A 112,597-nucleotide genomic window follows, 5' to 3' on the forward strand; every position below is an offset into this window, starting at 1 on the left:
GCGGCGGGCAGTGTCTGCGGCAGCAGGGTGGACTGCGCGGTGTCGTAGCCGTAGCCCTCCAGCGGGGCGGGCGGCTCCTCGGCGGCCAGCACGCCGAGCAGGGCGGCGGCGAGGGTGGCGGCGATGAGGAGGTACGGGTTGGCGCTCGCGTCGCCCAGGCGCAGTTCGATGCGGGAGCCGCTGCCGCGCTCCGGCGGGATGCGGACCATGGCGCTGCGGTTGTCCAGGCCCCAGTCGATCAGCCACGGTGCGAGGGTGTCGGGGCCGAACCGTTTGTAGGAGTTGACCGTCGGGTTCGCGAGGGCGGCGAGCGCCGGGGCGTGGGCGAGGACGCCGGCGATCGCGTGCCGTGCGGTGGCGGACAGGCCGTGCGCGCCGGCGGGGTCGTCGAAGGCGTTGCCGCCGTCGGGGTCGGTGCAGGACAGGTGCAGATGGAAGCCCGAGCCGCCGACGCCGTTGAACGGCTTGGCCATGAAAGTGGCCAACCGGCCTTCCTTGCGGGCCAGTTCCTTGATCGCCGACTTGAAGCGGAAGGAGCGGTCCGCGGCGTCCATGGCCTCGGAGTGGGTCAGGTTGATCTCGAACTGCCCGCCGTCGAACTCGTGGTTGCCGTTGCTGACACCGATGTCGAGGTCGCGCAGCAGCCGCAGGGTGCGCAGCAGGTGGTTGTCGCCGTCCGCGCGCAGGCCGGCCGTGTAGACGACACCCGCGGCATCGCTGTAGCGGCGCCAGCCCTGCGGCGATTCGGGGCTCGGCTCGCACAGGAAGTACTCGAGCTCGGGGCCGACCACTGGGTGCAGGCCGTGCTCCGCGCACCGGTTCACGACCGCGCGCAGCAGGTCGCGCGGTGACTCGGGCGCGGGCGCTCCGGTGGCCGGGTCGGTGACGTCGCCGAGGCAGGTGGCGACGCCGGGCTCCCACGGCAGGGCGGCCAGGGTGTCGAGGTCGGGCCGTACGCAGATGTCGGGAAGGCCGGCGTCCAGGCCGCCGGACACATCGACGACGTCGCCCTGCGGGCTGGTGTGGTAGACGGCGCGACAGAAGGCGAGGCCGTGGTCGCAGACCGCGGGCAGATGGTCGAGCAGGACCTCCCGGCCCCGGTCGGTGCCGATCAGGTCGGGATAGGTCACCCGGACCACGTCGATGCCCTCGGCGGCGAGCCGGGCCATGTGGTCGCGGACGGGAGGGGTGTCGGTTGAGCTCACCGTGGTCTCCTCTGCGGGAGTGGAGGGGGAGGGGCGGCCTCGAACTGCGCTGCTGTGGCGGGCCGTTCGCTCGTTTGGCTGCAAACGGTATGGAGGCCCGGTGGTTCCCCGCAAGGGTTCCGTCGCAGAAATTTATCCAGGCGGATAGGTATTGACCAGGGGGTGCTCACTTCCTATGTTGTTTGAAGTCAAACGAGCCAGGGGCGATGCAGGCGCCAGTCGTGGAGCGCGACGTCCCGCTCGGTATCAGACGCTCCCTCGGCATCAGGAGGCCCCGCCATGAAGGTCGTCGTCGACATGAACAAATGCCAGGACCACGGCCAGTGCGTATTCGCCGCACCGGACGTCTTCAGCTTCGATGACGCCGGACGTCTCGCCTACGTCCCTGACCCCGACGATGCTCTCCTCGACGAGGTCGAGGAAGCGGCCGATGTGTGCCCGCTCCAGGCCATCCGGATCGAGGCCTGAGCCGGTGACCGCCCCGATCGTTGTCGCAGGCGCCTCGATGGCCGGCCTGCGCGCCGCCGAACAGCTCCGCGCCGCGGGGTGGCAGGGCCCCGTCACCCTCGTCGGGGACGAGCCCCACATGCCGTACAACCGGCCGCCCCTGTCGAAGGAAGTCCTCGCGGGCAAGGCCCCGTTCGCATCGCTCGCCTTCAGGCCCAGGCCGGCGGTCGCCGACGTGGAATGGCGCCTCGGCGTCAAGGTTCTCCGCGCCGACCTCGACGGCCGTACGGTCGCTCTCGACAGCGGAGACACCCTCGCCTACAGCGGCCTCGTCGTCGCCACCGGCATGCGCCCGCGCCGCCTGCGCTGCCCGGGGCCGACGGCGGGACGGCACACCGTGCGCACCCTCGACGACGCCCGGGCGCTGCGCGGCGACCTGACCAGGCCGGGAGCGCGCGTGGTCGTCGTGGGGGCCGGATTCATCGGCTGCGAGGTCGCCGCCACCGCCGTGGCGCTCGGGGCCGCCGAGGTCACCGTCGTCGACCCGATGCCGCTGCCCATGGTCGGCCCCCTCGGCGAACTGCTCGCCCGGTCCCTGCTGCGACGCCATGAGGAGCGCGGGGTCCGCTTCGCGCTCGGCACCGGTGTCACCGGCTTCGAGGGCGACGAGCGGGTGTCCGGTGTGACCCTCTCCGACGGCACCGTGCTCCCTGCCGACGTCGTGGTGGAGTCGGTCGGCTCCGTCGCCAACACCGAGTGGCTCGAAGGCAACGGCCTCGACCTGACCGACGGCGTCCGCACCGACGCACACCTGCGCGCCGGTGGCCGCCCCGACGTCATCGCGGTCGGCGACGTCGCCCGCTTCCCCAACGCCCGCTACGACGGCGTCCCCCGCCGCGTCGAGCACTGGTCCATCCCCACGGACACCGCCAAGCACGCCGCCAAGGTGCTCGCCGCCCACCTCGCAGGCGCCGAGGCTCCCGCCGAACCGTTCGCGCCGCTTCCCACGTTCTGGAGCGACCAGCACGACTTCCGGCTCCAGTCCTTCGGTGCCCCGGCCCTCGGCAAGGACGACGTGCGCGTCCTGGACGGCGACCCCGACGGCGACGTGCTCGCCGGATACCACCAGGGCGGACGCCTCGTCGGCGTCGTCGCGCTCGGCGGGAGGGCGGCGGCCGCCGCTGCCGCCCGCTGTCGCGCCGAACTCATGAAGCAGCCCGTACTCACCGCCTAAGAAACACCGAGAGCTTCCTAAGGACCCCAAGTGACCAGTGTCCGTGGATACTTCCACCCCAAGACGGCGACCGGCGCGTCCTCGCTGATCCCCTCACCGCCGTGGCGCTACTCCGGCGACCTGCTCACCGTCGAGTACCGCACCGACCCGGCCCGCGTCCGCGAACTGCTTCCGGAACCCCTGGAGTTGGCCGACGAGGACCCCGGCGCCGTCGCCCTCATCTGGGCCGACTGGCAGTCCTGCTCCGCCGAAGGCAACGAGCTGCTCGACCCGGTGCTCGCCCAGTACAAGGAGGCCTTCGCTGTCGTCCGCTGCCAGTACAAGGGGCAGACCTACACCCGCTGCGTGTACATCTGGGTCGACAAGGACTTCGCCGTCGCCCGCGGCCTGCACCAGGGCTACCCGAAGAAGCTCGGCTCCATCCACCAGACCCGCCCGCACCCCTACGGGCCCGCGCCGCGCATCGAGGCCGGTGCCCGCTTCGGCGCCACCATCGCCGCCGCCGACCGGCGTCTGGCCCAGGCCGTCGTCACGCTGCGCGAGCCGTCCGAGACCAACGGGTTCGTCAACGCCCACCCCATGGCACACCACCGCTGGCTGCCCTCCATCGAGAAGGGCAAGGGACTCGCCCTCGACGAGCTGATCGAGTCCGGCGCCGCGTCCTTCGAGGGCGGCCAGGCCTGGACCGGCGACGCCGACCTCGAGCTCTTCGAGGCCCCGACGGAGGAGCTGGCCCGCCTGGAGATCCGCGAGCCCATCGCCGCGTACTACCGGCAGGTCGGCGTCGTGTGGGACGGCGGTCGGCTCCTGGAGTCCGGCACCTCGGGCGCCGAGTAGAGCCCTCCGGCGCAACCACCGCATCCGTCCTCGTCAGGAGCCCCCGCACATGACTGAGCAACACACCGTCACGGTCGCCGGCGTCCCGGTCGACACCCGCCACTACATCGGAGGCGCGCGCGTCGCGTCCGCCTCCGGAGACACCTTCACCGACGTCTCACCCATCGACGGCGCCGTACTCGGCGAGATCGCCCGCGGCGCCAAGGCCGAGGCGGACGCCGCGATCGCCGCCGCGAAGGCCGCCTTCCCCGCCTGGGCCGCCACCCCGCCGGCCGAGCGCGCCCGACTGCTGCACGCCCTCGCCGACGGCGTCGACAAGCGCATCGAAGAGCTTGCTCTCGTCGAGACCTGCGACAACGGCGCCCTCCTTCGCTCCCACCGTCGCGGCGTGATGCCCCGCGTCGCGCACAACTTCCGCTTCTTCGCCGACTGGCTGACCGAGCGTCTCGGCCACGAGGACTTCGACACACGGGGACACACCAACCACGTGTCCTGGGACCCGGCGGGCCCCTGCGTGCTCATCACGCCGTGGAACGCGCCGCTGATGCTGTCCAGCTGGAAGCTCGCCCCCGCCCTCGCCGCGGGCAACACGGTCGTCCTCAAGCCCGCCGAGTGGACCCCGCTCACCGCGTCGCTCTTCGCCGACATCGCCGAAGAGGCCGGCCTGCCGCCCGGCGTCCTCAACATCGTCCAGGGCTACGGGTCCGAGATCGGCGGCGCGCTCACCTCCCACCCCGACGTGCGCCGCGTCAGCTTCACCGGCTCCGTGCCCACCGCCCGGCACATCGCCGGGCAGGCCGCCCCGAACCTCACCCCGCTCAGCCTCGAACTCGGCGGCAAGTCACCCCTGTTGGTGTTCGCCGACAGCGACCTCGACCTGGCCGTGGACCTCGCCGTCGAGCAGTACGACAACGCGGGCCAGGTGTGCCTCGCCGCCACCCGTCTCCTCGTGGAGGACTCCGTCGCCGACGAGTTCACCCGCCGGTTCGTCGCCAAGGCGTCCACGCTGAAGCAGGGCGACCCGCGCGAGGAGGCCACCGACATCGGCCCCAACATCCACCCCCGCCAGCTCGACAAGATCGACGGATTCGTGCAGCGCGCGCTCGCCTCCGGCGCCCGCGCCGTCCTCGGCGGCACCCGCGGCGAGGGCAACTACTACGCCCCGACCCTCCTCACCGGCGTCGCCCAGGAATCCGAGATCGTCCAGGAAGAGGTCTTCGGCCCGGTCCTGACCCTGCAGACCTTCGCCGACGAGGACGAGGCCGTCCGCCTCGCCAACGACACCCGCTTCGGCCTGGCCGCGACCCTCGCCACCGGCGACCGGCAGCGCGCCGACCGTGTCACGGCCCGGCTCGTCGCGGGCACGGTCTGGGTCAACTGCTTCTTCGTACGCGACCTCCAGGCTCCCTTCGGCGGCTCCCGTCAGTCGGGCGTCGGCCGCGAGGGCGGCACCTGGAGCTTCGACTTCTACTGCGACCTCAAGAACACCGTCACCGCGCCGAAGGGCTGGAGCGCCCATGGGTGACATCGTCGGCGCGGGCCTCCTCGCCCACGTACCCACCATCGTGCTCCCGGAGGCCGACCGCCTGGAGCTGAACGAGGGCAAGGAGATCACCCTCGTCACCGGCCTCCAGCAGCTGCGCGCGGACGTCTTCGACCGCGACGACTACGACACCGTGGTCGTCCTCGACTCCCACTGGGCCACCACGGTCGAGTTCGTCGTCACCGCGCAGGACCGGCGCGCGGGCCTGTTCACCTCCGAGGAGCTGCCGCGCGGCATGTGCCGCATGCCGTACGACTTCCCCGGCGATCCCGAACTCGCAGCGAACATCGCCCGGTTCGCCGACAAGCACGGCACCTGGATCACCCCGATCGCCGACCCGTACCTGCCGATCTACTACGCCACCATCAACCTCTGGAAGTTCCTCGGCGAGGGCCTTCCCGACAAGAAGTGGGTCACCATCGGCGTCTGCCAGACCGGTGACATGGAGGACCATCTGCGGCTCGGCCGCGCCCTGGCCGACGGCATCGCCGCCACGCCGGGCCGCCGCGTCCTGCTCATCGCCTCGGGCGCCCTGTCGCACACCTTCTGGCCGCTGCGGGAACTGCGCGACCACGAGTCCAGCGACCCCGCGCACATCTTCACCCCCGAGGCCCGCGCCGCCGACGAGGAGCGCATCGCCTGGTTCAAGGAGGGCCGCCACGACAAGGTCCTCGACACCATGGACGAGTTCGCCAGGTACAGGCCGGAGGCGAAGTTCTTCCACTACCTGATGATGGCCGGCGCCCTCGGTGAGCGGGCCTGCACCGCCAAGGGCCGTCAGTACGGCGCGTACGAGAACTCCATCGGCACCGGCCAGGTCCACCTCTGGTTCGACCGCCCGGCCGACGGCTGGACGTCCACGGCCCCCACCCCCGCTCGCGTACAGGAGACCGCACATGGCTGAGATTTCTGAGTACCGCCGCATCCTCCTCGACGGCGCCGCCGTCCAGGTCACCGTCGACGGCGACGAACTGGTCGCGGGCGACGGCCGCCGCGTCAAGACCGACGAGGCCCGGCACCTGCCGCCCGTCGTCCCCTCCAAGGTGATCGCGGTGCACCTCAACCACCGCAGCCGCGTCGACGAGTTCCGGATCGGCCTGCCCGACACCCCCACGTACTTCCACAAGCCGACCTCCGCGCTCAACAGCCACAAGGGCGCCGTCGTCCGCCCCGACGGCTGCAAGTGGCTCAACTACGAGGGCGAGGTCGCCATCGTCATCGGGAAGACCGCCCGCAACATCGCCCCGGCCGACGCGGGCGAGTACATCGCCGGCTACACCGTCGCCAACGACTACGGCCTGCACGACTTCCGCGACACCGACGCCGGCTCGATGCTCCGGGTGAAGGGCTCCGACACCCTGTGCCCGCTCGGTCCGGGCCTGGTCACCGACTGGGACTTCCGCGGCAAGCGGCTGCGCACGTACGTCAACGGCGAGGTCGTCCAGGACGGTTCCACGGACGAGATGAAGTGGGACATGCACTACCTCGTCGCCGACATCGCCCGCACCATCACCCTGTACCCCGGCGACGTCCTGCTGTCCGGCACACCGGCCAACTCCCGCCCGGTCGCGCCCGGTGACGTCGTCGAGGTGGAGGTCGAGGGGCTCGGCCGGCTCACCAACCACATCGTGACCGGACCCACCGCCGTCCGTGCCGACGTCGGCGCCCAGCCCACCGAGTCCGAGGAGGTGCTGTCCACGGCGCTCGGCGGCGACTGGGAGTTCCGCGGCATCAGGCCGCCGAAGCGGTGACGCCCGCGGACGGGCCCTGCACGCCACGGGTGTGCCGGTAGGGTCGCCGACATGAGCGATTCCTCCGACAAGCCCGCCGCCAAAACCCGCAAGCGGGTGGACTACGGGACCGGCCGGGAGGCGCTGCTCGGCGCCGCCGTCCGCGTGGTGGCGCGGGGCGGGCTGCGCAAGCTCACCTACCGCGCGGTCGCCGAGGAAGCCGGAGTCACCCACGGGCTCGTCGTGCACCACTTCGGCTCGCGTGACGCGCTGATCGCGGCGGCGCTGGAGCACACCGTGCGCTCCAGCGCCAGCACCAGCGCGCTGGAGCCGGGCACCGGGAAGGTCTCGGACTTCGTGACCGGGCTCTCGGACATGGTGACCGCTGATCCCGGCATGCAGATCTTCCAGTACGAGCTGATGCTGGAGGCGAAGCGCAGGCCCGAACTGCTGCCGCAGATCCGTGAGTTGTACGGCGAGTACTTCGCGGCGACGGAACGGGAGCTGGCCCGCATCCTCCCGGAGGGCGCGTCACCCGCTCTGACACGACTGGTGTTCGCGGCGTTCGAGGGTCTGGTGCTGCACCAGCTCGTGCTGGACGAGCCGGAGGTCACCGAGGCCGCCCTCGAGGAGTTGCGTGCGCTGCTGAGCATGCGCGCGGAAGAGGAGTAAGCGCCCGCGGCGGCCCCCGGCCCCGCCGAGTCGTCACGTCAGCCCAGGTCCCCGCCGCTCACAGGCGGGGGCCTGGGTTGTTTCCCCGTGCCTGGGCCGGGAGTTCGCGAGCGAAAGCCGTCCCAACCCCTTGTCAATCGGATAGTTCCGGTCGACGATGAGGCATCTCGTTTGAGTCGAAACAAAATTCCTCCCCCTCTTTCCTCCCCTCTCCCTCCTCGTCCCGGCAGGTGATCCGAGTGGAAGCGCAGACGGCGGTCGTCACGCCGACTTCTCCTGAGACTCCCAGCGCAGGCAAGCTCAAGCCCAACTCCCTCGGGGTGCTGGGCATCCTCTTCTTCGTACTCTCCGCCCAGGCCCCGCTGACCGGCATCGCCGGAGCCGCACCCATCGCCGTCGGCATCGGCAACGGTGCGGGCGCGCCCGCCGCCTACGTCGCCGCCGGTGTCGTCATCCTGTTGTTCTCGGTCGGCTTCGTCGCCATGGGCCGCCACGTCGTCGACTCCGGCGCCTTCTACACGTACATAGGCAAGGGCCTCGGCCGCGCGGCCGGTTCCGGCAGCGCCGCCGTCGCCCTCTTCGCCTACTGCACCATCCAGGCCGCCATGTACGGCCTGTACGGCGCGACGCTCAGCGGCCTGGTCGAGCACTACGCCGGTCTCCATGTGCCGTGGTGGCTCCTGGTGCTTGTCACCATGGCGGTGGTCCAGGTGCTCGGCGCCGCGGGCATCGACATGGGCGCCAAGATCCTCGCCGTGTTCGTGCTGGCCGAGTTCAGCATTCTGATCGTGTTCGCCCTCGTCACCCTCTTCAAGGGGGGCGGTCCCGAGGGCCTCGGATTCGCCGACAGCTTCTCCCCGTCCGCCGCTCTGCAGGGGGCTCCGGGGGTGGCGTTGATGTTCGCGGTGGCGTCGATGTTCGGTTTCGAGGCCACCGCCATCTACGGGGAGGAGGCCCGCGAACCGCGCAGGACGGTGCCCCGGGCGACCTATCTCTCCGTCGCGGTGATCACAGGGTTCTTCGCGTTCACCACGTGGATGCTGGTGTCCGCGCACGGGGCGTCCGGGGTCACGGGCGACGCGGGCAAGGCGCTGGCGAGTGGGGACTCGTCCGGGTTCGTCTTCGCGCCGATCGCCGCACAGTTCGGCGGCTGGATCAACGACGTGCTCCCGATCCTGCTGGCCACCTCGCTGTTCGCCGGCATCCTCGCCTTCCACAACTCCGCCAACCGCTACCTGTTCTCGCTCGGCCGCGACGGGCTGTTGCCGCACGCGCTGACCGCGGTCAACCGCCGTCACTCACCCTGGGCGGCGGGCGTCGCGCAGACAGGGATCGCGCTCGTGCTGGTGCTGCCCTTCGCGGTCCTCGGCAAGGATCCCGTCCTGACGCTGTTCTCCTGGTTCAGCGGCGTCGCGGTCCTCGGGATGATGCTGCTGTACTTCCTCACCTCGGTGTCCGTCGTCGTGTTCTTCCGCAGGACCCGGGCCGACGCCCGGGTGTGGAACACACTCGTCGCGCCCGCGCTGGGAGCGCTCGGCATCCTCGGCGCCATCTGGCTCATCATCGAGAACTTCACCACGCTCATCGGCGGCAGCCGCAGCACCGCGCTGTGGCTCCAGGCCACGGTGCCGGCCGTGCTGCTCCTCGGTGTGGCGGTCGCCCTGCTGACGCGGTCCAGGACGCGCAGGGCGGAGCCGAGCACATGAGCCGAACCGACGGACACACCATGACGTCATCGACAGCACCCGGCCCTGCCCCCGCCCCGCCCGTGGAGCGCGTCGCCTACCTCAACGGCCGCATCTGGACCGGGGAGTCCGAACGCCCTTGGGCGCAGGCGCTGTTGACCCACGGCGCCGAACTCGCGACGGTCGGCACCGACGAGGAGGTGCGCTCGGTCGCCGGGCCGGACGCGCACGTGGTCGACCTGGGCGGCCGGATGGTCATGCCCGGCATCCACGACGCCCACATCCATCTGCTGCTCAGCGGGCTCAAGTTCCGCTACGAGTGCCGTCTGCGGCCCGACGCGGAGGAACGTGACATCCTCGCCGGCCTCGCCGACTGCGGCTGCGGCGGACACCAACTGCCCGGCCGCGAGGGATGGATCGTCGGCGGAGAGATCAATCCGAACGCCTTCCCCGAGGCCGCCCCCGACCGCGCCTTCCTCGACAACGCCTATGGCGATCGGCCCATCTACCTGCACGACTACACCGCCCATCACGGCTTCGCCAACGCCAGGGCCCTCGAACTGGCGGGCATCGACGCCGACACCCCCGACCCGGAGGGCGGCCGGATCCTGCGTCGGCCGGACACCGGAGTACCCACCGGCGAACTGGTCGAACGGGCCACTTGGGCCGTCCAACGCGCCGTCCCCGAACACGAACCCGCCGTCTACCGGGAGGCGGTCCGCTGGGCCGTCTCCGTCGCCAACCGGTACGGCATCACCTCCGTCCAGGAGGCCTCCGCCTCCGGTCAGGAGCTGCGTGCGCTCGGCGAACTGGACGCGGCAGGCGACCTCACCGCCCATGTCGCCGCGCACCTCGTCTGGCGCGAGGAGGGGTTCGGAATGGCGAGCGCCGAGGTACTGGAGCGCCGCATCGCCGATCGTGACTCCTACGCCACCGCCCATGTGCGCACCGGCTTCGTCAAGCTGTGGCTCGACGGCGCCCCGCTGCCGCCGCATCACACGCACGCCGGGCTGCGCCCCGACGGCAGCGTGGACGACACCTGGCTGGTGATCCCCGCGGACGAACTGGTCGAGGCGCTCACCCGCTTCGACGGTGACGGCCTCACCGTCAAGATCCACTGCGCGGCCGAGGGGGCCGTCCGCGTGGCCCTGGACGCCGTCGAGGCCGCCCGCAAGGCCAATGGGCCCGACGGGCCGGTCCACGAGATAGCCCACTGCGGCTTCGTCGACCCCGCCGACCTGCCCCGCTTCGCCACACTCAAGGCGGTCGCGGAGATGTCCCCGGCGCTCTGGCACCGGCCGGAACCCGAATTCGCAGGCCTGAAAGAGGGGTTCAAGTTCGCCACCCTCCAGCGCGCGGGCGCCCGGGTCACCGTCGGCTCCGACTGGATCCTCACCCAGGACCCGAACCTGTTCCCGGCCCTGCAGGGCATCCTCCAGCACGGCCAGGAGGCGGTGGATCTGCCCACCGCCCTGCACTTCATGACCCTCGCCGGCGCCGAGGCCTGCGGCCTGGCCGACCGCGTCGGCACGCTGCGCCCCGGCAAGTCCGCCGACTTCATCGTCCTCGACCGCGACCTCTTCGAGGTTCCGACCGGCGAGGTGGGCGCCACCGAGGTCCTCCTCACGGTCTTCGAAGGCCGCCCCGTCCACGGCACCCCCGCATCTCTGTGACGCAGAAGGGACCTCATCCCGCATGACGAACACCACCCCCGCTCTGCCGTGCTGTGCCGCCGATGCCGACCGTGAGCGGTCAGTGCCGCGGCGTGGCCTGTTGGGCGGAGCCGCCGCCGCGGCGGCCGGCCTCGCCCTGCCGGCACTCGCCGCGGGGCGAGCGGCGGCCGCACCCGCCCACCCCCGGAAGGGAACTCGGCTCGTTCTCCTCGGCACCGCGGGCGGCCCGCCGCCCGAGCCCGGCCGGATGGGCATCGCCTCGGCCCTGGTCGTCGACGGCCGCGTCCACCTGATCGACGCCGGTCGCGGCGCCGTCTCCCAGTACCTGGCGGCCGGGTTGCGCTATCAGGACCTGACGTCGGCCTTCATCACCCACCTGCACGCCGACCACATCAGCGACCTGTACAACTTCTTCCTCCTCCCCGGCTTCGGCGGCAACGACGAGAACGACGGCGTCACCGGCCCCGTCCCTCTCTACGGTCCGGGCCCCGCCGGCGCGCTGCCCCCGAAGTTCGGCGGCGGCCATGTCGCGACCGTCGCCCCGAAGGACCCGACGCCCGGACTCGCCACGCTGATGACGAAGCAGATCGAGGCCTTCGCCTACAGCACCAACGTCTTCATGCGCGACTCGGGCATCCCCGACGTCCGCGACCTGATGCGGGTCCACGAGATCGAGCCGCCCGCCGTCGGGGCCGACCCGCTCGGCCCCACCGCACCCGACATGGACCCGTTCCTCGTCATGGACGACGGCACCGTCAAGGTGACGGCCGTGCTGGTGCCGCACGGCCCCGTCTTCCCCTCCTACGCCTACCGTTTCGACACCCCCGACGGGTCCGTCGTCTTCTCCGGCGACACCTCCGCCACGCAGAACATCGTGCGCCTGGCCCGCGGCGCCGACGTCCTCGTCCACGAGGTCATCGACATCGACTTCTACAAGAGCGCCGACCTGAGCGATGCGCTCCTGGACCACCTGCGTGTCTCGCACACCGACGTCACCGAGATCGGCCCCCTCGCGGAACAGGCGGGGGTCGACACGCTCGTCCTCACCCACCTCGTCCCGGCCAACCCCGCCCTGGTGAGCAAGGGGTCGTGGCAGCGCCGGGCAGGCAAGGGCTTCAGCGGCCACGTCGTGGTGGGGGAGGACCTGCAGTCCCTTCCGCTGCGGCGCTCGCGGTGACCCTTCGACGCCTTTGCGGGCACCACGCCACAGCACACGAGCCCAACCGAACGGAGAGGGTGCATGTTCGACGTCACCCATGAGGAACTGGTGCGCAGGGCCAAGGATCTCGCCCTGCCCCAGCAGCACCACATCGACGGCAAGGACGAGGCCGGTGGCGGCCGTGCGTTCGCCGCCGTTTCTCCCCGCGACGGCCAGATCCTCACCCAGGTCGCCGACGCGGGCGAGGCAGAGGTGGACGCGGCCGTCACCGCCGCCCGCCGCGCCTTCGACACCGGCCCCTGGCCACGCATGGCCCCCGCGGAGCGCGGCAGGACGCTGCTGCGCATCGCCGACCTCCTCGAAGAGGAACGGGAGAGGCTCGCCCTGACCGTCAGCCTGGAGATGGGCAAGACGATCACCGACGCGTACGACATCGAACTCCGAGCCGTCATCGGCACGTTCCGGTGGTACGGGCAACTGGCCGACAAGCTCACCGACGAGTCCCCGCACACTCCGGCGGACGCCCTCGCCCTGGTCACCCGCGAACCCGCGGGCGTGGTCGGTGCGGTGGTGCCCTGGAACTTCCCCCTCACGCTCGCCGGCTGGAAGGTGGCTCCGGCCCTCGCCGCGGGCTGCACCGTCGTGCTGAAGCCGTCGGAGTGCTCACCCGTGTCCGCGCTGCTGCTCGGCACCATCGGCACGCGCGCGGGCCTGCCGCCGGGCGTGCTCAACGTGGTCACGGGAGACGGTCCGGCCGCGGGCCGAGCGCTCGGTCTGCATCCCGATGTCGACGTGCTCGCCTTCACCGGCTCCACCGCTGTGGGCCGCCATTTCCTGCACTACGCCGCCGACTCCAACCTCAAGCGTGTCTGGCTCGAACTGGGCGGCAAGTCGCCGAACATCGTCCTGCCCGACGCCCCCGACCTGGAGAAGGCCGCCGCCACAGCCGCCTGGGGCATCTTCTTCAACCAGGGCGAGATGTGCACCGCGCCGTCCCGACTCCTCGTGCACTCCTCCATCGCGGAACAGGTCACCGAGGCGGTCGTGCGACGGGCCCGCGAACTGCGGGTCGGTGACCCCCTCGACCCCGCCACCGAGATGGGCGCCCTGGTCGGCGAGGCCCACCTCGGCCGCGTCCTCGAACACATCGGCCACGGCCTGGAGGAGGGCGCGCGGCTGCGCGCCGGAGGCGGCCGGGCGCCCGCCGGGCCGGGTGGCAGCTACCTGCGGCCCACCGTCCTCGACCGCGTGACCCCCGACATGCGTCTGGCGCGCGAGGAGATCTTCGGACCTGTCCTGTCGGTCCTCACCTTCGACGACCTCGACGAAGCTGTCCGGCTGGCCAATGCCACCGACTACGGCCTCGCCGCCGGACTGTGGACTGCCGACCTGACCACCGCCCACCGGGTCTCCCGCGCGCTGAAGGCTGGCACGGTCTGGGTCAACTGCTACGAGGAAGGGGACCTGACCGTGCCCTTCGGCGGCATGAAGCAGTCGGGCAACGGCCGCGACAAGTCGGTCCACGCCCTGGAGAAGTACACCGAACTCAAGACGACCTGGATCCAGCTGTGACCCCACCCTCCTCAACCGCCCCCGCCCGTCCGCTGATCGCGATCCCGGCCCGTTTCAGTGCCACCACCTCGGCCCTGCGCTACGCCGCCGAGGTCACCGCGCGCGCCCTGACCGAGGCCGTGTGGCGGGCCGGCGGTGAACCCGTGACCATCCACCCCGCCGCGACGGACACCGCCGCACGGCTCGCCCGCTTCGACGGCGTGCTGCTCCCCGGCGGCGGCGACCTCGCCCCGCACCGCTACGGTGCCGCCGACACCCACGAGGCCGTCTACGACGTCGACGACCTCCAGGACACCTTCGACCTGGAGGCCGCTCGCGCCACCCTCGACGCGGGACTGCCGCTGCTGGCGATCTGCCGCGGGCTCCAGGTCGTCAACGTGGCGCTCGGCGGTTCCCTGGAACAGGACATGGGCGGCCCCGACCTCGAGCACCGGCACATCGTGCACCCGGTGGCGATCCGGCGCGGCACCCTGCTGGAGCAGGCCACCGGCGCGGAGAAGACCGAGGCGTCCTGCTACCACCACCAGCGCGTGGCCCGCCTCGGCGATGGCCTCGAACCCTCCGCACACGCGGCCGACGGCACCGTGGAGGGCCTCGAACTGCCTTCCCACGACGGCTGGTTCACGGCAGTGCAGTGGCACCCGGAGGACACGGCACACCAGGACCCCGCCCAGCAGGGGCTCTTCGACGCGCTCGTGCGGGCCGCGGGAAGCCCGCACTGATAGCCGCAGCACGTGGCGGAGGGGCTACGCCTTCGGTCGGCGGCCGCTGCGTCGCGGGGCGGGCCGGGCGCCGTCCAGCAAGGACAGGCGGCGCTCCTCGCCGTGCTTCTCGACCTGGAGGACGACTTGGCGCAGCCCGTCGGCGAGGTTCCGGCAGGCATCGTCGTCGAGCCTGTCGGAGACGAACGCCTCCTCTTCATTGAACTCCGGAAACACCTGGCGCATGAGTGCGTCTCCCTCGGGAGTCAGGCGCAGCAGCACGAGCCTGCCGTCCGTCGGGTGGGCGGAGCGCGCCACGAGGCCGCGGGCCTCGAGAGTGCGGGCCACCCCCGTCAGCGTGCCCTTGGAGATCCCGGCTTCTTCTGCCACGTGGCGGGTCTCCGACTCGCCCCAGACCCAGATCACCCACAGCACGACGAACGCGGTCCATGTCAGATCGACCTTGCGCAGCACGCTGTTCTCCAGGTGCTGGCGCACGGCGGAGGCGGCCCGGTAGATGTTGGCCACGACCGCCATGCGTTCGTGGCGGATGGCCGCGCCGCCGAGCTTGGCTTCTGCCAGCTTCTCCGCCTCGGTGATGGACCTGTGGCCGGGCACGGGCGCTCCCCTCGTCAATGAGTCGTTCGGGATCAAAGTGTACGAGTGTCCCGGTGGCCGGAGGCCCGCATGGTTCCGTACATGGGGAGCGTCGATGACGGGCGTTCGAGGCATTGACGAAACTGTCCGCATGGACAATTCTCCGGAGGTGGGTGCGCGCCTCTCCCCGCCTGCGAGGGGAGCGGCCCGTCTACCGGCACCCGGCCGGCCTGTATGTCGTCTCTCGGTACGAGGACGTCGCCCGGCTGATCCGCAATCCCACGCTGAGCGTGCAGCAGCTCGACTTCGGGCCGGCAGCGCCGATTCACCACACGGTGCTGGGCACGGACGCACCGGATCACACACGGCTGCGGCGTATCACCAACCAGTGGTTCACGCCCAAGGCGGTCGAGCAGTGGTCCCAGGTGACACGGGTGTGCGTGGAGTCGGTGCTCGACGGGGTGGAGGCGGGAGACGGCGTACTCGACGTTGCCGACGGCCTGGCCCTGAAGTCCACCTTCAACAGCATCTGTCACGTCCTCGGGATCGAGCCGGCCGGCATGCTCGAAATCCAGCGCAAGACCTACGAGATCGGACTCAGTCTCGGCCCCGGCGGCAATGAGGAGGAGGGCCGGTTCGCCTCGGATGCCCTCGCCTGGTTCGCCGAGCTCATCCGGTGCCTCGTGGCCGACAAGAGGGCCCACCCGGGCGGCGGCATGATCGACGCCTTCATCGCCGCGCAGGACGAGGGAAGGATGAGCGAGGAGGAGGTCGTCTACTCGACCTTCCTCTTCTTCGCCGTCGGGCACCTCGACGTCAAGCACTTGATCAACCACGGTATTTGGCTGATGACGCAGAAGCCCGACCTGTTCGCGGCCTACCGGGACGAGCCGGAGGCCCGACCGGGCATCATCAACGAGATCCTGCGCATCGACCCACCCGAGTCGATGGTCGTCCGTCTGGCCACGCAGGACACCGTCATCGGCGACACCACGGTGCCTGCGGGCGCGACGCTGGCCCTCCTCATCGCCTCGGCGACCACACACGGCCGGTCGCCGCCAGTCGGCACCTCGCCTTCGGTTCCGGCATGCACGGCTGTGCAGGACAGGTCCTGGCCCGGGCGGAGGCAGACGTGGTCTTCAGCTCGATCGTCAACCGCTTCCGAGGCATCGAGCCGGCAGGCGAACCGGCCTACGCGCACACCGAGTTCCTGCGCACCGTCACTCACCTCCCCGTCCGATTCGTCTGACCCTGAGAGCCATGGCCCCGCCCCGGCATCAAGGAGTTCTCGTGCAGGTAGAAGTCGATCTCAACAAGTGTCAGGACCACGGCCAGTGCGTCCATGCCGCCCCCGATCTGTTCGCCCTGGACGAGCGCGTGAATCGCTCTTGGAAGAGCAGGTTTCGATGCGATGCGCGTCAGAACCTGCGGCGTGTGCGTACTGAGTAGCGTGCACACATGCACTTCGAGTGGGGCTGGATCGAGCCCGCGATGCCCTGGTCCGAGACCAAGGCCGAGCGTCTCCTGGTCGAGCACATTGAGCACGACGCGCACCACACGCTCATGCCCACTCTCCTGGAGCGCGGCACCGGCATCGTCAAGGTCCACGTCTACGGGACCGATCCCGGCAGCCTCTCCGCCGGCGCCGACCTTGCTTGCCGGCTCGCCCCGGCGTATGGGGCGGCCAAGGCCCGCGTGGTCTGGTTTCGCAGCCCCGGCGAGCCCGGGGGCTGCGACCAGGGAGTCGGCACTCGGGTCCAGCTCAAGGACTTCACCAGAGGGCCGGGCGAGGAGCCCCAGGTACGCGTGCAGGACTCCAAGGAGCTGTCCGACGAGGCCGAGTTCGACGCGTTCGCGCAGGAGATGGCGGCGTACGGATTCGTCTTCCTCCACCAGCGGATGATGGCTGGCGCTGTCGGCCCGGTCCTCGCTGTGCTGCATGACGGCCGAGAGGCCGGCGCCATCGGGCCGATGGAGACCATGACGGACGCGACGGGCGCGCTGCGCCTGCTGCCGCAGTACTTCGGCGTGCTGCCGCGGCACCGCGGTCACGGCTACGGCCGGTCTCTGTGGCGGGCCGCAATGCACTGGGGGCACCAGCAGGGCGCCGAATACCAGTTGCTGCAGACCGAGTTGGGTGGCGCTTCGGACCGGCTTTGCATCACGGAGGGCCTGCGGTCGCTCGGCTCCGTCCATCACCTTTCCGTCTGACAGGTGTCCGTGTGGGCCGCCCTGGCCCGACCACGGAAAGAGGCCTCCCCGGAACACACCGGGGAGGCCTCATTTCTGCGGGAGTTCGTGCCAGGCGGGATTGGGCCGACCACCCGTCAAGTCAGCACCCGTGCCCGGTTCTTGCGAGCCCGGTGGATCCCCAGCCCGATGAAACCGACCCAGACCAGAGTGATCAGACCGACGAGGGCGTCCGCACCCCACCCGTTGATGGCGTAGAAGTGGGTGGCGTCCATGCCGAAGTAGAGGGACGGGACGGCCAGCAGGTTGATGGTTCCGACGACGATGGCGCCGCGCAGAGTCCACCGGGGCGCGATCGGTGACGCGGCTGTCGTGAACTGCTGCGCGGCACGGGCGAATCCGAGCAGGAACATCGCGATCCACAGGTGGGCGATCGGGCCGTGGGCCAGTGCCATGGCGGCCGCCAAAGGGCCGTCCGTGGTCGGGTCCATGTCCCGGCCCGGGAAGGCCAGGGGAGTGCCGGCCTCGAGCGAGGTGGCGAAGAGGATCACCGCGACGTAGGTGAGCAGCGACACGAAGGTGAGCTGGCCGGCGATGGTGCGCCGGCCCGTGTCGTCCCTGGGGAGCAGGCGTGCCAGAGCGACGCCGAACGCCGTCAGCACCGCCATGATCACCAGCGTCAGCAGGCTGCGTGTCAGGACGTTCCACTCCGGGGGCGGTCCCGAGTAGACGAAGTACAGAGCCACCAACGGTACGGAGAGGGCACCCGCTGCCATCCCCGTCCGGCCGGCGAACGCGGCGGTGGTCAGGTCCGATGCGTCGGCTGTGTGACGAGACGAGGCAGAGAGGTTCGGGGTGGTCGATGGCGTGGTCACAGTGACTCCCGGGTGATGTCGTCTGCACGGAGGTTTCCGGTCTGGAGGCTGTGCGAGGCTCCGGTGCGTGGCCACTGGTGGCGGACGTGTTCCATGGACAGCAGGGCGGCGTTGACGATGAGGGCGCTGCCGGGCGTCCACAGCCACCACGGGCCGTCGAGACGCGTGCGGATGATGCCCATCAGCAACCAGACGATGATCTGTACGGCGGTCGCGAAGGCGGCCACCGTGGTGACGGCGAAACGGATCCGGGTCGTCGAGCGCTGACCGGTTGGGTCCAGCCCGAGCAGCGTCATCAGGTATCGGCGAGGACGTGTGGTGTTCATGTCCTCAACGATGTCGGCCGGCCGTGCGCCGGACGTCTGCCGATCGGGACCGGTCGCGTCCACCAACGGCCAATGGCTTCTACGACTTTCGTTGACTGTGCCGCCGGGACCGGCCGTCTAGGGTGGTCCGGTGCCGTCTCCTCCTCTCGCCGTCGTCGGCGGTCGCAACGACGAGGCCCCGGTGCGTCGAGGGCCGTGGATCGAGCGCGGCCGGTCGGCGTTGCTTGTTCTGGCCTCGTTCGCCGGTGGACTCGCCATGCTGTTCCTGGTCCTCGAGCAACGCCCGGGCGGCGGGTGGCGCGTCCTCGACATCGCCGTGGGCGCCGTGGCGAGTCTCGTGCTGCTGGTCCGTTACCGTGCTCCGGTCGTGGTCGGTCTGGTGCTGGCGGTCGCTGGGGCGTTCTGCGCCACCGCCGGTGTGGCCAACTACGTGGCCCTGTTCGCCGTGGCACGCAGTCGGCGCATTGAACAGGCGTTTGTCGTGGCGCTGGCCGACATCGCCGGCGGCGTGGTCTTCTGGCTGCTGTATCCGGCCAACTCGGTGCTGAGCCTCACCGTGGTGGTCAACACCGCGATGGCACTGGCCGTGGTCGCCTGGGGCGCGCTGCAGCAGAAGCAGCAGGACCTGGTCGCGGTCTACCGGGACAGAGCGGCCCGTATCGAGCGCGAACGAGAGCAGCGCGCGGAACAGATCCAGATGGCCGAACGCGCCAGAATCGCCCGGGACATGCACGACTCGGTCGCGCACTACATCTCGCTGATCGCGCTCTACGCCGGCGGGCTCGCGGTCGCCGGGGACAACGCCAAGAATGTCGGCACCACGGCCGCGACGATCCGAACGACCGCGATCAGCGCACTCGACGAGCTGCGCACGGTGATCGGCATGCTGCGCGACGGCACCGTCGTGACACCGCAAAGCTCCGAACACGAGCACACTGTCGCCGGGTTGATCGACGAAGCCAGACAGGCAGGCCAGATGATCGTCGCGCGCCTCGATCTCGCCGACAGCGGCACCGACACTGGCAGCACAGCCGTGCTTCAGGAGTCCCCGAACGCCGAGCACGTCTACCGCGTCGTACAAGAGGGGCTGACCAACGCACGTAAGCACGCCCCTGGTGCACTGGTCACGGTCAATGTTCACCGCCAGGGCAGTGACGCCCTCATCATGATCACCAACCCGATCGACGAAGCCGAGCCGGCGTTGCCCGGAAGCGGCGCCGGGCTGAGCGGCCTCGTCGAACGGATCGCCACCGTGGGAGGCGTCGCCGAGTACGAGGCCGTCGACCGCGGTGAGAACACCCACGAGTTCCGGCTGTCTGCGCGAGTGCCTCTGTGATGACCAACTCCCCACCTTCCAGCAGCACTCCCGGCACGCCCACGTCGGTGCTCATCGTCGACGACGACGCCATGGTCCGCACCGGTCTGTCGATGGTCCTGTCGGTGGACCCCACGATCACCATCGTCGCCGAGGCGTCAGGCGGGGCCGAGGCCGTCAGCGCGGCAACGCGGCACCGTCCCGATGTCGTCCTGATGGACCTGCAGATGCCGGAGATGAACGGCGTCGAGGCCACCCGCCGTGTCCGTGCGGCGCTACCGTCGGTCGCGGTGTTGATGCTGACCACCTTCCACCTGGACACACACGTCCTCGACGCACTGCAGGCCGGCGCGAGTGGATATCTGCTCAAGGATGTCGCGCCGCAAGAGCTGTGCCACGCGATTCACCTTGCCGCCTCGGGGGAGTCCGCGTTCTCGGCAACGATCACCCGCCAACTGGTGGCACGCCACACTCGCACGGCCAGTGACTCCGCCGGCGCCAAAGCTCAGCAGACATTGGAGACGCTCACCGATCGAGAACGCGCCGTCGCCGAGGCTGTCGCCGAAGGCGCTTCCAACGCGACCATCGCGAAGGCCCTCTTCATGAGCGAAGGCACGGTCAAGACACACATCTCCCGCGCACTCACCAAGACCGGCTTGGACAACCGGGTCCAGCTGGCCCTCATGGTCTTCCAGGCGCAGCGGAACTCCTAGGCCCCTCGCTCCGACGGCGTCAACGGGTCCTCGGGGCGCGCGCCAGGGGTGGGGGAGCCTGGTGGGAGCGGCGAGCACGGCGCCGGAGACCAGGCCGGTACTCCCAGCCTGCGCTGATCTCAAGAACCGCTTCTACGAACGTGTTTGGAGCGAAAGGCGCCGGCGGTCGTCACGGGAGGATTGGCTGTTGCCGCGACCGGGAAGGCGACCTTCGCCTGCCAAGCTGCCTGGCAGCAGACTCATGGTCAACACTCGTCCGGTAGCAGGAATGCGTGGCGCTCCTCGGTACTGAGCGAGCGGAAGGCTCTTTTGCGGGCGCGACGGAGCAGGCCGTCGAGGTCGTGCTCTGCCAGTGTCCAGATGCGTACCGTTCGGTCACGGGAGGCGGTCGCGAGGCGTGTGCCGTCAGGGTGCCAGGTGAGGCCGTTGACCCAGTCGGCGTGGATGCCGACCACGGCGGTCTGTGTGGCGCTGTCCGGGTCCCAGAGCCGGATTGTGCGGTCCCGGGACACGGACGCGATCGAGGTGCCGTCGGGGGACCAGGCCAGGTCCTGGACCGGGCCCTCGTGGCCGGTCAGGACGGCGAGTTCGGTGCCTTGGAAGGGGTTCCACAGGCGGATTGTGCGGTCGCGCGAACCGGTGGCCAGGCGGCGGCCGTCCGGAGACCAGTGGATCTTCCAGGCGTAGTCCAGGTGACCTGACAGGGTGGTGACGGCGTTGCCGTCGGTGGTGTCCCAGACGATGGCGGTGCGGTCCGTGCTGGACGTGGCGAGGTAGCGGCTGTCCGGTGACCAGGCCGTTCCGCCGATCCAGTCCTGGTGGCCGCGCAGGATGTGCACGGTCGCTCCGGTGGCGGCGTCCCAGATGCGGGCCGTGCCGTCGCGGCCGGCGGTGGCTATGCGCGTGCCGTCGGGTGACCAGGTGACGTTGGACAGTTCCTCGGTGTGCCCGTTCAGGATGATGCCGTCGTCGCGGGCGTCGGCCCTTCGCACAGCGGCGGCACCGTCGCGCAGGGCGGCGACCAGACGGGTGCTGTCGGGGGACCAGGCAATGTCGGACACCTCACCGATGTGCCGGTCGCGGATCTCTCGGCCGGTGACGAGGTCGTGAAGGGTCAGAGAGCCGTCCTGGCAGGCAGAGGCGATGCGCGTTCCATCGGGCGACCAGGCGGCGTGCAGGACTCCATCGGCATGGCCGCCGAGAATGGTGGTGGATCCGGTGACGTCCCAAACAGCCGCGGTCCGATCGCGGGACGCGGTAGCCAACCGCCTTCCGTCGGGGGACCAGGAGATGCCGTAGATGGTGTCGACGTGGTCGGTGAACCGGACCTCGCCGTCGGTACCGTCGAGGTTCCATGCATAGGCCGTATGGTTCGCGTCACCACCGGCGAGGCGGGCGCTGTCCGGGGACCAGGCAAGGGAGTTGATGACCTCCGGGCTCTCCAGCGTTCGCAGCGTCTCCCAGGTGTTGGTGTCCCATATCCGTACGGTCCGGTCGCCCGAGGCCGAAGCGAGCTTCCGCCCGTCCGGAGACCACCGGACCGACTCGATGTTGTTCTGGTGGTCGGTGAGCACGGTGACGACGCTGGACGTGGTCGCGTCCCAGATCCGTACCGTGCTGTCTTCTCCGCCGCTGGCCACGTGTCTCCCGTCGGGCGACCAGGTCACGCTCCAGATCATGTGCTGGTGGCCGCGCAGCGCCGCGGACACGCTGTACGTGTCGGTGTCCCAGATGCGCACGGCGCAGTCGCTGCCGACCGACGCGAGGCGGCTTCCGTCGGGCGACCAGGAGACGCCGCCGACCCCCTCTTCCCGCTCGCCGACGGCCTCCGTGTGGCGGAGGACGGCCTGCTCGGTCCACGTGCTTGTGGACCAGATGCGGACGGTGGAGTCCCTGCAGCCGACGGCGAGCCTGAGTCCGTCGGGGGACCAGGCCACCGCTTGCATCCAGGCGCCGTTGCCCTCAAGCACTACTGGTTGGTCGTCACTCTCCGGACGCCACACCCGGACGGTGCCGTCGTCGCTCGACACGGCCAGCCGTTGGGCGTCCGGTGACCAGGCCACTCCGGATGCGCCGCGTTCGAAGCCGCGCAGCACCGCGAGCAGCCGTGATGCGCTCAGCGCCGTATGCAGTGCCTGGACGGCGGCCGGGGTGGCCGCGCATTCCTCCACTGCCGCAAGCGCGGCGAGCACGGCGGGCTCCGGCTCGGTGTCGACGCGTTCGAGCACTCGGGCGGCTACCCGCTCCGCCGTGCGTTCCATTGCCTCTCGGTGAGCTCGCAGCGACTGGTCCACGAGTTCCTCGACCAGTGGCGTGGTGCCGAGTGCCCGTGCGGAGTCGGCCACCCAGCGCTGGGCGGCAGACAGCCGCTCCCCGGTGAGGAGATAGGCGTCCTGACGCTGGGTTCGGTCCCAATCCTGTGCCCAGCGCTCCAACTCCGTACGGTGGCGCAGATCCTCAGCGCGGGCACGGACCGCCTGGCGCAGCGGCGCCCACTGGCGGAACAACGCCTCGTGGGCCACGTCCAGGACGCCGCCGTCGCTGGTGAGCAGGCGCCCTGCGACGAAGGCGTCGGCGACTTCCTGCTCTTGAGGGGTGAGGTCGTCGCGGCGGGTCCGCCGGCGGGTGGGATCGTTGCCGTCGACGGTGACGAACTGCAGCAGGGTGGGGATCACGGGTGCGTCCGTGAGCTCGGCGGCGATCTCGTCGGCCTTCTCCGACAGGGCTCCGGCGACACCGCCGAGAGCTCGGTAGGTCTCTTCGGTCACCGTCCCACCGGACCCCCCGGCGCGCAGGTACAGCTCCTGGAGGGTGTAGGCCAGCAGCGGCAGAGCGTCGCCGCCCCCGCAGTCGTCGACCATGCGCGCGACGACGCCCGGAGCGAAGGTCAGGCCGGCCTGCTCGGCAGGCTTCTCGATGACCTCGTGCAGCGCCTCCCGGGCGAGCGTGCCGACGATCATCGACTCGCGTACCAGCTCGGCGAAGCCCGCCTCAAGGAACCCGGTGAGGAAGTCCGATCGCAAGGTGGCCACCACCCACAACCGCGGGTCGCGGCGCAGCGCGTCTCGCACGGCGTTCAGGAACGCGGCACGCTCCTCGGGTCCGGACAGGGTGAGCAACTCCTCCAGTTGGTCGATCACGATCAACGCAGGTCGCTCATTGGGTAGTTGAGTCAACCGCTGTCGCAAGGTGTCGACCGGGTCCGCCCCTGGCGAGAACGGTGCTGCGACTGACCAGCGTCCTCGCCGCCGGGCCAGCGCCGGCAGCAGCCCGGCCCGCACCAGGGAAGACTTGCCACTGCCGGAGGGCCCGACCACGGCCACGAATCGCTGTGCCCGACTCGGCGTTACTGGGTGCAGGCGCCCGACCAGACCGGTGATCTCCCGGTCCCGTCCGAAGAAGACCGCCGCGTCATCCTCGGTGAAGGCCTCAAGCCCCGGGTACGGCAGCTGATCCCTGGCCCAGATCCGGCGCACCGGCGACGGCCGATCGAGGAAGTGCAGCGTGACCTGTCCCCCGATGAGCACCGCCAACGCAACACCGATCAGTGGCACCGACCAATCCCGCAACAGCCTCAAAACCAGGGGCACATGACCCGTCTCGCCGGTCGCATAGTTCGTGGCCATTCCCAACAAAGCCCCGACCAGCATGAGCAGGACATCGAGCATGAGCTTGATGGGACGTCGATCCATGGAGCGACAAACTATCCTGCGGAGAAGGCCAGATGGCTACGTCCCGCCTCATGGTGAGGAACACCCGTCACCGCTTTGGACGCTGGACCTGCTCCCTTGGGTTGCTCAGGTCTCGAACTCGCCTGCCGGCCGCTACCGCGCCTGAACGGAGGCGGCAACGATCCTCGTCCGTCGACCAGTATTCCCGGTGCCACTGGACGGCCTGAGCAAGTGTGCTGCTGAATCGCACGTGGTCCTGGCGGAGGAGTTGATGCAGCAGCTCCATCGGGGGCCACGCAATCTTCGACAACAGTTCGGAGGGGGCGATGCGTGCCTGGACCAACGAGAGGCATGTCAGCTCCTTCCACTTCCTGGTCTGTCTGTCAGTGGAACCAGTTCATCAAGCAAGTGCCCAGACCATTCTCGTCCGCCCCGCCAGCCGCCGCGGAATCAGCCGTCGTAGGGGTTGCCGCCGAGCCAGGTGGTGCCGTCGGTCAGTTCGCGTACCGCGTCCAAGTGTCCGCTGTGGCACGCGACTTCGGTGAGGACATGGATCAGGATGTGCCGCACGTCAGGCAGCCGCCAGGTCGGCCAGAGCTCCACGGGCCAGGCGGCGGGTTCCTGTTCGGGCGTGGTGGCGGCGAGCACGGCGTCCGCCCGCGCGATGGCGGCCCGGTAGTCGGCGAAGACCTCCTCGGTGCTCATCCCTTCGGGCACGTACCAGTGCGCCTCCGCGCCAGCCGTGAGCTGTCCGGCCACATCCGGCTCGCCCGCAATCACTCCGGGGAACCAGAAGCGTTCGACATCCAAGGTGAGGTGTCGCAGCAGAGCCAGGCAGTTCCAGCCGCTGGGCAGCACCGGCCGCCGCAACTCCTCCTCCGAGAGCCCTTCGAGGATTCCGAGGACGTGCGCGCGCTGGCCGTTCAGGGCGCCCCTGAGAGCGTCGAGTTCGGCGTTCACCGCCGGAGATTTGATGCGCCGGGACACCGCCATCGCGGCCTCGCCTGTTGTACTCGTCATCCGCGCGCCTCCGTCAACCGCAGAGCATGAATTGACTTCCGGCCCGGACGCTACACCGGGGGTATGACAACGCCTGGTCGAGTTCGCATGAGCCCGGCCTTGCACGCACTTCCGTCGAGCCGGTTCTCCCGCCGTCAGCGCATGTCCCCAGGGGTGCAGCGAGCTCTTGCGGGCAGTCCTCACGCCGGCGTGCAGCCCGCAAGGCCGTCGGCCGCCGCCCCGCTGATCAACGTGCCCCGCGCTGTCGCTCCCCGGCCCTCTGGCCCCCACCGACCGGCCAACCAACGCGGTCACAGCACTAGCCAACCCCCACCCCAGTCTGTACTGGTCAGCCGGTATTGCGTCCGCCGCTCAGGTCGAGGTGCTGGCCGGTCATGTAGGTGGCTTCGGGGGAGAGGAGCCAGGTGGCGAGTGCGGCGAATTCGGAGGGTTCTCCGATGCGGCCGATGGGGACGCGGGCGAGGAGTTGGGCGTTGCGTTCCGGGCTGAGGGCGTTGATGAGGGGGGTGCGCATCATGGAGGGTGCGATGCAGTTGATGGTGACTCCGTCGGGGGCGACTTCCTTGCCCGCGGTCTTGACGAGGGCGACGAGGGCGGCCTTGGAGGCCGAGTAGGCGGCCTGGTGGGGGTTGCCCTCGCGGGCGGATATGGAGGAGAGGACGGCGACGCGTCCGTAGCCCTGTGCCTGGAGCGTGGGCAGCAGGGCCGCCAGTCCGTGGAAACAGCCGTCGAGGTTGACGGTCATGGTGGCGGCCCACTTGTCGTAGGGCATGGCGGGGACGGAGGTTTCGGGGCCCTGGATGCCGTGGGAGAAGAGGGCGCCGTCGATGCGGCCGTGGGTGGTGATGGTGTGGGCGATGGCCCGGTCCCAGTGCTCGCGGTCGGTGACGTCGAGGGCGAGGCAGTCGTCGGGGCTGGAGCCGTCCGCGGTGCCGCCGGCGCGAATGTCGGTGCACATCACCTGCGCACCTTCTCGGGCGAGGCGCCGTGCGGTGGCGGAGCCGAGGCCTCCGGCGGCTCCGGTCACCAGGAACACCTGTCCGGCGAAGCGGTTCGGCCAGAACGCTTCGGTGGGCAGCACGGGGTGTGTGCCGAGGGTGTCGGGCGTGATGGTCTGGTCGGGCATGGCGCAGGTACTCACTTTCGCTGCAGGGCGTGGCTGACGAACGAACTCGACCGCTGGCGGCTGGTGTCAGGTCACCGTGCGAGGCCGCCGATCGCCTCCTCCTCCGGATCGGTGACGTCAGCGAGGTGTTCGCCGGCGATCCATCCGAAGGTCATGGCCGGCCCCAGGTTGATGCCGCCGGCGGGGTAGTGGCCGGCCATCACGCTTGCCTGGTCGTTGCCGACGGCGTAGAGACCACGGATCGGCTCGTTCTCGTCACTCAGGACTCGGGCGTGTGCGTCGGTGGCCAGCCCGGCGAAGGTTCCGAAGCTGCCGGGCACGATGCGTACGGCGTAGAACGGGCCCTTCTCCAGGGGCGCGAGTGACGGGTTCGGCGTCACGGTGGCGTCGCCTCCGTAGCGGTTGAAGGGTGTTGATCCGCGATGGAAGGCGGGGTCCTCGCCGCGGCGCGCCGAAGCATTGAACTCCCGGACGGTCGCGGCCAGTTGGGTCGGGTCGATGCCGCAGGCGCGGGCGAGTTCCTCGATGGTGCGGCCGCGGCGCAGGTAGCCGCTGCGGAGGTAGGGGAGCAGGGGGACGGGGCGGGGCTTGGCCATCCCGAGCGGGTAGCGGCGCACGAAGCGGGCGTCGGCGATCTGCCAGGCCTCGACCGGCTCGCCGTCCGGGGTTGCCGCGATCATCGCCGCGACGTAGTCGTAGTAGCCGTTGGCCTCGTTGACGAACCGCCGTCCGTCGCGCAGCACGCCGATGCTTCCCGGCTTGGCGCGGTCCATGATGTGCGGGAACACGCCGGTGCGGCCGTTGCGATAGGGCACCAGGGAGACCGGGCACCAGGCGGCGGGGGACGGCGTTCCACGACGCCTACCCGGGCGGCGGGGCCACGCTCGGATCGGCGATCACCCGCGGCTTCGCGGTGGGCGAGCACGTGGCGCTGAGTGCCACTGGGTGACACCTTGGAGGGCCGGGTTCATTCCGTGTGTCAGACCTTGCAGAACCCGAGGCCCTTGAGCGCCTCGTTGATCTGCTTGCCCTGGGCCTCGGTGGTCGTGACGTCCTTGTACGTGAAGCGCTGGGAGGCCAGCCGGTCCGGCTTCTGCACGCCCTCGCCGAAGGCGCCGCACTGGTTGCGTGCGGCGTCGATCGCCTTGTCCTCGTACGTCACGATCGCCGGATTGGCGGCCGCGAGCGCACGAAGCAGCGCGGCGCGCTTGGCGCCGGTCGGCTCCGGCGGGATGACGAGCGGGGTTCCGCCGGGCTTGGCCTCTTCCATCTCGGCGAAGCTCGGCTGCGGGCTGAGTGGTGTGGCGCTCGGCTTCGGCTTGGCTTCGTTGGTGTTGTCGGCGGTACAGCCGGTGAGCGCGAGTGCCGCGGCGGCGAGGATGCCGGCGGCGGTGGTGTAGCGGCGGTTCATGGTTCCCCCCATGAGGATGTGCTGACGGGACATCATCACTCATGCGTGAGGAAAGCGTGCTCCTCTATGGCTGATTTGTGATGGCGGTCGGTGAGGTGATCCAGAAGGGTCTCCCCAGTCGCTCCGACCGCTCACGCCGACGGGTCCTTCCGCTCGGCGACAGCAACCTCGACCTCACGTATCACCCTGTGGTCGAGGGTCCGGTCAAGGCGGACGTGCTCGACTCCGGGCGCGAGCAGGCCACAGGTTCCTCCGCACCCGGGCGCTCAGCCCCCTTCCGCCTCGAACATCCGCAGCAGATCCGCCGCCACGCTCACCGCGATCGTGGCCGGCGCCTTGCCGCCGATCTCGGGCAGCCCGATCGGGGTCTTGATGCGGTCGATGGTGGCCGCGTCATGGCCGCCCTCGGTGGCGAGGCGCCCCCGGAAACGGGACCACTTGGCCGCGGAGCCGATCAGCCCGATGGAGCCGAGGTGGTCGGTGCGCAGCGCCGCGTCGCACAGGGCGGCGTCCTCGGCGTGGTCATGGGTCATGATCAGGACGTGGGTGCCGTGCGGCAGTTGTTCCAGGGCTTCTTCGGGGAGCAGCGGTGTGTTGTGGACGTGCACCCCGGCCACCGCGTCCGCGAGCACGCCGAGGCGCTGCTCGGTGAGCATCTCGGCGCGGCTGTCGACGAGGTGGAGTTCGAGGTCCTGCCGCGCCAGGATGCGGGCCAGTTCGAGCCCGACGTGACCGGCGCCGAAGATCGCCACCGCCCCGACCACGGGCAGCGGTTCGAGCAGCACCGTGACGGCGCCGCCGCAGCACTGCACCCCGTGCCGGTTGGTGACCTTGTCGTTGAGGGCGAAGTCGAGGAGCTCCGGTTCCGTCTTGTGCGCCTCGATCAGCTCGCGGGCCCGGTCGATGGCGACGGCCTCCACGTTGCCGCCGCCGATCGAGCCCCAGGTCTCGCCCCGTGCCACGACGAGTTTCGCGCCGGCCTCGCGCGGTGCGTGGCCGCGCACGGTCGCCACGGTCACGAGCACGCCGGGTTCCCTGCGTGCGCGCAGCCGGGCGACCGCGCCGACCCATGTCAAGTCAGGCACTGCGCAGGGCCCGTACGTCGGCGGGGACCGGTGGTGACGCCGTGTCGGAGGCGTCGTCGGCCTGGCGTGTCCGCTGGATCGCCCAGAACACGGCCTCCGGGGTCGCGGGCGAGGCCAGTTCGACGTCGGCTCTCTCGGGCCCGAACGCGGCGGCGGCCTGCCGCAGCGCCTCCCGTACGCAGAAGGCGAGCATCAGCGGCGGCTCGCCGACCGCCTTGGACCCGTAGACCGCGCCCTCCTCGGGGACGTTCCGCAGCAGCTCGACGTGGAACTCCTCGGGCATCTCCGAGAAGCTCGGCAGCTTGTACGTGCTCGCCGCCTGGGTCAGCAGTCGGCCGCGGTGCGGCCCGTCGCCGGCCTCCCAGCGCAGGTCCTCCAGGGTCAGCCAGCCCGCTCCCTGGACGAAGCCGCCCTCGATCTGGCCGATGTCGATCATCGGGGAGAGGCTGTCGCCGACGTCGTGCACGATGTCGACGCGGCGGATGCGGTAGGCGCCGGTGAACCCGTCGACCTCCACCTCGGCCGCGGCGGCGCCGTGGGCGAAGTACTTGAACGGCGAACCCTGGAAGGTCTGTGCGTCCCAGTGCAGGCCCTCGGTGCGGTAGAAGCCGGTCGCCGAGAGCTGCACCCGCTGGAAGTACGCGGTGCGCACCAGGTCGTCCCAGGCCAGTTCCGCGTCGCTGCCGAGGGAGCGGGCGACGCCCTCCACGATGCGTACGTCCGAGGCGTTCGAGCCGAGCCGTGTGGCGGCCACTTGCAGCAGCCGATCACGCAGTTGCTCGCAGGCGTTCTTGATGGCCGCGCCGTTGAGGTCCGCTCCCGAACTCGCCGCGGTGGCCGAGGTGTTGGGCACCTTGTCGGTCCGGGTCGGGGCGAGCCGGACCTTGTGCAGGGGGATGCCGAGCGTGGTCGCGGCCACCTGCAGCATCTTGGTGTGCAGCCCCTGGCCCATCTCGGTGCCGCCGTGGTTGATCAGGACGGAGCCGTCCTTGTAGATCAGGACCAGCGCGCCGCCCTGGTTGAAGGCGGTGAGGTTGAAGGAGATGCCGAACTTGACGCCGGTGATCGCCAGCGCCCGCTTGGTGTGCGGGTGCGCGGCGTTGAACGCGGCGATCTCGCGGCGCCGGTCGGCGAGCGAGGCGTTCTCCTTGACCTGCTGCCAGACGGCGGAGATCCGCTGGGGGGCGACGACCGGCTGCCCGTACGGAGTCGTCTGCCCAGGACCGTAGAAATTGCGCTCGCGCAGCTCGACGGGGTCCAGGCCGAGCAGCGGCGCGCACCGGCCCATGATGTCCTCGATCACGAGCATGCCCTGGGGGCCGCCGAAGCCGCGGAAGGCGGTGTTGGAGACCTTGTTGGTCTTGGCGATGCGGCCCGTGACGCGGGCGTTGGGGATCCAGTACGTGTTGTCGATGTGGCACAGCGCGCGGGCCACGACCGGCTCGGAGAGGTCCAGGCTCCAGCCGCCGTCCGCGGTCAGGGTGGCGTCGAGGGCCTGGATGCGGCCTTCGGCGTCGAAGCCGATCTTCCAGTCGGCGTGGAAGCCGTGCCGCTTGCCGGACATGGTCAGGTCCTGCGTGCGGTTCAGGCGCAGCCGGACCGGGCGGCCTGTGAGCTTGGCGCCGAGTGCGGCGACGGCCGCGAAGCCGTGCGGCTGCATCTCCTTGCCGCCGAAGGCGCCTCCCATGCGCAGGCACTGCACGGTCACCTCGTGGCTGTGCAGGCCGAGGACGTGGGCGACGATCTCCTGGGTCTCCGAGGGGTGTTGGGTGCTGCTCTGCACGAACAGCTGCCCGGCTTCGTCGACCTGGGCGAGTGCCGCGTGCGTCTCCAGGTAGAAGTGCTCCTGGTCGGAGAAGTGCAGCTCGCCGGTGAACACGTGCGCGGAGTCGGCGAATCCGGTGTCGACGTCGCCGATGCGCATCACGGGGCGGGCGCCGTGGAAGCTCTCGGCCGCGATCGCCTCCCGCAGCGTGATCACGGAGGGCAGTTCCTCGACGTCCACCTCGACGGCCGCCGCGCCGAGCCGGGCCGCCTCCAGACTCTCGCCGAGCACCCAGGCGACGGCGTGTCCGTGGAACATGACCTCGTCGGGAAAGAGTGGCTCGTCGTGCTTCATCCCGGCGTCGTTGACCCCGGGTACGTCGGCGCCGGTCAGGACGCGGACCACACCGGGTACGGCGAGGGCCGCCTCGGTGCGCAGCGCGGTGACGCGGCCGCAGGCCTTCATGACCTGGACCGGGTGGGCGTGCAGCACGTCCTTGGTGCGGTGGATCAGGTCGTCGGTGTACAGCGCGGCGCCGGTGACGTGCAGGGACGCGCTCTCGTGCGGCATCGGGACGCCGACGACGGAGTTCTCGGGTCGCTCGGACAACTGGCTCATGCCGACACCGCCTCGGTGGTCTGCGTGTACAGCTTCAACAGGCTCTGGCCGAGCATCGCCGAGCGGTACGCGGCGCTGGCGCGGTGGTCGTTCATCGGGGTGCCCTGGGCGCGCAGCACCTCGGTGGCCTCGTCGACGGTCTCCCGCGACCACGGCCTGCCCTCGAGTGCCGCCTCGGCCGCGAGGGCGCGGATCGGAGTGGCGGCCACGCCGCCGAGGCCGATGCGGGCCTTGCGGATGGTGCCGTCCACGACGTCCAGGGCGTAGGCGACGGCGACGCTGGAGATGTCGTCGAAGCGCCGCTTGGCGATCTTGTGGAAGGAGACGGTCGGCGACAGCGGCAGCGGCACGCGGACCGCGCGGATCAGTTCGCCGGGGCGGCGCACGCTCTGCCGGTAGCCGGTGAAGTAGTCGGCGAGCGGGACCTCGCGCTCGCCGTCCGCGTCCGCGAGGACCACCGACGCCTCCAGCGCGAGCAGCACCGGCGGGCTGTCACCGATCGGGGAACCGGTGCCCAGGTTCCCGCCGAGGGTCGCGCTGTTGCGGATGAGGCGGGACGCGAACTGCGGGAAGAGTTCGGCGAGGAGGGGTACGTCGCCGTCGAGGCGGCGTTCGATCTCGGTGAGCGTCAGCGCCGCCCCGACCTCGACGTGGTCGGGCGTGACGCGCAGCTCCCGCAGCTCCGGGAGCCGGTCGACGGCGACCACGCAATCCGCCCTGCGGGAGCGGATGTTGACCTCCACGCCCCAGTCGGTGGAGCCGGCGACGACCACGGCGTCGGGCCGTTCGCGCAGCAGTCGCAGCGTGTCGGCGAGGGAGCTCGGGCGCCGGAACTCCCGCTCACCGTCGGTGTATTGAGTGACGACGGGAGCGGGCGGGGCCTGCTCGCGGCGCCGTGCCAGCGGGTCCTCGCCGGTGGGTGCGCCGACGGCGTACGCGGCGTCGCGGATCGGGCGGTAGCCGGTGCAGCGGCACAGGTTCCCGCTCAACGCGTGCAGGTCGAAGCCGTTCGGCCCGTGCTCGGCGTCGGGGCCCGTGCCACCGGCCGGGTCGTTGCCGTCGACCGGAGGGGTGTGCGCGCAGCGGTCCGGTCGGTAGTACTCGGCGGCCATGCTGCACACGAACCCCGGTGTGCAGTAGCCGCATTGGGACCCGCCACGGACCGCCATCTCCTCCTGCACCGGGTGCAGGGCGGCCGGCGTGCCGGGCTCGCCGGCGGTGGCGAGCCCCTCGGACGTGACGATCTCCTGACCGTCGAGCGCCGCGGCCGGCACCAGGCAGGCGTTGACCGCCACCCAGTCGGTGGGCTTGTGCACGCCGGGACGGGCAACCAGGACGGAGCAGGCGCCGCATTCGCCTTCGGCGCAGCCCTCCTTGGTGCCGGTGAGCCCACGCTCACGTAGAAAACCCAGCACTGTGGTGTGGGGAGCGGACGGCGCGATCGGCTCGTCCTCCCCATTGACCGTGATGTACGCCAAGGTCGGGCAGCTTTCTGTGATCAGAGCTCAGTGGCGCCTCATGGGACACACGGGCGCAGCACGGCATGCGGCACGCGACAGCGAAGGTGACAGCAGCCGTGGCATGCCGGAAGGCGATGAAAGGACGTGAAGGCGGAAGGGGAGGGCGGCTCAGCAGCCGTGCGCGATCCGTCCCGGGGCCCAGGCCGTGCGCTGAGCGTGGCGGGCGAGGTCGGAGTAGTGATGCATCCGGGGTCGCCTCCTCCGCGCGGTCGTCATGGATCAGATCAGCAGTCACCGTAAGCTAGTTGCTGACGAAGCGGAGATCAAGAGGTGGGCTCGGTGCACTGCGGGGCTCGGAAAGCCGGGGCTGCAGGTCAGGCTGCGTATCGGTACTCATTGATGACATTGCCGAGGATGCGGGTGCGTAGGAGACGTCACCCAGGGACTTGATGACGGCCTCCTCGCCGGCGACCACTGCGCGGAACCAGAACCGCTCGACGTCGAAGGCGTGATGCTGGACGAGTCCGAGGCAGTTCCATGCTGAGGGCAGAACGGGTTCGCCCAGGGTTTCCGTCAGATGTGACCGCCGGGATCGCGGAAGCTGGCGGTCCGTACACCCCAGGGCCGGTCCATGGGACCGTCGAGCAAGGTGACGCCCCGGGCAGCCAGTTTCTCGCACATCGCGCCCACATCATCCACGGGCAGAGTGAGTTGGAGGCGGGAGCCGGCGCCAGCCCTACTACCGCTGGCTGTGGGGACTGGTAGGGCCCTTCGCGGCGTACGGTGCATCTGATGCGTGCCCCGGATCCCGGGGCCTCGGGCGGCGGTGGCGCACGCCTTCCCGCGTCGTCCGTCCGGTACTAGCGTCGACTCCGCACAGGCAGCCCACCATCCCGACCGACTTGGGGACACCATGCTCCAGACCCGGGAACTCTTCGCCAGCGTCAGCACCGCAAGCCCTCTCAGCAGCGAGGTGCTGGCCGAGGCCGTCGACGTGCTCGCCCAGTGCGAGCAGGCGGCCGCCGCCTGCGCGGCGGGCATGCTCACCGAGAAGGACGCCGACGAACTGCGGCCCGCCATCAGCCAGGACCTGGACTGCGCCGACGTCGCGGCGGCGACCCGCCGCATCCTGACCCGCGGCAGCAGCCACGACCCGGAACTGCTCACCGCGCAGGTCGAGGCGTGCCGCGTCGCCTGCGAGCGCAGTCGCGATCTGTGCGGCCGGCACGCCGAGCACCATGAGCACTGCCGGATCTGCGCACGGACGGCCGGTCGCGCCGCCGAGGTCTGCCAGGACGTGCTGCGCGCAGTCCGGACCCGCGGCTGAAACCCGGGTCCGCATCTGGGTGGTGCTCCCCGTGCTGGGACGCGGGCAGCGGTTCTACCTGGGCCGGCCGCCGCGGGAGCGCGTGCGTACGGGTAAGACCCGCGGTCGCCCGCCCCGGCACGCCTGCCCCGAGGCCCGCGACGCCAGGCCTGGTCCCGTCGCGTTGCTGCTCGCCGCGGTCGGGCCGCCGGCCGTGTTCGCGACCTTCGCGGAGCTTGCTTCACCGGCCGTGGTCGGCAGGGTGAAGCCGAGGGGCGGTGCCGGGTTTCCGTTCCGACGTCACAGGAGAAGGACGAACATCACCGCCATCCCCACGGCCATGGCCCCGTGGCAGGCGGGTTCGTACGCCGCACTCGGTGCGGGCGCGGAGGCGATCCGGGCCTGGTCGACAGCCTGGGCCAGCCAGCGCAGTCCGAGGGTGATGAGAGCGACGGCCAGAAGACCGGCCGTCCACTGATCGACTGCGCGGGAGAGGGTCATGGTGCTGGTGGCGCCGGTGCCGGACATGTCCATTCCGGGCATGTCGTGGCCTGCGCCTCCCGAACCGGCCGCCATCACGGGACCGTCCATCACAGCCGCCATCCAGGCCATGGCCGCCATCATCACGACGTGCGGCAACGCCGCAAGCAGCGCGCCGGTGCGGGAACCCGTGAATGAAGAGGGGGACAGCGTCGCCCCGGCGAACGCGAACCACAGCGCGGCGGCCGAGAAGACGACGACCTGGGGGCCGGCCGGGAGTTCCATCCCCCAGGGCCAGGCCATCGCGACCATGGCGATCCCCATCACGGCGTGCAGGGCGTGTCCCACCCGGATGGTCACTGTGCGGCCCGGCGTTGCCGTCAGCCACAGGGCGTACAGGGCGGGAAGAGCGAAGAGTGCGGTGAGGACCCACCTCAGACCGGGCGCGTTGATCACGCGGTCACCTCCGTACGCGCAGGGCGCCGCCGGCGCCGCGCACCGAGCATCACATCGATGACGAGGAACGCCAGCAGGGGCAGGCCGAACAGCGGTAGGTAGTAGCCGATGACGGCCGTGAGCAGCATGGCGGGGGCGAGGAACCAGCCCGGCAGCCGCCGCCAGGCCCCTCGCGCCGGCGCCCGGCCCAGCGCGAAACCTTCGGCGCGGGTGGGCCTGCGCAGCCACCACATGCGGTAGCTCCAGAGGACCATGCCGATGAGGGCGATGGCGAGCAGGGCGAGGACGATCTGGTTGGCGAGCCCGAACAGGAGACCCATGTGGGCGTCGATGCCCCAGTTGGTCAGCTTGGCGAGCAAGGGGTAGTCGGACCAGTTCGCACGGTCGGTGATCTTGCCGGTGGCAGGGGTGACGGCCACGCTGTCGTGGCGTTCGGGCCAGCTGCGGGTGTTCTCCGCCACCACGTAGGTGGCCTGGTCCTTCGTCGGCGGCGTCACGTTGAGCACTCCGCGCAGCCCGGCCGCGTGCGCGGAGGCCACGACCGCGTCGATCCCGACGTCCTTCGCGCGCGCCGTGCCGGCGTCGGGCCGCTTCTCGTCGCTGTGGCCGGGCAGCGTCGTGGACACCGCAGGCGTCGGTCCCGCCAGCGCGGATTGGATCTTGCCGATGCTTGCTCCGGCGTGCACGGACCAGGTCATGCCGGTCGCCGACAGGCCCAGGAGGCCGACGGAGGCCCACACACCGGCCGTGGCGTGCCAGGACAAGGTGCGGCGACGCCCCCTGGGGCCGCCCCGGGGGACGAACACGCGGCGCATCCGCTGCCGTGAGCGCGGGGCCGTCAGCCAAAGCGCGAGCCCGCCGAGGACCTCCACCCACAGCCAACTGGCCGCGATCTCGCTGTAGTTGCGGCCGAACTCGCCGAGGTTCAGATGGCGGTGCAGCCCATCCACCCAGGCGCGGACCGGCAGCCACCAGCCGGCGAACGTCCTCTCCTGGCCGAGGACTTCACTGGTGTAGGGGTTCACGAATGCGGTCTGCGTGTAATTGTCGGGCAGCCCGGGCCTGTCGAAGACGACGCGGGTGCTGTCCGTGCGGCCGGGGGCGGGCGTCACGGAGGACACGGTGCCCTCGGGGACCGCCGTGCGGGCGGCCGCCACCTGGGCGGACAGCGGTTCGGTCGCGCCGTGCGGGGTGACGGTGAGCTCGTGACGGTAGACGACGGCCTCGATCTGCGGCGTCGCGGTGTACAGGAGCCCTGTCACCGCGGCGACGAGCAGAAACGGGCCGACCACGATGCCCGCGTAGAAGTGCAGCCTGAGCAGCAACGGTCGTAGGCCGCTCCAGGAGACGGGGGGTGTGCCGCCTCCGGAAGGTGTGCCGGGCCCGGTGGCTCGTTCGTCATCGGCGTGCGCTTCGCCGGTCTCCGGATCGTTCAGGTCGGAGGTCGCTGTGGATATGTCTGCCGCAGCGTGCGCTGTGTGGCTCTCGGCCATAACGGGCCTTTCTGGTACGGGGAACGTCGCCCACCGCTGTCGGCGGTCCGCAGGATTGGTCGGTCGCGGAGGCGGACGAGTTCCCACCGGCTTCGTGACGGGTCGTCACGAAGCCGGAGCAGGCGTCAGGGGGGAGGTTCAGGCCGCGACGAGCGCGGACGCGTCGTCCGGTACCGCCGCGGCGTCGCTCAGGCACTGGGCGAGGGATGCGCGGGCCCGGGACACGCGCGAGCGCACCGTGCCGACGGGGCAGCCGGTCAGGACCGCCACCTCCGCGTAGGTCAGCCCGAGCAGCTGGGTGAGCACGAACGCCTCGCGGCGGTCCGGCGGCAGTGCCTCGATCAGCTCCTTCACGGCGAGGCCCTCGTCGAAGCCGGGCAGTCCCTTTGGCTGGCTGCGCTCGGCGGCGCCCTGCCAGTCGTCGGTGTCGGCGAGGCGCGGCCGCACCGCGGCGCGGCGCAGGCTGTCGGCCACAACGCGTCGCGCGATGCTCAGCAGCCAGGTGCGCGCCGAGGAGCGGCCCTCGAACCGGTGCAGGCTCGACAGGGCGCGCAGGAAGGTGTCCTGCGTGAGGTCGTCGGCCGCTTGCGCGTCCTGGGCCAGGTAGGTCACGAACCGGCGTACGTCGAGCTGAAGGGCGCGTACGAAGCGTTCAGTTGCGGCACGGTCGCCGCGTGCCGCGGCGAGCGCCATGGTGGTGACCGTCTCGTCGGTCACCACGGGCAGGGCGGAAGTCATCGCCCGAGGTCCTTTCTCGGATCCCGAACAGCGCACACATGCGATGCCGGCGGCGGACAGGGCCGCGCGGCTCACGGGCGCGTACGGGAAAGCGGGAAGTGGCCGTGCCGCGGATGCGCGGACACGGGGGTGCGCCCGGACGGCCGTCGGCCGCAGGGCGTGTGGCACCGGCTGTCATGCGACAGCGGGCGCCCCCGGAGGGCCTCGGGTGGCGAGGGCGTGGACGAGCAGCCGGGACCGCAGGCGCGGCACGGCGGCGATGGTGCGCCGGATCGGTGAGGGGACGTCGCCGACCGGACAGAGCGTCAGGATCAGGTGCAGTGGCACGAAGGCCCGGTCGGCCACCGCCCGCACCACGCGGAACGCGGCGCGTTCACCCTGGGCCAGCCATGCGCCGCACAGCAGAGCGGCCAGCACGTGCGCGGCCAGCATCCCCCACGAGGTCGTGCCCGACATGCCCGCCATGTGGTGCATCCCGGGCATGTCGTGGGACATCGTGCCGCCGCCGTGGGACGCCGGTGCCTGCATGCGGTGGACGAGACCGGTGCGCACCGCCAAGTCGTAGGCGTGCGCGGCCTCCTGGGGGGACGGATTCCCGCACAGCAGCAGGCGGGCCCACTGCTGCGGGGCGGCCGCGGCGGCGCCGGGCGCCGGGGACGGCGCGGTGAGCGACTGGGTGAGCGTGAAGGCCACGTGCAGGCAGGCCTGCACGGCCAGCGTCAGCGCGATCACCGTTCGCCGGCGGCGCTCGCCGGCCGCGAAGAGCCAGCCGGTCAGCCCTGTCCCGGCAGCGGCCAGGGCAAGCACCGGCCACGGAAGCGGCTTACCCGACATCAGCACGTGGCCCACGGCCGCGAGCACGACGCACACGGCCGCGAACATCGCGGCGCGCAAAGCGCGAGACACCCGGCTGACTGGCACGGGCACATCTTGGCACCGCCCGCACGCACCACGGAGGGGCGGGGTCGTCTCCGCTGAACATCGCGGCAGCTGCGTCACCCGTCCGTGTGACGCCTGGCACACAGAGGAACTCTCCCGCGCCCGCGACCGACTCCTGGAGAACACGGGCCCGGCTGAACGACGGGCTCGTTTCGCACGTATCCCAAGACGCACGCACGTCGTCCTACCCCCAGGAGCAGCGCCATGGACCGAATCGACTACCGCGTCACCGGCATGAGCTGCGGCCACTGCGCGAGCGTCATCACGCAAGAGGTGTCCGCCGTCCCCGGTGTCGGCGCCGTGGATGTGGCTCTGGAGAGCCACACGGTCCGAGTCGGGGGAGCCGGCCTGGACGACGCCGTGCTGCGGGCCGCGATCGAGGAGGCCGGCTACCAGGTTGCCGAGACCGCCGACGCCTGAGCGTCCGGCCGCGCGCCGGATCCATTCAACGGCGTGCGTGCCACGGGCCCGGCGCAGGCTCGCGTCGGCCGGTGGAAGTGGCGCGGCGGACGCAGAAGTGCAGCAGCAGGCTGGTGGTCGCCCCGGCGGCGGCGCCGGCCCATGCTCCGGGCGCGGCATGAATGGAGAATCCCAGCCAGCCGTACGCCCCTATGAGCATGGCCGCGGTGAGGGCGGGCAGCGACCACGTGTGCACGCTGTCCCGCACCCGTTGCCGGCGAGCGGGCGCACCGCTCGCCGGGTCCTCCCAGGGCCACATCTCGGAAGGCGTACGAGCATGCGTCCGCATGGCCTGCTCCTCGCTCATGAACCGGAGGGTCGGCATCAACCGGCCCGCGGATGCCGGGGCTTGACCCGGCGCCGAAGCCGTCAGTGGCTGGTCTTCCCGTACGCGGAGGAAGCCATGCGGGGCGCGGGCTCGTGCCGCGGCGGGGGAGTGGTCTGTGCCCCGGTGTCCTGATCATCGACTCCCGGGGGAACCGGCCGGCCGGTTCCCCCGGGCTATCTGTCACTCCGGCTCGGATTCGTGCGGGGCCGGACGACCTCCGCACGCACCCGCACGGTGCCGCTGTGTGCGAAGCGCAGGTCGAACGGGATCCGGTCGCCCGACCGCCACCCCTGGCCGGCTAGCACGGTCACGTCGCTCGACATCGGCGTCATGTCCAGGGTGCCGCGGGCTGGTATGCGCAGCCGGGCGGCGACGTCGCGGTAGGCCGCGCCGTCCTCTGTCATCCGGTGGCGGCTCAGCGCGATCCCGCCCGGCACGGCGGGTGAGGTGACCCCGGTCAACTCGTCGGCCGCGCCGCCCTTGTTGGTGATCCGGAAGAACGCCGCCGTTGCCGGGGTGTCTCCCGGCGGCTGGAAGACGCGGGCCCCGGTGACCGAGAGGTCGGGAGGTGTACCGGCCCGGCCGAAGGACGTCCAGGCGGTCAGCCCGCCCAGGGCCGGCACGCACGCGACGACTGGCGCGGCAGCGGCGAGCACTGTCTGCTTCAGCCGCTGCCCGCGGCCGGTGACGATGGGCGGCGCGGTGTCGGGGGGAGAGGTCGTCACCAGTTGCTCCTCGCCCGTTGCCGGGAATCGCGCGGACGGGCCGGGGCCGGTGCGGGCTGCCAGGTCCGCAGGCGCAGGCTGTTGAGGACCACGAGGACCGAGCTGACCGACATGGCCGCGGCGGCCAGCATCGGATTGAGCAGGCCGACCATGGCCAGCGGCACGGTCACGACGTTGTAGCCGAACGCCCACACCAGGTTGGCTCGGATGGTGGCGAGCGTCGTACGGGACAGGCGTACCGCGTCGGCCAGCGCCTCGATCTCACCGCGCACCAGCGTCACGTCGGCGGCACCGATCGCCACGTCCGTACCCGCCCCCATGGCGATCCCCAGATCGGCGGAGGCCAGGGCCGCCGCGTCGTTCACGCCGTCACCGACGACCGCCACCCGGTGCCCCTCCGCGCGCAGTGCCGCCACCAGCGCGGCCTTGTCCTCGGGAGAACAGGCGGCGTGCACGGTGTCGATGCCCAGTTGGGCGGCGACCGCCCGCGCGGGCGCCTCCCGGTCGCCGGTGGCGAGGACCGGGTGTACGCCCAGGCGCCGCAGCCGGTCCACGGCACGGTAGCTGCCGGACCGCACCACGTCTCCGACGGCGATCAGCGCCACCACCTGCCCGTCGACCCGTACGTGCACGGCGGTGTGCGCGGCGTCCTCGGCAGCACGCAGCGCACCCTCCAGCGATGCCGGCAGGTCCTGGTCGACGGCGCTCACCTCGACGAACCGGCCCTCCACCCGGCCCCGGACACCGATCCCCGGCACCGCGGTGAAGTCCTCGACGGGAGGCAGGACCTCGTCCCCGAGCGCGCGAACGGCATGCACGGTGATCGCACGGCCCAGCGGATGCTCGGACGCGTCCTCGACCGCCGCGGCAAGACGCAGCACCTCGCCTTCCGTCATCCTGCCCGCGGCCACGGAGACGGCGCCGACGCTCATGTGCCCGGACGTCAGCGTGCCGGTCTTGTCCAGCACGACGGTGTCGATGTGGTGCAGCCCTTCCAGCGCCTGTGGCCCGGTCACGAGCACCCCGAGCTGGGCGCCCCTGCCGGTCGCGGCCATCAGCGCCGTCGGCGTGGCGAGTCCCAGCGCGCACGGGCACGCCACCACGAGCACCGCCACACACGCGGTGACGGCCGCCTGTGCCTCGGCCCCCGCGCCCAGCCAGAAGCCCAGCGTGGTCGCGGCAAGCGCCAGGATCACCGGCACGAACGCCCCGGCCACCGAATCCGCGAGCCGCTGCGCGCGTGCCTTTCCGGCCTGCGCCTCGGTCACCATGCGTGTGATGCGCGCCAGTTGGGTGTCCGCGCCGACCGAGGTGGCCCGCACGACGAGCAACCCACCCGCGTTGACGGCGCCGCCGACGACCGCGTCTCCGGGCCCCGCCTCCACCGGTTTGCTCTCGCCCGTCACGAGGGCCTGGTCAAGAGCGGAATTCCCCTCCACTACCAGGCCGTCCGTGGCGACGCGCTCGCCCGGACGTACCAGGAAGGCGTCCCCGACGGCGAGTTGCTCGACGGGCACCAGACGCTCGCTGCGGCCTGCTCGCACCGCGACGTCCTTGACGCCGAGGCGGGCAAGGGAGCGCAGCGCGGCCCCCGTACCGCGCCGCGCCTGCGCCTCGAGGAACCGCCCCGTCAGCACGAACAGCGGCACACCCACCGCCGCCTCCAGGTACAGATGCGCGATCCCGTCCGCGGCGGAGGGCACCAGCGTGAACGGCATGCGCATCCCCGCCCGCCCCGCCCCGCCGAAGAACAGTGCGTACACGGACCAGGAGAAGGATGCCACCACCCCGAGCGAGACCAGGGAGTCCATCGTCGCCGCGCCGTGCCGTGCACCGCGCACGGCACGCGCATGGAATGGCCAGGCACCCCACAGTGCGACCGGTGCGGCCAGCAAGAAACACAGCCACTGCCAGTTACGGAACTGCAGGGCCGGCACCATCGACCACACGATCACCGGGAGCGACAACAGCGCCACGATGACCAGCCGTTGTCGCTCGGCACGATCAGGGGCCGACTCCTCATCCCGCGCGATCGCCTGCCGCTCTGGCGTGGGCAACCGGGCTGAGTATCCCGCCTGCTCCACGGCGCCGACCAATTCCTGCGGACTGATGCCGGAGGGATGGCTGACCCGTGCGATGCCCGTCGCGAGGTTCACGTTCGCCGCGACGCCGGCCAGCTTCGCGAGTTTCTTCTCCACCCGCCGCACGCATGCGGCGCACGTCATTCCGCCGACCGCGATGTCGGTCACCGTCAGGGACGGCGCAGATCCGGTCCCCATCAGTTGCCGCTCCCGTGCCCCATGTCCATCTCGTCCGTGTCGCCGGTGTGGGAGCCACCGCCGGCGCCGTGACCGGAGTCCGTCCCGTGCATGCCCGGGGCCACGGGGCCCGCCGCGTGTCCGACCGCGTACGACAGGCCGAACAACACCGCGAGCAGCAGAACGAAACCGAACAGGGCGGGCGGCGGGCGCCACCGGGGCGCCCGGCGATCAGAGGGCGATACGAGGGCGGGTCCGCCGCCGGAGGCTTCACTCACTGCTTCTCCTGGTAGTGCCGCCACCGTTCCCCCGCGTCGGGACAGGTCCTGGGACGCACGGTGTCTGCCACTAGTCGGATACGGATCCCGTGGCGTTCCCGGCTCAAAGTGTGGTGCGCGTCACGCAGTGCGCCGTTCGGGCACGGCTGCGGAACGGCGAAGGGCTCCTGCGGACGCGCGGTCCGCAGGAGCCCTTGTCGTGCCTGCCGGTGAAGGGTGAGAAGACGATCACGAGCAGGACATCGCGGTCCCCCGACGGGTCAGGGGGTGAGGAGCAGGCTGTTCGTGCGCTCCTTGGCGGCGGCGTAACGCTTGGCCACGTCCTGCCAGTTGACGACGGCCCACATGGCCTCGATGAAGTCGACCTTCTGGTTCTTGTACTGCAGGTAGAACGCGTGCTCCCAGGCGTCGAAGACGAGGATCGGGGTCGAGCCCTGACCGACGTTGCCCTGGTGGTCGTAGACCTGCTCGACGATGAGGCGGCCGCTGAGCGGCTCGTAGGCGAGGACGCCCCAGCCCGAACCCTGTGTGGTGGCGGCGGCCTTGGTGAGCTGGGCCTTGAAGCCGGCGAAGGAACCGAAGTATTCGGTGATCGCGTCGGCGAGCTCACCCACGCCGTCGGCGGCGGTCGGCTCGCCACCCCCACCGTCCTTGGGGCTGTTCATGTTGTGCCAGTAGATGCTGTGCAGGATGTGGCCGGAGAGGTGGAAGGCCAGGTTCTTCTCCAGGCCGTTGATGGAGCCCCACGACTCCTTGTCGCGCGCCTCGGCGAGCTGCTCCAGGGTGTCGTTCGCACCCTTCACGTACGCCGCATGGTGCTTGTCGTGGTGCAGCTCGATGATCTGCGGGTTGATCACCGGCTCGAGCGCCGCGTAGTCGTACGGAAGCTCCGGCAGCGTGTAGATCGCCAATTCCAACACCCTCTGACGTATTGCTTATTGCGATTGATGTGCAGCTGCACGCTAACAGCAAGAAAGATACGGTGCGATCGGGCGCTGGACCTAGGTCCGGCGATGTGCGCCCGGACGGAGCGGGCGCGGCGCCTGAAGTCGGTCGCAGGTATGGGGGTGCGTGATCAGCTGTTCGCCGGATGACGCGGGAGGTGGGGCGGGAGCGGTGTCCTCGGCGCTGCTGCGCGGCCGTGGCCTGCGCGCCACCTCGAACCGGCGTTGGATCCTGCGCCTGCTGGCGGAGACGGAGCGTCATCTGTCCGCGGTGGAGGTCTACGAAGCGCTCTGCCGCGCGGGGGAGCGGGTCGACCAGGCGACCGTCTACCGGACGCTGGAGGTACTGGTCGGGGTCGGTCTGGCGCACGAGGTCGACGGTCCCGGTCCCAAGCGCTACGGAGCGGGGGCCGATGCCCATCATCACGCGGTCTGTCGGCGGTGCGGGGCGGTGAAGGACGTGCCCCTTGGCGGGCTGGTCGAGGCGGCCCGTCATATCGAGGAACTGACCGGGCTGCGCCCGGACGCCGATGGGGCGCTGCTCGTCCACGGCCTGTGCGCGACCTGCGCGGACTGAGACCCGAGGTGGGGCCCGCCGGTGGGACGCCGTCCCTGCTGCGGGCAGGCAGGGGCGATCTGCCCCCACGGCCTTATTGCACATATATTGCAAGTACTGAACGTGTGCAGAAGGAGGCCGTGGTGAGCGGACCGGTGGTGCTGGGGATCGAGTCGTCGTGCGACGAGACCGGTGCGGGCATCGTGCAGGACGGAAAACTGCTGGCCCACGTGGTGGCGTCGAGCATGGACGAGCACGCGCGCTACGGCGGCGTGGTGCCCGAGATCGCTTCTCGGGCCCACCTCCAGGCATTTACGCCGGTCGTGCGAGAGGCCCTGACCCAGGCCGGGCTCACGCTCGGCCAACTCGACGCGGTGGCCGTCACCACCGGTCCGGGCCTCTCGGGCGCGCTGCAGGTCGGCCTGGCCGGAGCGAAGAGCCTCGCCTACGCGGCAGGAGTTCCGCTGTACGGGGTGCATCACCTGGCCGGGCATGTCGCTGCCGACACCCTGGAGCACGGGCCACTGCCCGAGCCGTGCGTGATCCTGATCGTCTCCGGCGGCCACACCTCCCTGCTCCTGGTCCGCGACCTGGTGCGCGAGCCGATCCTGCACCTGGGCGACACCCTCGACGACGCGGCCGGCGAGTGCTTCGACAAGGTCGCCCGCATCCTCGGCCTGCCCTACCCGGGCGGCCCCGCCATCGACCGTGCGGCCACGACGGGGGACTCAGGAGCCGTCGCGTTCCCCCGCCCGCTGACCAAGGCGGGTGACGACCCGTACGCGTTCTCCTTCTCCGGCCTGAAGACGGCGGCTGCCCGGTGGGTGGAGCAGCACCGGCTGCGTGGCGCGGAGCCGTCGGTCGCCGACGGCGCGGCCGCGCTCCAGGAGGCCGTCGCCGACGTCCTCACGCGCAAGGCACTGCGGGCCTGCCGCGATCACGACGTGCGGACACTCGTCGTGGTCGGGGGAGTGGCGGCGAACTCCCGTGTGCGGGCGCTCGCCGAGGAGCGCTGCCGGGCCGCGGGCATCGAGCTGCGGGTGCCGCCGATGACGCTGTGCACCGACAACGGCGCGATGATTGCCGCGGTCGGCGACCTCCTGGTCCGCTCCGGCGCCGAACCCGCTCCATTGAACGTCTCGATCGACCCGTCGGCACCCCTGGAGTTTGCGTCCCTGACACCGCTGCCGACGACGATCAGTACACAGGCCGCGTGATGTCGGCCCGGGTGCAACTCGTCGGCGGGGAGGAGTTGTTGACGTACGGCGTCGGTGTACGGGCGGTGTACGCCGACGCCTTCGGTGCGCCGCCCTGGACGGAGGGACCCGAGCAGGCCGACGCCTATGTGCACCGGCTGGCGCGCGACGTGGCCCGGCCGGGATTCGTCGCGGCGCTCGCGCTTGCGGGCCGGTCGGTGCTCGGCTGGGCGACGGCCTGGACCACGCCCAGTCCCTTCCCCGCCGAGCGCTGCTATCCGCAGATAGCGGCCGCGCTGGGCGAGCGGCACACCCGGGAGTGGCTGTGCGGCGCCCGGGAGGTCGACGAACTGGCCGTCGTCACCCGCGCCCGCGGCGACGGCCTGGGCGAACGGCTGCTGCTCGCGGTGACGGAGGACCGCGCGGACGGCCGGTGCTGGCTGCTCACCTCGGCCCGCGCCACCGGCACCCTCCGCTTCTACAAACGGGCCGGCTGGGTCGCGGCCACCCACCCCGCTCCCTCGGGGGCGAGCCACGCGGCACTCCTCGGGCCAAAACACCCCTCCCGCACCCTTGTCTCGCGGCCTCTTTGAACCGCCCGTCCCTGATCAGCGCAGCGCGGCCACCAGCGCGTCGCTGGCCGAGCACCACACCTGGCGCGCCTCGCCGAAGCCCTCGCCGCGCAGCGTGTCGAGATGCCAGCGCGTTGTGGTCGGCCGGTCGCTCGGCGGGCCGTCGGTGCGCGGCCGGCGGGGGTCACCGAGCCGGGCGAAGCGCTCCGTCGCCGGGTCGGCGAGGTGCGGATCGTCGGCCACCTCGCGCCACCATGCGGCCCAGTCCTGCGCGCCGTCCTGGAGCCGCTCGGCCTGCCGCTGGGTGTGCAGGGTGTGCAGGGCCGCGTTGAGGCGGGGCGCGGACTCGTCGCGCATGTGGTCGGCGTTGAGGAAGACGCCGCCCTCCCGCAGGACGCGTGCCAGCGTGCCGTACAGCCGCCGCAGCGGTTCGGTGTCGAGCCAGTGCAGCGCGGTGGCCGTGACCACGGCGTCGTACGAGGTGTGGGGCAGGCGCTCGGTCCAGTCGGGGTCGGTGAGGTCGGCCTCGACGAAGGTGACGCGTGCGTCCCCGGCGAAGTGGCCGCGGGCGATGGTCAGCAGGACCGGGTCGATGTCGAGGCAGGTGCTCTCGGCGTCGGGCAGGCGCCGCAGCAGCCGGTCGGTGATGCTGCCGGTGCCGCAGGCCAGGTCGAGGACGCGCGGGGCACGGCCCGCGACCGCCTCGACGGTGTCGAGCATGACACGGAAGCGCTCCTCGCGGTCGGGCATGTACCACTCTTGCTGGCGGTCCCAACTGGTCTGCCAGTGCTGCCAGGTGGCGTCGGTCGTTGCAGTCATCGTGTCTCCTTCATGGATACCCTGGCCTTCAGGCCGGGGAGGAAATGAAGCTCCCGCGTAGCGGGCAGCGAGTGGAGTTTCGCCGCCAAGGCGAAAGGCGGGGCTCTAGGCTGCACATGTGGCCCTTCGCGGAAACGGTGGCTAGTTCGTGAAACATGGTTGAGGACCCGTGAAGCGGGCGTTCAAGTACCGCTTCTATCCGACAGATGCGCAGGCAGCCGAGCTGTCGCGCACCTTCGGATGCGTGCGGAAGGTCTACAACCTGGCGCTCGCTGCCCGCACCGAAGCGTGGACGCGACAGGAGCGGGTCAACTACAACCAGACGTCGGCGATGCTGACTGGCTGGAAGAGGACCGAAGAACTCGCCTACCTGAACGACGTGTCGTCGGTACCGCTCCAGCAGACGCTCAGGCACCTGCAGACCGCGTTCGGTAACTTTTTCACCAAGCGGGCGAAGTACCCGCGCTTCAAGTCCCGGAAGAAGTCCCGGAAGTCCGCCGAATACACGACCAGCGGCTTCCGCTTCCGTGCCGGGAGGCTGACTCTCGCGAAGATGCGTGCCCCCCTCGACATCGTGTGGTCGCGCCCCCTGCCTGTGGGTGCGGAACCGTCCACGGTGACCGTGTCGCAGGACGCGGCGGGCCGCTGGTTCGTGTCGATGCTCGTCGAGGACTTGTCCGTGAAGCCGCTTCCCGCCGTGGATACGGCAGTCGGTATCGATGCCGGGCTGACCCACCTGCTCACCCTGTCCACCGGGGAGAAGGTGGCGAACCCCCGACATGAGCACAAGGACCGGACCCGTCTGGCGAAGGCGCAGCGCAACCTCGCAAAGAAGGCCAAGGGCAACGGAGCGAACCGGGCCAAGGCCCGCCGCAAGGTCGCCAAGGTGTACGCCCGGATCTCCGATCGCAGGCGCGACAGTCTGCACAAGCTGACGACTCGTCTCGTGCGCGAAAACCAAACGCTCGTTGTCGAGGATCTGACCGTGCGCACCATGGTCAAGAACCACTCCCTCGCCCGCGCCATCTCCGATGCGAGCTGGCGCGAGTTCCGGGGCCTGCTGGAGGACAAGGCCTCCTGGTACGGACGGGAAGTCGTGGTCGTGGACCGCTTCTTCCCCTCGTCCAAGCTGTGCTCCGCCTGCGGCACCCTCCAGGGGAAGATGCCGCTGAGCGTCCGCGAGTGGACGTGTGACTGCGGCACGACCCATGACCGGGACGTGAACGCAGCGAAGAACCTTCTGGCCGCCGGGCTGGCGGTGTCTGTCTGTGGAGCTGGTGTAAGACCTCAACGGAGAACTCCGGGCGGGCGGGCGGCAATGAAGCAGAAAAGCCTGTAGCGCGAGCTATGGAAATCCCCTCCCTTCAGGGAGGGGAGGAAGTCAAGGGTGTGCTTGTTCCTTTCGGTGGACGTCCGGCGGCGGGCCGGTGGGCCGGCCCAGGTGCTGTGAGCGCAGCAGGAGCCGCGTCGTCTCGGACTGCGGGTCGGCGAGCACGGTGGGCAGATCTCCGCTCTCCACCACGGCGCCCGCGTCCAGGACCACCACGTCGTCGGCCACCTCCTCGACGAGCCGCAGGTCGTGGCTGATCCACAGCACCGCCGTACGGCTCTCGCGGCGCAGCCGTGCGATCTCCGCCGTCACCAGCGCGGTGCTGACGGAGTCCAGGGCCGTGGTGATCTCGTCGCAGATCAGCACGTCGGGCTCGGCGAGCAACGCCCGGGACAGGGCGGCTCGTTGCAGCTCGCCGCCCGACAGCGCAGCGGCGTGCCGGGTGGCGTGTTCGGACGTCAGCCCGAGCCGCTCCCAGATCTGCCGTGCGCGGTCGGTTGCTTCGCGGCGGGTGACACCGTGCAGGCGTTCGGCGGTGCGGGCCACCTGGTCGAGGACGGAGCGGCGCTCGTCGAAGGAGTCGCGCACCTCCTGCCAGACGTACTGCACGGCGCGCACCTGGGGCGGTGTGCGATGCCGCAGCACGGGCAGCGGCCGACCGTGCAGGGAGAGTTCACCGGCGTACCGTTCGTGCAGACCGGCGAGGCAGCGCGCCAGCACGGTCTTTCCGCTGCCCGACGGGCCGACGACCGCGGTGCAGCCGCCCTCCGGGACGCCGACCGACACGTTGTGGAGTACGTCCCCGCGCCGGCCGGCGCGCAGCCAGGCGGTCAGCCCGCCCGCGTGCAGGGCTGTCGGCTCGCCGGCGCCGGAGGCGGACCGCTGCACGGGCACGGCGGGCTCCGGCGCGGCGGCGGCGGGCGGCGTCGGCAGGACCTCGGCGGTCGGGCCGGCCGACGACACCCGGCCCTGGTCGAGGACGACGGTCCGTGCGGCCACCGCGCGGACGAGCGCGTGGTCGTGGCTGAGCAGCAGGACCGCGAACCCGTCGGAGGCGAGCCGGCCCAACTCCTGGGCGAGCCGCAGCCGTGCCACCGTGTCCAGGCCGGTGCTCGGTTCGTCGAGCACCAGGGCGCGCGGGCCGCAGGCGAGTACCTGGGCCAGGGCCACCCGTTGGCGCTGTCCGCCGGAGAACTGGTGCGGGAAGCGGCGCAGGGTCGCGCGCTCGTCGGGCAGGCCGGCGAGACGCAGTGCGTCGGCCGCATGGGCGGCCGCGACGGATCTGTCGCCGTGTTCGCTGCGGTGGAGCCGGGCCAGCTCGGTCAGGACGGAGCCGATCCGGCGTGCCGGGTTGAGGGCGTTCGCCGGATGCTGCGGCATGTAGGCGATCAGCCGGCCGCGGGCGGCGGAGGCGAGGCGGGTGGGGCCTCCCTCGGCGACCATGGGCGTGCCCGCGACGTCCACGGAGCCTGACAGTCGCACGCCGTCGGCCGCTTCACCGAGCAGGGCCAGTGCGGCCGTGGTCTTGCCGCTGCCCGAGGGGCCGACCAGCGCGGTCACCTCACCGGGAGCGACGGTCAGGTCCACGTCGTCGAGGAGGACAGCTGTCCCGGCGTGCGCGCTGAGCCCGTGCACCTGGATCACCGGTTCCATGCGAGCACCTTCCGGACGGCCGGGGCGTGGCGCCGCTCGCTGTGCGGCAGCAGTCCGTCGGCCATCAGATTCGCGCCGACGGTGAACATGACGAGCAGCAGGGCGGGCGCGCAGACCGCCCAGGGCTGCACGAACAGCGCCTCCCGGCTCGCGGCGATCACCACGCCCCAGTCCGGCGAGGTCGGATCGAGGCCCAGGCCGAGGAAGTTGGCCGCGGCCACGGTGAACACCGCGGTCCCGACCCGGGTGCCGGCGTCCGCCGCGGCCACGGGAAGCACGGCGCGCCCGACATGCCCGAACAGGATCCGGGCCGCCGACTCGCCCTGCAGGCGCATCGCCTCCGCGACGGGGCTGCTCGCGGCGTCCAGCGCGGACGCCCGCAACAGCCGCGCCACGGCCGGGACGTTGAGCACCGCGACCGCCAGCGCGACCGCGACGGGCTGACCGCGCCAGCCGACCCCGACGACGCTGATGACCAGCAGCGAGGGCAGCGGCAGCAACAGCTCCACGGGACGCATCAGCAGATCGTCGAGCCACCGGCTGCGGGCGGACGCGGCCGCGAGGCCGAGCAGCCCACCGAGGACGACGGCCAGCGCCACCGCCGCGCACGCCACGCCGAGCGCACTCGCGCCACCGCGCAGGACCAGCGTCAGGACGTCGCGGCCCAGTTGGTCCGTGCCGAGCGGGTGGCCGTCGCCGGTGCTGTAGGGCGCACCGTCGGCCGGAATGTCGGCGCTGGTGACCAAGGGCCCGATCAGGGCGGCGGCGCACGGCGGAAGCAGCAGCAGGCCGCCGCCGGCCGCGCGTGCGTACCGCCTGGTCCACGGCTTGTTCATCGCAGCACCTCCGCACGCGGAGCCAGCCGCTGACCGACCAGGTCGGCCCCGAGATTGAGGAGACACGCCACCGCCGCCAGGGCCAGGGTGAGCCCCTGGACGGTGGGCACGTCACGGTTTTGCACGGCCTCGATCAGAGCCGTGGCGGTGCCGGGGATGGCGAAGACGGCCTCCACGATCAGGACGCCGCCCAGCAACTGGTCCCCGGTGCGGGCCAGTTCCTGCACGCCGGGCACGGCCGCGTTCGGCAGGATGTGCCGCCAGACCAGCCGCACGGGCGGCACACCGAGACGGCGGGCCTGCACCGTGTACCCGGCCTGCACCGCGGTGAGCGTGCCGGCGCGCACCTGCCGGGACAGGGAACACACCGTACGAGCCAGTAGCACTGCCACCGGGAGCACGAACAGCTCCGGACGCTGCCACCATCCGTCGTCGGCGCCCACCCAGGTGGAGGGGAACCAGCCGAGGCGCAGCGAGAAGAACGCCACCAGGAGCAGCGCGAGCACGAAGTCCGGTATGGACGTCAGTGTCAGCGTCACTGCCGAGACCACCCGGTCGGTGCGGCTGTGCGCCCGCAGCCCGGTCAGCAGGCCGATGGCCACGGCCAGCGGGACCAGGATCACGAGCGTGACGGCCGCGAGGGCCATCGTCGCCTGGAGTGAGGGGACCAGTACGTCGCGCACGGCTTGGCCCCCGACAAGGGAGGTCCCGAGGTCGCCGGTCAGCAGTCCGTGGGCCCAGTCGGCGAAGCGCTCGGCGATCGGCCTGTCAAGACCCATCTGCCGGCGCAGGTCGGCGACCTGGCCCAGGCTCGTCTGCTCGTTGAACTCGGCGGTCGCCGCGTCCCCCGGCAGCAGGTTGGTGAGCAGGAAGACGATCACGCTGAGCGCGGCCAGTTGGACGACGGTCCACGCGCCGCGGCGCACGGCGTAGCGCAGCACGTCAGTCCAGCCACACGTTGTCGAAGCGGGCCCAGTCCGTGGTGTTCGGCGCCGCCTCCTTCACGCCGTGCAGCGTGCTGGAGACGACGTTCAGCCACTCCATGTGCCCCCACAGAACGAGGCCCCCGCGGTCTCGCAGCGTGGTCTGCAACGACCGGTAGTCCCGCGTGCGGCGCTCGGTGTCCGCGACCGCCCGCGCCGCGACGAAGTCCTGGTCGAAGTCCCGGTGCTCCCAGGCCGAGATGTTCTGCGGCGAGCCGGTCAGGAGCCGTTCGCTGATGTAGGTGGGGATGGGCATGGCACCGCAACGGTGGTTCACCACCGTCCCGGTCGACAGCGCATCGGTGAAGTACGTCTCCGGCGGCCCGTTGACGATCTTCACCTTCAGGCCCGCGTCACCCGCCTGCTCACGGAAGAGATGGGCCGCCTGCGCGAACCCGTCCGCCGCCGTCGACGTGTAGAAGGTGACGGTCTTGTTGAACAACCCGGTGCGGCGCAACAGCTTCCGGGCCTCGGCCACATCCTGTTCCCGCTGCTCCAGACCCTTCGGGTAGTACGTGTACCCCTTGCCGTACAGGTCGTTGCCGATCTCGGCGCGGCCCGCGCCGACCACGTCCACGAACCGCTTGCGGTCGATGAGCAGCTTCACCGCCATCGCCGCGTCCGGGTCGTCGAAGGGCGCGCGGTCCGTCTTGAGCGCAAACCCCTGCACCCCGCTGTGCGGTGTCGCCACGATCCGGACCCGGCTGTCGTGCTCGACGGTCCGGGCGAAGGTGGGCGACATCTCGTGCGCATAGTGCACCTCGCCGCTGCGCACGGCCGCGGAGCGGGCTTCCGTGTCGGCGGAGAGGATGCGTACCTCGTCGATGTGCGGGGCGCCGTTCCAGTGCTCGTCGAAACGCCGTCCCACGAAGGAGCGGCCCGCGTGGAACGAGACGAAGGTGAACGGCCCTGTTCCGACCGGGTGCTTGGGGTCGTTCCAGCCGTCGCGGACGATGCTGGTGCCGGTCATGGCCAGCAGCGACGGGAGCTCGGCGTTGGGCTGCTCGAGCCGGATCTCCACCGTGCGCTTGCCCACCGCCCGGCTGTTGGCGAGGTCCACGTGGGACAGGGAGTTCTTCGCCAGGTGGTCGGCGGCCTTGGGGTCGAGGATCCGCTTCAGGCTGTACAGCACGTCGTCGGCGGTCAGGACGTGCCCGTCGTGGAAGCGCGCCTCGCGCAGCTCGAACCGCCAGATCTGGGCGGACTTGTCACTGGACCACTTCCGGGCCAGTCTCGGCACGGGCCGCAGGGCCGAGTCCAGGTCGACGAGCTTGTCGAAGACGGCCTTGTGGCGGGCGATGTCGACGAACTGCCGCTGCGCGTGCGGATCCATCGTCTCCTTGACCCCCGCGCCCGGGAACGCCGCGCTCACCGTCCCGCCCCGTTTCGGCGACGAGGTGCCGGAACTGCCGGTCGAGCAACCGGTCAGCAGACCGGCGCCGACGACTGCTGCCGCGGTGAGCACGCTCCGGCGGGCGGGTATGACCGGCATCGAGGACAACCTTCCTGATCAGTAGGTACGACAACTGACTCTAATTGGTTGTTGCGCATGCTGTGCAATAGCCCTGGCTGTCACGTCCGCCGGAGCGCGTCCGGCACGCGTTCGGCGGCCAGTACGGCGCTCGGCGTGTGGGGCCGCTCCTGGTCCCTCGCCTTCTTTGGCGGGGATGGTCACGTCGATCGGGGGCATTGCAGGCCTGGTCTTGGCCATGGACGCGTCACGCGGTACCTTCACTGGGTATCGACGACAGCACGACGGAAGCCGGTGTGAATCCGGCACGGTCGCGCCACTGTGTGCGGGCGGTCGAGTGGACCGCGCGTGAGTCAGACCCGTGGCTGTCGTCCTGTGCACCACCGAGACGGGACGCGAACTCCCGAAGGAGGCCCTGCCATGGCGCAGCATGTCGCCCAGCCGACCCCCAACACCCCTGTGGTCCCGGCCAAGTTGCCGCTGAAGGACATCGCCCCCTGGGCCGCGTTCGTCGGCATCCTGATGCTGGTTCTTCTCTACTTCGTCGGCGCCGAACAGGGCGCCACCTCCGTGTTCAGCGGAGCGGACGTGCACGAATGGGTGCACGACGCCCGCCACCTGCTCGGCTTCCCCTGCCACTGACCCGAGGGAACCCGACGCACCCATGAACTCAACAACCGTACGCAACCTGCTCGTTCGCGGCATGCTCGCCGGCCTCGCGGCCGGCGTGCTCGCCCTGGTCATCTCCTACTGGCTCGGCGAACCGATGGTCGACAAGGCGATCGGCTTCGAAGAGGCCCATGCCGGCCACTCGCACGGTGACGAGGTCGAACTCGTCTCGCGCAGCCTCCAGTCCACGGCCGGCCTCGCCACCGGCGTCCTCATCTACGGGGTCGCGTTCGGTGGCATCGCGGCGCTGGCCTACTGCTTCGCGCTCGGCCGCGTCGGCCGCTTCGGTCCGCGCGCGACCGCGCTGCTGCTGTCGAGCTGCGCACTGATCGCCGTCTACGTCGTACCGTTCCTGAAGTACCCGGCCAACCCGCCCGCCGTCGGCAACCCCGACACCATCGGCAAGCGGACCACCCTGTACTTCCTGATGATGGTGCTCAGCATCCTCCTCGCGGTCGCGGCCACCATCCTCGGCAAGCGACTCGCGCCCCGCATCGGCAACTGGTGGGCCGCCGTGGTCGCCGTCCTCGGCTTCGCCGTGGTCGTCGGCCTGGCCTTCCAGTTCCTGCCCGTGATCAACGAGGTGCCCGAGCACTTCCCGGCGGCCGTCCTGTGGCGCTTCCGGCTCTCCGCCCTCGCCATCCAGGTCACGCTGTGGACCGGATTCGGCCTGCTCTTCGGCGAGTTGGCCGAGCGCCTGCTCCATCCCAAGCCCGTCGCGGCAGGTGAGGCGGTATCGGCAGGGAGCTGATCCGTTCACTCGATCACGCAGGTCGAGCGAGAAACGAGGGCCCGCGGAACCATCCGAGGGCCCTCACTCGTTTACACCGGAACCACTGGTCCGGCGACGAAGCGAGGAGCCGCGTGGGCAGACAGATGCAGCCCCGACACATCGTCCTCGGCGGCCGCGAGGCCGTCGCACTCACGGTGGAGGAGTACGAGCAACTCGTCGCGAGCCGACGCCAGATCGGCGGTCAGAGCGCCAGGGTGCGAGCCCTTGCCCAGCAGGCGAAGCGGACACAGCGCCTCCTTGAGGAGCTGGAGGAACTGGTGGGGGACTGCACCGAGGGCTCCTGTGCCGTGTCACCACCAGGAGCGCGGAGCGGCATCGCGGCCGACTGCCCGCGCTGCGCCCTCGCGGCGCTGCTGAGCCGCTTCCGCGACGGCACCTACTGAGGAAGCGGGCCGACGGAGGCTCCGGGCGGGGCGAGGGGCCGACCGCAGCGCACGTTCCAGCGTCCGTCGCGCCCGCTCAGTTCGGTGACCGTCAGCGGTGCCACGTCGCAGCGCCAGAACGCCGACAGCGGCGAGCCCAGGGCGTGCACCAGGGCGGCGCGCGTCAACTCCGGTTCCACGACGGCGATCACGAGACCGCTGTCAGTGGCCATGGCGTCGAGCCAGCGCGACACCCGCGCGCACACGTCGGCCACGCTTTCCCCGCCTCCGGCGGCGAAGGCGGGGTTCCCGAGCCACTGGGCGACATCCTGCGGTGACGTCTCGCTCACCTCGGTCAAGGTCCGGCCGCGCCAGTTGCCCGTGTCCGGTGCGGCCAACTCGTCCGGTGCGACGGACGAGTCGAGCCCCAGCAGCTCGGCGGTCTCGCGGCAGCGCCGGCTCCCGGACACAACGGCGAGGGCAGGCGTCGGCAGCACTCCGGCCGCGGCACTGGCGTGCTCGCGGCCCGCGGCGTCCAGTGGGGCCCCGTCGTCGAACCGGGCCTGCCGCAGCGAGGCGTTCATGGCGGGCGAGACGAACCAGACGCGTCGGGTCACGGTGGGGTCCTTCCGGAATTCGGGAGGTGCGAAGGGGGATTGGTGGCTCGGCGTTACCGATCCAGTGAGGCCACTGGACATGGGGCTGCCGATCGGGCGGGCCTCCGGACAGGAGACCGGTCTGGAAATCAGAAGCCCTGCCCCTCGACCGGATACGGCACGTGCGTGCGCCGGTCCGCGTCGATCGACAGGCGTCCGCCGGCCGGCGGACGCGCCCGCTGGGCACAGTCACGCCGTTCACAGATGCGGCAGCCGAGCCCGATCGGAGTGGTGGCGCGCGGGTCGTCGAGCGCGACGCCCGCCGCGTAGATCAGCCGGTCGGCGTGGCGCAGCTCGCAGCCGAGCGCGACGGCGAACTCCGCACGCGGCGCGTGATGGCCGTGGCCGCCGCGCGTGATGGTGCGGGCGATCCAGAAGTGCCGTTTCCCGTCCGGCATCTCGGCGACCTGGGTGAGCACGCGGCCTGGTGCGGAGAACGCGTCGTACACCGTCCACAGCGGGCACGTGCCGCCGAGGCGCGAGAAGTGGAAGTCGGTCGCCGACTGCCGTTTGGAGATGTTCCCGGCCCGGTCGACCCGCAGGAAGGAGAACGGGACTCCGCGTTGCCCGGACCGTTGCAGCGTGCTCAGCCGGTGGCAGGCCGTCTCGAAACCGACCCCGAAGCGCGCCGAGAGCAGTTCGATGTCGTAGCCGCTGTCCTCCGCTGCCCGGTGGAACGCCGTGTACGGCATCAGCAGCGCGCCCGCGAAGTAGTTCGCGAGGCCGATGCGGGCCAGTGCCGACGCCTCCGGCGAGGCCAACTCGGCGGCCCCGTCGATCAGATGGTCGAGGAGTGGCGCATGCTCGAGGAACGCGAGCTGAGTGGCGAGCTGGAAGGCGCGCTGTCCGTCGCTCAGCCACGGTGACAGGAGCAGCAGTCCTGATTCCCGGTCCAGGCGGCGCGCGTCGGCGGCGCGGCCCGGCGGTGCCTGCACCACCTTCAGCCCGTGCCGCATCGAAAGGCGTACGGCCAGCGGCCCCGTGATCTGCCCCGGCCGCAACTCCATCTCATCGGCCAGCTGTTCGGCGGCCGTGTCCAGTGCAGCGAAGTGGTTGTGGTGCGCGTAGAAGAAGTCCCGTACGTCGTCGTGCGGTTCGGCAGCAGGAAGGGGCGCGGCCAGGTCCGCAGTGCCCCGGTCCTTGGTGCCGAGTGCCGCTGCCTGCGCGGCGGCGTCCCGGTAGCGGCGGTGCAGGGTGACCAGGGCGCGTGCCACCTCCGGGTGGTCGCGGACCGCGTCGGCGATCTCCTCGACGGGCGGCGGGGTGCCGCATGCCTCGTCTGCCAGCGCCGTGCGCAGATCGGTGGCGAGGCGGTCCTCCTCGGCGCCGGAGAAGTACTCCGGGGCGACGCCGAAGACCTCCGCGACCCGCAGCAGGACGGAGGCCGTGAGCGGGCGCTGACTCTGTTCGATCTGGTTCGCGTAGCTGGTCGAGATGCCGAGCGCGCGGGCCATGTCCACCTGGTTCATGCCCGCCTCGCGGCGCAGTCGGCGCAGCTTCGCATGGGCGTAGATCTTGTGCTCGGCGGGGCGTCGGGGCACGGCGGCGCCTCCTGCTCGTCGGGGGTCGTTCTTGCGAATCTAGCATCCGCTTCTTTCGCAGAATTCGCAGATGCGGCGTCGTGACCTGTACGGATTCCACAGCTTCGGCCTGTGGTCTCCGCAATCCGCGGCGGGCAGGATCAGCACATCGGGCGGGGCGCGAAGCGTTTCCGCCGTGTCGCATCCGGGCCCGCCGCCGCTCGCGGAGGGCCCTGCCGTACCAGGGCGCACGCCGCCCCCGCCGTGAGGAGTCACGTGATCGAGCACCGAATCCGCGTCCATCCCAGCTCCGACCGTCTGCCCCGCGAGGACCAGCTGGCCTGGAAGCTGGCCGCCGTCGCCACCGCCACCGACGACCTCGACGCGAGCAGTGTCGCCATGGCCGTCAACCGCGTGATCGACAACGCCTCGGTCGCCGTCGCCTCCCTGACCCGGCGCCCGGTCGCGGTCGCCCGCGCCCAGGCGAGCGCCCACCGAGCCACTGCGCCGGGAGCGTCCGTGTTCGGCAGCCGCGCCCGCGTCTCACCCGAGTGGGCAGCCTGGGCGAACGGCACCGCGGTGCGTGAACTCGACTTCCACGACACGTACTTGGCCGCCGACTACTCCCACCCGGGCGACAACATTCCGCCGCTTCTGGCGGTCGCCCAGCACACCGGGCGCACCGGTGCCGACCTGTTGCGCGGCATCGTCGCCGCGTACGAGATCCACGTGGCCCTTGTGAAGGGCATCTGCCTGCACGCCCACCGCATCGACCACGTCGCCCACCTCAGCGCCGCCACCGCGGCCGGGCTCGGCGCGATGCTGCGACTGCCGACCGAGACGGTTCACCAGGGCATCCAGCAGGCCGTGCATACGACGACCGCCACCCGCCAGTCCCGCAAGGGCGAGATCAGCAGCTGGAAGGCGTTCGCCCCGGCCTTCGCCGGCAAGGCGGCGATCGAGGCCGTCGACCGGGCGATGCGCGGCGAGTCCGCCCCGTCACCGGTCTACGAGGGTGAGGACGGCTTCCTCGCCTGGATGCTGGACGGGCCGGGCTCGGACTACACGGTGCTGCTCCCGGAGCGGGGCGAACCCCGCCGCGCGATCCTGGACACGTACACCAAGGAGCACTCGGCCGAGTACCAGGCACAAGCGATCATCGACCTGGCCCGGCGCCTGCGCGACAAGGCCGGCCCGCTCGACCAGGTGCGCTCGATCGTGTTGCACACCAGCCACCACACCCACAACGTGATCGGCTCCGGCGCGAACGACCCGCAGAAGTACGATCCGAACGCCAGCCGCGAGACCCTCGACCACTCCGTGCCGTACATCTTCGCCGTCGCCCTGGAGGACGGCACGTGGCACCACGAGCGTTCCTACGCACCTGAGCGTGCCCGGCGTCGCGAGACGGTCGCACTGTGGCAGAAGATCACCACGGTCGAGGATCCGGAGTGGACCCGCCGCTACCACGACCCCGACCCGCAGCGCCGGGCCTTCGGTGGCCGCGCGGTCATCACCCTCGACGACGGCACAGTGATCGAGGACGAGCTCGGTGTCGCCGACGCGCACCCGGCCGGTGCCCGCCCCTTCGACCGCCCCGCCTACCAGGGAAAGTTCCGCACCCTGGCCGAGGGCGTCGTCACCGCCGCCGACCAGGACCGTTTCCTGTCCGCCGCCGAACACCTTGCCGACCTCGGAGCGGTGGACCTCGACGGGCTCTTCCCGCCCGTGGATCTGGAAGCCGTCGCCGCGTACGACGCGAAGCTCCCGAAGGGCCTGTTCTGATGCTGCTCCACACGCGTACGACACCGCAGGAGCGCCGCCGCGCCCTGCGTGAACAGCTCGCCTCCGGGCGGCTGTTGCGCATGCCCGGCGCCATCAACCCGCTCTCCGCCCGCCTCATCCAGGACACCGGCTTCGACGCGGTCTACCTGTCCGGCGCGGTGATGGCAGCCGACCTCGGTCTGCCCGACATCGGCCTGACCACCAACGTGGAGATCGCCGCACGCGCGGTGCAGACCACGCGCGTCACCGATCTGCCGGTCCTCATCGACGCCGACACCGGATTCGGCGAACCCATGAACGCCGCCCGAACGGTGCAGCTCCTGGAGGACGCGGGCCTCGCGGGCCTGCACCTGGAGGACCAGGTCAACCCCAAGCGCTGCGGCCACCTCGACGGCAAGACGATCGCCCCGCGCGAGGAGATGGTCAAGCGGCTGCGCGCCGCCGTCGACGCCCGCCGCGACCCCGACTTCCTGCTCATGGCCCGCACCGACGCCCGTGCGGTCGAGGGACTGGACGCGGCGATCGACCGGGCGAAGGCATACGTGGACGCCGGAGCCGACGCGATCTTCCCCGAGGCCCTCGCCGACCGCTCCGAATACGAGGCGTTCCGCGAGGCCGTGGACGTACCGCTGCTCGCGAACCTCACCGAGTTCGGCAAGACGCCCCTGCTGGACATCACGACCCTCGAATCGCTCGGCTACAACATCGCCCTGTACCCGGTGACACTGCTGCGCACCGCGATGGGCGCCGTCGAGGACGGCCTGCGCACGATCGCCGCGGAGGGCACGCAGGAGTCCCTGCTGCCCCGCATGATGACCCGCTCACGCCTGTACGAGCTTCTCGGCTACGACGAGTACGCGGCGTTCGACGCCTCCGTCTTCGACTTCCGGCTGCCGCCCGGCGCCTGACCGGCGCCACCGCAGACCCTGCCGGCACCCCCGCGTCCTGGCCGACCGCGGCCGCGGCGCCCCGGATCACCTTCCCCGCCCACTCCTGACGCCCGCACCTTCCGGAGGACCGCCATGACCATCACCCCGGAGATCCACCGCGGTCTCGCCGGTGTCGTCGTCGACACCACCGAGATCTCCACCGTCATCCAGGACACCAACTCCCTCACCTACCGCGGCTACCCGGTCCAGGACCTGGCAGCCCGCTGCTCCTTCGAGGAAGTCGCGTACCTCCTGTGGCACGGCGAGTTGCCCGACCCCGGCCAGCTGCGCGAGTTCCAGGCCCGCGAGCGCGCCCTGCGCCCGCTCGACCGCACCACGGCCGAACTCCTGGCACGGCTGCCGGAGACCTGCCACCCCATGGACGTGCTGCGCACCGCCGTGAGCTTCTTCGGCGCCGAGGACCCCTCGGAAGCGGACGACAGCCTCGCCGTCAACCGTGCCAAGTCCCTGGCGCTACTGGCCAAACTGCCCACCGTGGTCGCCGCCGACCAGCGCCGGCGCAGGGGACTCGCACCCCTCGCGCCCGACCCGGAGCTCGGCTACGCGGAGAACTTCTTCCACATGTGCTTCGGATCCGTCCCGGACCCGTCCGTGGTCCGCTGCTTCGAGATCTCCCTCGTCCTGTACGCAGAGCACAGCTTCAATGCCTCGACCTTCACCGCTCGCGTGGTCACCTCGACCCTCTCCGACCTGTACAGCGCGGTCACGGCGGCCATCGGCGCACTGAAGGGCCCGCTGCACGGCGGCGCCAACGAGGCCGTGATGCACATGCTGAACGAGATCGAGGACCCGCAGAAGGCCGAGGCGTGGCTCGCCGACGCCTTCGCCTCCAAGCGCAAGATCATGGGTTTCGGGCACCGTGTCTATAAGCACGGCGACTCCCGCGTGCCGATCATGCAGGAGGCCCTCGACCGGCTCGTCGCCCGCGCCGCCGACCCGGAGACGACGCGTCTGGCCACCCTGCACGCGGCCCTGCGCCACGCGATGGTCTCGGCCAAGGGCATCCACCCGAACCTGGACTACCCGGCCGGTCTCGCCTACCACTTGATGGGCTTCGACATCCCCGTCTTCACCCCGATCTTCGTGATGAGCCGGATCACCGGCTGGACCGCACACATCACCGAGCAGCTTGAACACAACGCTCTCATCCGCCCGTTGGCCTCGTACGACGGCCCGGTGCAGCGGCCGGTTCCGGGCGGTCGGTGAGGCTGGAGGGCCCGGGGTGGGTGGCAGAGGGGGACTGCGAGACTGTTCGTCATGGGCACGCAGAACATGGACAGCACGGTCGACTCCGAGAGCACACGGCGGCGCACGATCCTCGTGATCGGCATCGGTGCGGGCGACCCCGACCACCTCACCCTCCAGGCTGTGAAGGCCATCCAGCGCGCCGACGTCTTCTTCGTCGTGGGCAAGGGTGCCGACAAGTCCGCTCTCACGGATCTGCGCCACCAGATGGTGGAGGAGCATGCCGAGGAGCCGTACCGGGTGGTGGAGGTCGAGGACCCGAGCCGGAACCGCCGTCCCATGGACCGCTCCGCCTACACGTCCACCATTGAGGACTGGCGGGCCCGGCGGGGAGATCTCTTCGAGCGGTTGATGCTCGAGGAGCTGGCGCCGGGCGAGACCGGAGCCTTCCTGGTGTGGGGCGACCCGTCCCTCTACGACAGCACACTCGGGATCCTCTCCGACATCGAGGAGCGTGGGCGGGTCTCCGCGACGGTCGAGGTCGTACCCGGCATCACCAGTGTCTCCACGCTCGCCGCGCGGCACCGCATCTCGCTGAACCAGGTGGGCCGCCCCGTGCACATCACGCCGGCCCGGCGCCTGCCCGAGGTGGGGCAGAACGACGACGGGGACATCGTCGTCATGCTCGACGGGGGCGAGTCGTTCACCCAGGTCGAGGGCGAGGACGTCTGGATCTACTGGGGCGCCTACCTGGGAACCCCGGACGAGCTGCTGATCGCCGGGCCCCTGGACGAGGTGCGTGACCGCATCAGGCAGGTCCGCACCGAAGCACGGGCCCGGCACGGCTGGATCATGGACACCTACCTGCTTCGGATGGTGGGCGAGCAGCCCCCGAGAAATCTGGGCTGAGCCGATGGCGGACGCCCGTCCCCGGTGCGCGAGTTCTACGAAAGGACCGCCCTGACGGTGAAGCCTGAGGTCGTCAAAGTCGCCCGCATCACCCACCGAGGTTGGGGAGTTGAAGCTCCCATCGGCGGCCTGGCCGCTGTCTTCGCAGCCCACGCGTGGAGCGGCGAACCTGGGAACCGCGAGCCACGCAAGCATGCCCAGGTCTGTTGGGCCGACGCCGACGCCATCCCGAGGAGTTCGTGGACACCACTGCGAGTGCTCTCCAGCGCTACCTCGGGGGCCCGGAGGTTTCGTGACACTTCTTTGACCAACTGGTTCTCGCCTACCAAAGCCAGACCAGTGGTGATCACGACGAAACGTGCCCGAAAGGCCGCATCGTGGACGCGGTCGCGGCTGAGCGCACCGCGCTGGTCCCGCGTCGTCCCCGCTGGCGAACTACGGGCCGGGGCTCTGAAGGTCGCCGAGGCGATCGCGGAGATGTCCCAGCCGACCGCGATGGCGGCCAAGGAGACGGTCTCCTTGGTCTTTGAGGCGACGCTCGTAGAAGGTGTGCGTTTCGAACGGAGTTTTTCCATGCCGTTCGCCGCCGAGAGGCAGAGGATGGGTGCTTTCGTGAAGTAACGCGTACCGGTATTTCGCCACAGGGGATGTGTGACCGGCTGGCTCGAGGCGTCACCTGCGTCAGCTTGTGTGGTTCAGCTCACCGACTGGTGGCACTTGGCGCGCAGTTCGGCGATGGCGGTCTCGAAGTCTGTGAGCGACTCGAAGGCGCGATACACAGAGGCGAAGCGCATGTAGGCCACCGGATCGAGCTCGCTGAGTGGTTCGAGCACCGCCAACCCCACTTCATGTGTGCTCAGTTGGGCACTTCCGGCGGCCCGCAGGTTCTCCTCCACCTGCTGGCCGAGGCGATCGAGCATGTCCTCAGTGATGGGGCGGCCCTGGCATGCCTTGCGGACACTGCTGACGATCTTGGTGCGACTGAATGGCTCAGTGACTCCGCTGCGCTTGACCACGAGGAGGGAGTACGTCTCCACGGTGGTGAACCGCCGCTGGCAGTGAGGGCACTGGCGCCTTCGGCGGATCGAGGTGCCGTCGTCGGTGGACCGACTGTCGACGACGCGGCTGTCAGAGAGTCTGCAAAAGGGGCAGTACACCGTTCATGTCCTTTCGGATTACCTTGGGCTGATGGGTGCTGTTCCGCTTTCGGCTGACTGTGGTGCCGACCCATCATGCCCCAAGTGGCCTGCGGGTTACCTGACTCCGACGCCTGCTGCCTTGTTGGCGAAGGTGGTGGGGCGGGCCTGGCCATCTAGTGGCGAGAAATATTCCCACCGCCTCCCTCGGAATCAAGACGCGAGCCCCAGGTTCTGGTAGATCTCCGTCGTCACGGTCGAGAAGTTCATGGTCATAAAATGCAGTCCTGGCGCATCCTCCGCGATGAGGCGGCGGCACATTTCCGTGGCGTGCTCGATTCCGAGCGCGCGTACGACGGCCGGGTTGCCCTCCGCGGCGATCATGCGGTCGGCGAGCCCGCTCGGAAACGTGGCCGTGGAAAGGTCGGGGATTCTCCGCAGGGATCGCAGTGTCGTGACGGGCATGATCTCGGGAATGATGGGTGTCTCGCACCCCGCGGCAGCCACGAGGTCACGGAAACGGAGATACGTGTCCACGTCGAAGAACATCTGCGTGATGGCGTAATCCGCCCCTGCCCGGCACTTGTCGACGAAGTGCTGTATGTCGCTGGCAAGGTCGCGTGAACGTGGATGCATTTCGGGAAAAGCGGCGACCCCGACACAGAAGTTCCCCGATTCCTTGATCAGGCTGACGAGCTCGGCCGCGTGGCCGACGCCCTCGGGGTGCCGGTTCCAGGTGCCGAGCGGATTGCCCGGAGGGTCCCCCCGAAGAGCCAAGATGTTGCGAACTCCCTGGTCGGCGTAGTGGCCGAGGATGTTCCGCAGTTCGGCGACTCTGTGGTCGACAGCGGTCAGGTGGGCGACGGGTGTGAGTGTCGTCTCCTGGGCGATACGCCCCGTGACATTGATGGTGGGGCCCCGTGTGGAACCCCCGGCGCCATACGTCACGGAAACGAAGGTGGGCGAGAGTGCCTCCAGCTTACGGATGGCTTTCCATAGTCCGGCCTCGGCCGCCGGGCTGCGCGGGGGCATGAACTCGAACGAGTAGGAGCGGTCGCCCTGAGAGAGGAGGTCTCGAATGGACTGCGCGCTGTCCGACCGGGTGCTTGAGGTGCCGATAACCATGGAGGCAACCTATCCAGTTGACGAACTCCACATCAGGGAAGTCCACTTGTTGATATGAGTGAAGGCGGTTCGGGCATGATTTCCCTGGCCCCGCTGTACACAGTGAATGCGGATCAGCCATTATTTCCTCATGAGTGCGTCCACCAACCCTTCTTCCGTGGCACTGTCCTGGGACCGCTGCGGTGTCATGGGAATTCTCAATGTGACACCGGACTCGTTCTCCGACGGCGGTCTGTGGCTCGATCCGGGGCGCGCCATCGCGCACGGTCTGGAACTCGTCACCCAGGGCGCGGATTTGATCGATGTCGGCGGGGAGTCGACGCGCCCCGGCGCCTCGCGGATCAGTTGCGAGGAGGAGCTGCGGCGCGTGCTGCCCGTGGTCCGCGGGCTGGTGGCCGGCGGAGCGCCGGTGAGCGTCGACACCATGCGGGCCTCGGTGGCGTCGGCGGCGGTGGAGGCCGGAGCCTGTCTGATCAATGATGTGAGTGGTGGCCTCGCGGATCCCGGCATGGCCGAGGTCGCCGCGCGCAGTGGCGTTCCGTTCGTGGTGATGCACTGGCGCGGGCATGCGGATGTCATGGAGGGCCTGGCAGAGTACGCGGACGTACGCGCGGATGTCGTCCGCGAGGTGGAGCGTCGGATCGACACGATGGTGTCGGCCGGCGTCGACCCCGGGCAGCTCATCGTCGACCCGGGCCTCGGGTTCGCCAAGGACCGCGACGACGACTGGGAGTTGCTCGCCGGTATCGACGAACTGGCCCGCCTGGGCTGCCCCGTTCTGGTGGGCGCCTCCCGCAAGCGGTTCCTCGGCACGCTGCTCGCCGACCCCGGGACCGGCGCGCCCCGCCCCGCTCGCGCCCGTGACGCCGCCACCGCCGCGGTGTCCGCGCTGGCGGCGGCCCGAGGGGCCTGGGCCGTGCGTGTGCACGACGTAGCCGCATCGGCGGACGCCGTGCGGGTCGGCTCGGCCCTGCGCCAGGTCGAGACGCGGGGGCACCGGCAACCGCGTACGGCGGCGTTGGCGAACCACTGAGACGCGCGCGGCACGGGCCCGGCGGAGGATTCTCATGCCGATGCCGGGGTTGTGCAGCGAGCCCGCTCCGGCTCCGGGTCGGCTCCGGGTTCCATCACCTGGACGTGTGCGAGGAGCGCCTCCACCACCTCGTCGAGGTCGATGCGCTTTTCCACGGCCATCAGCTGCGGCAGCCCGGCCCGCGTGCTGACGCGCGGGGGTGCGAGCAGTTGGCAGCAGTCCTCGTCGGGAAGGACGGAGATGGTCGCCGTGCCCATCGCGCGGGCCTCGTCGATGATCTCCTGCTTGTCCCAGCCGATCAGCGGGCGCAGCACCGGCAGGGACGCCGCCTCGTCCACGGCCGCCATGTTCGCCAGGGTCTGGCTGGCGACCTGGCCGAGGCTGTCGCCGGTGACCAGCGCCTCGGCGCCCAGCCGTGCGGCGAGCGCGGACGCGGCCCGCACCATCAAGCGGCGCTGTGCCACCACTTGCAGCCGGCCGGCCCCGGCGACGGCGAGTTGTTTCTGGGCCTTGCCGAGCGCGATCACGTGCAGCTTGCCCGGCGGCTGGTACCGGTTGAGCTCACGGGCCAGGGCGTACGCCTTGTAGACGGAAGAGGGGTTCGTGTACGGGGCCCCGTTGAAGTGCACGAAGTCGACCGCGAGCCCTCGGCGCAGGGCCCGGTGGGCGGCGACGGGGGAGTCGTAGCCACCGGAGAGCAGTGCCAGGGCGCGCCCGCTGGAGCCGACCGGCAGACCGGTCAGGCCCGCGAGGCGCGTCCAGGTCAGGTAGGTCTCCTTGCGGTCGATCTCGATGTTCAGCAGGACCTCGGGGTGCTTGAGGTTCACCGGGAGGTCCGGCAGCGTCTCCTTGATCCGTGCCCCCACGTGCGCCGCCACCTGCGACGAGGTCAGCGGGAACGACTTGTCCCGCCTGCGGGCCCGGACCGCGAAGTCACGGACGCCCCTGGTGGCCGCCAGTTCCGTCAGCGCCTCGACACCGGCCCGCGTCACCGCGTCCAGAATGCTGGGGACGCGCACCCCGGGCTCGATGACGTTGAACCCGACGACCCGCCGGGCACGCTCCACGAGTGCGTCGATGGGCACCCGGCCGTCGCTGCCCAGAACCGTGACGTTCTGGGCGGGCTTGATCCAGGTGGACCCGCCGACGTCGCGCAGCGCGACCCGCAGGTTGTCGTGCAGCCGCTCCACGAAGCGGTCGCGGTTGCGCCCCTTGAGGAAGACCTCGCCGTGCTTGAGCAGCACGCACGGGCCGAAGGGCGCGGTGGCCCGCTGGGCGGGCACGTGGGGAGTCGTGGACATGAGTCTCAGAAGTCCCAGTCGTCGTCGTCCGTGTCCTCGGCCTTGCCCATGACGTACGACGAACCGGACCCGGAGAAGAAGTCGTGGTTCTCGTCCGCGGCGGGGGACAGGGCGGCGAGGATCTCGGGGTTGACCTCGGTCTCGTCCGCGCCGAAGCGCGCCGGGTAACCGAGGTTCATCAGCGCCTTGTTGGCGTTGTAGCGCACGAACACCGCGACGTCGTCCATGAGGCCGAGCGGCTCGTACAGCTCGCCCGAGTAGCGCAGCTCCAATTCGTAGAGTTCGTCGAGGAGTTCGAGCGTGAAGACGCGCATGGCCTCCTGCTCCGCAGGGGTCCGCTTCTCCAGGCCGCGCTGGTACTTGTAGCCCGAGTAGTAGCCGTGCACCGCCTTGTCGCGCAGGATCAGGCGGATCATGTCGGCGGTATTGGTCAGCAGCGCGTGCGTGGAGAAGTGCAGCGGCAGGTAGAAACCCGCGTACAGCAGAAGTGACGACAGCAGGGTCGAGGCGACCTTCCGCTTGAGGGGGTCGTCGCCGTAGTAGTGCTGCAGGACGGCCTTGCAGCGCTGCTGGAGGATGTCGTTGCCGACCGCCCATTCGTAGGCGTCGTCGATCTCCGGGGTGGTGGAGAGCGTGGAGAACACCGACGAGTAGCTGCGGGCGTGCACCGCCTGCATGAAGGCGATGTTGGTGTACACCGCCTCCTCGTGCTCGGTCCGCGCGTCCTGGATCTGTACGATCTCGCCGACCGTGGCCTGCACGGTGTCCAGCATGGTCAGACCGGTGAACACCCGCATGGTGAGGGTGCGTTCCTCGGCGCTGAGCCGCTGCTGCCAGGCGGTGATGTCGTTGGACAGCGGCACCTTCTCGGGGAGCCAGAAGTTCGAGGTCAGCCGGTTCCACACCTCCAGGTCCTTCTCGTCGGTGACCCGGTTCCAGTTGACGGGGCGCAGCCGGGCGGCCGGGTCGTGACGGTAGGAGGGAGGCGTGACCGACAGCTCGGTCAGGGAGGGGAGGGTGGTCATGATCGTGCCTTCGCAGCGTCGTTCTGAGGGCGGGCAGGGGCGGGGCGGGCGGTCGTCACAGCGTGCAGGCCAGGCAGTTCTCGATCTCGGTGCCTTCCAGCGCCTCCTGCCGCAGCCGGATGTAGTAGAGCGTCTTGATGCCCTTGCGCCAGGCCTGGATCTGGGCCTTGTTCAGGTCGCGGGTGGTGGCCGTGTCCCGGAAGAAGAGGGTGCAGCTCAAGCCCTGGTCGACGTGCTGAGTGGCGGCCGCGTACGTGTCGATGATCTTCTCGTAGCCGATCTCGTACGCGTCCTCGAAGTACTCCAGGTTGTCGTTGTCCATGCCGGGCGCCGGATAGTAGACGCGGCCGAGCTTGCCCTCCTTGCGGATCTCCACCTTGGAGGCGATCGGGTGGATGGACGCCGTGGAGTCGTTGATGTAACTGATCGAACCGGTCGGCGGCACCGCCTGGAGGTACTGGTTGTAGATGCCGTGCTCCTGGACCGAACGCTTCAGCTCACGCCAGTCGTCCTGCGTGGGCAGGGTGATGCCCGAGTCGGCGAACAGGGCGCGCACTCGATCGGCGGCCGGCTCCCATACCCGGTCGGTGTACGTGTCGAAGTAGGAGCCGTCCGCGTACCGCGTGGTCTCGAACCCGTCGAAGGCCGTGCCGCGCTCGGCGGCGAGCTGGTTGGAGGCGCGCAGGGCGTGGAAGGCGACGGCGTAGAAGTACATGTTCGTGAAGTCGACGCCCTCCTCACTGCCGTAGTGGATGCGCTGCGCGGCGAGGTAGCCGTGCAGGTTCATCTGGCCGAGGCCGATGGCGTGCGAGCGGTCGTTGCCGTGCGCCACCGACGGCACCGCGTCGATGTTCGACTGGTCGGAGACCGACGTCAGACCGCGCACGGCCGCTTCGACGGTCGCTCCGAAGTCCGGTGAGGCCATCGCGGTGGCGATGTTCATCGAGCCCAGGTTGCAGGAGATGTCCTTGCCGACGGTCTCGTAGCCGAGCGACGTGTCGTATGTGCTGGGCGTGTTGACCTGGAGGATCTCCGAGCACAGGTTGGACATGTTGATCCAGCCGGGGATCGGGTTGGACCGGTTCACCGTGTCCTCGAACAGCAGGTACGGGTAGCCGGACTCGAACTGCAGCTCTGCGATGGTCTTGAAGAACTCGCGGGCGCTCAGCGTCGTCCTGCGGATGTTCGGGTTGGCGACGAGGTCGTCGTAGTGCTCGCTGACCGACAGGTCCGACAGCGGCTTGCCGTACTCGCGCTCCACGTCGTACGGCGAGAACAGGTGCATGTCCTCGTTGCGCTTGGCGAGTTCGAAGGTGATGTCCGGGACGACGACGCCGAGCGAGAGCGTCTTGATGCGGATCTTCTCGTCCGCGTTCTCCCGCTTGGTGTCCAGGAACCGCATGATGTCCGGGTGGTGCGCGTGCAGATACACCGCGCCCGCGCCCTGTCGCGCGCCGAGCTGGTTGGCATAACTGAACGAGTCCTCAAGGAGCTTCATCACGGGGACGACACCGGACGACTGGTTCTCGATCTTCTTGATCGGGGCGCCCTGCTCGCGCAGGTTCGTCAGGAGAAGGGCAACTCCACCGCCGCGCTTGGACAGTTGGAGCGCGGAGTTGATACCGTGGCCGATCGACTCCAGGTTGTCCTCGACGCGCAGCAGGAAGCAGGAGACCAGCTCGCCGCGCTGGGCCTTCCCGGCGTTGAGGAAGGTGGGCGTGGCCGGCTGGAAGCGGCCCGTCATCATCTCGTCGACGAGCCGGGAGGCCAACTCGCCGTCGCCCGCGCCCAGATACAGGGCGGTCGCGACGACACGGTCCTCGTACCGCTCCAGATAGCGGGTGCCGTCGAAGGTCTTCAGCGTGTACGACGTGTAGTACTTGAAGGCGCCGAGGAACGTGCGGAAGCGGTGTTCGTGCGCGTACGCCTGCCGGTACAGGTCCTCGACGACGTCCCAGTCGTAACGCCGGATCGGTTCCGCCTCGTAGTAGTCGTTCTCGACGAGGTAGTCGATCTTCTCCTTCAGGCTCGGGAACGTGAGCGTGTTCGGGTTGACGTGCTGGAGGAAGTACTGGCGGACGGCCTCGCGGTCCTTGTCGAACTGGATACGTCCGTCGCAGTCGTACATGTTCAGCATCGCGTTGAGCGTGTGGTAGTCCTTGCGCGTGCCGACCGACTCGCGCTGGGACGCGGCGGGGACCGGCACGGTCGTGGTGGAAGTGCTCACGCCGTCTGCCCCACCAGCTCCGGTCGCCTCGTTGACGACAGTCGTGTCCAAAACTTCTCCAGCCCCTCTCGTACGGCACGGACGTCGCGCTCCGTGCCCAGCAGTTCGAATCGGTACAGCTCGGGGACCTTGCACTTCGCCGAGATGACGCGCCCGGCGAGGCAGTAGTCGGCACCGAAGTTGGTGTTGCCCGAGGCGATCACGCCGCGCAGCAGGGCGCGGTTGGCCTCGATGTTCAGGAAGCGGATCACCTGTTTGGGCACCGCGCCCGCGCGCTCGCCGCCGCCGTAGGTCGGCACGATCAGCACGTACGGCTCGGTGACGGTCGGCATGCCCTCGCGATGGGGGCGCAGGGGGATCCGCGTCGCGGGCAGGTCAAGACGCTCCACGAAGCGCTTGGTGTTCTCCGAGACGCTGGAGAAATACACGAGACCACTCACGGTCTCTCGCCTCCCTCTCCTCGTTCCCGTGTCGTTCTCGATCGAGGACGGGAAGGAAGGCGGGCGGGTGCGGCGGAAAGGGGGACACGCGGGTACGAAGTACCTCTGCCCCGGTCCGAGCCACAGCCACGCGGCCCTCCCTCGGGGCCTCGAAGCGCGCGCACCACGGTCCGGTGCGCGCGCCGGTGGCAGGTCTTCGGACTTGCGGGCACATCCTCCGGACGACGGAGGACACCTACTGGCCGTCGCTTCCCGGGCCCGGATTCACCCGGCCCAGTGCGTATGACGGCGGTCGTTCCCGCTCACCGCTGCGGGGCAGTCCCGGTCTTTCACCGGGTTCCCTCTTGCCTCACCAGACCGTCAAGCCCGGTGAACCACCAGCGAGAGCAACACTACATCTAGGTTTCCTGGATTTCAGTTAGGCCAGATGTTGTGTCGCACACAAAAGTTAGGTGAACCTAACTTCAAGGGGTGTGTGGGCGGGGCCGACCGCCCCGTGCCCCCTTGGCTTCGGTGAGTGCGCGTGCGTGCCGGATGTGGTTCTGGAGCTCCGCGGTGAAGGCGCCGGTATCGGGTATTGCCCGGTCGGTGCCGGGCGATGTCTCTTCCTGTGCCGCATCGAGCCGTTCCAGAAAGTCGGCCACATCGCTGAGTGCTCTCCGCAGTGACTGCATACGCGCTCCCTGGGCCCCCAGCTGCCTGCGCAGGGCGAGGAGGGACTCGTACTGCTTGACCGGTACGGCGATCATGGGTTTTCCGTTGACGACTACGGTCGTCGGCTCTTGCTTCACGACTGTCCCCCTGCTTCGTGAAAAAGCGCTCGGGTGCAGCGGTGGGGGCGCCGGCGCTCCGCGCGGCCGGCACCCCCACCGCGATGCGTCAGGCCGGGTCGAGGTCCGCTCGCACGGTGCGTGCGGCGGACACCAGGTTTTCCAGGGAGGCGCGGGTCTCGGGCCAGCCGCGGGTCTTCAGGCCGCAGTCCGGGTTGACCCACAGCCGCTCGGCGGGAATGGCCTCAAGTCCCGTACGCAGCAGGATGGATACCTCCTCGGCATTCGGGATGCGGGGGGAGTGGATGTCGTAGACGCCGGGACCCGCCTCGCGCGGGTAGCCGTGCTCGGCCAGTTCGCGGGCGACCTGCATGTGCGAGCGGGCGGCCTCCAGGCTGATGACATCGGCGTCGAGATCGTCGATGGCCTGGACGATGTCGCCGAACTCGGCGTAGCACATGTGCGTGTGGATCTGCGTCTCCGGCCGCACCCCCGCCGTCGACAGCCGGAACGCCTCGGTCGCCCACTCCAGGTACGCGGCGTGGTCGGCGGCGCGCAGCGGCAGGGTCTCGCGCAGGGCCGGCTCGTCGACCTGGACGATCGAAGTGCCGTTCGCCTCAAGGTCGCCCACCTCGTCGCGCAGGGCGAGGGCGACCTGGCGTGCCGTGTCGCCGAGCGGCTGGTCGTCGCGGACGAAGGACCACGCGAGCATGGTGACCGGGCCGGTGAGCATGCCCTTGACGGGCCGGTCCGACAGCGACTGCGCGTACGAGGTCCAGCGCACCGTCATCGGTGCGGGGCGGGAGATGTCGCCGGCGAGGACCGGCGGGCGGACGTAGCGGGTGCCGTAGGACTGCACCCATCCGTGCTGCGTGGCCAGGTAGCCGGTCAGCTGTTCGGCGAAGTACTGCACCATGTCGTTGCGCTCGGGCTCGCCGTGCACGAGGACGTCGATCCCGGTCTTCTCCTGGAAGGAGATGACGTCGCGGATCTCGTTCTTGATGCGCTCCTCGTAGCCGGCCGTGTCGATGTGGCCGGTGCGCAGGTCGGCCCGGGCGGTGCGCAGTTCGGTCGTCTGCGGGAACGAGCCGATGGTCGTGGTCGGCAGCAGCGGAAGGCCCAGGTGGGCGCGTTGGGCCGCCGCCCGCTCCGGGTACGCCTGGGCGCGACGGGTGTCGGACTCCGTGACGGCGGCGGCACGGGCGCGCACCGCCGGGTCGCGGGTGATCGGCGACGTGGCGCGGGAGGACAGCGCGGCCCGGTTGACCGCCAGCTCGGCGGTGATCGCGTCCGTACCCTGGGCCAGGCCCTTGGAGAGGGCGACGATCTCGGCGGTCTTCTGGCGGGCGAAGGCCAGCCAGCGCAGGATCTGCGGGTCGACGTCCTTCTCCAGGGCGGCGTCCAGCGGGACGTGCAGCAGAGAGCAGGATGCGGCGACGTCGACGCGGTCGGCGAGGCCGAGGAGGGTGCCGAGTGTGGCGAGGGACTTCTCCAGGTCGTTGACCCAGATGTTGCGCCCGTTGACGACACCGGCGACCAGCCGCTTGCCGGACAGGCCGCCGACTGCGGCGAGCGCGCCGAGGTTGGCGGCCGCGGCATCGGTGAAGTCGAGGGCGAGCCCGTCGACCGGCGCCTTGGCGAGGACCGGCAGGGCGTCGCCGAGCCGGTCGAAGTAGGAGGCCACAAGGAGCTTCGGCCGGTCGGTCGCGGTACCGAGCTCGCGGTAGGCGCGCTCGGCGGCGTTGAGCTCGGCCGCGGTACGGTCCTGGACCAGGGCGGGCTCGTCGAGCTGCACCCACTCGGCACCGGCGGCACGCAGGTCCGCGAGGACCTCGGCGTACACGGGCAGCAGCCGATCCAGCAGCGTCAGCGGGTCGAAGTCCGCGGCGACGCCCGGCGCCGGCTTCGAAAGGAGCAGGTACGTGACCGGGCCCACCAGAACCGGTCGGGCGGTGAGGCTCTCGGCGAGGGCCTCCTTCAGCTCGGCGACCTGCTTGGTGGAGTCGGCGGTGAACACCGTGTCCGGTCCCAACTCGGGCACCAGGTAGTGGTAGTTGGTGTCGAACCACTTGGTCATCTCCAGCGGCGCCACATCCTGGGTGCCGCGGGCCATCGCGAAGTACCCGTCCAGGGCGTCGGCCGCGACGGCGGCCCGGTGGCGCCCCGGGATCGCACCGACCATGACGGTGGTGTCGAGGACGTGGTCGTAGTACGAGAAGTCACCGGTGGGGACCTCGTCGATGCCGGCCGCCGCCAGTTCCCGACGGTTGGTGCGGCGCAGTTCGGCGGCGGTGGTACGCAGCGCGTCGGCGGTGACGCGGCCCTTCCAGTACCCCTCGATCGCCTTCTTCAGCTCCCGGTTCTGGCCCTGACGCGGGTAGCCGTACACGGTGGCCCGTGCTGCCGCGGCTGCGGTCCTGGTGGTCACGGAGTTCTCCTTCGAGAGACGTATCCCTGGGATCCCGAAGACCCGAACGCGCGAAGGAGCGACAGAAACGGCGGTACGACCTCGCGCGGCAAGGGCGCGGTCGTTCGCCGGATATGTACGCCGACCCGCCCTCGAGGTCACCGGGATGTCCGCGCACGCGTCGTACGCGCACGGGCAGATGGCAGGTCTTCGGACTCGCGGGCGCGTCCTCCCGTTGGGGAGGACATCTACTGGCCGTCGCTTCCCAGGCCCTGTCTGTCGGACCCAGTGCGTATGACGGCGGTCGTTCCCACTCACCGCTGCGGGGCAGTCCCGGATTCCCATCGGGTTCCCTCTTGCGACGCATCCCGCCTGGCGGACGGGGCGAACCAGCTGCAGCGCTCACCCTACGGGCCGGTGGCGGAGAGTGGCCGGATGGTCCGGATTCCGGATGGTGAGATGGGCCACCTGAGAGCTGGACGGCCGAAAGCCCGTGGGGCGCGGACCGGCGTCGTGCGCCGGCCCACGCCCCACGGGCTCAACCGCCGCCGTCCCTCATTCCGACGGCGGTACCCGGGCCCCTCAGCCCCGGTGGTTCTCGGTGGCCACCTGCCCGTAGACATGGAAGCCCCGCCCGGCCTTCCGCCCCAACAGGCCTGCCTCCACCATGCGTTGGAGCAGTGGCGGCGGTGCGTACAGCGGCTCCTTGAACTCCTCGTAGAGCGATTCGGCGATCGCGGCGACCGTGTCGAGCCCGATCAGGTCGGCGAGTCGCAGCGGTCCCATGGGGTGTGCGCAGCCGAGCTCCATGCCGTGGTCGACGTCGGCCGGTGTCGCGAAGCCGGACTCCGTCATGCGGATCGCCGACAGGAGGTACGGGACGAGCAGCGCGTTGACGACGAACCCGGCGCGGTCACGGGAGCGCACCACGGTCTTGCCGAGTGTCCCCGCGGCGAAGTGCTCCACCAGTGCGGCGGTCCCGGCCGAGGTGTGCAGCGACGTGACGACCTCGACCAGGGGCAGGGCCGGCACCGGATTGAAGAAGTGCAGTCCGACGACGCGGTCGGCGCGCCCGGTCGCCATGCCGAGGCGCATGACGGGGATCGAGGAGGTGTTGGTGGCGAGCACGGCGGCCGGATCCTCGACGATCTTGTCGAGAGCGGCGAACAGCTCCGTCTTGGCGTCGGTGTTCTCGACGATCGCCTCGACGACGAGCTGCCGGTCGGCAAGATCGTCCAATTCCCCGGTGAACGTCATCCGGCCGAGTGCGCCCTGCGCCTGCGCGGCTGTGCACCTGCCCCGGTCGACCGCCCTGCCGAGCGAGGCCGTGATGCGGTCGCGGGTGCGCTGTACCGCTGTGCCGTCGGCCTCGCACACGATCGTGTCGATGCCGGCCCGGGCGCAGACCTCGGCGATGCCCGCTCCCATCTGGCCGCCCCCGACGACTCCCACACGGTTCACGTCGATGGTCATGACTGCCGCTCCGTGGTCCGGACGAGGTGGCGCGTGTAGGCGTCGGGCGTGAAGAAGAGGGGGAGTTCGGTGGCGAGCGCGGTGCGCTCGAAGAGTGCACGGATCTCGTCGACGGGAGAGCGGGGGAACTCGGCCACGAGAGCGGCGAGTTCCTCTTCGAGGAGAGCGAGCACCGTCTCCCGGTCGACCTGCCGATGACGCAGCCACTGCCAGACCTGGACGCGGGCGATCTCGGCGGTCGCGGCGTCCTCCATGAGACCGTCCAGGGCGACCGCGCCCTGTCCGCGCAGCCAGGCGGCGAAGTAGCGGACCGCGACCGAGATGTTGGTGCACACCCCGTGGGACGTCGGGGGGCCGCTGACCTTGCGGACCGCGAGCAGCTGCGAGGGTGTCACCTCCACGTCCTCGCGGGTGCGGCTCAGCTGGTGCGGCTCGTCACCGAGCACGCCGTCGAAGACCTCCCGGCACAGCGGAACCAGCGCCGGGTGGGCGACCCAGGATCCGTCGAAGCCGTCCTCGGCCTCGCGCTCCTTGTCCAGGCGGACCTTCGCCCACGCGGCCTCGTTGGCCTCGGGATCCTTGCTCGGCACCTGGGCCGCCATTCCGCCGATGGCGTGGGCGCCGCGCTTGTGGCAGGTGTGGACGAGGAGTTCGGTGTACGCCCGCATGAAAGGGGCGGTCATGGTGGCCCGGGCGCGGTCCGGCAGCAGGAAGTCGGTCCGGTGGCCGAAGGTCTTGATGACGCTGAAGAGGTAGTCCCAGCGTCCCGCGTTCAGCCCGGCGCTGTGCTCGCGCAGTTCGTACAGCATCTCCTCCATCTCGAACGCCGCGGTGATCGTCTCGATGAGGACCGTGGCCCGGACCGTGCCGTGCGGGATGCCGAGGAGGTCCTGGGCGAGGACGAAGATGTCGTTCCACAGCCGCGCCTCCTCGCGGTTCTCCAGCTTGGGCAGGTAGAAGTACGGGCCGTGTCCGGCATCGATCTGCCGCTGCGCGCAGTGGAAGAAGTACAGGCCGAAGTCGACGAGCGCGGCCGGCACGGGGCGGCCGTCGACCTCCAGGTGCTCCTCGTCGAGGTGCCAGCCGCGGGGGCGGACCACGATCGTCGCCAGGGGCCGATCGGTGGCAAGACGGTAGTCCTTGCCCGCCTCGGTGGTGAAGTCGATGCGCCGCTCGATCGCGTCCAGCAGGTTGAGCTGCCCGCCGATCACGTTGTCCCAGGTCGGTGCCGTGGCGTCCTCGAAGTCGGCGAGCCAGACCCTCGCTCCGGAGTTGAGCGCGTTGACGGTCATCCGGCGCTCGGGCGGCCCCGTGATCTCCACGCGCCGGTCGGCGAGACCGGGGGCCGGGGGCGCGACCCGCCAGTCCGCGTCCTCACGGATCCGCCGCGTCACCATCGAGAAGTCGAGCGGGTATCCCTCGGCGAGCCGCAACGCCCGGCGCCGACGCTCCTTGAGCAGGCGCTCGCGGTCCGAGGCGAAGGCGCGGGCGAGCGTACCGATGAAGTCGAGCGCGGCGGGAGTGAGGATCTCGTCGTGGCGGTCGCCTGGAGCGGCGAGGACCTGAACCGGCCTGGTGATGAGCTGCGGGGACATCGGATCTCCTGAGGGAGGGAGGCGAAGGTACGAGGAGTGGGAGGAGCGGGTTGCACAGTGCGGGGCTGGATCACACAGTCATGAAGGCCGTCGCGGCGGCCGTCGTCGAAAACGGAAAGCTCGTGGTGAGCAAGCGGGCGGCTGGACGTGTACGGCCCGAGCCGGGCGAGGAACCGGAAGAGACGCTGGTGCGGGAGTTGCGCGAGGAACCGTGCGCCCTGTGCTGGACCGACGGGCGGGGCGGGACTCAGGCGCGCCCCGTCGTCGCGCACCGTCTGCCGCTGCTGCGCGACATGGGCAGGATGGAGCGGATCGCCGGGTGAGGGCGCTCACCGGGTGACGAGGAGACCCGGTGAGGCGCACCGCCCGCCACGTCCTAGTGGAACTGCTCGGCCTCCGTGGACCCGGTCAGGGCAGTGGTGGAGGAGGCCGGGTTGATCGCCGTCGAGACCTGGTCGAAGTAGCCGGTGCCGACCTCGCGCTGGTGCTTCACCGCGGTGAAGCCGTGCTCCTGGGCGGCGAACTCCCGCTCCTGCAGGTCGACGTAGGCGGTCATGCCGTGCTCGGCATAGCCGCGCGCCAGGTCGAACATGCCGTGGTTGAGCGAGTGGAAGCCGGCCAGGGTGATGAACTGGAAGCGGTAGCCCATGGCGCCCAGTTCCCGTTGGAACTTGGCGATCTGGTCGTCGTCCAGAACCGCCTTCCAGTTGAAGGACGGCGAGCAGTTGTAGGCGAGCATCTGGTCAGGGTGCTCGGCGTGGATGGCCTCGGCGAACTCGCGGGCCTGCGCCAGGTCCGGGGTGCCGGTCTCCACCCAGATGAGGTCGGCGTACGGGGCGTAGGCGAGGCCGCGGGCGATGACGGGGGCCATGCCGTTGCGGACGCGGTAGAAGCCCTCGGCTGTGCGCTCGCCGGTGACGAACTCGGCGTCGCGCTCGTCGACGTCGCTGGTCAGCAGGTTCGCTGCGAGGGCGTCCGTGCGGGCGACGATCAGTGTGGGCACGTCGGCGATGTCGGCCGCGAGACGGGCCGCGTTGAGGGTGCGGATGTGCTGGGAGGTGGGGACGAGGACCTTGCCGCCGAGGTGGCCGCACTTCTTCTCGGAGGCGAGCTGGTCCTCGTAGTGGATGCCGGCGGCACCCGCCGCGATCATCGCCTTGGTCAGCTCGAAGGCGTTGAGCGGCCCGCCGAATCCGGCCTCGGCGTCGGCGACGATCGGGGCGAGCCAGTCGGTGGAGTCGTCGCCCTCGCTGGTGGCGATCTGGTCGGCGCGCAGCAGTGCGTTGTTGATCCGGCGGACCACCTGGGGCACGGAGTTGGCCGGGTACAGGGACTGGTCGGGGTAGGTGTGGCCGGCGAGGTTGGCGTCGGCGGCGACCTGCCAGCCCGACAGGTAGATGGCCTGCAGCCCGGCCTTGACCTGCTGGACGGCCTGGCCGCCGGTCAGCGCGCCGAGGGAGTGGATGTAGTCGTTCTCGTGCAGCTGGCGCCACAGCCGCTCGGCGCCGCGCCGGGCCAGGGTCTGCTCCTCGCGGACGCTCCCGGAGAGGCGGACGACGTCCGCCGCGCTGTAGGTGCGCTCGATGCCCTTCCAGCGCGGGTCGGTGGCCCAGCGGCGGGCGAGTTCCTCGGCTGCCTGCGTCAACGTATCGGTTGCCATGAAGGTCACCGTCTCCTCGGTCGTTCATCTGCGAATTCGGTCAGCACTGTGAAGCGCATGACCCGATGTATGGCACTGTGTGTCTCACTGCTGGTGTGCGGCCCACCTGTCCCGTTGTGGGCCAAGCTGAGCAATCCTGCCGACGCGGATGCGCTCGGTGCCGGGATCTCCGACGTCAGGGCGTGAATCGTGCCCCGGTTTCCGGGCTGCGTCCGTCGGGATTCCGGTGGGCCGCACTGGAACTCTGGCACTGGCACTGAGTGCCAACAAGTGTGGATCGGTGCCAACTTCTGCGAATCTTCGGGAGCCAGGTTGCCAACTTTGCAAAGGGTGCGTACGGCGCTCGGCGGCGTACGCTTGGCCGTCCCTGAAGGGGAGGAGAGGCGGATCCATGGGGAAGACGTACGCGGGCGCCCGGTTGCGCAGGCTGCGCGAGGAGCGCGGCACGAGTCAGGCCGAGCTGGCCCGCTCGCTCGGCATCTCGCCCAGCTACCTGAACCAGATGGAGCACGACTCGCGGCCCCTCACCGTGCAGGTGCTGCTGCGCCTGACCGAGGTGTTCGGCCTCGACCCCGGCTTCTTCTCCGAGCGGGACACCAGCCGTCTGGTGGCCGACCTGCGCGAGGCGCTGGCGGCCGAGATCGACGGGGCGCGCGTCTCCCCGACGGACCTGGGCGAACTCGCCTCCCGGATGCCCGCGGTCGCGCGGGTCCTGGTGGACCTCGGCCGCCGCAACCAGCGCCTTGCCGAACTCGTCGGGTCGAGCGGCGAGCGCGGAGCCGGACTCGAAGAACCGCGCTCCGCGCACGAGGAGATCCGCGACTACTTCTACCGGCGCCAGAACTACCTGCATGAGATCGACGTCGCGGCGGAGGGCCTCGCCGCCGTCATCGGTATCCGGCCGGGTGAGGTGCTGAGCGCCTTGGCGGCCCGCCTGACGCAGCACGGAGTGCACCTCGGCACAGAGTCCGGGGACCGCCTGCACCACTACGACACGGCGACGCGAACCTTGCACTTGTCGACGCGGCTGCGCCCGGGCCAGCGCGCCTTCCGCATGGCCACGCAGCTCGCGCTCCTGGAGCACGGGGACGAGCTGGACCGCCAGGCCGCGCAGGACTTCGCCCCCGGCTCACCGGCCCACTCCCTGGCCCGGATCGGCATCGCCAACTACTTCGCCGCAGCCCTGATCCTGCCCTACCGCGACTTCCACGCCGCGGCCGAGGTGGCGCGCTACGACATCGAACGCCTCACCGACCGGTACGGCCTCGGCTATGAGACGGTGTGCCACCGCCTCAGCACGCTCCAGCGCCCGCGGCTGCGCGGTGTCCCGTTCTCCTTCGTCCGCGTGGACCGGGCCGGAAACGTGTCCAAGAGACAGTCCGCCACGGGCTTCCACTTCTCGCGCGCGGGCGGCACCTGCCCGCTGTGGAACGTCTACGAGGCGTTCGCCGCCCCCGGTCGCATTCACGTCCAGCTTGCCGAAATGCCCGACGGGCAGCGGTACTTGTGGACCGCGCGCGCCGTCACCCGACACCGCGGCGGCTGGGGTGAGCCGGGGAAGACCTTCACCATCGGCCTCGGATGCGAGCTACGTCATGCACACCGGCTCGTCTACTCCGACGGCCTCGACCTCGGCCGCAGTGCCGCCGCCACCCCCATCGGCATGGGCTGCCGGGTCTGCGAACGCCTCGAATGCCCGCAGCGCGCCGCGCCGCCCCTCGGCCGAACCCTGCGGATCGACCAGAACTCGAGCACGTTTGTTCCCTACCCTGTGGCGCACGACGGCCGCGGCGGCCGGCACCCGGTATGACCGCCCGTGGATGTGCGGACCCCACCGGGTGTATGCCCTCTCTGCCCCGTACGCCACAATGAGCGCACGAGGCGACGGGGACCAGGAAGCCGGTGTGAATCCGGCGCGGTCCCGCCACTGTGACCGGGGAGCGATCCTCCCGCATGCCACTGCCCGCGCGAGCGGACGGGAAGGCGGAGGCGGAGCGATGATCCGGGAGTCAGGAGACTGACCCGTCGCCGGTCCAACGGCAGGGGCGAGGACACCCCGGAGAGGATCGATGTGACGACGCATGCCCGCACGCAGACGGAGCGGGGATCGAAACCAGGCCGGCGCGGCGTGCTGGCAGCCGGAGGCGCCCTGGCGCTCGCGGGCTCCGGCCTGCTCACCGGCTGTGGCGGTGACACGAAGGACGGGGGAGGCGGCGACCGGTTCCGGGCCGCGTTCACGTCCGGCGGTTCCCAGGAAACCCTCGACCCGCATGTCGCCCCGAACTTCGTGGACCAGGCCCGCGCCAAGGCCCTCTACGACACGCTCGGCACCTATGCGGACGACATGTCGGTGCGCAAGCGGCTCGCGGAGTCCTGGGAGAGCGACGCCTCCGGCACCCGCTGGCACATACGCCTGCGCGAGGCGAACTTCCACGACGGGAAGCCGGTCACCGCGAAGGACGTCCTGTACAGCTACCGGCGCGCCGCCGACCCCAGGACGGGATCCCCGTCCCAGGTGCTGCTCTCCGCCATCGACTTCACCGCGAGCAGGGCCGACGGCAAGCGGTCCGTCGTCTTCGTGCTGAAGGCGCCGAACTTCGAGTTCCCCACCGTCTTCGCAGGCCCCGGCACCGAGATCATCCCGGACGGGACGACGGACTTCCGCAAGCCGGTCGGCTCCGGCCCCTTCACCTACGTGTCGTTCACCCCCGGCGGCACCGCCCGATACCGCCGTTGGGCGGACCACTGGGACGGCGCCCCGCACATCGCCGAGCTGGAGATCGTCCCCGCGAACGAGGAGTCCGCACGGCTGGGCGCGCTGCTGTCCGGGCAGGTGCACTACGGCGCCGACATGGCCGGCTCCTCCGTGGAGCGGCTGAAGAAGGAGCGTGCCGTACGCCTGCTGACCGCGAAGCGGGCGACCGCGCAGCAACTGCTCCTGCGCACGGGGCGCGCCCCGTTCGACGACCCCCGCCTGATCCGCGCCGTGCAGCTGGGCATCGACCGCGAGGCGCTGGTCCGCATCGCGCTCGCCGGGCACGGCGAGGTGGGCAACGACCTGTTCGGCCTCGGCCTGCGCGGCTACCCCGACGACCTCGCACCACGGGAGCGGGACGTCGACGAGGCACGCAAGCTGGTGCAGGAGGCTGGCGCGGCCGGGCTGCACATCACCGTGGAGACCAGCTCCGTCGATGCCGCCTGGGAACCGGCCGCCGACCTGATGGCGCGGCAGCTGCGCGAGATCGGACTGAAGGTGTCCGCCAACACCCGGGCGTCCAGCACCTACTTCAGCGAAATCAAGACCAAGGGCGTCGCCGCCTTCAACACCACCTCCACCCTGCCCGTCTCCGACTTCCTGCAGCAGCGCGTGCGCGGCGGTGCGGCCCGCAATCAGACCCAGTACGCCTCGAAGAAGTTCGACGCGCTTCTCGACCGGGCCCGCACCACGCGTGACCGGCAGGACCGTATGGCTTTGCTCACCCGCGCTCAGAAGATCGCTCGCGACGAGTCCGGACTCCTCGTGTGGGCGTTCTCCGATGCCAACGACGCCGTCGCACGGTCGGTGGGCGGTCTGCGCGCGGCACCCCCGAACTCGCACGACTGGGCCCGCTTCGACCGGGTCCGCCTCGGCTGACGCCGTGCGCGCCTACGTCCTGCGGCGCTGTCTGCTCGCCCTTCTGCAGTGCCTGGTGGTGCTGGTCGCCGTGTTCGCCGTCGGGGCGCTGTTGCCCGGCGACACGGCCGACGTACTGCGCGGTGAACTCGGTACGCCCGAACAAGTCGCTGCGCTGCGACAGCAGTTGGGCCTCGACGAACCGGCCTGGGCCCGCTTCGGGCACTGGCTCGGCCGGCTGCTCGCCGGTGATCCCGGCAACTCGCTGACCACCGGGTTGCCCGTCGGTGACGACATCGGCCGCCGCATCGGTGTGACGCTGCTGCTGGGGGTGCCGGCCTTGGTGCTCGTCACCGTGCTGGCACCCCTCGTGGGCACCTGCTCGGGGCTGCGCGAGGGCAGCCGCCTCGACCGCACCCTGAACACGGCCGCGGTCGTGCTGCACGCCGTGCCGGAGTTTGTCCTCGGGCTGCTGCTGGTCGCCTCGGTGTCGCTGGCGGCGGGACTGCTGCCCGCCACCGCCGTCGGCATGGACTCGAGTGCCCTGCTCGCGCAGCCGACCGCCCTGGTGCTCCCCGTCACGGTCCTGACGGCGCGTCATGTCTGCGATCTGGCGCGGCAGATACGTGCGGGTGTGGCGGCCGAGCGGCACGGCGCCGTCGCCGAGCACCTGCGCCTGCTCGGTATGCGCGAGCGCACCGTGGTGCTGCGCCACGTGCTGCCGAGCGCGCTCGGCCCGGCGGCGCAGCAGTACGCCCGCTGCGTAGAGGGGCTGCTCGGCGGCGCGGTACTGGTCGAAGCCGTCTTCGGATTCAGCGGGCTCGGGGGTGGCTTCGTCGAGGCGGTCCAGAACCGCGACCTCCCGCAAGTGCAGACGTACGCGCTGCTGTTCGCCGGGACGGCCGTCCTCGTGAACCTCATCGCCGACCTGGTCGCCCACCGCCTCGCGCCCCGCCGGGAGGTGACCGCGTGACCCCGTCCTCCGCCGCCGCGCGGTCCCGGAGGCCTTGGGGCGCGATGTCCCTGCTGGGCGCGCCGGTGCTCCTTGCCCTGTGCGGGCCGCTGTTCGCCGGGGACGCCGCCCCCTCGACGGACGCTCTGCCGTCGCAGCCGCCCGGCGCAGGACACCTTCTCGGCACCGACGTCCTGGGGCGCGACGTGCTCGTGCTCGTCCTGCACGGCGGTGCCTCGGTGGTGGGCAGCGCCCTCGGGGCCCTCGCGTTGGGCATGGCGGCAGGAGTGCCGCTGGGGCTGCTCGCCGCGGGACCGCGACGCCGCCTCGACGAGACGGTCATGCGTACGATGGACCTGCTCCTCGCCTTCCCCGGCCTGCTGGTCCTGATGACCCTGGCCGCGACGGGCCATCGGGAATGGTTCTGGCTGGTGGCGGTCGCCGGGACGCTGCAAGTCCCGGCCGTGGCACGCCTGGTGCGCGGTGCCGCACTCGCTCCCGGGGCGCGGTCCGTCGTGGAGGCGCTGCGCATGCAGGGCCATGGCTGGTCGTACATTCATCTCCGGTACCTGGCGCGGGAGTTGGCCGCGCCGCTTGCCACCGACGCGGGCGGCCGGTTCTCCACCGTGCTGTACCTGTTGGCGTCCGCCAACTTCCTCGGTCTCGGGCTGTCCGCGTCCTCGCCGGACTGGGCGGTCCTCATCGAGCGGAACAGCGACGCCCTGTTCACGCAGCCCGCGGCCGTCCTGGCCCCGGCCGGGCTGCTCACAGCGCTGTGCGTCGGCGGCAACCTGCTCGTCGACCGGACCCTGGCGCGGACGAGGAGGAGCCCATGACCGTGCCGCTGCTTGAGGTCCAGGAGATCTCGGCGCACGCCGAGGGAGTGCCGCAACCGCTCCTCGACAAGGTCGGCCTGACGGTGCGGGCGGGCACGGTGGTCGCCGTCGTCGGACCCTCGGGAAGCGGCAAGACCACGCTCGGCCTGGCCGCACTCGGCGCCTCGCGCGAGGCCGTACGGCTGTCCGGACACGTCCTGCTGGAGGGCACGGACCTGGTGAACCTCGCCCCGGCCCGACGCCGTGCGGCCCGTGCGGGGCGGGCCGCACACCTGCCGCAGCACCCGGAATCCGTCCTCGATCCGGTCCGCCGCGTCGGGGGAGTGCTGACGGAGCTGGCCGCACTCAGTGGTTGCCAGGGGCGGGCTGCCCGGAAAGCAGCCGCCGCGGCGGCCCTGACCGCGGCCGGCCTCGACTGGGAGACCGCCCGCCGCCGCTTCCCGCACCAGCTCTCCGGAGGCCAGCAACAGCGCCTGGCGCTGGCCTCCGCCCTGGTCACCGGCGCCCGACTCCTCGTCCTCGACGAGCCCACCAGCGGCCTGGACCCCGCACTCGCGCACGCGCTGGGCCGTACGGTCCGCCGCCTCGCGGACGACGGCGCGGGCGTCGTGCTGCTCAGCCACGACCTTCCCCTGGTGCGCCGCGTCGCGGACCGGGTCGTGGTGCTGGAGCACGGCCGGGCGGTGGATGAGGGTGTCGCGGGCGAGGTGCTCGGCACCGGCGTGCCCGGCCCCGGGCCGACCACGGGTGAGCCCGTCCCGGCACGCCCTCGATCCACCCAGGTGCTGCTCGCCGCGGAACACCGCACCGGCACGGCGAGAGGGGCGGCACCAGCCAGGCGGGGCCCGAGCTCACCGCAGGGCGACGGAGTGTCGGCCCGGGGCATCGTCGTGCGCCGCCGCTCCGCGGCCCTGCTGGCCGGCCCGGTCTCGATGACCTTCCCGCCCGGGAGCAGCACCGCACTGCTCGGCCCCTCGGGCTCCGGCAAGACGACGTTCGCCCGCGTCCTGGCGGGCCTCACCACACCCACCTCCGGCGAGATCCGCGTCGACGGCACACCGCTGCCGGCCCGCATCGACCGCCGCACCGCCGCGCAGCGCCGCGTCGTCCAGTACGTCCACCAGAACAGTGCGGACTCCTTCGAGGCGCGTCGCCCCCTTCTCCACCAACTTGCGGACTCCGCACGCCTTTTGCGTGGTCTGAGCCGCGAGGACGCGACGGCTGAGGCGCTGGCGATCGGAGTGAAGCTGGGACTCGACGAGCCGATGCTGCGCGGCACCCCCGCCCGTCTGTCCGGCGGACAACTCCAGCGTTGCGCTCTCGTACGCGCCCTGACGGCACAGCCGGCGCTGCTGGTGTGCGACGAGGTGACGTCCGCCCTGGACACCGCATCGCGGGAGCTGGTCCTCGACGCCCTGCCCGGCCTGCTCGCACCGGCGGCGACAGCGCTGCTGTTCATCAGCCACGACCTCCCGGCGGTGCGAGCGGTGGCCGATGACGTGGTGGAGTTCGAGGACGGGCGTTCGTGCGTGGCGAGGACCGGCGGACGGGGCGATCTGTCTCCTCACTGATCCCCTATGGCGGGCCGTGGCCGGCGCCGCCCTGGTGGGGCAGGTCAGAGGCGGGATGCACGCTTCCGTGGGCGGTGCAACCAGCGGAGGCCGGACGGGACTCGAGGGCCTTCTGCCGCGGGCGGCGTCAAATAGCAGCGCTTGGCGTGGGGCGATGACGCCCAGCGGATGCGATGCGGCGGTCGACGGCGCGTGGGGACGGGGCTTCATCGCGCTGATGGCACAGGCCGAAGCCGGCGAGGACCTCGGCTGGGACGGCCCGCGCACCGGATCGGACACGGTGCCGTCAGCGACATTCGGGAGCCGACGGGTTCAGCATCCCGCGGCGTCGAGATGGCTGCGGATCTGTGCGATGACGACGGACGTGAACTGGTTGAACTGGGTGTCCGCGGTGGGGGTGGGCAGCGCCGCGGCCTGGCGCAGGGCGGGGATGTCGAGGTCGGCATGGTCCGCCAGCCAGGTGTCGGGGACGAGGCGGCTGCGGTCCGTCGTGGCCTGCGCGGCGGGGCGGTCGACCACGAGCGCGAACGAGAGCATGAGCAGGGAGAGGTGGCGGTGCACCGCGAGCGCGGCCGGGAGATCGACGCCGATGCCTTGCAGGAGTTGGAGGAAGCGGTCGACGTTGAGCAGACGGTTGGGGTGAACGGCGGCCGGAGGTGCGTCCTCGTCGAGGGAGACCAGCAGGGCGCGCGGCCAGCGCTGGTACAGCGCGCGCAGGGACTGCGCGTAACCGGTGACGGATTCTTCCCAGGCCGTGGGGTGCAGGGGCGGAGGGGTCCAGGAGTCGAGCATGAGCCCCAGCGCGAGATCGACGACGTCCTGTCGGTCCTCGACGTAGTTGTACAAAGCCCGCACGGTCACGCCGAGTTCGGTGGCCAGGGAGCGCATGGTGAGGGAGCCGAACCCGTGCGTACCGGCCATTTCCAGGGCCTTGGCGGCGATGGCCTCCCGGGTGAGGACCGGGCGGCCCTTGCGTGTCGTGGGGCGGCGGCGGGAGGCGGCAGGCATGGCGCCATCGTACGGGCTCCCCGTTGAAATTCACTCCTGTTGACTTTAGTGTTCGGGGACCGCAGGCTGACATCCCCACCCGTCCGTGCCCGGAGGTCGTCATTCGGATGGCAGCTCAGAAGTCCCGTCGGCTCCCGCCGTTGAGCGGAGTCCTCGTGCTGGTGATGGCCGCCACGGGGCTGGTCGTCGTCGACCTCACGATCGTGGCCCTCGGCCTCCCCCTGATCAGCGCCGACGTCGCGGGCGGGGAATCGGCGGAGTCGGTGGTGGTCACCTATACGGTCGCGATGGGGGCGCTCACCCAGGCCGCCGGAAGCCTCTCGGACCGCTGGGGGCGGCGGCCTCTGTTCCTGGCCGGGATCGCTGTGTTCACGCTGGCCTCCCTGGCCGCGACGCTGGCACAGGATCTGTGGTGGCTGAACGCCGCCCGGGTGGTCCAGGGCTGCGGAGCTGCAGTGATCATGGTGAATGGCATTCCGCTGATCTCGGACCGCTACACCGGTGAGGAGCGCAACCTCGCCATCGGTGCCTGGGGGTCGTTCGCGACCGCGGCAGGACTTCTCGCCCCGACGCTCGGTGGCGTGCTGGTCGACACCGTCGGGTGGCGTGCGGTCTTCGCGATCAACCTCCCGCTCGGCGCGGCCGCCTGGGTGCTGGGTGCCCGCGTGCTGCCCCGCGCTCCCGCCGCGCCTTCCTCGACCGGGCGACCGGACTGGCCCGGCACCGTGCTGCTCATGCTCGGCCTCGGCACGGCGACCCTGCTCATGCTTCGTCCCGACGGCACACCATGGGCAGGGCAGGACACCGTCGCACTGCTCATCGCCTGCCTGACGCTGACTGCCTTCCTGGTCCTCCAACTCCACGTTCCCGCACCGACATTGGAGCTACGGATGTTCACCCGGCCCGCGTTCTGCGGCGCGATGCTGGCCGTCCTCCTCTCCCGCGTCCTGACCATCGGAGGCTCGGTCTACCTGGTCCTGTACCTGTCGGACGGGCTGGGGCTGAGCCCTACCTCGGCGGGGCTCCTGATGACGCCGATCTTCCTCGCGCAGATCGCCACCGGCATGGTCGGCTCCAAGCTGCTCAGTCACTGGGCGCCCGGCCTGGTGATCGGCTCGGGGTACGTGCTCAAGGGTGCCGGCTTCGCGGCCCTGGCGCTGCTCATCACGCCCAGCACGCCGTGGTGGGTGCTGATCGTGCCGCTGCTCGCCTGGGGGGCGGGGGGAGGAATCGCCGGGGCCCCCGTGATGGCCGTGGCGGTCCAGGTCACCGAACCCGAGCGGGTCGGCATGGTCTCCGGGACCGTCTCCACCCTCGCCTCCCTCGGAGCCGGCGTGGGAACCGCGGTACTGGGCACCGTCTTCACCCTGTACGACGGCACCGGCACGGGCCGTCAGGCAGTCGCTGACGGTACCCGGGCCGTTCTCACCGTCTCCGCCGCGCTTGCGGTGGTCGCCGTATTCACCACGCTCGTCCTCATCCATCCGCGCCGTGTCCCTCGCCCCGAGCGGGACCCGGCAGCTGCCCGGTGACCGTGCACGCACCCCCGCTTCGGCTTCGAGCACCGGGCTGCCGCGGGCTGGGGCCGCGTAGCGGCGAGGCAGATGCTGCAGCAACGCAGAAGTAGAAGCGCGCTGGCCGCCGGCTTTGCCGGTGAGGCCCGACAGGGCAGGGCCGTCGCGGATGCCGCCGCCCGCGAGGGCTGCCCGGAGGCCGACCCCGAGGGCGAAGTCATGATGGGCGAGGCGACCGCCGGGCACCTCCCCACCATCAGGTGCGAGGTGTGGGACGGCCTTCTCGCGGAGCCACCTACGCAGCCGGGAGAATCGAGCGCACCGTCCTGGCGCAAAGCCGGCAACTCCACAGCGGAGAAGGGCCGGACGCGGCAGGGGCGCAAGTGATCGCATGCCCCTGCCATGGGCGGAGTACGCGCCCCGCGGCGACGTCGGGCGGGCCGGGCAGTGGGGCGGCAGTCGCAGTGCGCTTCGTCGGTGCGCCCTTGCGGCCTGATCCCTTGAGTGTGCGCAGGGGTTCTGGGGTGCGAGTCAAGTGGTTCGACGGCGCGTTGCCTTGCCTGCACCGCCAGATCGCCCGAGTGCCACGGGTATGCACGAAAACTGCATACATTCTGGCCCTGGAGGCCTGCGATTCGGCTTGCGCGGAGCGGCGGTAGGAGTGGTAGCAGCCATCGCGATCGGCTGTGCCTCGGCACCCGTTCTGGCGCTGTCTTTACCCGTCGGGCCTGCGCCATCCGCCGCCAGTGACGAGAATCCTGCCCCGGAGACTGGCGGAGGGCACGGGGTCCCAGACACTCCACATGGGGACGGACCACCCTCGACCGGATGCGGCGACGAGGATGACGGCTATGGCTCGGAGGACGAGTCGTCCGGATATGGCGAGGAGGAGGCCCCCGCCCCGACGCCGCCGTCACCGGTGGGAACCCCCGTCCTCTCCTTCCCCGACCGCGAGCGGGTCGGCCTCGCCGCCCACGACCCCGACGCCGACGCCGAGCGCGCCAAGCCCGTCGGACCGGGGTGCAACGCCATCCGGGACTCCCACCCCCTCCGTCGGTGGCCACGACAGCGCCGGCACCGTCACCCGTCTCCTCCCGCGGGAGCCAACTCGGCGAGACGGGGCGGGAGTCCAGGAGCCACACCCTCGGGGTGATCGCCGCGATGCTTGTCGCCACCGGCGTCGGCCTGTGCGTCCTCGCTTGCAAAACGCGATCCCGGGCGTTCGCGAAACACTTTGACCCGTAACGACGCGAGGTTTGAAGGTCGTTCTCCGTCTGTAATGTGACCGCTCCCCACCACGACAAGGTCTCCAGCGGCGCCCTGCCCCGGGTTCGTCGATGCGAAGCGCGAGTGCATCGACGATACGGTCCCGACGTCCGTCAACCTGGCCACGGGGCAGGTTGACGGACGTGTCCGCAGGTGGCTTTGAGCAAGCTGCCGATCCGGTCAAGCGCCGGATCACAGACGCCGATTGATGGACGACGTAGCGCAGCTCCGCTGCCAACCGGGGGGCGGTCGGCCATGAACCGGGTTAGGTTGCGCCGCGTGCCGGAGACGATCTCCGGCCACAGGGGAGGGGCGAACGTGGAGCAGAACAGGCGAGATGGTGTCTCGCGTCGCGGGCTGATCAGGGGCGGGCTGCTGGCCGTGGCGGCTTCCGGTGCGGCGGTGGTCGGATTTGCGGGGCCGGCGAGCGCGGCCGTGGTGAATCTCGGTCTGGACCGCCAGGGCGCGAAACGGATCCAGCGTTGGATCCTGACCATGTACGGATACACGGGCTCGATCGACGGGGCGCTCGGGACCAACAGCTGGAAGGCGATGCAGCGCTTCCTGGCCACCTGGCCGAGCCAGCCCTCGCCCTACACGGGCTCGATCGACGGGGTCGTGGGGCCCAAGACGATCGTGTCGCTGCAGGCCAACCTGAAGAAGTTCCACGGCTACAGGGGTGCTCTCGACGGCGTCGCAGGATCGGGGACTCAGGCGGCGTTCCGGCGCATGGCCTACTCCAACCCGCCGGTCTGACCGGCTGGGCATCGTGAGCGGTCCGCCCCGCCAGGGACCGGGCCGCTCGCCTTCTGGATCAGGCGGGGTGCAGGCCCGCGTCGCGCGTACGCAGGGCGCTGGGCCCGGCCGATGGGAACGTCGATACGTCCGGGGTGCTGTTCTTGTTTAAGGTTGAGTTGAGACTCGTCGTGCGTGATCTGCGGCCTGCCGATCTGGCGTCCTGTTCCTGGGCAGGCTCCGACCACCATCTCCGGGGAGTCGCACGGCAGTTGAAGCGGGCGCAAGCTGGTGACGTCGACTATCTGGCCGTCTGCACACCTGCGAACATTCCGATCGCGAAGGGCGGCGTGGACTACCGGGTTTCAGAAGGGGCGGGAACTCTGTGGCAGCTGGCCGTCCATCCCGCACTGCAATCGTGCGGTATCGGAACCGTCCTCATTGAGGCCGCGGAACAGCGCATCAAGGACCGCGGTCTTTGGCAGGCGGAGCTGGGGGTGGAAGAGAGCAATCCACGCGCTCGCGCCCTGTACGAACGCCTTGGCTACACCGCATACGACTGTCGGCTTGACTCATGGGACGAGCAGGCCCCCGACGGAACACTGCGCCGGTACGAAACCATGTGCACATTGATGCGGAAGCATCTGTCGTAGGCGTCGACCTGGCTACCACGTGACTGGGAGTTCGTGGATGCCGTAGATGACCGCGTCGTACTTGAACGGCACCTGGTCGATGGTCGTCGCGGAGCGCAGGGTCGGGATGCGGCGGAACAGGGTCGGGTACACCACCTGGAGTTCCATACGGGCCAGTGGCTGGCCCGCGCAGTGGTGGGGGCCGGTGCCGAACGCGAGGTGCTGGCGGGGGTTGCGGGTGATGTCCAGGGTGTCGGGGTCGGCGAAGACCTCGGGGTCGCGGTTGGCCAGCTCGCTGAGGAGGATGACGCCTTCGCCCGCGCGGATGGTCTGTCCGGCGATCTCGATGTCCTCCAGTGCGGTCCTGCGGCGGCCGAGATGGACGATGGACAGGTAGCGCAGCAGTTCCTCGACCGCGGAGGCGACCACCTTGGGGTCGTCGGTGTCGCGGATGACGGCGAGCTGGTCGGGGTGCTCCAGGAGCAGGAGCGTGCCCAGCGTGATCATGTTGGCGGTCGTCTCGTGGCCGCCGAGCAGCAGGAGCACTCCCATGGTGGCCGCCTCGTGGCGGGTGAGTTCCCCGGCTTGGACGCGTTCGGCGAGCTGGGAGAGCAGGTCGTCGCCCGGTTCGGTGGTCTTCTTGCCGACCAGTTCGTCGAGGTAGCCGGCGAGATGGGCGTGGGCGGCGCCGCGCTGCTCGCCGGTGGCCGTGGAGGAGACGAGGGTCTTGCTGTTGACCTGGAAGAACTCGTGGTCCGCGTAGGGGACACCGAGGAGTTCGGAGATGACCAGGGAGGGGATGGGGAGCGCGAGCGACTGCACCAGGTCGGCGGGCTTGGGGCCGGCGAGCATGGTGTCGATGAAGTCGTCGGTCATCTTCTGTACGACGGGGCGCAGGGCCTCGATGCGTTTGATGGTGAAGGCCCCGCTGACCATGCGGCGCAGCCGGGCGTGCTCGGGGTCGTCCATCCCGACGAAGCTGAGGTCGGCTCCGCCCCCGCCGTGCTTCGCCGGGTCCACGGGGCTGGGGTAGTTCGGGTTGGACAGGTCGGCGCTGAGCCGGGGGTCGGCGCCGAGGAGCTTCTGCTCGGCGTGCCGGGTGACGACCCACGGGGTGCTGTCGCCCCAGGACCTGACCCGGCTGACGGGGCCGAGGTCGGTGAGGGAGCGCATCTGCGGTGACACGCCGAAGGGGCAGGACGAGGAGCGGGGGTGGGGGAATTCGGGGAGGTCGGCGGCCGGGGTGCCGGGCTGGTGCGCGGTGGTCATGTTCGTCCTCCGGTGGGGGCTGAGGTCGTGATGTGGTCGGTGTCCGTGTCAGGCGGGTGTGGGCGCCTCAGTGGCTGACTCAGTGGCCGATTCAGTGGTGGGCTCGGGGGCGTAGGAGAGTTCGCGGCTGTGCCGGCGGGTCTGTTTGGGCATGTTCCAGCCCAGCACCGCGCGGACGCGCCCCGCTTGCTCGTAGCGGGCGACGAACCGGCCGCCTTCCTCGCCCTCGACGATCGTCACGTCGGCGTCGGGCGCGGGCGTGCCGAACACCTGGATCTTCGCGTCGAACTGGTCGGTCCAGAAGTACGGCACCGGTGTGTACGGGGAGAGTTCGCCGAGGATGTTCCCGGCGACGACGGCCGCCTGGGCGGTGGCGTTCGTACGGTTCTCCAGCCGCAGATGGGCGCCGATGCCCTCGTGGTACCAACGGGCCACGTCCCCGGCCGCGTAGACACCGGGAGCGGCACGGCAGTACGCGTCGCACACCACGCCGTCGTCCAGGCCGAGCCCGCTTCCGGCCAGCCACTGGGTGTCGGGCGTACAGCCCACGGCGGCCACGACGAGGTCGGCGGGCACGGTCTCGCCGGTGGGCAGCCGTACGCCGGTGACCTGGCCCGCCTGCCGGACCAGCCCGTCGACCGCGGTGCCGTTGACCAGGCGCACTCCGCCTCGGCGATGGAGGTCGGCCAGGAGGTGTGCGACGCGCGGGCCGAACTGGTCCTGCATGGGCGCCACTTGCAGGCCGACCATCGTGGTCTCCAGGCCAAGTCCCGCGCAGGTCGCGGCGATCTCCGAGCCCAGCACTCCGTTGCCGATGACGACGACCCGTCGCGCCTTCCGCAAGGCGGAGCCGAGCCCCAGCGCCTCGTCGAGGGTGCGCAGGACGTGCAGGCCTCGCAGGTCCTCGTGGCCGGGCAGCGTGCGGGGCCGCAGCCCAGTGGCCAACACGACGGTGTCGGCGCGGAGTTCGCGCCCGGAAGCCGTCAGCACCGTGTGCCGGCCGGCGTCGAAGGCCACCGCCTGCTCGCCGAGCGCGAACTCGGCGTCCAGCGCGTCCAGGGCCTCCTGCGTGCGCAGCCGTGCGCGCTCGGGCTCCCAGGCTCCGGAGAGCACCTGCTTGGACAGCGGCGGCCGGTCGTAGGGTAGTCCGGGCTCGCTGTCCAGGAGTGTCAGCCGGCCCCGGTAGCCCTTGCGGCGCAGCGCTTCGGCGGTGCCGAGACCGGCTGCCGAGGCGCCGACCACGAGTACGCCCTCGGGCGCCGTCATGCGTGTGCGGCCAGGTGGATGGCGGCTGCCGGACACACGTCGGCCGACTCGCGCACGGCGTCGTGCTGGTCAGCCGCGGGTGTGGCCTCCAGCAGGACGACGATGCCGTCCTCGTCACGCTGGTCGAAGACCTCGGGCGCGAGCATGACGCACTGGCCGGCGCCGCAGCACTTCTCTTCGTCAACGGTGATCTTCATTGTGGGGGGCTCCTTCTGGTGGACGGACGTGCTCCGAGTCGTCGGAGAAGGGGAGGGGGCGGTGCAGCGACCCTATAGTGACACACCGTCTCATGAGTGAAACAGTGGTTCATGTCTGCGTTCCCTGATCACGCGGCGTTATCATCGGTGAATGGTCAAGGCAGCAGACATGACGAGTACGCGAGACATCGCTCGGGCGGCAGTGCGGGACCGGCTGGCGCAGGTGGCTGTGGATCTGTTCTGCCGGGAAGGGTTCGACCAGGTCACGTCGAGCGAGGTGGCCGCTGCGGCCGGGGTGTCACGCAGTACCTTTCTGCGGTACTTCGGCAGCAAGGAAGAGGCCGTGATGAGCGCCTTCGAGCCGGACTGCGAGGCTGCCGCGGCGACACTGCGCGCTCGCCCGGCCGACGAGGACGACTGGACGGCGCTGCGGCACGCGATGGGCGCCTTCATCGAGCCGTCCCGCGACAATTCGCCCGAGCGGCTCGCCCAGGCCCGCCTCATCGCAGGATCCTCCGCCTTGCGGGCCCGTCGCCTGGAGATGATGGCGCGCTGGCGGGACATCCTTGCGGGGATCCTCGCCGAACGCGCCGGTCAGCAGGGTGAGCTCGGCATCGGTTTCCAGGTGGCGACGGCCGCGGCCATCGACTGTCTGACCATCGCGGTCGAGCGCTGGACGCATCTCGATGGCCGGGCGTATCTCGCCGACCTCCTCGACGAGGCGTTCGCGGCGATTGCCCTCCGGGGGGCGGCTGTTGCGGGCGCGGAGCCGGGCCGTCGCTGACGCATGCGGCGCCGCGTGCCGCTCAAGGCATGCGCCTCGTCCGTCGCAGGCCGGTCAGATGACGGTGCCGATGTCCTTGGCGGTGATGGTGTCCATGGCGCGTTCGGCGACCGCGGCGATGGTCATCGACGGGTTGCAGGCGCCGGTGGTGCCCGGGATGAGCGCGCCGTCGAGGACGTAGAGGCCGCGTTGGCCCTGGACGCGTCCCTCCAGGTCGCAGACGGTTCCCATGGGTGCGCCGCCGAGCGGGTGCCAGGTGCTGTTGACCAGGGAGTTGGTGTCGATGAGGGTGCCGAGGCCCTGGGAGACCTTCGTGACCCGCTGGTGGATGGCGCGGTAGCTGCCGGCGTCGCCGTCCTTGGGCCAGTGCAGACTCACGGAGTCGGTGGCGGAGTCGTAGCGGAGGTGTCCCCGGTCGGGGCTGACGCCGAAGCCGACCAGCATGGTGGTGCGGGTGTCGAGGCCGAGGGGCGGGAGGGACGCCTGGATGACGGTGTTGGCGGTCGCCGGGTCGGCCCAGTCCTTGCTGCCGTAGACGACGGGTCCGCCCTGCTCGGCGCCGAAGTCGTCCTGGAGGTTGGTCCAGGCGTAGATGCGGTCGCCGTTGGTGCCCCAGCCCTCGCCGAGACCGTCGGGCAGGTCGGGGATGGCGCCGGTGGCGCCCGCGCGGACCAGGAGCTTGCTGGTGTTGACGCTGCCGGCCGCCATGATCAGGGCGCGGGTGGTGAGCACCTTCTGTTCCAGCACGGTGCCGGAGTCGTCTGTGCGGTCGACGTGCACCTCCCAGCGGCCGTCGGCGGTGCGGGCGACGGAGGTGACGTTGTGGTGGGTGGCGACGGTGACCTTGCCGGTCGCCTCGGCCTGCTTCAGATACGTCACGTCCACGGAGTGCTTGCCGCCGTTGTTGACGCCGAGTGCGCAGTCGCCGTTGGTGTACGAGGGCTTCATGTCGCCGCGCAGTTCGGCCAGCGCGTAGTCCCAGTCGATCGGCATCGGGATCTTCTCCAGGCCGTAGCCGGCCTTGCGGATCCGTTCGCCGAAGACCCGTGCCGCGTAGTAGTTGGGGGAGTCGATGAGCTGGTCGGGGGCGGTGTCGGCCTGGAGCATGCGGGCGACGCGCGGGTAGTGGACGCGGTCCATGCGCCGGTAGTCGAGGGCTTCGGGCAGCCAGGTGTTGAAGACGGCCTCGGAGGGCTGGAGCGTCATGCCCTGGTAGACGAGCGATCCGCCGCCGACCCCGGCCGCGCACACGCCGAGAATGTTCTCGCCGAGGACCGGTTCGAGGAGACCGGCGTAGGGGGCGAAGCCGAGCGGGGTGCCGATGAGGCGGGCGAGCGGGCGGACCGCCTCGGGCAGGGTGCCGTACCAGAGCGCCCGCTTGTCGAGCCCGGAGACGCGGGGGAAGGTCTCCGCGTTCGGGCCGGTCGGCCAGCGCCGCCCGCGTTCGAGGACGGTCACCGGGACGCCTGCCTGGGCGAGCCGCAGTGCGGCGACGCCGCCACCGAAGCCGGAACCGATGACGACGACGCGGTGTTCCTCGCGGGTCAGCTTCACGCGGGCGGGGGCGGCCGCGGCGCTCGGGGCGGGAATGACGCTCGCGGCGGTGAGGGCGGCGGCGCCGGTGAGGACGGCGCGCCGGCTGGGGGTGGGCATGAACAGCTCCTTGATCAAGTGGGGGGGGGGAGGAGGAGTGGTGCAGGCGCACGGGACGGGCTGGGGCCTGTCGACGATGCAACGGGCGCGGCCATGCCAAGTGGAGGCGAGAGCACGGTAGTTACTCGCCGGTCACCTATCGAAGAGTAGAGATGGGTGTCACTCAGTGACAAGGTGTCTGCAAGTGACAGTTGATGGACTGTCAGCTGCACGCGCCCTCCGGACCCGCCTCGGTATCCTGCGAGGACCAGCGGCGACAGATGGTGGGGGCGAGGGTGCGCCAGGTGTCCTTGGACGCAAGGCAGCAGAAGGAACGGGCGGACGACAAGCCGTCGTTCGCCGAGCGCCGCAAAGCGGCCCTTCGGTTCGAGATCGCCTGCGAGGCCGTGCGCCTGTTCACCACGCAGGGGGTCACCGCTACGACCGGGGAGCACATAGCTCAGGCCGTCGGCGTCTCCTCCCGGACCCTGTGGCGCCACTTCGCCTCGAAGGAGAGCTGCGTACTGCCCCTGCTCACCGCGGGACTCGACTTCGCGGTGGACCGCCTCCGTCACTGGCCGGCGGACGTGAGCCTCCTGGACTTCTTCACCGAGACGTCCCGGTCCGGCGATCTGCCTGCCGGTACGTCGACCATCCTCGCGCTGATCCGTATGACCTCCACCGAGCCGGCACTCCGCGCCGTGTGGCTGCAGGCCCATGACGACGCGTTGCCCGTGCTCGCGCGCCTGCTCGCGGAGCGTTCCGGCGCCGACCCCGACGACCTGCGCGTCGCCGTACACGCGGCGACCCTCAACGGGGCTCTGCGCGCGGCCGCGGAGGATTTCGCCCGCCGCTACGCGGACCACCCCGAGGCCCGGTTCGACGAGTTCGCGGCCTGCCTCGACGCCGCTCTGCGTGCGGCGTCGGAGGGGCTGCCCTACTGACGTCGGCGTTCCGTAATGGGGGGATGCGGAGTCCGAGAGGTGTCAGCATCGCGGGCCTTGCGTCCGCTCAGCCCGACGCCCGCCCCTCCAGTTCGCTGAGCTCCGCCGTGAACTGCGCCCCGGCGAGCAGCGCCAGGTTCGACAACCACAGCCAGATGAGGAAGACCACGGCGCCCGCCAGTGAGCCGTAGAGCCTGCTGTAGGTGCTCAACTCCGAGGTGTAGAGCGCGAATCCGGCGGAGGCGCACAGCCACAGGAAGGCGGCCAGGGCGCCGCCGGGGATGCTGTGGGCGCGGGTGCGGGCCTGCGCGGGGCCGGTGCGGAAGACGATCACGACGAGCAGGGCGACCACGCACAGGAGCATGGGCCAGCGCAACAGGCTCCAGGCCCACGCGGCGGCCGTGTCGAGGCCGAGGTAGCGGCCGAGCGTCTCGGCGACCGGGCCGGTCATCAGGAGCACCAGGGCGCTGAGGACGAGGATGCCGAGCAGGGCGAGCGCCGTGCCCAGGATGCGGTGGGCCTTGTGCCAGGTCGAGCGGCGGTCCGCGACCCGGTGCATGCGGTGGACCGCGCGACGGAACACCGCGAGGTAACTGGAGGCCGACCACAGCGCGCTGACCGCGCCGACGGCTAGCAGGGTCCAGGCGGCCGTGCCGTGGCGCAGCGCCTGGGACAGCACGTCGTGGAGCTGGGTGCCGGACTGGCCGGGAGCGTACGCGGTGACATGGGCGATGAACTCCTCGGCCGTGTCCGGGCTGATGAGGCTGAACGCCAAGGAGATGACCAGCAGGGACGGCAGCACGGTCAGGATCGCGTAGTACGTGAGCGCGGCCGCGGAGTCCGACAGGTCGTCGCGCCACATCGACACCGGTGTACGGCGCAGCGCGGCCCGCCAGGCGGACACGCGGCCGTCACCTCTTGAGGGGAGGGGGCGGGGGTCCCGCCCGTGCGGCGGCCCGTCGAGGGCGTGCGGGTCAGCGGACATGCGGCCTGCGGTGCGAGCGTGCGGAGAAGCGGATGTGCATGCGGAAACGGTACGGGGCGAGAGCGTCCCCCGTGTCGGAGGCGATCCTGGTCAGGTGGGGGAGGACGGTGGAGGGTGTGGTGTCGTGGTGGAGATGGACGCGCAGGACGGCGTCGAGGCGGTCTGCCCGTGGCGCCACCCGTACCCGAGGCCGACAGTGGGCGACACCGTCGACGTTCTCCACGAGAGCGGCCAGTGTGTCCTCCAGGGCGTGGGTGCGCAGCTGGCTCCGGGATGCGGGCAGGGTCACCAACCGCCGCCTCCCGGTGCGCAGTTGCCGCGCACCCCACCAGGCGAGCAGGACGGCGGCGACGGCCGAGGCGGCCATGACGGTGGGCGTCCACCACTCCTGGCCGCGCAGCGAGGCCAGGCGCCCGGGGGCGAGGAACGGGGTGTGGGGGCCGAAAGCGGACGGCCATGACGTGTGCCCCGGACAGAGCCGGCCGCCCGCCGCCACAGCGACCAGTCCGCACAGGGCCAGCGCGACCCGGTTCAGGATCGTACGGCTACGGGGCATCAGTGGCACGGCCCTTCTGCTGAGGTGACTCTTCCGCTAGTGGGGTGCCGTCGAGGGGCCGCTGACCGCTATCGCCGTCGCCCTGGTCCGTCCCGGCCGTCCAGGAGCCGTCGGCACGGACCTTGACGCGTACTCTCGGCGGGCGCCGCAGGCGGCAGCCGTCGAGGACCTCGCATGTCGCGGCCTCGACGCCGTGTCGCGCCACCGTCCGGTCCCCGAAGGCCAGTTGGGCACGGACAACGACGCGGCGCCGACGTACCCGGACGCGTACGATCCCGATCCCTGGGACGTCCCCCGCGGCATCACGCACCACGAGCGCGAGCGCCTTGCGGTCCATGGCCGCCCGCAGCTGTGCGGCGGGGGAGTCCACGGTGAGCAGACCGCGGCGCCCGGGAGTGACCGCCAGGGCGACCATCAGGATTCCGAGGACGGCGAGAGCGCCGGCGGCGAGGGCGACGAAGGGGGTGTCCGGTCCGTGCCGCTCCAGCCAGCGGAGCGTATCGGCACGCCAGGGGGCGGCCGGGCGGTGTGCCACATGCACCCTGACCAGGTCGGCTGCCAGTGCGCCGCAGGCGGTGGCGGCCGTCAGGGCGAGCAGTGCCGTCGGCAGTCGGCGCGGCGACCACCAGCGCAAGGGTGTGCGTCGGCCGGTGTCCCGATCCGTGGGGCTGGTGTCGGCGGCCGTCGTGGACACCGGTGCGGTCCTCGAGGCCGCCACGGGCAGGAGTCCGGTGACCTGGACCCGTGCCGCTCTGATGTGAAGGCCCGTCAACTCGCCCGTGCGCCGGGTGACATGGTCCTGGACTCTGCGCGCCGCTTCGGGCAGCGGCGCCGGGAACGGCACCGCCACCTTCACTGCGACGTCCGCCCGGCGTCCGCGCACGGTCGCGGAACCCGTCCCGCTGCCGCCGACGGCGGGCGTGGCCTCCCCGGCCGCACGCCCGGCGATCCTGCGTACGGCCCGGTCCGAGACGACCGTCGTGCCCCGCTCGGCGGCCTCGGTCATCGCCGGCCCCGACGCCGGCTGTCGAGCAGCTCCTCGACCCGCCCGCCGGCATCGAACCAGTGCCCCACCGCACCGCCCAGCGCGCCGAGGGCGGCCACGAGCAGGAATGCCCCGAAGCCCCCGAAGTACCCCGCAAAGGCCAACGCCATCCCGGCGAGCATCCCGGTCGTCGCTCTGCTCATTGCCACCATCGCTGCCTCCTCACCCCTGTCTCGGCCGGTGCCACGGGCCCCGGCCGCCTCCGTACGAGCAGCCGGTCACTCCACGCGGTTCTCCGCGGCGGGTGCCTCGTCGTCCTCGGGCAGGTGGACGTCATTGATCGTGACGTTCACCTCCACCACCTCCAGGCCGGTGATGCGCTCCACGGCGGAGATCACGTTCTCGCGCACGTCGCGGGCCAGGTCCGCGATCGGGACCCCGTACTCGACGACCAGATCGATGTCGATGGCCGTCTGCCGCTCGCCGACCTCGACCTTCACGCCCCGTCCGACGTTCGGCCGCCCACCCGGCACCCGGTCGCGCACGGCGCCGATGGTGCGGGAGAGGCCGCCGCCCATGTCGTGGACGCCGGGGATCTCCCGCGCCGCGATGCCGGCGATCTTCACCACGACGACATCGGCGATGGACGTCCTGCCGCGGTCGGCCGCGGGCTGGTCGGCTCCCGTCGCGCCGCCGAACACGGCCGTCGTCTGCTCCGCCCGGCCGGACCGCTCCAGCGGCACGTTCTTGGCGGCCGGTGCGCTCTGCGTGTTCGTGCTCATGGCGTGTCCTTCTTCCTGCGGTCGGTGACATGTCCTTACGTGGATAGACCCGCCCCGGACGCATCTGTGACGCGCCAGTAGGAAGAACTTTTCGGTGGGCCCCGGCCGAGGCTTCGTCCGTCGCGCCGCTTCCACCGGTTTCATCGATGTCATCGGGCTGTGTCGCGGCCGACCCGACCGACCTCGAATTTGCCGCGTCACAGATGCGGCGCAGGTGTGTCCAACAGTCAGGAAGACACGAGAGGAGCCACTCAGTGGCGGGTGCCCGCAGAGATACCGCACCGCCGGAGGGCGGCAGCGCGACCGATGACGCGCTGCTGGCAGTCCGGGCCGCGGAAGGGGACGAGGAGGCCTTCGCCGTCCTCGTCCAGCGGCATGCGCCCGCGCTGCTGCGGCTGGCCACACGGCTGCTCGGCACGCGCACCGAGGCGGAGGACGCCGTGCAGGACGCCTTCGTCAGTGCGTGGCGGCGGCTGCCCGAGTTCCACGGCTCGGCGTCGTTCGGCACGTGGACGTACCGCATCGTCACCAACCGGTGCCTGAACATCCTGCGCTCGCGCAGGCCGGTCGTGCCGCTGGAGACGGCCGCGGAGGTACCCGCGCCCGAGCACACGGTCTCGCCGGCCCGGATCACCGAGGCCCGCGACGCCGTACGCGAACTGGGCGCGGCCCTCGACCAGCTGTCGGCCGAACAGCGCGCGTGCTGGGTGCTGCGCGAACTGGACGGCCGGCCCTACGACTTCATCGCGGACGCGGTCGGGATCAGCCAGGAGGCTGTCCGCGCCCGTGTCTTCCGCGCACGACGCTGCCTGACTCAAGCACTGGGGGCCTGGCGATGACCGCTCACACCGACCCGCCCAACGCCCACTCCGAAACCCACTCCGAAACCCACTCCGGGGACGCCGACGACGAGCGGCTGCCCTGCGGCCGCCTGCTGTCCCAGGTGTGGTCGGCGTGGGAGGAGGGCGCGGACGACCCGCACCTGCCCACCTGCCCGCACTGCCGGGCCGCCGTCCAGGACCTCGACCAGCTGGAGTCCGCGGTGCGCGACCTGCGCGGGCACCCCCTGGACGACGACCCCGGCCACGACGCCGCGGCCGCGCTGACCCGCCGCGTCATGGACGTCGTACGACTCGAACTGCGTCCCGGCCGCCCGCTGCCCCTGGGAGAACCCGACGAGGACCTGTGGGTCATGGAGGCGGTCGCGGCGCGGTCCCTGCGTGCGGCCGCGGAGACCGTGCCCGGTGTGCGGGCCGGTTCCTGCCGCCTCCGGCCGCTGCCCGGGCCGGAGGCACCGGACCGGGTCGAGGTCGCACTCGACATCCAAGCACCGTTCGACGCCTCCCTCCCCGACCTCGCGGAGGATGTCCGTACGCGCGTGTGGCACGCGGCGGACCGCGACCTCGGCATGCCCGTCGCGGCCGTGCACATCCGCGTCACCGACCTCATCGACGTCACCGACGGCCCCACCGATGGCCAGGAAGGCGGAGCCCGATGACCACGACCGGAACCCCCGACCACCTCACCGACGACATCGCCCGCGCCGTGACCGATGTGCCTGGGGTGGCCTTCCTCAAGCCCGATCTCGCCGGCCGCCTGCGCTCCGCGCTCGGCGGGCCGTCGGGCGTGCGGCTCACCCCTCCGCAGGGCTCGGACGGCACCTGGCACATCGAGATCCAGCTCGTGGCGCTCGCCCACTCCCGCACGGTGGAGGTGGCCCGCGCCGCCCGCCGGACGGTCGAGGAACACCTGGCGAAGGCCGTCCCGGACCAGCGCGGTCGGGCTCAAGTGACTGTCACGGTCACGGGACTGATCTGACTGGGGCCGGTGTTGAATGGCAGGTCAGTCGCCGGACAGACCAATCCGTTTAACGGCGGGCGGCGGATGATCAGTAGCGGGTGTTCCACGGACACGTCGTGGGGCAGGGAGGGAGACGTATGACCGAGTCCGGGCGGAGAGCCACTACGGCGGGTACGGGCGGTGCGTTGGTGCCGTGCCGAACTCCGCCCGGGGCGCGGGCCGCGGTGCTGTTCCTGCACGGCGGCCGGGCGGACGGCCGTTCCCCGTCACGGCCCTGGCACCTCGCGGCGCTGCGCATGCGGCCCTTCGTGCGGGCGACCGCGGCGGCCCTGGCGGACGACCCCGTCCTGCTGGCGCGGGTGCGGTACCGGGTGCGCGGCTGGAACGGGCCCGACGCCGATGCCCTCCGGGACGCGGAACGGGCGCTGGACGAACTGACCCGGTTCGCCGGCGACGTACCGGTGGTCCTCGTGGGCCACTCCATGGGCGCCCGCGCCGCTCAGCGCGCCGCACGGGCGCCGCAGGTCCGAGCCGTTGTGGCGCTGGCCCCCTGGTGCCCGGAGGACGAACCCGCCGCGCATCTGAAGGGCAAGGACGTCCTGGTGCTCCACGGCGACCACGACCGCGTCACCGACCCGCAGGCCTCGGCCGCGTTCGTCCGCCGCGCGCGGGCGGCAGGCGCGCGGGCGGACTTGTCCCTGGTGCCCGGCGGCGACCACGCGATGCTGCGCACCAGCGCGTATTGGCACCGCACCACTGTCTCGGCGGTGGTGGGCTTCGTATCGCACACGTAGTGGCGGTGGAGCGCGTCACCTTCGTCCGCGCCCGCTGACATCGTGTCGTGGAGCGATCAGCTGTGCCCGACAGGCGTGGAGTTGCCGTCACTGCAACCGTTCGGCCCGTCCAGCCGTCAATCACCCACGACCACGCAAGGAGCACACCCGTATGCCGATCGACTTCGAGAAGATTCCCACCGGACTCGTCAGCCTCACGAAGACGGCCGCCGTCTCCCTGCAGAAGCAGGGCCTCACCGGGCGACAAGCGGCCGTCCACCTCGTCCTCGACCGGTCTGGAAGCATGCGCCGCTACTACAAGGACGGCAGCATGCAGCACCTCGCCGAACAGGCTCTCGCCCTGTCCGCGAACCTGGACGACGACGGTGTCGTGCCCCTCGTCTTCTTCGACACCGAGGCCCACGACGTCGTCGACATCAGCCTCGACAACTACGTCGGCCGGATCGCCGAACTGCACGAAGCGCTGGGGCACATGGGGACCACGAACTATGCCGGAGCCATGGACGCCGTCATCAACCACTACCTTGACAGTGGCACCAGGACACCCGCGTTCGTGATCTTCCAGACCGACGGCTCCCCCGACTCCCGCCGCGCTGCCGAACGGACCTTGTGCAAGGCAGCCCAGCTGCCGATCTTCTGGCAGTTCATCGGCTACGGCGACGACGAGTTCAAGTTCCTGCACAAGCTCGACGAGCTGGCCGTACCGAAGAAGCGGATCGTCGACAACGCCGGCTTCTTCCCGGCAGGCAAAGACCCCAAGCTCATCCCCGACGGCGACCTCTACGACCAGCTCATGGGTGAGTATCCGGACTGGCTGCGCGCCGCCGTCACCGCGGGAGTCATTTGCTGACCGCTCCCGCGCTGGCCATTACGCGCCGCAGCGACGGTGAGCCGATACGGGCCGGTGGCGAAACCGTGGGCAGGCTGGGCGAGTTCTGGAGCTGGGCATGCTCCGACCTGGCCGGCAACACCATGCGCGGTGTCCTGGCCGAGTACCTCGTGGCCACGGCCCTGGGCGCTGCCACCGAGACCGGCTTCGCCGGCCTGCAGCGGGCAGTCGCCAGATCCGCTGAAGGCGCACGGTAGTCCCAAGGGGGCGAGCTCGGCTGTGCGACGAGCCGCCACCTGCGCTGACCTGACCCGGATTCAGTCGGCGATGTCGACTCCGTATCCGCGCGCGAGGGCGTCGAGACCGTGGTCGTAGCCCTGTCCGACGGCACGGAATCGCCAGAGCGGGCCGCGGCGGTACAGCTCGGCCAGGACCAGTGTGCGCTCGCTGGTGGCGGCGTCCAGTGTCGCGCGCGTGAGCGGGGCGGCGCTGTCGCCGGGTGCCGCGGCGACCTGAACGGCGCCGACGTCGCCGAAGGACAGGTTGCCGTCGATGGCCGCGGCAATCACCACCCGGTGCGAGGACGGGGGCAGGGAAGCGACGTCGACGGCGATGGTCTGTTCGGCCGGGCCGTTGGTGAGCAGGTGGACGGTGCCGCCGGGATTCTCCGGGGCTCCGTAGAAGACGAAGTCCTCGTCGAAGGTGACCTGTTCGTCCTCGTCGAGTACGAAGGCCACGACGTCGACCTCACCGCGTTCCCATGGCACCCAGGACGCGGTGACATGCCACGGCGACGTGGGGGTGGGCAGGTCGATGACGCCGCCACGGGGAAGGACGTGGGGTGCCGCGCTGCCTGCCTCCTCGGTACTGGCATCGGCGCTGAGGAGGGGGGTGGTGGCGGTCAGGACCGGATCGACGAGCCACCGCTCGTCGTGCACCGAGAGCCCCAGTTCCGCGATCCGGGGCATACGGCGGTCGCTCTCTCCATTCGGGAGGACGACGACGTCCGTGACACTGCGCGAGAGATTGACCGCGGCGGAGCCGCCGAGTTCGACGACGCGGCTGCGCGTGTCGGCTGCCTCGGGGTGTGTGCCGCCCAGGACGAGGACGCGGCGCCCGGCCAATGGCCTCTGGCCCGGCGCGATGGGGGCGGGCTCGGCCTGGCGTGGGGCAGGGACGGCCGGTGCCGGTCCGGGCGCCTGATGCGTGGCTCCGGCTGCTACGTCGCTGAGCAGCTGGAGGAAGGTGTGCTCGTCGATGACGGGCACACCTTCGGTGGCGGCCCGCCGTGCCTTCGCCGACATGGTCGCAGGCTCGTTGCTGACCAGGACGCTGGTGTGGTGGCTGACCGAGCTCACCATATTGAGTCCGGCGGCAACGCCTCGCCCGATCAACTCGGCCCGCGCACAAGCGGTTTCGCCGGTGATGGCGACCTTCATACCCTGCCTGAGCGGTGCGCCCGGAGCCAGCCGGCCGGGATTGCGGTAGGCGCAGGGCGTCTTGGGCGGCGTGGGTGTGAACTGGGACTCGGCCCGAGGCGGGCAGCTCACGAGGGGCAACTGAAGTGCGAGCCGTGCCGCCTCTTGCAACGACGCTCGCAGGATTCCCGCCAGGACCCGCGTGTCGTCCAACGCGTCGTGCGCATGCCGCTGCGCCACGCCGTAGTGGGCGGCCAGGGTGCCCAGTTTCATGTCGGCTGTCGGTGGGTCCACCCGCCGGTTCAGTGCGAGGGTGCAGAGCCGCTGGGAGACCGGCAACCACATGCGGGCCCGGGCGAACTCGTAGGCGAGGAAGTCGTAGTCGAACTGTGCGTTGTGCGCGACCAGAACACGGTTCCGCAGCATCGCACCGATGCGCTCCGCGACCTGGTCGAAGGTGGGAGCGCCGCGCAACCGCTCGGCGGTCAGCCCATGAATGTCGACCGGCCCCGGATCGCACCCCGGATTGAGGAGCGTGGAGAACTCACCGGTCTGTTCGCCGTCCCGACCGATGGTGACCACGGCGACCGACAGCACCCGGTCGCGCCGGGGTATGAGCCCGGAGGTCTCCACGTCGACCAGGGCCCAGTCGTGGGCATAGCCGTCCATGGGGATGAGGTCGAACGAGGGCGGGGCGAGACTCATGGGGCAAGGATGAACGGGCATACACGCCACCTTCAACCTTCATGCACTTTTGTGTTCATACCGTAGCTGTGGGCGTGGCACCGCTGGGTGGTCGAGCGAACGATGCCCTGGCTGAACGGATGCCGACGCCTGCACCGCCGTCAGTGTGCACCGAGCAGAGTTGAACATGTTCAACTCTCGTGGCACCGTTAGCGCTTGACGATCTGGTGTGCGAAGCAACCAGGGTCTGACGTGCGCAAGGGGGAGTCATGTGTGATGAACGAGGGCGAGTCGCTGCGGGGGTGCGTGGCGTGGTCCTGGCGGTCGCGGTGTTGACGCTGGCCACAGGGTGCATATGGCAGCCACGAACACTGGCTCGGGCCGACATCGTAGGCACCTGGACCGAGGGCGATACGGGGACCCTGCTCTTCAAGGACGACGGCACCGTCGTCGCAACCGGCCTTGCCGAGTTCAACAACGACGGCGACAAGGTGTCGGAGTGCAGCGGCACCGGCGAGTGGGGCGCGTATCCCGACGACAAGGAAGCGGAGAAGGTGTGGACCACCGTCTGCGACGGCAATCCGTGGGAATTCGGCGGCTCGAAGGCGCATCCGAAAATGTGGCGCAGCGTGGGAGATCCTGATAACGGGGACGACCAAATCCTCAACCGCACGTAGAGGACGTTCCGGCACCGGCGGCACCACGCGTTCGGACAACTCCCACAATGCCGTTTGGCACCATGCCGGGTGCATCCATGGGGCCCAACACGCGGGACTTGACAGGGAAATGGCCTGCTGCGCATACGGCATGGCTTGGCGGCGCCGCCGAGCTGAACAGCCGGCTACGCAAAACGCTCGGCTGGGAACCCCAGCCGAGCGCCTCGCTCAGCTCCTGGCCACAGCCAGTTGATCACTAGTGTTGCGACGCCCCCCGGAATTCGCCGGTCGGCAGGGGGCTCAGCGCAGCGATCAGAGGGAACCGTTGATGCTGATCTGGTGCGGCTGGGCGAAGGCGTTCTGCGCCTGGGAGGCGGCGCCGAGGGCGGTGCCCTGGGCCAGGGCCATCAGGTCGGCGGTGCCGACGGTCTTGCCATCGATGGTGACACTGCCCTCGGGGGCCAGGCCGCCGGAGACGCCGTCCAGGTCGGCGTCGGAGATCTCGAGGGTCTGCATCTGGTGAGCGGAGTTCATGGGGAAGTCCTTCGCACGGGGGGTTCAAAGGGGAGTGGCGCGGGCGATCACACCACACGGTGCGCCGGGCGGCCAATCAATGACCGGCCATGCCAAGGCAGTTGATGAAACCGGCATGACCTTCATGTGGGGGTGGGCACGAAATCGGGGCGGTTCCTCCACCTCGTTCGCCGAGCAGTGCGCTCGCAGGTGTTGCTACCGGCGCAGCAGAGGCGACAATTCCCCACCAGCGGTGCGAGGGGACCCAGCAGTTGCGCACACTCTGTGCAAGTTCTGGCCATCGCAGGCTGGGGGGGGGCGCCCGAAGGCGTGCTGGAATCCTGCACCGCGTGCTTGCGTGCTTGCGTACGTCGCGCACCCGGATGTCCAAGTACTCGTCCGCGATGTCCATGGACAGCGTCTTGTGGATCCGGGAACCCTCGGGTCCCATGTGGACCGAGTCGCGCACGACATCGCCCGTCCGGCGCCGCAGACCGTATCTCGTCGGTCTGGCCGGTGCCGCCCTCGCCCTTCTCGCCGGGGCGCTGCCCGTCTCCGCCGCGCCCGGAGCGTCGCCTCAGGAAGCCGCCCCGCGGACCCTGCCCGCCCTCGACAACTGGGCCCCGGGTGCGGGCAGTTACACGTACGGCGACCGCACCCGGCTCGTCGCCGACGATCCGGCATCGCGCCGCGTCGCTCACACCCTCGTCGGTGACCTGCGCGCCGCGGGCCACGGCACCGTGCCCGTCACCGGCGGCCCCGCCCGGACCGGCGACATCGTCATCGACGTCGCCCCCGCCCGCCGGCAGCTCGGAGCCGAGGGGTACGAACTGCGGGCCGGTGCCCGGCTGGAGATCACCGGCGCCGCCGAGACCGGTGCCTTCTACGGCACCCGCACCCTCCTCCAGATGCTCGCCCAGGGCGACGCGATCCCGGCGGGCCGAACCGTCGACGTACCGCGGTACAAGGAGCGCGGGGTCGGCGTCTGCGCCTGCTACGTGCACATCTCCACCGACTGGCTGGAGAACCTGGTGCGCGAGATGTCCTACCGCCGGCTGAACCAGCTGCTCCTCGAGATCAAGGTCAAGAGCGACAGCCACCCCGAGGCCAACACCTGGGGGTACTACACGAAGAGCGAGATCCGCAGGATCGTCGCGCTCGGCGCCAAGTACCACGTCACGATCGTCCCCGAGATCAACTCGCCCGGCCACATGGACCCGTGGATCGAGAACCGCCCCGACCTCCAGCTCGTCGACAAGGACGGCAAGGCCCAGCCCTCCCGCCTCGACGTGACCAAACCCGAGGCGTTCACGTACTACAAGAGCCTGATCGACGAGTACGCCGAGGTCTTCCCGTCCGGCTGGTGGCACATGGGCGCGGACGAGTACATGCTGGGCTCCGACTTCGCGAAGTACCCGCACGTGCTGGAGTACGCCCGCGCCAAGTACGGGGCGAACGCCACACCACAGGACGCCTTCATCGACTTCGTCAACCGCGTGCAGGCCTACGCCGAGAGCAGGGGCAAGCGGCTGCGCATCTGGAACGACGGCCTGACCGGCGCCAACACCGTGCCCGTCGCGCCCGGCACCACCGTCGAGCACTGGCTGGACGTCGACGTGAAGCCGAGCGCCCTGATCGCGCAGGGCCACCCCGTGATGAACGCCGCCTACTCCCTCTACCTGGTGCGCGGCGGCTTCCACACCGACACTCGCAAGCTGTACGACCAGCGGTGGGACCCGCGCAGTTTCGAGGGCGAGAAGCTCACCTCCGACCGCGGGATCACCGGCGCGAAGATCAGCCTGTGGCCGGACAACGGACGCGGCGAGACCGAGAACGAGGTCTCCCGAGCCACCACCCCGGCCCTCGACCACATCGCCCAGGCCACCTGGGGCACCGCCCACCCCGACGCCACCTACGACGCGTTCACCGCACGCGCCGCCGCGACCGGCACCGCGCCCGGCGTGCGTGACCTGACCCGCGTCCCGGTCGGCGACGGCACGTACACGTTCGCGGACCGCGGCGGCCGCACCGACGCCCGCACCGTCCGGATCACCCGCACCGCCGACGGCTACGCGACCCTCACCGACGACGCCGGCGGCGCCTGCCTGGAGACCCGCAGCGGCAAACTCACACTCAACGTGCCGCTGCAGCCCGGCTCCGCCGCCACGTGGGAGAAGTGCGACCCGAAGAACACGCTCCAGCGTTGGCAGATCGCACGGGCACCCGGCGGCTACACCCTCACCAACGCCATCACCCGCATGACCCTCGACACCACCGCCGACGGCGGCCTGGTGCAGTACCCGCCGGACCAGGAGAAGCCGACGATCTGGACTCTCACGCAGAACTGACTGGACCGGTCACATCCATGATCTGTACCCACTGCTCAGAACTCGAAGGGGCGGTGGGTGGCCGGCGCACATAGTGATCGGAGGGGCAACTCGCCCAGGTCGTCGGCCTCCCGGCCATGTCGTCGGTCACATCTCAGCGACATGCCGCAGTCAGCGAAGCGCCAGGTGTTCACATTCGTGGCCCGTCCGGTGGCTGCAAGACCATTGTGGCCGCCGGGCCGGGTCTGCGAGCATCGGCGGGCGATCTTCGAGCCGTGGCACGACGGCCTGCGCGTCCCGGCGGGGCCGAACTTCGTCGAGGGGATGAGCGCACGATGCGCCGAAGAGACATCCTGCGGGGCACCGTCGCCCTGGGAGCATCCGCGGTCGCGTTGCGTGCCACCTCGGTGGCCGCCGCCCTGCCCACCGAGTCCGTTCCCGGAACCGGGCACGGACTCGACTGGCCGCGGTTCGCCCGCGAGGCGCGGCCCTGGACCCGCTGGTGGTGGCTCGGCAGCGCCGTCACCGAGGCGGGGCTCGCGCGCCACCTGGAACGGTTCCAACAGGTCGGATTCGGCGGCGTCGAGATCCAGCCCATCTACGAGGCCCAGGGCTACGAGGACCACGACCTCGCCTACCTCGGCCGGGGGTGGCTCGACGCGCTTGACGCCACCACCCGGCACGCCCGGCGACTCGACCTCGGCGTGGACCTCACCACGGGCTCCGGCTGGACCTTCGGCGGGCCGTGGATCAAGCCTGAACAGAGCGCGGGCAAAGTCCTCGTAGAGCACTGGGAGTTGGACCACGGCGAGCGGCTCGGCGTCCCCGTGCGCACCACGCAGCCACCGCACCCCGGCCTCGTCGACGAGGAGAAGCTCGCACGGCCCGACCTGCGTCCGCCCATGGACCCGCTTCCCGAGCCGCCGCTCGCGGCCCTGGTCGCACGGGAGGCAGACAGCGGCGACACCGTCGACCTCACCGCCCGTGTTCACCCGGACGGCACCCTCGACTGGACGGCTCCGGCCGGGAGTTGGCGACTCACGGGTGTGTTCAGCGGCTTGGTGCTCAAGCGGGTCGAGCGGGCGGGGCCCGGCGGCAAGGGCCTGATGGTCGACTACTTCGACGGCGCGGCCGTGCGACGCCACCTCGACCACTTCGGCGAAGCCATCGGCTCAGGACGAGGGATACGCGCGCTGTTCCACGACTCGTTCGAGCTGGAGGCGACGGACTGGACACACCGGGCCGTCGCGGAGTTCGCCCGACTGCGCGGCTACGACCTCGTCCCGCACCTGCCCGAGGTGTTCACCGGCGACGGCACGCCCGAGGTGCGCTCGCGAGTTCTGTCCGACGTCCGTGAGACGCTGGCCGACCTGTTCCTCGAGCAGTTCGCCGAGCCGTGGGACGCCTGGAGCGCCGAGCGCGGCTGGCTCACCCGCAACCAGGCGCACGGATCGCCCGCCAACCTGCTCGACATCTACGGTGCAGCGGACATCCCGGAGACCGAGTACGCGGGCGCCGAGCTGATCCCGATCCCGGGCCTGCGCCAGGGCGCGGGGACCGCCAACGCGCCCAAGTCCCTTGTGTGGCGCTGCGCTTCGTCGCCGGCCCATGTGCTGGGCAAGCCGCTCGCCTCGGCCGAGACACTCACCTGGCGCGACGAACACTTCCACGTGGCGCTGTCGCAGGCGAAGCCCACCGTGGACCTGCTGTTCGCCGCAGGCATCAACCACATCGTCTTCCACGGCACGGCGTACTCGCCCGAGGAGACCGAAGAATCCCGGGACATCCCCTGGCCCGGCTTCTCCTTCTACGCGGCCGCCGAACTCCAGCCCGCCAATACCCTCTGGGGCGAACTGCCCGAACTCAACGACTACATCACCCGCTGCCAGTCGGTGCTGCAGTCCGGCGAACACGGCAACGACGTCCTCGTCCACTTCCCTCAGCACGATCTGTGGGCCCTGCCCGACGGCGGGGTCGGCGACGGGGCCGAGGACATCGAGTTGTCCCCGGACTACAAGTGGGAGGGCACCGACTGGATGTACGGACACCCCAGCGGCGCCGGTGACATTGCCGAGGGCCTGGAAGCGCGCGGCTGGCAGTTCGACTGGGTGTCCGACCGGCAGCTCGCCGGCTTCCGCGGCTCTGCCGGCGGTGTGTCCAACGGCCACAGCCGGTACGCAGTGGTCATCGTGCCGAACGCGCGGCTCATCCCCTTGGGGACCGCCCGCAGGCTCCGCGACCTCGCTGCGGCGGGAGCGACGGTGGTCTTCGTCGGCGAGCTGCCCGAGGACGTACCGGGGCTCGCCGAACTCGACCGCCGCCGGGCCGAGTTCAAACAGATCGTCGCCGAACTGTGCGAGCGGCGCGACCCGAGCCACAGGGGAGCGTTCCGGGTCGGGCGCGGCCGCGTCGTCGTCACCGGGAGCGGCCGTGGACTCGACGCGGCTCTCGCCGCGGCAGGCGCGGTGCGCGAGCCCGTCGCCGACTCGGGGCTACGTGTGCTGCGCCGCCGCCACGCCGAAGGCAGCCACCTGTTCCTCACCAACGTCACCGCGCGGCGCATCGACGGCTGGTGGCCGCTCGGTGCGGACGCGGCATCCGTCGGGGTTCTCGACCCGCTGCACGACACGCGAGGTCTCGCGAAGACCCGGCGCGCCAGTGCGGGGGTCGAGGTGCGGCTGCGGCTCGAACCCGGAGAGTCCCGCATCCTGCGCACCTTCACGACGCGCGCACTCTCGGCGGCCCCAGCCCCCACACCGGTGCCCACCGGCCGCGAGCGCGAGCTGACCGGGTCGTGGACGCTGGCGTTCCGTGAGGGCGGCCCCGAGCTGCCGCCGACGCGGACGATGGACAAGCTGGTGTCCTGGACCGAACTGGGCGACCAGGAGGCGGAGTTCTCCGGCACCGCCCGCTACATGCTCCGCTTCACCGCCACCGATACGGAGCGTGCCCGCGACTGGCTGCTCGACCTCGGCGACGTACGCGAGAGCGCCCGCGTGCGGTTGAACGGCCGTGACGTGGCCACAGCCTGGGCGCTCCCGTTCCGCGTGCCGTTGGGGCACGTGCTGCGCGAGGGGGAGAACGTCCTGGAACTCGACGTCACCAACCTCGCGGCGAACCGGGTCCGTGCCCTGGCGCGGCGCGGCGAACTGAACCTGCGCCACTACATGCAGTGGCGCTCGACCCCGCCCCAGGACTGGGACCCGATGCCGTCCGGCCTGCTCGGGCCGGTTCGGCTGGTGGAGGTGGGGCGCTGAGCCGACCGCTCCGGATCAGGGCCGGTCGGCCCTTGCTCTGTGCATGAGCAGGTCATCCGCAGTCTTGCGCAGACGATCTTCCCCTGCGCATGCTCGGACCGTTCCGCCGCGCCGCACCCCGCCATCCGTCCGCTGGAGGCCGCCTTGACCGCACCCGCCGCCGACACCGAACCCGCCACCGACACCGCCGCTGTCGAGCCCGCCCTCGACGCGCTGCTTGCCGCGCTGCCCGCCGAGGCGGTCAGCGTCGATCCGGATGTGCTGGCCGCGCACAGCAACGATCACGCGCCGTTCTGCCCCAGTGGGCCACCGGCCGCCCTGGTGCGGGCCCGTAGCACCGACGAGGTGGCGGCGACGCTGCGGATCGCCCACGAGCACCGCGTGCCCGTGGTGCCGCAGGCCGCCCGTACGGGGCTGTCCGGCGGGGCGAACGCCGTCGACGGGTGCATCCTGCTGTCCGTGGAGCGCATGACCCGGATTCTCGACATCGACGTCGTCGACCAGGTCGCGCGGGTCGAAGCAGGCGTCGTCAACGCCGACTTGTCGCGGGCCGTCGCCGAGCACGGCCTGTTCTACCCGCCGGACCCGTCCTCATGGGAGTCCTCCACGCTCGGCGGCAACGCGGCCACGAACGCGGGCGGCCTGTGCTGCGTGAAGTACGGCGTGACCGGTGACTTCGTGCGCGGGCTCACTGTGGTCCTGGCCGACGGCAGCGTGCTGCACACCGGCCGCACCACCGCCAAGGGCGTCGCCGGCTACGACCTCACCCACCTCTTCGTAGGATCCGAGGGCACCCTCGGTGTCATCACCGAGGTCACCGTCGGGCTGCGGCCCGCCGCCGAACGACCGCTGACCGCCGTGGCGTTCTTCCCGACCACGTCCGCCGCGTGCGCGGTCGTCCCCGCGTACGTGAGCAGCGGGCCGCGGCCCAGCCTCCTGGAGTTCATGGACCGGCCCAGCATCGACGCGGTCAGCGCGTACCGCGATCTCGGCTTCCCCGACGATGCCGGCGCCGTCCTCATCGCCCAGTCCGACCGGGGCGGGGCGGCCCCGGGCGATCTGCGCCGCTTCGCCGACATCGCCGAGGCGCACGGCGGCACCACGGTGATCGCCGAAGATGCCGCCGAGGCCGAACTCCTCCTCGCCGGACGCCGGTTGGTCGGCATCGCCACCGAGCGCCTCGGCGCCTATCTGGCCGATGATGTCTGTGTCCCGCGCGGCCGGCTCGCCGAGATGATTGAAGGGATCGCCGAACTCTCCGAGCAGCACGGCCTGTTGGTCACCTGCGTCGCCCACGCCGGTGACGGCAACGTCCACCCCA

Annotated in this window: 109 protein-coding genes, 1 pseudogene and 3 riboswitches (2 of these 113 running past the window's edge); of the genes and pseudogenes, 55 read left to right on the forward strand and 55 right to left on the reverse strand. The window is 70.7% G+C overall.

The genetic code is table 11. The annotated features are described in order from the left end of the window. A protein-coding gene (locus ACZ7L4_RS12275; RefSeq protein ID WP_472101641.1) for a glutamine synthetase family protein crosses the window boundary here: on the reverse strand, positions 1–1,205 show its 5' portion. 151 nt of this gene lie to the left of the window's left edge; 1,205 of the gene's 1,356 nt are visible here — the first part of the coding sequence; its start codon is at positions 1,203–1,205; the stop codon falls past the left edge of the window. 279 nt (positions 1,206–1,484) lie between these two features. Here ACZ7L4_RS12275 and ACZ7L4_RS12280 point away from each other — a divergent pair, with 279 nt between their 5' ends. The 12 genes from ACZ7L4_RS12280 to ACZ7L4_RS12335 all read left to right on the forward strand — a co-directional run bounded on the left by ACZ7L4_RS12280 (position 1,485) and on the right by ACZ7L4_RS12335 (position 14,479). Next, positions 1,485–1,673, forward strand: a complete 189-nt coding sequence (locus tag ACZ7L4_RS12280; protein WP_472101642.1) for a ferredoxin — start codon at positions 1,485–1,487, stop codon at positions 1,671–1,673. 4 nt (positions 1,674–1,677) lie between these two features. Next, positions 1,678–2,886 (forward strand): NAD(P)/FAD-dependent oxidoreductase, encoded by a 1,209-nt coding sequence (locus ACZ7L4_RS12285; RefSeq protein ID WP_472101643.1) that lies wholly within the window; start codon positions 1,678–1,680, stop codon positions 2,884–2,886. 30 nt (positions 2,887–2,916) lie between these two features. Next, entirely contained in the window at positions 2,917–3,723 is an 807-nt protein-coding gene (locus tag ACZ7L4_RS12290) for an acetoacetate decarboxylase family protein (RefSeq protein ID WP_472101644.1), read from the forward strand. A 49-nt stretch (positions 3,724–3,772) separates the two neighbouring features. After that, entirely contained in the window at positions 3,773–5,248 is a 1,476-nt protein-coding gene (locus ACZ7L4_RS12295) for an aldehyde dehydrogenase (protein ID WP_472101645.1), read from the forward strand. Continuing rightward, entirely contained in the window at positions 5,241–6,170 is a 930-nt protein-coding gene (locus ACZ7L4_RS12300) for a 3,4-dihydroxyphenylacetate 2,3-dioxygenase (RefSeq protein ID WP_472101646.1), read from the forward strand. Before ACZ7L4_RS12295 ends, ACZ7L4_RS12300 begins: the two co-directional genes overlap by 8 nt. A 1-nt stretch (position 6,171) precedes the next feature. Continuing rightward, a complete protein-coding gene (locus ACZ7L4_RS12305) occupies positions 6,172–7,017 on the forward strand; it encodes a fumarylacetoacetate hydrolase family protein (RefSeq protein ID WP_472102022.1) in 846 nt (281 codons plus the stop codon). A 51-nt stretch (positions 7,018–7,068) separates the two neighbouring features. Next, positions 7,069–7,668 (forward strand): TetR/AcrR family transcriptional regulator, encoded by a 600-nt coding sequence (locus ACZ7L4_RS12310; protein ID WP_472101647.1) that lies wholly within the window; start codon positions 7,069–7,071, stop codon positions 7,666–7,668. Between the two features lie 239 nt (positions 7,669–7,907). Next, entirely contained in the window at positions 7,908–9,374 is a 1,467-nt protein-coding gene (locus ACZ7L4_RS12315) for an APC family permease (protein ID WP_472101648.1), read from the forward strand. Beyond that, positions 9,371–11,026 carry an amidohydrolase gene (locus ACZ7L4_RS12320; protein ID WP_472101649.1) on the forward strand — a complete coding sequence of 552 codons (1,656 nt, stop codon included), beginning with the start codon at positions 9,371–9,373 and terminating at the stop codon, positions 11,024–11,026. Before ACZ7L4_RS12315 ends, ACZ7L4_RS12320 begins: the two co-directional genes overlap by 4 nt. Positions 11,027–11,048: 22 nt before the next feature. Beyond that, positions 11,049–12,203 (forward strand): MBL fold metallo-hydrolase, encoded by a 1,155-nt coding sequence (locus ACZ7L4_RS12325; RefSeq protein WP_472101650.1) that lies wholly within the window; start codon positions 11,049–11,051, stop codon positions 12,201–12,203. Between the two features lie 63 nt (positions 12,204–12,266). Then, entirely contained in the window at positions 12,267–13,757 is a 1,491-nt protein-coding gene (locus tag ACZ7L4_RS12330; protein ID WP_472101651.1) for an aldehyde dehydrogenase, read from the forward strand. Continuing rightward, a complete protein-coding gene (locus ACZ7L4_RS12335) occupies positions 13,754–14,479 on the forward strand; it encodes a gamma-glutamyl-gamma-aminobutyrate hydrolase family protein (RefSeq protein WP_472101652.1) in 726 nt (241 codons plus the stop codon). The genes ACZ7L4_RS12330 and ACZ7L4_RS12335 overlap by 4 nt, the downstream gene beginning before the upstream one ends. Positions 14,480–14,503: 24 nt before the next feature. Here ACZ7L4_RS12335 and ACZ7L4_RS12340 read toward each other — a convergent pair whose 3' ends face one another. Then, on the reverse strand, positions 14,504–15,076 hold the full coding sequence (locus ACZ7L4_RS12340) for a MarR family winged helix-turn-helix transcriptional regulator (protein ID WP_472101653.1): 573 nt from the start codon (positions 15,074–15,076) through the stop codon (positions 14,504–14,506). Positions 15,077–15,108: 32 nt separating this feature from the next. Beyond that, entirely contained in the window at positions 15,109–15,879 is a 771-nt protein-coding gene (locus ACZ7L4_RS12345; protein WP_472101654.1) for a hypothetical protein, read from the reverse strand. Positions 15,880–16,142: 263 nt separating this feature from the next. On the opposite strand from ACZ7L4_RS12345, the gene ACZ7L4_RS12350 reads away from it, so the two are divergent. From ACZ7L4_RS12350 to ACZ7L4_RS12360, 3 genes are read left to right on the forward strand one after another with little or no spacing between them, the layout of a single operon-like run. Beyond that, positions 16,143–16,304 (forward strand): hypothetical protein, encoded by a 162-nt coding sequence (locus tag ACZ7L4_RS12350; protein WP_472101655.1) that lies wholly within the window; start codon positions 16,143–16,145, stop codon positions 16,302–16,304. A gap of 11 nt (positions 16,305–16,315) precedes the next feature. Continuing rightward, positions 16,316–16,504, forward strand: coding sequence for a ferredoxin (locus ACZ7L4_RS12355; protein ID WP_472101656.1), 189 nt, complete (start codon positions 16,316–16,318; stop codon positions 16,502–16,504). A gap of 9 nt (positions 16,505–16,513) precedes the next feature. Then, positions 16,514–17,266 carry a GNAT family N-acetyltransferase gene (locus ACZ7L4_RS12360; protein WP_472101657.1) on the forward strand — a complete coding sequence of 251 codons (753 nt, stop codon included), beginning with the start codon at positions 16,514–16,516 and terminating at the stop codon, positions 17,264–17,266. Between the two features lie 116 nt (positions 17,267–17,382). On the opposite strand, the gene ACZ7L4_RS12365 is transcribed toward ACZ7L4_RS12360, so the two are convergent. Both ACZ7L4_RS12365 and ACZ7L4_RS12370 read right to left on the reverse strand, forming a co-directional pair. Beyond that, complete coding sequence (locus ACZ7L4_RS12365; RefSeq protein ID WP_472101658.1) at positions 17,383–17,991, reverse strand: hypothetical protein; 609 nt, start codon at positions 17,989–17,991, stop codon at positions 17,383–17,385. A 125-nt stretch (positions 17,992–18,116) separates the two neighbouring features. Then, positions 18,117–18,446, reverse strand: coding sequence for a hypothetical protein (locus ACZ7L4_RS12370; protein ID WP_472101659.1), 330 nt, complete (start codon positions 18,444–18,446; stop codon positions 18,117–18,119). 130 nt (positions 18,447–18,576) lie between these two features. Between ACZ7L4_RS12370 and ACZ7L4_RS12375 the strand changes: the two genes are divergently transcribed. Beyond that, positions 18,577–19,782 carry a sensor histidine kinase gene (locus ACZ7L4_RS12375; protein WP_472101660.1) on the forward strand — a complete coding sequence of 402 codons (1,206 nt, stop codon included), beginning with the start codon at positions 18,577–18,579 and terminating at the stop codon, positions 19,780–19,782. A 47-nt stretch (positions 19,783–19,829) separates the two neighbouring features. Continuing rightward, positions 19,830–20,474 carry a response regulator gene (locus ACZ7L4_RS12380; protein WP_472101661.1) on the forward strand — a complete coding sequence of 215 codons (645 nt, stop codon included), beginning with the start codon at positions 19,830–19,832 and terminating at the stop codon, positions 20,472–20,474. Positions 20,475–20,719: 245 nt separating this feature from the next. On the opposite strand, the gene ACZ7L4_RS12385 is transcribed toward ACZ7L4_RS12380, so the two are convergent. The 11 genes from ACZ7L4_RS12385 to ACZ7L4_RS12435 all read right to left on the reverse strand — a co-directional run bounded on the left by ACZ7L4_RS12385 (position 20,720) and on the right by ACZ7L4_RS12435 (position 33,545). Then, positions 20,720–24,166: an nSTAND1 domain-containing NTPase gene (locus tag ACZ7L4_RS12385; protein WP_472101662.1), complete on the reverse strand. Its 3,447-nt coding sequence runs from the start codon at positions 24,164–24,166 to the stop codon at positions 20,720–20,722. Between the two features lie 67 nt (positions 24,167–24,233). Further along, positions 24,234–24,488, reverse strand: a complete 255-nt coding sequence (locus ACZ7L4_RS12390) for an Imm49 family immunity protein (protein WP_472101663.1) — start codon at positions 24,486–24,488, stop codon at positions 24,234–24,236. A gap of 107 nt (positions 24,489–24,595) precedes the next feature. Then, positions 24,596–25,105, reverse strand: a complete 510-nt coding sequence (locus ACZ7L4_RS12395) for a DinB family protein (protein ID WP_472102024.1) — start codon at positions 25,103–25,105, stop codon at positions 24,596–24,598. Positions 25,106–25,493: 388 nt separating this feature from the next. Next, the gene (locus tag ACZ7L4_RS12400) at positions 25,494–26,291 is read right to left on the reverse strand and encodes an SDR family NAD(P)-dependent oxidoreductase (protein WP_472101664.1); all 798 of its coding nucleotides are present in this window, start codon (positions 26,289–26,291) and stop codon (positions 25,494–25,496) included. Between the two features lie 71 nt (positions 26,292–26,362). Next, complete coding sequence (locus ACZ7L4_RS12405) at positions 26,363–27,181, reverse strand: FAD-binding protein (protein ID WP_472102026.1); 819 nt, start codon at positions 27,179–27,181, stop codon at positions 26,363–26,365. Between the two features lie 89 nt (positions 27,182–27,270). After that, positions 27,271–27,702 (reverse strand): hypothetical protein, encoded by a 432-nt coding sequence (locus ACZ7L4_RS12410; protein WP_472101665.1) that lies wholly within the window; start codon positions 27,700–27,702, stop codon positions 27,271–27,273. A 266-nt stretch (positions 27,703–27,968) separates the two neighbouring features. Beyond that, positions 27,969–28,778, reverse strand: a complete 810-nt coding sequence (gene xdhC, locus ACZ7L4_RS12415) for a xanthine dehydrogenase accessory protein XdhC (RefSeq protein ID WP_472102028.1) — start codon at positions 28,776–28,778, stop codon at positions 27,969–27,971. A 1-nt stretch (position 28,779) separates the two neighbouring features. Next, the gene (gene xdhB / locus ACZ7L4_RS12420) at positions 28,780–31,170 is read right to left on the reverse strand and encodes a xanthine dehydrogenase molybdopterin binding subunit (RefSeq protein ID WP_472101666.1); all 2,391 of its coding nucleotides are present in this window, start codon (positions 31,168–31,170) and stop codon (positions 28,780–28,782) included. After that, on the reverse strand, positions 31,167–32,648 hold the full coding sequence (locus tag ACZ7L4_RS12425) for a xanthine dehydrogenase small subunit (RefSeq protein WP_472101667.1): 1,482 nt from the start codon (positions 32,646–32,648) through the stop codon (positions 31,167–31,169). The genes xdhB and ACZ7L4_RS12425 overlap by 4 nt, the downstream gene beginning before the upstream one ends. A gap of 283 nt (positions 32,649–32,931) precedes the next feature. Further along, positions 32,932–33,309: a mycothiol transferase gene (locus ACZ7L4_RS12430; protein WP_472101668.1), complete on the reverse strand. Its 378-nt coding sequence runs from the start codon at positions 33,307–33,309 to the stop codon at positions 32,932–32,934. Then, positions 33,204–33,545, reverse strand: a complete 342-nt coding sequence (locus ACZ7L4_RS12435) for a VOC family protein (RefSeq protein ID WP_472101669.1) — start codon at positions 33,543–33,545, stop codon at positions 33,204–33,206. The genes ACZ7L4_RS12430 and ACZ7L4_RS12435 overlap by 106 nt, the downstream gene beginning before the upstream one ends. Between ACZ7L4_RS12435 and ACZ7L4_RS12440 the strand changes: the two genes are divergently transcribed. Further along, a complete protein-coding gene (locus tag ACZ7L4_RS12440; RefSeq protein WP_472101670.1) occupies positions 33,544–33,957 on the forward strand; it encodes a four-helix bundle copper-binding protein in 414 nt (137 codons plus the stop codon). The genes ACZ7L4_RS12435 and ACZ7L4_RS12440 overlap by 2 nt on opposite strands. A gap of 279 nt (positions 33,958–34,236) precedes the next feature. On the opposite strand, the gene ACZ7L4_RS12445 is transcribed toward ACZ7L4_RS12440, so the two are convergent. The 4 genes from ACZ7L4_RS12445 to ACZ7L4_RS12460 all read right to left on the reverse strand — a co-directional run bounded on the left by ACZ7L4_RS12445 (position 34,237) and on the right by ACZ7L4_RS12460 (position 38,009). Beyond that, positions 34,237–34,872 (reverse strand): DUF5134 domain-containing protein, encoded by a 636-nt coding sequence (locus tag ACZ7L4_RS12445; RefSeq protein WP_472101671.1) that lies wholly within the window; start codon positions 34,870–34,872, stop codon positions 34,237–34,239. After that, positions 34,869–36,365, reverse strand: coding sequence for a PepSY-associated TM helix domain-containing protein (locus tag ACZ7L4_RS12450; RefSeq protein WP_472101672.1), 1,497 nt, complete (start codon positions 36,363–36,365; stop codon positions 34,869–34,871). Before ACZ7L4_RS12450 ends, ACZ7L4_RS12445 begins: the two co-directional genes overlap by 4 nt. Positions 36,366–36,503: 138 nt before the next feature. Continuing rightward, positions 36,504–37,103 (reverse strand): sigma-70 family RNA polymerase sigma factor, encoded by a 600-nt coding sequence (locus tag ACZ7L4_RS12455; RefSeq protein WP_472101673.1) that lies wholly within the window; start codon positions 37,101–37,103, stop codon positions 36,504–36,506. Between the two features lie 174 nt (positions 37,104–37,277). After that, positions 37,278–38,009 (reverse strand): hypothetical protein, encoded by a 732-nt coding sequence (locus tag ACZ7L4_RS12460; protein ID WP_472101674.1) that lies wholly within the window; start codon positions 38,007–38,009, stop codon positions 37,278–37,280. A 237-nt stretch (positions 38,010–38,246) separates the two neighbouring features. On the opposite strand from ACZ7L4_RS12460, the gene ACZ7L4_RS12465 reads away from it, so the two are divergent. Beyond that, positions 38,247–38,462: a heavy-metal-associated domain-containing protein gene (locus ACZ7L4_RS12465; RefSeq protein ID WP_472101675.1), complete on the forward strand. Its 216-nt coding sequence runs from the start codon at positions 38,247–38,249 to the stop codon at positions 38,460–38,462. A gap of 25 nt (positions 38,463–38,487) precedes the next feature. On the opposite strand, the gene ACZ7L4_RS12470 is transcribed toward ACZ7L4_RS12465, so the two are convergent. The 5 genes from ACZ7L4_RS12470 to ACZ7L4_RS12490 form a co-directional block, all read right to left on the reverse strand. Further along, positions 38,488–38,808 carry a hypothetical protein gene (locus tag ACZ7L4_RS12470; RefSeq protein ID WP_472101676.1) on the reverse strand — a complete coding sequence of 107 codons (321 nt, stop codon included), beginning with the start codon at positions 38,806–38,808 and terminating at the stop codon, positions 38,488–38,490. Between the two features lie 194 nt (positions 38,809–39,002). Further along, positions 39,003–39,554 (reverse strand): copper chaperone PCu(A)C, encoded by a 552-nt coding sequence (locus ACZ7L4_RS12475; protein ID WP_472101677.1) that lies wholly within the window; start codon positions 39,552–39,554, stop codon positions 39,003–39,005. After that, positions 39,551–41,833 carry a heavy metal translocating P-type ATPase gene (locus tag ACZ7L4_RS12480; protein WP_472101678.1) on the reverse strand — a complete coding sequence of 761 codons (2,283 nt, stop codon included), beginning with the start codon at positions 41,831–41,833 and terminating at the stop codon, positions 39,551–39,553. The genes ACZ7L4_RS12475 and ACZ7L4_RS12480 overlap by 4 nt, the downstream gene beginning before the upstream one ends. Continuing rightward, the gene (locus ACZ7L4_RS12485; RefSeq protein ID WP_472101679.1) at positions 41,833–42,090 is read right to left on the reverse strand and encodes a hypothetical protein; all 258 of its coding nucleotides are present in this window, start codon (positions 42,088–42,090) and stop codon (positions 41,833–41,835) included. Before ACZ7L4_RS12485 ends, ACZ7L4_RS12480 begins: the two co-directional genes overlap by 1 nt. Positions 42,091–42,350: 260 nt before the next feature. Further along, positions 42,351–43,001, reverse strand: coding sequence for a superoxide dismutase (locus ACZ7L4_RS12490; RefSeq protein ID WP_472101680.1), 651 nt, complete (start codon positions 42,999–43,001; stop codon positions 42,351–42,353). A gap of 160 nt (positions 43,002–43,161) precedes the next feature. On the opposite strand from ACZ7L4_RS12490, the gene ACZ7L4_RS12495 reads away from it, so the two are divergent. From ACZ7L4_RS12495 to ACZ7L4_RS12505, 3 genes are all read left to right on the forward strand, one after another. After that, the gene (locus tag ACZ7L4_RS12495) at positions 43,162–43,611 is read left to right on the forward strand and encodes a Fur family transcriptional regulator (RefSeq protein ID WP_472101681.1); all 450 of its coding nucleotides are present in this window, start codon (positions 43,162–43,164) and stop codon (positions 43,609–43,611) included. A gap of 134 nt (positions 43,612–43,745) precedes the next feature. Further along, a complete protein-coding gene (gene tsaD / locus ACZ7L4_RS12500) occupies positions 43,746–44,807 on the forward strand; it encodes a tRNA (adenosine(37)-N6)-threonylcarbamoyltransferase complex transferase subunit TsaD (RefSeq protein WP_472102030.1) in 1,062 nt (353 codons plus the stop codon). Next, positions 44,807–45,379 (forward strand): GNAT family N-acetyltransferase, encoded by a 573-nt coding sequence (locus ACZ7L4_RS12505; protein WP_472101682.1) that lies wholly within the window; start codon positions 44,807–44,809, stop codon positions 45,377–45,379. The genes tsaD and ACZ7L4_RS12505 overlap by 1 nt, the downstream gene beginning before the upstream one ends. Positions 45,380–45,394: 15 nt before the next feature. On the opposite strand, the gene ACZ7L4_RS12510 is transcribed toward ACZ7L4_RS12505, so the two are convergent. Continuing rightward, positions 45,395–46,177 (reverse strand): class I SAM-dependent methyltransferase, encoded by a 783-nt coding sequence (locus ACZ7L4_RS12510; RefSeq protein ID WP_472101683.1) that lies wholly within the window; start codon positions 46,175–46,177, stop codon positions 45,395–45,397. A 169-nt stretch (positions 46,178–46,346) separates the two neighbouring features. Here ACZ7L4_RS12510 and ACZ7L4_RS12515 point away from each other — a divergent pair, with 169 nt between their 5' ends. After that, complete coding sequence (locus ACZ7L4_RS12515; RefSeq protein ID WP_472101684.1) at positions 46,347–47,516, forward strand: RNA-guided endonuclease InsQ/TnpB family protein; 1,170 nt, start codon at positions 46,347–46,349, stop codon at positions 47,514–47,516. Positions 47,517–47,558: 42 nt separating this feature from the next. Here the strand turns inward: ACZ7L4_RS12515 and ACZ7L4_RS12520 are convergent, their stop codons facing one another. From ACZ7L4_RS12520 to ACZ7L4_RS12535, 4 genes are read right to left on the reverse strand one after another with little or no spacing between them, the layout of a single operon-like run. Beyond that, positions 47,559–49,160 (reverse strand): ABC transporter ATP-binding protein, encoded by a 1,602-nt coding sequence (locus ACZ7L4_RS12520; protein WP_472101685.1) that lies wholly within the window; start codon positions 49,158–49,160, stop codon positions 47,559–47,561. Next, positions 49,148–49,996, reverse strand: a complete 849-nt coding sequence (locus tag ACZ7L4_RS12525; RefSeq protein ID WP_472101686.1) for an ABC transporter permease — start codon at positions 49,994–49,996, stop codon at positions 49,148–49,150. The genes ACZ7L4_RS12520 and ACZ7L4_RS12525 overlap by 13 nt, the downstream gene beginning before the upstream one ends. Next, positions 49,993–50,937, reverse strand: a complete 945-nt coding sequence (locus ACZ7L4_RS12530) for an ABC transporter permease (protein WP_472101687.1) — start codon at positions 50,935–50,937, stop codon at positions 49,993–49,995. Before ACZ7L4_RS12530 ends, ACZ7L4_RS12525 begins: the two co-directional genes overlap by 4 nt. 1 nt (position 50,938) lies before the next feature. Continuing rightward, a complete protein-coding gene (locus ACZ7L4_RS12535) occupies positions 50,939–52,471 on the reverse strand; it encodes an ABC transporter substrate-binding protein (protein ID WP_472101688.1) in 1,533 nt (510 codons plus the stop codon). A 399-nt stretch (positions 52,472–52,870) separates the two neighbouring features. On the opposite strand from ACZ7L4_RS12535, the gene ACZ7L4_RS12540 reads away from it, so the two are divergent. From ACZ7L4_RS12540 to ACZ7L4_RS12550, 3 genes are all read left to right on the forward strand, one after another. Beyond that, positions 52,871–53,092, forward strand: coding sequence for a CbtB domain-containing protein (locus ACZ7L4_RS12540; RefSeq protein WP_472101689.1), 222 nt, complete (start codon positions 52,871–52,873; stop codon positions 53,090–53,092). A 22-nt stretch (positions 53,093–53,114) separates the two neighbouring features. Next, positions 53,115–53,870, forward strand: coding sequence for a CbtA family protein (locus tag ACZ7L4_RS12545; protein WP_472101690.1), 756 nt, complete (start codon positions 53,115–53,117; stop codon positions 53,868–53,870). 113 nt (positions 53,871–53,983) lie between these two features. Then, positions 53,984–54,295: a hypothetical protein gene (locus ACZ7L4_RS12550; RefSeq protein WP_472101692.1), complete on the forward strand. Its 312-nt coding sequence runs from the start codon at positions 53,984–53,986 to the stop codon at positions 54,293–54,295. Here the strand turns inward: ACZ7L4_RS12550 and ACZ7L4_RS12555 are convergent. Both ACZ7L4_RS12555 and ACZ7L4_RS12560 read right to left on the reverse strand, forming a co-directional pair. Continuing rightward, on the reverse strand, positions 54,289–54,891 hold the full coding sequence (locus ACZ7L4_RS12555; protein ID WP_472101694.1) for a histidine phosphatase family protein: 603 nt from the start codon (positions 54,889–54,891) through the stop codon (positions 54,289–54,291). The two genes, ACZ7L4_RS12550 and ACZ7L4_RS12555, sit on opposite strands and share 7 nt — an antisense overlap. 128 nt (positions 54,892–55,019) lie before the next feature. Continuing rightward, entirely contained in the window at positions 55,020–56,471 is a 1,452-nt protein-coding gene (locus ACZ7L4_RS12560) for a short-chain fatty acyl-CoA regulator family protein (protein ID WP_472101696.1), read from the reverse strand. Between the two features lie 255 nt (positions 56,472–56,726). Here ACZ7L4_RS12560 and ACZ7L4_RS12565 point away from each other — a divergent pair, with 255 nt between their 5' ends. From ACZ7L4_RS12565 to ACZ7L4_RS12590, 6 genes and pseudogenes are all read left to right on the forward strand, one after another. Further along, the gene (locus ACZ7L4_RS12565; RefSeq protein WP_472101698.1) at positions 56,727–58,235 is read left to right on the forward strand and encodes an MmgE/PrpD family protein; all 1,509 of its coding nucleotides are present in this window, start codon (positions 56,727–56,729) and stop codon (positions 58,233–58,235) included. Further along, complete coding sequence (gene prpB, locus ACZ7L4_RS12570; RefSeq protein ID WP_472101700.1) at positions 58,235–59,143, forward strand: methylisocitrate lyase; 909 nt, start codon at positions 58,235–58,237, stop codon at positions 59,141–59,143. Before ACZ7L4_RS12565 ends, prpB begins: the two co-directional genes overlap by 1 nt. Before the next feature lie 114 nt (positions 59,144–59,257). Next, complete coding sequence (locus ACZ7L4_RS12575; protein ID WP_472101702.1) at positions 59,258–60,391, forward strand: bifunctional 2-methylcitrate synthase/citrate synthase; 1,134 nt, start codon at positions 59,258–59,260, stop codon at positions 60,389–60,391. 51 nt (positions 60,392–60,442) lie between these two features. Continuing rightward, complete coding sequence (gene cobF / locus ACZ7L4_RS12580) at positions 60,443–61,279, forward strand: precorrin-6A synthase (deacetylating) (RefSeq protein WP_472101704.1); 837 nt, start codon at positions 60,443–60,445, stop codon at positions 61,277–61,279. 24 nt (positions 61,280–61,303) lie between these two features. Then, positions 61,304–61,575, forward strand: a pseudogene (locus tag ACZ7L4_RS12585) (NUDIX hydrolase); the annotation flags it as partial. 43 nt (positions 61,576–61,618) lie between these two features. Beyond that, positions 61,619–61,900, forward strand: a complete 282-nt coding sequence (locus tag ACZ7L4_RS12590; RefSeq protein ID WP_472101706.1) for a hypothetical protein — start codon at positions 61,619–61,621, stop codon at positions 61,898–61,900. A gap of 74 nt (positions 61,901–61,974) precedes the next feature. Here the strand turns inward: ACZ7L4_RS12590 and nrdR are convergent, their stop codons facing one another. Continuing rightward, entirely contained in the window at positions 61,975–62,436 is a 462-nt protein-coding gene (gene nrdR, locus ACZ7L4_RS12595) for a transcriptional regulator NrdR (protein ID WP_472101708.1), read from the reverse strand. 192 nt (positions 62,437–62,628) lie between these two features. Continuing rightward, the gene (metF, locus tag ACZ7L4_RS12600) at positions 62,629–63,540 is read right to left on the reverse strand and encodes a methylenetetrahydrofolate reductase [NAD(P)H] (RefSeq protein ID WP_472101710.1); all 912 of its coding nucleotides are present in this window, start codon (positions 63,538–63,540) and stop codon (positions 62,629–62,631) included. Between the two features lie 130 nt (positions 63,541–63,670). On the opposite strand from metF, the gene folP reads away from it, so the two are divergent. Next, positions 63,671–64,573 (forward strand): dihydropteroate synthase, encoded by a 903-nt coding sequence (gene folP, locus ACZ7L4_RS12605; protein ID WP_472101712.1) that lies wholly within the window; start codon positions 63,671–63,673, stop codon positions 64,571–64,573. Positions 64,574–64,605: 32 nt separating this feature from the next. On the opposite strand, the gene thiI is transcribed toward folP, so the two are convergent. The 8 genes from thiI to aceB all read right to left on the reverse strand — a co-directional run bounded on the left by thiI (position 64,606) and on the right by aceB (position 75,811). Then, the gene (gene thiI, locus ACZ7L4_RS12610) at positions 64,606–65,874 is read right to left on the reverse strand and encodes a tRNA uracil 4-sulfurtransferase ThiI (protein WP_472101714.1); all 1,269 of its coding nucleotides are present in this window, start codon (positions 65,872–65,874) and stop codon (positions 64,606–64,608) included. A 5-nt stretch (positions 65,875–65,879) separates the two neighbouring features. Beyond that, positions 65,880–66,899, reverse strand: a complete 1,020-nt coding sequence (gene nrdF, locus ACZ7L4_RS12615) for a class 1b ribonucleoside-diphosphate reductase subunit beta (protein WP_472101716.1) — start codon at positions 66,897–66,899, stop codon at positions 65,880–65,882. Between the two features lie 55 nt (positions 66,900–66,954). Continuing rightward, the gene (gene nrdE, locus ACZ7L4_RS12620) at positions 66,955–69,126 is read right to left on the reverse strand and encodes a class 1b ribonucleoside-diphosphate reductase subunit alpha (RefSeq protein ID WP_472101718.1); all 2,172 of its coding nucleotides are present in this window, start codon (positions 69,124–69,126) and stop codon (positions 66,955–66,957) included. Then, positions 69,123–69,566: a class Ib ribonucleoside-diphosphate reductase assembly flavoprotein NrdI gene (gene nrdI / locus ACZ7L4_RS12625; RefSeq protein WP_472101720.1), complete on the reverse strand. Its 444-nt coding sequence runs from the start codon at positions 69,564–69,566 to the stop codon at positions 69,123–69,125. The genes nrdE and nrdI overlap by 4 nt, the downstream gene beginning before the upstream one ends. Positions 69,567–69,736: 170 nt before the next feature. Further along, positions 69,737–69,960, reverse strand: a riboswitch (cobalamin riboswitch). 70 nt (positions 69,961–70,030) lie between these two features. Continuing rightward, positions 70,031–70,357, reverse strand: coding sequence for a hypothetical protein (locus tag ACZ7L4_RS12630; protein ID WP_472101722.1), 327 nt, complete (start codon positions 70,355–70,357; stop codon positions 70,031–70,033). Between the two features lie 88 nt (positions 70,358–70,445). Beyond that, entirely contained in the window at positions 70,446–72,764 is a 2,319-nt protein-coding gene (gene metE / locus ACZ7L4_RS12635; protein WP_472101724.1) for a 5-methyltetrahydropteroyltriglutamate--homocysteine S-methyltransferase, read from the reverse strand. A gap of 163 nt (positions 72,765–72,927) precedes the next feature. Beyond that, positions 72,928–73,152: riboswitch (cobalamin riboswitch) on the reverse strand. A 173-nt stretch (positions 73,153–73,325) separates the two neighbouring features. Continuing rightward, entirely contained in the window at positions 73,326–74,216 is an 891-nt protein-coding gene (locus tag ACZ7L4_RS12640) for a 3-hydroxybutyryl-CoA dehydrogenase (RefSeq protein ID WP_472101726.1), read from the reverse strand. Further along, positions 74,213–75,811, reverse strand: coding sequence for a malate synthase A (aceB, locus tag ACZ7L4_RS12645; RefSeq protein WP_472101728.1), 1,599 nt, complete (start codon positions 75,809–75,811; stop codon positions 74,213–74,215). Before aceB ends, ACZ7L4_RS12640 begins: the two co-directional genes overlap by 4 nt. A gap of 80 nt (positions 75,812–75,891) precedes the next feature. Between aceB and ACZ7L4_RS12650 the strand changes: the two genes are divergently transcribed. After that, entirely contained in the window at positions 75,892–76,134 is a 243-nt protein-coding gene (locus tag ACZ7L4_RS12650) for a hypothetical protein (protein WP_472101730.1), read from the forward strand. Between the two features lie 53 nt (positions 76,135–76,187). Here ACZ7L4_RS12650 and aceA read toward each other — a convergent pair whose 3' ends face one another. Next, positions 76,188–77,471, reverse strand: coding sequence for an isocitrate lyase (aceA, locus tag ACZ7L4_RS12655; protein WP_472101732.1), 1,284 nt, complete (start codon positions 77,469–77,471; stop codon positions 76,188–76,190). A 391-nt stretch (positions 77,472–77,862) separates the two neighbouring features. Between aceA and ACZ7L4_RS12660 the strand changes: the two genes are divergently transcribed. The 5 genes from ACZ7L4_RS12660 to ACZ7L4_RS12680 all read left to right on the forward strand — a co-directional run bounded on the left by ACZ7L4_RS12660 (position 77,863) and on the right by ACZ7L4_RS12680 (position 84,443). Then, a complete protein-coding gene (locus ACZ7L4_RS12660) occupies positions 77,863–79,281 on the forward strand; it encodes a short-chain fatty acyl-CoA regulator family protein (protein ID WP_472101734.1) in 1,419 nt (472 codons plus the stop codon). Positions 79,282–79,363: 82 nt separating this feature from the next. Beyond that, positions 79,364–79,491, forward strand: a riboswitch (cobalamin riboswitch). Positions 79,492–79,599: 108 nt separating this feature from the next. After that, positions 79,600–81,105, forward strand: a complete 1,506-nt coding sequence (locus tag ACZ7L4_RS12665) for an ABC transporter substrate-binding protein (protein ID WP_472101736.1) — start codon at positions 79,600–79,602, stop codon at positions 81,103–81,105. A gap of 4 nt (positions 81,106–81,109) precedes the next feature. Then, positions 81,110–82,057, forward strand: a complete 948-nt coding sequence (locus ACZ7L4_RS12670) for an ABC transporter permease (RefSeq protein WP_472101738.1) — start codon at positions 81,110–81,112, stop codon at positions 82,055–82,057. Further along, positions 82,054–82,872: an ABC transporter permease gene (locus ACZ7L4_RS12675; RefSeq protein ID WP_472101740.1), complete on the forward strand. Its 819-nt coding sequence runs from the start codon at positions 82,054–82,056 to the stop codon at positions 82,870–82,872. The genes ACZ7L4_RS12670 and ACZ7L4_RS12675 overlap by 4 nt, the downstream gene beginning before the upstream one ends. Beyond that, positions 82,869–84,443: an ABC transporter ATP-binding protein gene (locus ACZ7L4_RS12680; RefSeq protein WP_472101742.1), complete on the forward strand. Its 1,575-nt coding sequence runs from the start codon at positions 82,869–82,871 to the stop codon at positions 84,441–84,443. Before ACZ7L4_RS12675 ends, ACZ7L4_RS12680 begins: the two co-directional genes overlap by 4 nt. A gap of 312 nt (positions 84,444–84,755) precedes the next feature. Here the strand turns inward: ACZ7L4_RS12680 and ACZ7L4_RS12685 are convergent, their stop codons facing one another. Next, positions 84,756–85,451: a TetR/AcrR family transcriptional regulator gene (locus ACZ7L4_RS12685; RefSeq protein ID WP_472101744.1), complete on the reverse strand. Its 696-nt coding sequence runs from the start codon at positions 85,449–85,451 to the stop codon at positions 84,756–84,758. 107 nt (positions 85,452–85,558) lie between these two features. Between ACZ7L4_RS12685 and ACZ7L4_RS12690 the strand changes: the two genes are divergently transcribed. The 4 genes from ACZ7L4_RS12690 (at position 85,559) to ACZ7L4_RS12705 (ending at position 89,619) form a co-directional block, all read left to right on the forward strand. Further along, a complete protein-coding gene (locus tag ACZ7L4_RS12690; RefSeq protein ID WP_472101746.1) occupies positions 85,559–86,983 on the forward strand; it encodes an MFS transporter in 1,425 nt (474 codons plus the stop codon). Between the two features lie 72 nt (positions 86,984–87,055). Beyond that, a complete protein-coding gene (locus ACZ7L4_RS12695) occupies positions 87,056–87,352 on the forward strand; it encodes a hypothetical protein (RefSeq protein ID WP_472101748.1) in 297 nt (98 codons plus the stop codon). 1,197 nt (positions 87,353–88,549) lie between these two features. Further along, positions 88,550–88,987 carry a hypothetical protein gene (locus tag ACZ7L4_RS12700; protein WP_472102032.1) on the forward strand — a complete coding sequence of 146 codons (438 nt, stop codon included), beginning with the start codon at positions 88,550–88,552 and terminating at the stop codon, positions 88,985–88,987. A 134-nt stretch (positions 88,988–89,121) separates the two neighbouring features. Then, positions 89,122–89,619 (forward strand): GNAT family N-acetyltransferase, encoded by a 498-nt coding sequence (locus ACZ7L4_RS12705; RefSeq protein WP_472101750.1) that lies wholly within the window; start codon positions 89,122–89,124, stop codon positions 89,617–89,619. 12 nt (positions 89,620–89,631) lie between these two features. Here the strand turns inward: ACZ7L4_RS12705 and ACZ7L4_RS12710 are convergent, their stop codons facing one another. The 3 genes from ACZ7L4_RS12710 to ACZ7L4_RS12720 are packed head-to-tail and all read right to left on the reverse strand — an operon-like array spanning position 89,632 to position 92,330. Beyond that, positions 89,632–90,867 (reverse strand): cytochrome P450, encoded by a 1,236-nt coding sequence (locus ACZ7L4_RS12710; RefSeq protein ID WP_472101752.1) that lies wholly within the window; start codon positions 90,865–90,867, stop codon positions 89,632–89,634. A 48-nt stretch (positions 90,868–90,915) separates the two neighbouring features. Further along, positions 90,916–92,133 (reverse strand): NAD(P)/FAD-dependent oxidoreductase, encoded by a 1,218-nt coding sequence (locus ACZ7L4_RS12715; protein WP_472101754.1) that lies wholly within the window; start codon positions 92,131–92,133, stop codon positions 90,916–90,918. Beyond that, positions 92,130–92,330, reverse strand: a complete 201-nt coding sequence (locus tag ACZ7L4_RS12720) for a ferredoxin (RefSeq protein WP_472101756.1) — start codon at positions 92,328–92,330, stop codon at positions 92,130–92,132. Before ACZ7L4_RS12720 ends, ACZ7L4_RS12715 begins: the two co-directional genes overlap by 4 nt. A gap of 169 nt (positions 92,331–92,499) precedes the next feature. Between ACZ7L4_RS12720 and ACZ7L4_RS12725 the strand changes: the two genes are divergently transcribed. After that, the gene (locus tag ACZ7L4_RS12725; protein WP_472101758.1) at positions 92,500–93,114 is read left to right on the forward strand and encodes an acyl-CoA-like ligand-binding transcription factor; all 615 of its coding nucleotides are present in this window, start codon (positions 92,500–92,502) and stop codon (positions 93,112–93,114) included. A gap of 54 nt (positions 93,115–93,168) precedes the next feature. Here the strand turns inward: ACZ7L4_RS12725 and ACZ7L4_RS12730 are convergent, their stop codons facing one another. After that, on the reverse strand, positions 93,169–94,767 hold the full coding sequence (locus ACZ7L4_RS12730; RefSeq protein WP_472101760.1) for a GMC oxidoreductase: 1,599 nt from the start codon (positions 94,765–94,767) through the stop codon (positions 93,169–93,171). Between the two features lie 284 nt (positions 94,768–95,051). On the opposite strand from ACZ7L4_RS12730, the gene ACZ7L4_RS12735 reads away from it, so the two are divergent. Continuing rightward, positions 95,052–95,690, forward strand: a complete 639-nt coding sequence (locus ACZ7L4_RS12735; RefSeq protein ID WP_472101762.1) for a TetR/AcrR family transcriptional regulator — start codon at positions 95,052–95,054, stop codon at positions 95,688–95,690. A 67-nt stretch (positions 95,691–95,757) separates the two neighbouring features. On the opposite strand, the gene ACZ7L4_RS12740 is transcribed toward ACZ7L4_RS12735, so the two are convergent. The 5 genes from ACZ7L4_RS12740 to ACZ7L4_RS12760 all read right to left on the reverse strand — a co-directional run bounded on the left by ACZ7L4_RS12740 (position 95,758) and on the right by ACZ7L4_RS12760 (position 98,998). Continuing rightward, positions 95,758–96,675: a YihY/virulence factor BrkB family protein gene (locus ACZ7L4_RS12740; RefSeq protein ID WP_472101764.1), complete on the reverse strand. Its 918-nt coding sequence runs from the start codon at positions 96,673–96,675 to the stop codon at positions 95,758–95,760. Further along, positions 96,665–97,231: a hypothetical protein gene (locus tag ACZ7L4_RS12745; RefSeq protein WP_472101765.1), complete on the reverse strand. Its 567-nt coding sequence runs from the start codon at positions 97,229–97,231 to the stop codon at positions 96,665–96,667. Before ACZ7L4_RS12745 ends, ACZ7L4_RS12740 begins: the two co-directional genes overlap by 11 nt. Then, on the reverse strand, positions 97,221–98,237 hold the full coding sequence (locus tag ACZ7L4_RS12750) for a DUF6286 domain-containing protein (protein WP_472101767.1): 1,017 nt from the start codon (positions 98,235–98,237) through the stop codon (positions 97,221–97,223). Before ACZ7L4_RS12750 ends, ACZ7L4_RS12745 begins: the two co-directional genes overlap by 11 nt. Further along, the gene (locus tag ACZ7L4_RS12755) at positions 98,234–98,419 is read right to left on the reverse strand and encodes a hypothetical protein (RefSeq protein ID WP_472101769.1); all 186 of its coding nucleotides are present in this window, start codon (positions 98,417–98,419) and stop codon (positions 98,234–98,236) included. Before ACZ7L4_RS12755 ends, ACZ7L4_RS12750 begins: the two co-directional genes overlap by 4 nt. Before the next feature lie 75 nt (positions 98,420–98,494). After that, positions 98,495–98,998, reverse strand: coding sequence for an Asp23/Gls24 family envelope stress response protein (locus ACZ7L4_RS12760; RefSeq protein WP_472101771.1), 504 nt, complete (start codon positions 98,996–98,998; stop codon positions 98,495–98,497). Positions 98,999–99,252: 254 nt separating this feature from the next. On the opposite strand from ACZ7L4_RS12760, the gene ACZ7L4_RS12765 reads away from it, so the two are divergent. The 6 genes from ACZ7L4_RS12765 to ACZ7L4_RS12790 all read left to right on the forward strand — a co-directional run bounded on the left by ACZ7L4_RS12765 (position 99,253) and on the right by ACZ7L4_RS12790 (position 102,678). After that, positions 99,253–99,837, forward strand: a complete 585-nt coding sequence (locus ACZ7L4_RS12765) for an RNA polymerase sigma factor (protein WP_472101773.1) — start codon at positions 99,253–99,255, stop codon at positions 99,835–99,837. Continuing rightward, the gene (locus ACZ7L4_RS12770) at positions 99,834–100,496 is read left to right on the forward strand and encodes an Asp23/Gls24 family envelope stress response protein (protein WP_472101774.1); all 663 of its coding nucleotides are present in this window, start codon (positions 99,834–99,836) and stop codon (positions 100,494–100,496) included. Before ACZ7L4_RS12765 ends, ACZ7L4_RS12770 begins: the two co-directional genes overlap by 4 nt. After that, the gene (locus tag ACZ7L4_RS12775; RefSeq protein WP_472101776.1) at positions 100,493–100,816 is read left to right on the forward strand and encodes a hypothetical protein; all 324 of its coding nucleotides are present in this window, start codon (positions 100,493–100,495) and stop codon (positions 100,814–100,816) included. The genes ACZ7L4_RS12770 and ACZ7L4_RS12775 overlap by 4 nt, the downstream gene beginning before the upstream one ends. Before the next feature lie 170 nt (positions 100,817–100,986). Further along, positions 100,987–101,592 carry an alpha/beta fold hydrolase gene (locus ACZ7L4_RS12780; protein ID WP_472101778.1) on the forward strand — a complete coding sequence of 202 codons (606 nt, stop codon included), beginning with the start codon at positions 100,987–100,989 and terminating at the stop codon, positions 101,590–101,592. A gap of 151 nt (positions 101,593–101,743) precedes the next feature. After that, positions 101,744–102,442: a VWA domain-containing protein gene (locus ACZ7L4_RS12785; RefSeq protein ID WP_472101780.1), complete on the forward strand. Its 699-nt coding sequence runs from the start codon at positions 101,744–101,746 to the stop codon at positions 102,440–102,442. Continuing rightward, positions 102,436–102,678: a hypothetical protein gene (locus ACZ7L4_RS12790; RefSeq protein WP_472101781.1), complete on the forward strand. Its 243-nt coding sequence runs from the start codon at positions 102,436–102,438 to the stop codon at positions 102,676–102,678. Before ACZ7L4_RS12785 ends, ACZ7L4_RS12790 begins: the two co-directional genes overlap by 7 nt. 60 nt (positions 102,679–102,738) lie before the next feature. Here the strand turns inward: ACZ7L4_RS12790 and ACZ7L4_RS12795 are convergent, their stop codons facing one another. Then, the gene (locus tag ACZ7L4_RS12795) at positions 102,739–104,544 is read right to left on the reverse strand and encodes a TerD family protein (protein ID WP_472101783.1); all 1,806 of its coding nucleotides are present in this window, start codon (positions 104,542–104,544) and stop codon (positions 102,739–102,741) included. Between the two features lie 290 nt (positions 104,545–104,834). Here ACZ7L4_RS12795 and ACZ7L4_RS12800 point away from each other — a divergent pair, with 290 nt between their 5' ends. After that, entirely contained in the window at positions 104,835–105,200 is a 366-nt protein-coding gene (locus ACZ7L4_RS12800; protein ID WP_472101784.1) for a hypothetical protein, read from the forward strand. Between the two features lie 291 nt (positions 105,201–105,491). Here the strand turns inward: ACZ7L4_RS12800 and ACZ7L4_RS12805 are convergent, their stop codons facing one another. Beyond that, positions 105,492–105,713 (reverse strand): hypothetical protein, encoded by a 222-nt coding sequence (locus tag ACZ7L4_RS12805; protein ID WP_472101786.1) that lies wholly within the window; start codon positions 105,711–105,713, stop codon positions 105,492–105,494. A 428-nt stretch (positions 105,714–106,141) separates the two neighbouring features. On the opposite strand from ACZ7L4_RS12805, the gene ACZ7L4_RS12810 reads away from it, so the two are divergent. From ACZ7L4_RS12810 to ACZ7L4_RS12820, 3 genes are all read left to right on the forward strand, one after another. After that, a complete protein-coding gene (locus ACZ7L4_RS12810; protein WP_472101788.1) occupies positions 106,142–108,040 on the forward strand; it encodes a family 20 glycosylhydrolase in 1,899 nt (632 codons plus the stop codon). A 314-nt stretch (positions 108,041–108,354) separates the two neighbouring features. Continuing rightward, positions 108,355–111,276 (forward strand): glycosyl hydrolase, encoded by a 2,922-nt coding sequence (locus ACZ7L4_RS12815; protein WP_472101790.1) that lies wholly within the window; start codon positions 108,355–108,357, stop codon positions 111,274–111,276. Positions 111,277–111,420: 144 nt separating this feature from the next. Beyond that, on the forward strand, positions 111,421–112,597 hold the 5' portion of the coding sequence (locus ACZ7L4_RS12820) for an FAD-binding oxidoreductase (protein WP_472101792.1). It continues 242 nt past the right edge of the window; 1,177 of the gene's 1,419 nt are visible here — the first part of the coding sequence; its start codon is at positions 111,421–111,423; its stop codon lies off the right edge, out of view.

It is taken from the genome of Streptomyces sp. NPDC107575, assembly GCF_055657265.1.

Coding starts and splice junctions, on each gene's coding strand:
- ACZ7L4_RS12280 (WP_472101642.1), top strand. CDS start 1,485: ATGAAGGTCGTCGTCGACATGAACAAATGCCAGGACCACGGCCAGTGC.
- ACZ7L4_RS12295 (WP_472101645.1), top strand. CDS start 3,773: ATGACTGAGCAACACACCGTCACGGTCGCCGGCGTCCCGGTCGACACC.
- ACZ7L4_RS12300 (WP_472101646.1), top strand. CDS start 5,241: ATGGGTGACATCGTCGGCGCGGGCCTCCTCGCCCACGTACCCACCATC.
- ACZ7L4_RS12310 (WP_472101647.1), top strand. CDS start 7,069: ATGAGCGATTCCTCCGACAAGCCCGCCGCCAAAACCCGCAAGCGGGTG.
- ACZ7L4_RS12320 (WP_472101649.1), top strand. CDS start 9,371: ATGAGCCGAACCGACGGACACACCATGACGTCATCGACAGCACCCGGC.
- ACZ7L4_RS12325 (WP_472101650.1), top strand. CDS start 11,049: ATGACGAACACCACCCCCGCTCTGCCGTGCTGTGCCGCCGATGCCGAC.
- ACZ7L4_RS12330 (WP_472101651.1), top strand. CDS start 12,267: ATGTTCGACGTCACCCATGAGGAACTGGTGCGCAGGGCCAAGGATCTC.
- ACZ7L4_RS12350 (WP_472101655.1), top strand. CDS start 16,143: ATGCACGGCTGTGCAGGACAGGTCCTGGCCCGGGCGGAGGCAGACGTG.
- ACZ7L4_RS12355 (WP_472101656.1), top strand. CDS start 16,316: ATGGCCCCGCCCCGGCATCAAGGAGTTCTCGTGCAGGTAGAAGTCGAT.
- ACZ7L4_RS12360 (WP_472101657.1), top strand. CDS start 16,514: ATGCACTTCGAGTGGGGCTGGATCGAGCCCGCGATGCCCTGGTCCGAG.
- ACZ7L4_RS12370 (WP_472101659.1), bottom strand. CDS start 18,446: ATGAACACCACACGTCCTCGCCGATACCTGATGACGCTGCTCGGGCTG.
- ACZ7L4_RS12385 (WP_472101662.1), bottom strand. CDS start 24,166: ATGGATCGACGTCCCATCAAGCTCATGCTCGATGTCCTGCTCATGCTG.
- ACZ7L4_RS12400 (WP_472101664.1), bottom strand. CDS start 26,291: ATGCCCGACCAGACCATCACGCCCGACACCCTCGGCACACACCCCGTG.
- ACZ7L4_RS12410 (WP_472101665.1), bottom strand. CDS start 27,702: ATGAACCGCCGCTACACCACCGCCGCCGGCATCCTCGCCGCCGCGGCA.
- xdhB (WP_472101666.1), bottom strand. CDS start 31,170: ATGAGCCAGTTGTCCGAGCGACCCGAGAACTCCGTCGTCGGCGTCCCG.
- ACZ7L4_RS12440 (WP_472101670.1), top strand. CDS start 33,544: ATGCTCCAGACCCGGGAACTCTTCGCCAGCGTCAGCACCGCAAGCCCT.
- ACZ7L4_RS12435 (WP_472101669.1), bottom strand. CDS start 33,545: ATGGTGTCCCCAAGTCGGTCGGGATGGTGGGCTGCCTGTGCGGAGTCG.
- ACZ7L4_RS12450 (WP_472101672.1), bottom strand. CDS start 36,365: ATGGCCGAGAGCCACACAGCGCACGCTGCGGCAGACATATCCACAGCG.
- ACZ7L4_RS12455 (WP_472101673.1), bottom strand. CDS start 37,103: ATGACTTCCGCCCTGCCCGTGGTGACCGACGAGACGGTCACCACCATG.
- ACZ7L4_RS12465 (WP_472101675.1), top strand. CDS start 38,247: ATGGACCGAATCGACTACCGCGTCACCGGCATGAGCTGCGGCCACTGC.
- ACZ7L4_RS12470 (WP_472101676.1), bottom strand. CDS start 38,808: ATGAGCGAGGAGCAGGCCATGCGGACGCATGCTCGTACGCCTTCCGAG.
- ACZ7L4_RS12480 (WP_472101678.1), bottom strand. CDS start 41,833: ATGGGGACCGGATCTGCGCCGTCCCTGACGGTGACCGACATCGCGGTC.
- ACZ7L4_RS12505 (WP_472101682.1), top strand. CDS start 44,807: ATGTCGGCCCGGGTGCAACTCGTCGGCGGGGAGGAGTTGTTGACGTAC.
- ACZ7L4_RS12510 (WP_472101683.1), bottom strand. CDS start 46,177: ATGACTGCAACGACCGACGCCACCTGGCAGCACTGGCAGACCAGTTGG.
- ACZ7L4_RS12520 (WP_472101685.1), bottom strand. CDS start 49,160: ATGGAACCGGTGATCCAGGTGCACGGGCTCAGCGCGCACGCCGGGACA.
- ACZ7L4_RS12525 (WP_472101686.1), bottom strand. CDS start 49,996: ATGAACAAGCCGTGGACCAGGCGGTACGCACGCGCGGCCGGCGGCGGC.
- ACZ7L4_RS12535 (WP_472101688.1), bottom strand. CDS start 52,471: ATGCCGGTCATACCCGCCCGCCGGAGCGTGCTCACCGCGGCAGCAGTC.
- ACZ7L4_RS12540 (WP_472101689.1), top strand. CDS start 52,871: ATGGCGCAGCATGTCGCCCAGCCGACCCCCAACACCCCTGTGGTCCCG.
- ACZ7L4_RS12545 (WP_472101690.1), top strand. CDS start 53,115: ATGAACTCAACAACCGTACGCAACCTGCTCGTTCGCGGCATGCTCGCC.
- prpB (WP_472101700.1), top strand. CDS start 58,235: ATGCTGCTCCACACGCGTACGACACCGCAGGAGCGCCGCCGCGCCCTG.
- ACZ7L4_RS12575 (WP_472101702.1), top strand. CDS start 59,258: ATGACCATCACCCCGGAGATCCACCGCGGTCTCGCCGGTGTCGTCGTC.
- cobF (WP_472101704.1), top strand. CDS start 60,443: ATGGGCACGCAGAACATGGACAGCACGGTCGACTCCGAGAGCACACGG.
- metF (WP_472101710.1), bottom strand. CDS start 63,540: ATGGTTATCGGCACCTCAAGCACCCGGTCGGACAGCGCGCAGTCCATT.
- folP (WP_472101712.1), top strand. CDS start 63,671: ATGAGTGCGTCCACCAACCCTTCTTCCGTGGCACTGTCCTGGGACCGC.
- thiI (WP_472101714.1), bottom strand. CDS start 65,874: ATGTCCACGACTCCCCACGTGCCCGCCCAGCGGGCCACCGCGCCCTTC.
- nrdF (WP_472101716.1), bottom strand. CDS start 66,899: ATGACCACCCTCCCCTCCCTGACCGAGCTGTCGGTCACGCCTCCCTCC.
- ACZ7L4_RS12640 (WP_472101726.1), bottom strand. CDS start 74,216: ATGACCATCGACGTGAACCGTGTGGGAGTCGTCGGGGGCGGCCAGATG.
- aceB (WP_472101728.1), bottom strand. CDS start 75,811: ATGTCCCCGCAGCTCATCACCAGGCCGGTTCAGGTCCTCGCCGCTCCA.
- ACZ7L4_RS12650 (WP_472101730.1), top strand. CDS start 75,892: ATGAAGGCCGTCGCGGCGGCCGTCGTCGAAAACGGAAAGCTCGTGGTG.
- aceA (WP_472101732.1), bottom strand. CDS start 77,471: ATGGCAACCGATACGTTGACGCAGGCAGCCGAGGAACTCGCCCGCCGC.
- ACZ7L4_RS12660 (WP_472101734.1), top strand. CDS start 77,863: ATGGGGAAGACGTACGCGGGCGCCCGGTTGCGCAGGCTGCGCGAGGAG.
- ACZ7L4_RS12680 (WP_472101742.1), top strand. CDS start 82,869: ATGACCGTGCCGCTGCTTGAGGTCCAGGAGATCTCGGCGCACGCCGAG.
- ACZ7L4_RS12685 (WP_472101744.1), bottom strand. CDS start 85,451: ATGCCTGCCGCCTCCCGCCGCCGCCCCACGACACGCAAGGGCCGCCCG.
- ACZ7L4_RS12690 (WP_472101746.1), top strand. CDS start 85,559: ATGGCAGCTCAGAAGTCCCGTCGGCTCCCGCCGTTGAGCGGAGTCCTC.
- ACZ7L4_RS12695 (WP_472101748.1), top strand. CDS start 87,056: ATGCTGCAGCAACGCAGAAGTAGAAGCGCGCTGGCCGCCGGCTTTGCC.
- ACZ7L4_RS12710 (WP_472101752.1), bottom strand. CDS start 90,867: ATGACCACCGCGCACCAGCCCGGCACCCCGGCCGCCGACCTCCCCGAA.
- ACZ7L4_RS12715 (WP_472101754.1), bottom strand. CDS start 92,133: ATGACGGCGCCCGAGGGCGTACTCGTGGTCGGCGCCTCGGCAGCCGGT.
- ACZ7L4_RS12720 (WP_472101756.1), bottom strand. CDS start 92,330: ATGAAGATCACCGTTGACGAAGAGAAGTGCTGCGGCGCCGGCCAGTGC.
- ACZ7L4_RS12725 (WP_472101758.1), top strand. CDS start 92,500: ATGACGAGTACGCGAGACATCGCTCGGGCGGCAGTGCGGGACCGGCTG.
- ACZ7L4_RS12730 (WP_472101760.1), bottom strand. CDS start 94,767: ATGCCCACCCCCAGCCGGCGCGCCGTCCTCACCGGCGCCGCCGCCCTC.
- ACZ7L4_RS12740 (WP_472101764.1), bottom strand. CDS start 96,675: ATGTCCGCTGACCCGCACGCCCTCGACGGGCCGCCGCACGGGCGGGAC.
- ACZ7L4_RS12745 (WP_472101765.1), bottom strand. CDS start 97,231: ATGCCCCGTAGCCGTACGATCCTGAACCGGGTCGCGCTGGCCCTGTGC.
- ACZ7L4_RS12750 (WP_472101767.1), bottom strand. CDS start 98,237: ATGACCGAGGCCGCCGAGCGGGGCACGACGGTCGTCTCGGACCGGGCC.
- ACZ7L4_RS12755 (WP_472101769.1), bottom strand. CDS start 98,419: ATGAGCAGAGCGACGACCGGGATGCTCGCCGGGATGGCGTTGGCCTTT.
- ACZ7L4_RS12760 (WP_472101771.1), bottom strand. CDS start 98,998: ATGAGCACGAACACGCAGAGCGCACCGGCCGCCAAGAACGTGCCGCTG.
- ACZ7L4_RS12770 (WP_472101774.1), top strand. CDS start 99,834: ATGACCGCTCACACCGACCCGCCCAACGCCCACTCCGAAACCCACTCC.
- ACZ7L4_RS12775 (WP_472101776.1), top strand. CDS start 100,493: ATGACCACGACCGGAACCCCCGACCACCTCACCGACGACATCGCCCGC.
- ACZ7L4_RS12785 (WP_472101780.1), top strand. CDS start 101,744: ATGCCGATCGACTTCGAGAAGATTCCCACCGGACTCGTCAGCCTCACG.
- ACZ7L4_RS12795 (WP_472101783.1), bottom strand. CDS start 104,544: ATGAGTCTCGCCCCGCCCTCGTTCGACCTCATCCCCATGGACGGCTAT.
- ACZ7L4_RS12805 (WP_472101786.1), bottom strand. CDS start 105,713: ATGAACTCCGCTCACCAGATGCAGACCCTCGAGATCTCCGACGCCGAC.
- ACZ7L4_RS12810 (WP_472101788.1), top strand. CDS start 106,142: ATGTGGACCGAGTCGCGCACGACATCGCCCGTCCGGCGCCGCAGACCG.
- ACZ7L4_RS12815 (WP_472101790.1), top strand. CDS start 108,355: ATGCGCCGAAGAGACATCCTGCGGGGCACCGTCGCCCTGGGAGCATCC.